Source organism: Phenylobacterium glaciei (genome assembly GCF_016772415.1).
In the GTDB taxonomy this organism is placed as follows: Bacteria; Pseudomonadota; Alphaproteobacteria; order Caulobacterales; family Caulobacteraceae; genus Phenylobacterium; species Phenylobacterium glaciei.
In genome coordinates this window covers 3355894-3463463 of record NZ_JAGSGD010000001.1, presented here as the reverse complement: position 1 = coordinate 3463463, position 107570 = coordinate 3355894, and the positions used below count along the sequence as shown (strand labels likewise).

Here is a 107570-nt window from a genome sequence, read left to right as displayed (position 1 = left end):
ATCGTCGCGGCCAACTCGGTCTGGGTGAAGTCCGCCGACACCCCTGACACCGTGGCCGCCACCGCTGCCGAGGCCATCACAGCCAGCTATGGCCCCCCCGGTGGTCCGGTCAGCCTGATCCTGCCCGCCGACTCCGCCTGGCTGGAGACCAAGGTCTCCAAGGCTGTCGCCTCGCGCCCCGCGCCGGCCAAGCCGGACGCGGCCAATGTCGAGGCCGTGGCCAAGGCCATCAAGGCCGCCGCAAAGCCGGTGGTGCTGATCGGCGGCCGCGCCGTGCGCGCCGAGGCCCTGGTCCAGGCCGCCCGCCTGCAGGCCGCCGGGGTCCGGGTCATGGCCGACACCTTCGTCTCGCGCCAGCCGCGCGGGGCCGGGGTCTTCGCGCCGGCCCGAATGCAATATTTCGGGGAGGCGGCCCTGGCCGACCTCGAGGGCACAGACCTGATGGTCTATGCTGGCACCACCATGCCGGTGGCCTTCTTTGCCTATCCGGACCGACCCAGCGTGCTCGTGCCCGAGGGCTGCGCGACCCTGACCCTGGCGGACCGCGAGACCGATTCGGTGGCCGCGCTCGCCGCCCTGGCTGATGCGCTCAGTGCGCCGGCCACGGGTCCCAGCCAACCGCTGAAACTGCCCGAGACGGCGCCGACCGGCGGCATGACCCCGCAGAGCGCGGGCCTCTCCATCGCTCGCCACCTGCCGGAGGGGGCGATCATCTGCGATGACTCGGTGACCTCTGGCGGCGGAGTGGCCGTGCCCTGCATGACCGCCCGGCCGCACGACGTCCTGGCGCTCACCGGCGGCGCCATCGGCATCGGCATGCCGCTCGCCATCGGGGCCGCGGTGGCCTCGCCCGGCCGCAAGGTGGTGTCTCTGAACGGCGACGGCTCGGCCATGTATACGGTCCAGAGCCTGTGGACGATGGCCCGCGAGAACCTCGACGTCACCGTCGTGGTGTTCGCCAACCACTCCTATCGCATCCTCAATATCGAGATGGGCCGCACCGGCTCCGGCAATCCCGGCCCCTCGGCGTCCAAGCTGCTGGACCTGGGAGACCCCAAGATCGACTGGGTCTCCCTGGCCAAGGGCCTGGGCGTCCCGGCCGTCCGCTGCGAGACCGCCGAACAGTTCGAGACCGCCTTTGCGCGGGCCATGAGCGAGCCCGGCCCCAAGTTCATCGAAGCCGCCATCTAGGCAAAGAAAAAGGCCCGCGGGGCGAACCCACGGGCCTTGATCTTGTCGGACGTCTGAAACCTTAGACGTTGCCGGGCAGCTTGCAGTCCTTCGAGAAGGCGCAGCCGATGACGCCGACCACCGAAAGCGGGCTCGGGGTGTATTCCACGATATAGCCCTTCAGACCGTCGGCGCAGGCGACTTCGAGGTAGCCGGTGCCCTTGGTGGTCTTGCCGATAAAGCGGGTGGCCGAGACGGCGCAGTCGTTCTTGCCCATCTTCTTCAGGTCCGCCGTCACCAGCGGGAAGGCCGAGTCGGCCTTGGTGAAGGAGCAGCGGTAGCCGGCCACGGGGGCGCGGGCGCAGTCATAGACCTGCGGCTTGACGCCCGGGCCGCCGAAGACGCCGACACCGCCGTCAGGACGGTTCGAGCAGGCCATCTCCACCACGTCCAGACCGGCGGGCGAGGGGAAGGGGGCGTACTTGGAGACGTCGCACTCGAAGGCCGCCGACTTGGCCAGCTTGGTGTAGAGGCCGGCCTGGGCGGTTTCGGCTTCCTTGGCGTCGGTCAGCTCGCAGCCACCCATCACCATGGAGGCCTTTTCGCAGGGATAGGTCTGGGTCAGCTGGCCCTTGTCGACCTTGTAGAGATAGCCCTTACCGTCGGTGCAGGAGGTCTCGTAGAACATGGCGCCGGCCTGAGACACGCCGGCATAGCGGCGATCCTTGACGGTGCAGCCGTTCTTGGACTGGGTCACCAGGGTGTCGACGATGGCCATGCGGTAGGCCTTGTCGTGCAGGGTGCACTTAATGTTGCTGCTGCTGTCGTCATACAGCAGGCAGTTGTCGGCCAAGACCGGCTTGGCTTCGTCGGCGGGGGCGCTGGTCTTCAGGACATAGCCCGCGCCGCCGGTGCAGGACACTTCCAGGAAGGTCTGGGTTGTGCTCTGGCCGATCCCTCGGACCTGGTCGGGGGTGCAGGCGATGCCGGCCTTGGCGATGTAGCCGGCCAGATCGGATTTCGGATCAGCGTTGCCCGGCAGCTTGCAGGGCAGGCTGGAGGGCTTGCCGTCCGGCTGTGGGCTGTTGGCTTCCACGCACGTGAAGGCGGTCGGCTTGGCGCCGGTCACCGCCGACAGGATGAAGCCGAGGCCCTTGTCGCAGTCGACTTCGTAGTAGGCCGTTTCGGTCTTGGCCTTCTTGTCGCTCATCTTGCCGATGAAGCGGGCGTCGGCGACCTTGCAGGCGATGCCGGCGGCCGTCGCGATGGCCGGAGCCTCGGCCATGCCTTGGGTGCGGGACGCGGCGGTGACTTCTTCAACCGGCTTCTTGGCCGCCATAACGACAGCGGCAGGCGCCATCACCGCGACAAACAGGGCCGCGGCGAGCCCGATTCCAAATGACCTCATGGTCGTGATCTCTCCTGGGGTAGTTCCTCTGGGCGGACTTAAGCGCCCCTGCGTCCCTCAAATCAAGTTTGGCGTGAACGGCGTCTGAACTGAGCCGCGCAGGACCGTATTGCGGTTTGATAGAGACCGCCTGTGGCGCGACAATGACCGAACATCGGTTGGAGCTGCGGGCATGCGGGACGGATTCGAAGAGACCATTGTCGAGCACCCACGTCCGAAGCTCGTCTACCCCTTCGAACGCGGGCCCAGGACCGGCGAGGCGCTGGACGTGGCGCCTGGCGTGAAGTGGCTGCGGATGCCGCTGGGCGGGTCGCTGGCCTTCATCAATGTCTGGGCGATTCGTGAGGGTGAGGGCTGGGCGATCGTCGATACGGGCATGGGCGGATCGGAGACCATGCAGGCCTGGCGGGAGGCCTTCGCCCAGTCCCTGGGCGGCCTGCCGGTGACCAGGGTGTTCGTCACCCACATGCACCCAGACCACATCGGCATGGCCGGCTGGCTGACGCGAAAGTTCGACTGCCGCCTGTGGATCACCCGGCTGGAATTCCTGATGTGCCACAACCTGGCGGCCGACACCGGGCGCGAGGCGCCGGAGGACGCCCTGCGATTCTATCGCGGCGCCGGGTGGAACGAGGAACAGATCGAAACCTACCGCGCCCGGTTCGGCGGCTTCGGCAAGGGGCTGCACGCCCTGCCGGCCAGCTTCCAGCGGCTGTCGGACGACGATGAGATTCAGATCGGTGATCATGCCTGGCGCATCGTGGTGGGCTCGGGCCATTCGCCGGAGCACGCCTGCCTCTATTGCCCGGACCTGAAGCTGCTGATCAGCGGCGACCAGGTGCTGCCGAAGATTTCCTCCAACGTCTCGGTCTTCCCCACCGAGCCCGGCGGCGATCCTCTGACCGACTGGCTGGTGTCGCTTGCCCGCATCAAGACCAAGGTGCCCGACGACGTCCTCGTCCTGCCCGCCCACAACGACCCCTTCCATGGCCTGCACGCCCGCATCGACCACCTGATCGGCGGGCACGAGCGAGGACTGACCCGGCTGAAGGCGCTGATCTCCGAGCCGAAGCGCTCGGTGGACGTCTTCTCGGTGCTGTTCCGGCGCAAGATCGACGCGTGGGTGCTGGGCATGGCGACGGGCGAGAGCCTGGCCCATCTCAACTGCCTGATCACCCGGGGCCAGGCGGTACGCGAGACCGACGCCCAAGGCGTGGACTGGTATCGCGCCGCCTAGGCCTGCAAAGAAATCACCGCGCGACGCTATCGCATCCCGCCGGGCGGTATAATATACGACGTAAGAAATTGAGGGAGTGGGACGATGAGTGACCATGTCTTGAGCGAGAAGGCGGGCGGGGTGCTGACCCTGACGCTGAACCGGCCCGAGAAGAAGAACGCCCTGACCCGGGACATGTACCAGGCCCTGGGCGACGCCATCGACCAGGCCGAGTTCGACAGGGAGGTCCGCTGCGTCCTGATCCAGGCCAATGGCGACATGTTCACCGCCGGCAACGACCTGTCCGACTTCGCCGCGGTCAATTCGGGCGACGCCAGCGCCAATGAGGCCCGCCGTGGCGGCAACCCGCTGCTGGCCGCCCTGGCGCGCGCCAAGACCCCGCTGGTGGCCGCCGTGAACGGCCGCGCTGTGGGCGTCGGCGTCACCATGCTGCTGCACTGCGATCTCGTCTACATCTCCGAAGACGCCCTGCTCACCACCCCCTTCGTCAACCTGGCCCTGGTGCCGGAGGCCGCCTCCAGCCTGACCCTGCCGGCCCGCATCGGCCACGCGCGCGCCTTCTCGATGTTCGTGCTGGGGGAGGCCGTGGACGCCAAGAAGGCCGTCGACTGGGGCATCGCCAATGCGGCGGTCCCCACCGACCAACTCCGCGCCCGGGCCAAGGCCGCCGCCGATGCGGTCGCCGCCCGGCCGCCCGCCGCCGTGGTGATCACCAAGGCCTTGATGCGCGACGGCGAGGCGATCGCCAACCGCATGGACGAGGAGGGCCGCCACTTCGCTGCGCAGCTCAAGTCGCCGGAAGCCAAGGAGGCCTTCGCCGCCTTCGCCGAGAAGCGCGCGCCCGACTTTGCGAAGGTCTCCTAGATGGCCCGCATCACTACAGGCCTGTCGCCCTTCACCGACGCCGCCGAGATCGCCGAGGACCATGACCTGACCGGCCGCACGGTGGTGATCACCGGCGCGGCCACCGGCATCGGCATCGAGACCGCCCGGGCGCTGGCCGCCGCCGGCGCGGAGGTCACCATCGCTGTGCGCAACCGCGAGGCCGGCGAGAAGGCGGCCGCCGAGATCAACGGCGACATCGGCTCCGAGCGGGTCAAGGTCGGCGCGCTGGATCTCTCCGATCTGGCCTCCGTGGCCGGCTTCGTCAGCGCCTGGGGCGACGCGCCGCTGAACGTGCTGATCAACAACGCCGGCGTCATGGCCTGTCCGCAGACCTACACCGCCGACGATCTGGAGATGCAGATCGGCACCAATCACTTCGGCCACTTCCTGCTGGGCGTCGGCCTGACGCGCGCCCTGATGAACGGCTCGGAGGAGGGGCGCTCGGCCCGCCTGGTCTCCCTGAGCTCCGGCGGCCACCGTCGGGGTGGCATCAACTGGGACGACGTTCACTACCGCACCCGGCCCTACGACAAGTGGGAATCCTACGGTCAGTCCAAGACCGCCAACGCCCTGTTCGCGGTCGGCTATCACAAGCGCTTCGCCGACCTCGGCATCACCGCCAACTCGGTGATGCCGGGCGGCATCATGACCCCGCTGCAGCGCCACATGGCCCGGGAGGAGATGATCGCCCTGGGCTGGATGAACGCCGAGGGCGTGGTCCGCGAGGGCTTCAAGACCCCCGCCCAGGGCGCCTCCACCAGCGTCTGGGCCGCCATCGGTCCGGAGCTGGAGGGCGTCGGCGGCCTCTATCTCGAAAACCTCGCCGAGGCCGTCCCCTTCGACCCCGCCGATCCCTATCAGGGGGTGATGCCCCACGCCCTGGACCCCGAGAGCGCTGAGCGCCTCTGGGCCCTGTCCGAAGACACCACCGGAGTGAAGCTATGAGCCTGCAAGGCAAGACCCTCTTCGTCACCGGCGCCAGCCGCGGTATCGGCCTGGCCATCGCCCTGCGCGCCGCCCGCGACGGCGCCAATATCGCCATCGCCGCCAAGACGGCCGAGCCGCACAAGCACCTGCCCGGCACCATCTATTCCGCCGCCAAGGAGATCGAGGCGGCGGGCGGCAAGGCCCTGCCGCTGATCGTCGACGTCCGCGACGAGTCCAGCGTCTACGAGGCGGTGGAGAAAACAGTCGCCGCCTTCGGTGGTGTCGACATCTGCGTCAACAACGCCTCGGCCATCCAGCTCACCGGCACTCTGCAGACCGACATGAAGCGCTACGACCTGATGAACCAGGTCAATGCGCGGGGCACCTACCTGACCTCCAAGGCCTGCATCCCGCACCTGAAGAACGCCGCCAACCCCCACGTCCTGGCCCTGTCGCCGCCGCTGGACATGAGCCCCCGCTGGTTCGGTGGCCACGTGGCCTACACCATGGCCAAGTTCGGCATGAGCATGTGCGTCCTGGGGATGGCCGAGGAGTTCAAGGCCGACGGGATCGCCTTCAACGCGCTTTGGCCCCGTACCGGGATCGCCACGGCCGCCATCCGGTTCGCCCTGGCCGGCGACGAGGGCATGAAGCAGTGCCGCACGGTGGAGATCATGGCCGACGCCGCCCACGCCATCTTCGAGAAGCCGGCCCGTGATTTCACCGGCAACTTCCTGATCGACGACAGCTTCCTCGATGCAGAGGGGGAGCGTGACTTCGACAAATACCGGGTCGATCCCACCACCCGGCTGATGCCCGACTTCTTCGTGCCGGCCGACTCCGTCCCGCCGCCCGGCGTGGTCATCGGCTAGGTTTTTCGCTTCGGCTTTGTCCTGGCGCGGGCGGCGGCGTCGACGCCCTTGCCCGCCCAGGCGGCCAGCAGGTCGGGGTCTTCCAGGGCCTCGAGGGGCGCCGACCAGTAGCTCATCGCCTTGTCGCCGCCGAAGGGCTTGAAGGGTTCGCAGCCCGCCGCCTCGAAGTCCGCGCGGTTGGCGTCGTCGACCTTGAGATAGAGGGTGTCTTCGGCGATCAGGGCGAAGAACAGCTCTTGTCGCGACAGGCCGACCCCGCCGAACATGCGGCGGTGGGTGATCCCGCCCAGAGGCGCGAGCTGCTCCAGGATGTAGTCGACAAATTCGGTTGAAACCGCCATGCGCTCCTCGCCAAGCCAGAGAGAACCATAGCCGCCGTGACCGTCACTGTCCGACCCGCCGTTCCCGCCGACGCCTCCACCATCTTCGGCTTCATCCGCGCCCTGGCCGAGTATGAAAAGCTGCTGCACGAGGTGGAGGCCACGCAAGCCGACCTCGCCGGGCACCTTTTCGGCGAGACCCCGCGCCTGTTCTGCGACATCGCCGAGCAGGACGGCGCGCCGGTGGGTTTCGCCATCTGGTTCTACAACTATTCCACCTTCCGGGGCCGTCACGGGATCTATCTGGAGGACCTGTTCGTGGTCCCCGAAGCGCGCGGGATCGGGGCCGGCAAGGCCCTGCTGCGGGCCCTTGCCCAGCGTTGCGAAGCGCAGGGCCTGGCGCGGCTGGAATGGGCGGTGCTCAACTGGAACGCGCCGGCCATCGCCTTCTATGACGGGCTCGGCGCAGCCTCGCAGTCGGAGTGGACGGTGCGCCGGCTGACCGACGAGGCGTTGAGAAAATTGGCGCTGGGCTGAAACCCCACCCGGTCGCCGGGATGAGCGGTATTGAGATCAGACCTTGATGTCGATAATGGCCGGGCCTTGTTTGCCGTTCTTGCCGGATTTTGCCTGGTGCTCGAGCTCCTGGAGCATGGCTTCCTTGATGCGGCGGGCGATCTCCTCGGTGATCGAAGCCTCGGTAGAAGCCCGGGACTTCGGGTCGAGCTTGGCCAGGTCGCCCTCGCTGGTTCCCCGGGCGGCCAGCACCTGGGCGCGGATCTTTTCCTTCAGCTTCTCGACCTGCTGTTCCTTGGCCCACTGGTAGATTCCCTTGTCGCGTATGGCGTCGAGGGTCTCCTTGGTCTTGGCCTTGGAGTCGGCGACCTTCATCGCCGCGGCGTCCGCCCCGCTCACGGCCTTGCTGACGGCGTCGACCGCCTTGGGCAGGAGCGCGGTGATGGCTGAGGCGGCGAGGGCGGAAATGGGCATGCGAAACTCCGGTCTTCCCGTTAAGGTTACGCAAGTTCCGGGCCACCAAGAGCCCAGCCAGGGAGGACGCCATGAGCGCGCCGCCGAAAACGGTCCTGACCACGTCGCCCGAGGAAGAGGCCGCGATCCGCCAGGTGGTGCGGATCTTCGCCGCCGACCGTGTCGCCGGCCCGCAGCACGTTGCGGGACTGGTGGACCTGTTCTCCGATCCCAGGGTGTCTGACCCGATTTACGACCTGCCCCGGCCCTTCACCCACGAGAATGTCGCCCGCTGGGTCGCCGAGAGCGAGGCCCTGCGGCAGAAGGGCGAGTGCGTCCTGCTGGTCACTCCGGATGAGGCGGGCGGCGTCGCCGGCTATTCCCGCATCACCGTCTGGCCCGACCGCGCCTCGGCGGAGCTGGCGGGCGCGGCCCGCGCCGATCGGCAGAACACCGGGCGCGGCCGACAGGGCGTCGCCAACTCCGTGGGCGCGATCTTCGAGGTTCTGGGGGTCCGGCTGATCGGCCTGACCGCGGCCCTGGACAATGTCCGTTCCGCCGCCGCCATCGACGGGGCGGGCTTCATCCGCATGGGCGAGCGCGAAAGCGTGCGGCCCGACGGCTCCATCCGCCGCTCCATCTATTGGGAGCTGACGCGCGACCAGTGGCGGGCCCTGCAGCAAACATGAAAAAGACCCCGGCCTTGCGACCGGGGTCCTGATCGTTTCGCGAACGCGACCTCTTACGAGGCGGGCGCCGTGGCCGGGGCCGCGCCTTGGCTCGCCAGCGGCGGGCGGGTGACCGGGTAGAACTTCGGGGCCATCGCGGGGATGGCTTCCTTGATGATGCTGTCGACGGTCCAGCCCTCTTCCTTGGTCACGGTCTCGATGGGCCGCGGCTGCGAGTAGAGGGTGATGGTTTCGCCCGAGGAGCCGAAGATCTGGCCCGTGACGCTGGCGGCGGCCGGGGTGATCATGGCCACCGAGAAGCGGGCGGGTTGGTCGGCGCGGATCTTCTCGGCCATCACGGCGCGACGGGCGGCGGCGGCTTCATCCTTCACCGGGACCGACTGGGTCATGCGGGTCCAGGCGACCGGGGCGACGCAGTTGGAGCGCACGTTGTTACGGGCGCCTTCCATGGCGATGATGCGCGACAGGCCGGCGATGCCCATCTTGGCCGCGCCGTAATTGGCCTGACCGATGTTGCCCAGCAGGCCCGAGGTCGAGGTGAAGAACATGTAGGCGCCGTCGTTCTGCTCGCGGAACAGCTCGATGGTGGCGCGGGCCACGTTGAAGGAGCCGCGCATGTGGACGGCGATGACGGCGTCCCACTCGGCTTCGGTCATCTTGTGGAACATGACGTCCCGCAGGATGCCGGCGGGATTGATCACGGCGTGCAGACCGCCGAATTCCTTCTTGGCCTGCTCGACCATGCCGTAGACGGCGTCGAGGTCGGTGACGCTGTCGGAATTGGAAACCGCTTCACCGCCCGCGGCGCGGATTTCCTGGGCGACGGATTCAGCCGGACCGGCCGAACCTTCGTCTTCGCCCTTGAGGCTGCCACCCAGATCGTTGACCACGACCTTGGCGCCTTCCTGCGCGGCGATCAGAGCGCAATCGCGGCCGATACCGTTGCCGCCGCCCGTAACAAGAACAACTTTGCCTGAAAGAGCACCCATGAACCAATCTCCCTGAAAATAATTCGACGACTGTTATTCGAGCCTGTCGGCCTTGCGCAAGGCTGGAAAGAGTTTCGCCCAGACGCCGGTCACGATCAACGCGCCGACGCCACCAAACACCGCGCCGCCCACGGGACCCAGGAATCGGGCCACGACGCCGCTCTCGAATTCCCCCAGTTCGTTGGACGCGCCGATGAACAGGGAGGACACCGCCGCCACCCGGCCGCGCATGTGATCGGGGGTCACGATCTGCACGAGGGTCTGGCGCACATAGACGCTGAGCATGTCGGCGCCGCCCAGCACGGCCAGGGCGAAGACCGACAGCGGCAGGGATTTGGAGAGCCCGAAGACGATCGTCGCCGCGCCGAATACGGCGACGCCCGCGAACATCGTCAACCCTGCATGGCGCTTGATCGGCCGCCCGGCGAGGATCACGGCCACCAGGGTCGCGCCTATGGCGGGCCCGGCGCGCAGGATGCCAAAGCCGTCGGGGCCCACGTGCAGCACATCACGCGCGAACACCGGCAGCAGCGCTGTGGCTCCGCCCAGCAGCACCGCGAACATGTCGAAGGAGATGGCCCCGAACACGATCCGGTTGGTCCAGGTATAGACCAGCCCCTCCTTGATCAGGGCCCAGCGGGAGCCCGCCTGGACGATGGGCTGGGTCACGCCGGAGATCATGAAGACGCAGGCGAAGGCCACCACGTAGAGGACCGTGGTCACCGAATAGGAGAGGCCCGTCGAATGGGCCAGCAGCAGGCCGCCGATGGCCGGGCCGACGATGGACCCGCCCTGCCAGGCGAGCGAGTTTAGAGCGATGGCGCGCGGCAGCAGGCTGCGCGGCACCAGCATCGGGCCCAGCGCTGTTGAGGAGGGACCCATGAAGGCGCGGCTGGCGCCGAACAGCATGGAGAGCAGCAGCAGCAGCGGAATGGTGGCGAAGTGGTAGATCGAGGCCGCCGCCAGGGTCACCGCCGTGGCGATCTCGCCGACGTAACAGATCAGCAGCACCTTGCGCCGGTCGTGCCGGTCGGCGGTCTCTCCGGCGAAGGGCGACAGCAACAACACGGGGATGAAGGCGGCCAGGCCGATCATGCCGACATAGAAGGCCGACTGCTTCACATCCATGGTCTCGCGGGCCACGGCGTACATCTGCCAGCCCAGGGCCACGCTCTGGATCTGCACCCCGAGCGTGGCCGCCACCCGGGCGATCCAGAACAGCATGAAGTCGCGACGCTTCATCAGCTCGCGCAGGGTGGTGGGTTCGGCCGGGCCGTCGGGGAGAGTCTCAGTCATGGGCGGCGGACCTTGCGGCGCCACGGCGCAGCTCGCAACGCGTGATTGACGCGCGTGCGCCATGGCCCTATCGCGACCCTCGTTGAACGAAGTTCTGGGCCTGACGTCATGCGACGACTGCGACGAACCGGGCGCGCCCGCCGCGCCAGTTAGAACCGCCCGCCGGTCTGCGCATTGTTGCGCGACCGGTGACCGTCGCACTTCGAAGAAGATCCCATGCCCATGACCCTCTCCGCCGCCGCGCAGGCGCCGACCCTCAAACTTGAACAGGACCGGGATGGCCCGGCTGTCGAGACCCTGCTGGACCACGCCTTCGGCCCGGGCCGTTTCACTAAGGTCTCCGAACGCGTCCGCGAGATCGCCGAGTTCCGTCAGGACCTGTCGTTCTGCGCCTGGGACGGCGTCCGCCTGGTGGGCTGCGTGCGCATGACCCGGATCAGCATCGGTGGGGCGCAGGCGGTGTTCCTCGGTCCCCTGGCCGTGGAGGCCGACGTGCGCAAGTTCGGAACCGGCGGCGCTTTGGTGCAGGCCGCCTGCGCCGCCGCCCAGGTCGCCGGCTTCGCCAACGTCCTGCTCGTGGGGGACGAACCCTATTTCGGCCGCTTCGGATTCTCCGCCGCGCCGGCCAAGGCTGTGCGCCTGCCGGGACCGGTCGATCAGCGCCGGGTGCTGGTCAAGCCGCTGCGCGAGGGCGGGACCGAGGGTCTGGAAGGTCTGGTCGCCGCACCCTTGACCTAGGGTCGCGCTTGAGGCGGCCGCTCCAGCGCCCTACCTTGATCCCATGACTGATACGCCCAGCAAATCCGGCCTCGAAGGCGTGATCGCCGCCGCCAAGCAGGCGCCGGGCCGCGGCCTGCCGCCTGTCCACCTCTGGAACCCCACGCACTGCGGCGACATCGACATCGTCATCAAGAAGGATGGCCTCTGGTTCCACGAGGGCACCCCCATCGGCCGCGAAGCCCTGGTGCGGCTGTTTTCCACCGTCCTGCGCAAGGACCCCGACGGCTTCCACCTGGTGACCCCGGTGGAGAAGATGAGGATCACGGTGGAGGACGCCCCCTTCATCGCCGTGCGTGTCGACAAGGTGGGCGACACCTTGAAATTCCTCACCAATGTCGGTGACGAGGTCGAGGCCGGCCCCGAAAACGAGATCCGCGTCGAGATGGACCCGGCCACCGGTGAGCCGCGCCCCTACCTGCACGTCCGCCGCGGCCTGGAGGCCCTGATCGCCCGCCCGGTCTTCTACGAACTGGTGGAGCTGGCGCAGGAACGCGAGACGCCCGATGGTCCGCGCCTGGGGGTTTCCTCCAACGGCGCCTGGTTCCCGGTGGGACCGGCCGGAGCGCACGTTCTGTGAATCCGGCAGAGGCGTCGGCCGCCACACGCGACTGGATCACCCAGCATCTCGACCCGCTGGAGGTGCGCGAGCCCGTGGCCGGCGCAACCCGCTCGGACTTCGACCTCTCGGGCCACTACGGCGCCCAGCCCGATGAACTGACGCCCGCCTCGGTGCTGGTGGGCCTGGTGGAGCGGGAAGGGGCCTATTCGGTGATCCTCACCCGCCGCGCCGACACACTGCGCCGCCACACCGGCCAGATCGCCCTGCCAGGCGGCCGCCGCGATCCGGGGGAGACGCCCTGGGGCACGGCCCTGCGCGAGGCCCACGAGGAGGTGGGCCTGCACCCCGACTACGTCACCTTGGTCGGGCTCTCTTCGCCCTACGTCACGGGTACGGGGTTCCTGATCACCCCGGTGGTTGGGTTCATTCGCGAGGGCTTTACCCTGACGGCCAATCCCGACGAGGTGGCCGACATCTTCGAGACCCCCTTCGGCTTCCTGATGGACCCGGCCAATCACGAGGAACATGAGCGTGAGGCCCCCACCGGGGAAAAGCGTAGGTTCTACGCCATGACCCACGCCGACCGCTTCATCTGGGGGGCCACCGCCGGCGTCCTGCGGGCGCTGTACGAGCGGCTCTACGGCGCGGCCGTTGCTTGAGGTCATCGCCACCCGGGCCCTGCTCATGGCCCTGCCGTTCGGCCTCTGGTTCCTGTGGCGCGAGATCGCCCGGCGCACCGGCCGGGAGATGGGATCGACGCCCTGGGCCTGGCTGTTCGCGGCCGGGGCGGTGCTGTTGGGGGTTTCGCTGATGGCGACGGCGGTGTTCCATGGCGACAACCGCGGCGAGGTCTATGTCCCCGCCGAAGCCGCCTCGGACGGGCGCGTCACGCCCGGCCACTACGAGAAGAGAGCGCCCAAGATTCCATGACCGACAGTATCGGCCAAAAGCCCTGGATGAAGACCCCACAGGCCATCGCCGTGATGGACGCCCTGGAGGCGCGCGGCTTTTCCGGCTGCGCGCGGTTCGTCGGCGGCTGCGTGCGAAACGCCCTGCTGAACCGGCCCATCGACGATATCGACATCGCCACCACCCTGACCCCCGACCAGGTCATGGAAGCGCTGCAGGACGCCGGGATCAAGGCGGTGCCCACCGGGGTCGAGCACGGCACCATCACCGCCGTGGCCCACGGCCAGCCGTTCGAGATCACCACCCTGCGCCGGGACGTCTCCACCGACGGCCGCCGCGCCGTGGTGGCCTTTACCGAGGACTGGGCCGAGGACGCCCAGCGCCGGGACTTCACCCTGAACGCCGTCTATGCCGACCGCGACGGGACCTTGTTTGATCCCACGGGCCGCGGGGTGGAGGACGGCAGGGCGGGCCGCATCATCTTCGTCGGCGACGCCATGACCCGCATCCGCGAGGACTATCTGCGCATCCTGCGCTTCTTCCGGTTCCAGGCCTGGTACGGCCGGGGCGACCCTGACGAGAAGGCGCTGGCGGCCTGCAAGGCGCTTAAGGAATCGCTCTCGGGCCGACCGGCTGAGCGCACCGCCAAGGAGCTCACCAAGCTGCTGGCCGCCGAGGAGCCGCGTCCGGCCCTGGCGCTGATGGCCCAGAGCGGCGTGCTCACCGCCATCCTGCCCTGCGCCACGGACCTTTCGGGATTCAACCAGCTCGTCGAGATCGAGACCGAGCAGCTGTTCGAGAACGACCCCATCCTGCGCCTGGCCACCCTGATCCCGGAGGATCAGGTCGGCGCGGCCCAGATCGCCGAGCGCCTGCGGCTCTCCAACGAGGTCCGCGACCGGCTGGTGGCCGCCATGGGCAGGACGCCCCGCATCACCAGCTGGATGAGCCCGCGCGAGACCCGCCGGGGCGTCTACGCCATCGGGCTGGCGGCCTTCAACGATCGGGTGAAGCTGGCCTGGGCCAAATCAGGTCGCACCTCGGCCACCCACCAGTGGCGGGGGCTGCTGGCCCTGGCCGAAAGCTGGTCACCGCCGACCTTCCCCCTGACCGGCGACGACGTGATCCATGCCGGCGTGCCCAAGGGTCCGATGGTGGGCCAGGTGCTGCGGGAGGTGGAGGAGTGGTGGATCGACCATGACTTCATCGACGACAAATTCTCGGCCATCGAGAAGCTGAAGGCGGTCGCACAAGGCATGGCCTATTGAGGCTGGGCATCCTCGAGACCGGCCAGCCGCCCCCCGAGGTCGACCAGTTCGGCGACTATCCCGCCATGTTCCGCGCCCTGTTCGGCCCGGACGCCTACGACTACCAGACCTTCGACGTTCAGGCGGGCAAGCTGCCCGCCAGCGCTGAGGCCTGCGCGGCCTATCTCATCACGGGATCGTCGGCCGGCGTCTATGACCCGCTGGCCTGGATCGAGCCGTTGAAGGATTTCCTGCGCGCCGCCAAGGGCACGCCGATGGTGGGCATCTGCTTTGGCCACCAGATCATGGCCGAGGCCTTCGGCGGAAAGGTGATCCAGTCGCCCAAGGGCTGGGGCGTCGGACTGCACCGTTACGAGGTCCAACACCCTGAGGTCTGGATGGACGCGCCGCGCCTGACCATCGCGGCCTCGCACCAGGACCAGGTGGTCGCGCCGCCGCCGGACGCCACGGTGATCGCCGCCAGTGAGTTCACCCCCTTCGGCATGCTGGCCTATGGCGACCAGCCGGCCATCTCCCTGCAACTGCACCCGGAGTTCGAGCCCGGCTATGCTCGGGCCCTGATCGAGAACCGCCGCGGAACCCGCTTCACCGACGAGCAGGCCGACCAGGCGATCCTCTCCTTCGAGCAACCCGACGACCGCGCCCAGGTCGGCGGCTGGATTCAGCGGTTCCTGGCCCAGGCAACGCTTGGCCGTTCCTGACGTTCTGGTCAGCGGCGCCGCTCTTCGCGCCGGCCAGGAATGTTCTCCCATGCGCCACGCCCGCGCCCTGCTTCTGTCCCTCGGCGCGGCCGGCCTGGTGGCCGCCGCGACCCTGAACGCCCAGGCCCAGACCGCGCCCAGCCAGACCGCCGCCTCGGTCCTGGCCGAGATGGAGCAGCGGACCTCGCTCAAGCCCGCCGCGTCGTTCAACAGGATCGCTGACAAGAACGCCCGCTCCGTCGCCCTCTTCCAGGAGGCCGGCAAGGTGATCACCCACCCGCGCTGCGCAAACTGCCACCCGGTGGACCATCCGGCCCAGGCCAATGACCGCCACCCCCACATGCCGGTGGTCTCCCGCGGCGAGGACGGCCATGGTGAGGGCCTGCACTGCGCGTCGTGCCACACCGCCAAGAACGTCTGGGTCGGCGGGACCCACATCGTCACCATCCCTGGCAATCCGAAATGGGCGCTCGCCCCGGCCTCGATGGCATGGCAGGGCAAGTCGCTGGGCGAGATCTGCGCCCAGATCAAGGACCCGGCCCGCAACGGCGGCCGGACGCTGGCCCAGATCCACGACCACATGGCCAATGATGAGCTGGTGGCCTGGGGTTGGAACCCTGGCCTCGGCCGCACGCCCGCGCCGGGTACGCAAGCCCAGCTCGGCGAACTCATCCAGGCCTGGATCGACACCGGCGCCAAGTGCCCGGCGCCCGGCGGAACCAAGGTGCCCAGCCACGACCTCAAGGCAGAGGCCGGGTCGATGAAGCCGGCGGTTTAGGTCAGGTCCCGCACCATCCAGATCGTCCCGGGGGTCGATTGCTCGGAGAAGCGGGTGAAGCCGTAGATGTCGTAGAATCGCTGGGCCCGAGTGTTGGCCTCGCTGACGCCGAGGTGGAGGCCGCGAGCACCGGCAGAGGTCAGGGCCGCCGACAGGGTGTCGATGAGGCGTTGGCCCAGGCCCTGGCCCTGCAGATGGGGCAGCAGGTTGATGTGCAGGTGGGCGGGATGGGCCGCGACGACGGCGTCCGGCACGGCGTTGGGCTTGTGGAACATGCGCTCCAGGTGCTGGTCGGTCGTCCGTTCGGCCCAGGGCGTGGCTTGCGGATCGGCGTGGGCGGCCCGCAGCATCGGCCACCAGCGATCCTCCAGCAGGGTCTCGAAGGCCCGGGTGTCGGCGGTGCCCACGATGTAGCCGGCGACCCGGCCGCCATCCTCAACCACGAAGGCGAGATGAGGTGCGAACCGTCCATAGGGGGCGGCGTAGATCGCCCCGAGCAGGTGCTTGTCGCGATAGAGGGACGTGGCGTCCTGACCGCTGTCGCCGGTCTTCAGGCAGACCTCGTACAGGCCCTCCAGGTCCTCGGGACGAAAGGGCCGGATCTGCGCCATCAGACGACCCCGCGCGTCAGGTCCAGGCCGCGACCGGCGGCATGGACGACAGAATGGTGTCGATGTTGCCGCCCGCCCTCAGGCCGAACATGGTGCCGCGGTCGTAGAGCAGGTTGAACTCGACATAGCGGCCCCGGCGGACAAGCTGCTCCATCCGATCCTGCTCGGTCCAGGGTTCGCTCATGCGGTGGCGGACGATCTTCGGATAGACGTCCAGGAAGGCCTCGCCCACGGCGCGGGTGAAGGCGAAGTCCTTCTCGAAGTCGCCGGAATTATGCCGGTCGTAGAAGATGCCGCCGACCCCGCGGGTCTCCTTGCGGTGCGGCAGGTAGAAATACTCGTCGCACCAGGCCTTGTACGTCTCGTGCCAGTCGGGATCGAAGGGGTCGCAGGCGGCCTTCATCGCGGCGTGGAACAGCACCGCGTCATCGGCCTCCTCGCTGCGCTGCTCGTCCACCATCGGGGTCAGGTCGGCGCCGCCGCCGAACCAGCTCTCGGCGGTCGACAGGAAGCGGGTGTTCATGTGCACGGTGGGAATGCGCGGCGAGCGCGGATGCACGATCAGGCTGATGCTGGCCGAGACATAGGACGGGTCCTTGTCGGCGCCCGGCATCTCCTTGGCCATTTCCGGCGAGAAGCGGCTGGTGGCCGCCGAGGTGTGGACCCCGGCCTTCTCGAACAGCCGGCCCTTGAAGTGGCCGCCGATCCCGCCGCCGACCCCGGTCTCCCGGGTCCAGGGCCGCAGGTCGAATCGCTGCGGCTCCTCGGGGTAGAACTCCGGCGGCGCTTCCTCTTCAAGTTGCTCCAGGGCCGCGACGATGCGGATCTGCAGGTCTTCGAACCACGCCTTGGCGCGGGTGCGGCGGTCTTCGATCTCGGGCGGGAGGCTGCTCATAACGGTGGATTAGGAAATTGGCCGGTCTGGCGCAACGCCTCCGAAAGACCGATGGCTGCCGAAACCGTCACATTCAGCGACCGCATTCCACGTATCAGCGGAATATAAACCCGGGCATCGGCGCTCTCGTGGACGTCGTCGGGAACACCGGCGCTTTCGCGTCCAAACAGCAGCACGTCGTCGGGCTGGAAGACGAAGTCGTGCAGGGGCGTCGCGCCCTTGGTTGTGAACAGAACGATCCTTCCGGGCTTATTATGCGCAAAATCGGCCCATCCGGGGTGCCGCGTCACTTCGCCCGGATCGCCGTAATCCAGGGCCGCGCGGCGGATCGCGCGGTCGGAAAGTGGGAAGCCACAGGGCTCTATGACGTGCACACCGACCCCCAGACAGGCGCCGAGACGGAGAGCCGCCCCAAGGTTTTGCGGAATGTCCGGTTGAAAAAGCGCCAGCAGCATTCTAAGCGATCCAGCCTACGGGATTGGCCGGGGCCAGGCGCGAATCACGGGAGGGGGCGACCGCAATGCGCGATCGCTGTTCCTTCCGGTCATTCGTCCTGCTCCAGCAATGAATTCCGAATGGCCCTTACCAGAGTGTCTGGCAGGGTCGAAGACGGGTCTCGGCGCAAAGCCGCGGCCGCAAACGAAGGGTAGCTTTAAGGTGGCCGACACCGTCGTGGGCGCAAAACCCGATCCTCATGCCTCGGGCGAAGACCCGAACCGGCGTGATTTCATTCACATCGCCGCGGCCGTCATGGCCGTGGGCGCGGTAGGGGCGTTGGCCTGGCCGTTCATCGATCAGATGAACCCGGCCGGCGACACCCTCGCCCTCGCCTCGGTGGAATTCGACCTGACCAAGGTCGAAGCTGGCCAGCAGGTCACCATCAAGTGGCGCGGCAAGCCGCTGTTCATCCGCAACCGGACGGGCAAGGAGATCGCCGAGGCGATCAAGGACGACAAAGCCGACCTGCGCGATCCGCAGACCGACGAGGAACGTCACAAGCCCGGCAAGGCCCAGTGGCTGATCCTGGTTGGCACCTGCACCCACCTGGGCTGCGTGCCGACCTTCGGCGGCGGTGACTACGGCGGCTGGTTCTGCCCGTGCCACGGCTCGCACTACGACACCTCCGGTCGCATCCGGAAAGGTCCCGCGCCGAAGAACCTGGCGGTGCCGGACTATGCGTTCCTGACGGACACCAAGGTCAAGGTGGGCTGAGGACGATGAGCGGACATTCCAACTACGAGCCGAAGACCGGCTTCGAGCGCTGGCTCGACACCCGACTGCCGATCGTGCGCCTGGCGTACGACAGTCTGGTCGACTTCCCGACCCCGAAGAACCTCAACTACTGGTGGACGTTCGGCGGCATCCTGGCGGTCTGCCTGGGTATCCAGATCGTGACCGGCATCGTGCTGGCCATGCACTACGTCCCGCACGTGGACTACGCCTTCAACTCCGTCGAACGCATCATGCGCGACGTGAACTACGGCTGGCTGGTGCGCTACATGCACTCCAACGGGGCCTCGATGTTCTTCGTCGCGGTCTACATCCACATGTTCCGCGGCCTCTACTACGGGTCCTACAAGGCTCCCCGTGAAGTGCTGTGGATCCTGGGCTGCGTGATCTACCTGCTGATGATGGCCACGGCCTTCATGGGCTACGTCCTGCCCTGGGGCCAGATGAGCTTCCACGGCGCGGTGGTGATCACCAACCTGTTCGGCGCCCTGCCAGTGGTCGGCCCCTCCATCACCACCTGGCTGTGGGGCGGCTTCGCGGTCGATGACCCGACGCTGAACCGCTTCTTCTCGTTGCACTACCTGCTGCCGTTCATGATCGCCGGCGTGGTGATCCTGCACATCTGGGCGCTGCACGTGCCCGGCAACAACAATCCGACCGGCGTGAACGTGAAATCGAAAGAGGACACCGTCCCCTTCCACCCGTACTACACGGTGAAGGACGGCTTCGCGATTTCGGTCTTCCTGTTGATGTTCGCCACCTTCGTGTTCTTCCTTCCGAACGCGCTGGGCGACGCGGTGAACTATGTTCCCGCCAACCCGCTGGTGACCCCGGCCCACATTGTTCCCGAATGGTACTTCCTGCCGTTCTACGCGATCCTGCGGGCGGTTCCGGACAAGCTGACCGGCGTGCTGATGATGTTTGGCGCCATCGCCATGCTGTTCATCCTGCCCTGGCTCGACACCTCCAAGGTGCGCTCCATGCGCTACCGGCCGACCGCGAAGCTCTACTTCGGCATCTTCGTCCTGGCCTGCCTGATCCTGGGCTATTGCGGCGGCCGTCTGCCCGACGACCACGTGATCCCGGGCCTGTCGACCTTCCAGCTGCTGGACGCCGACCTGAATTCGATGGTGTGGCTGTCCCGCATCGCGGCGGCCTACTACTTCTCGTACTTCCTGATCGTGCTGCCGATCCTGGGCCTCACCGAGACCCCGCTGCCCCAGCCGGAATCGATCTCCGCGCCGGTGCTGTCGCATCCCGCCAACGCGCCTGCCGGCGCCGCGGCTTCGCCTGAAAAGAGGGGTTGAGCCTCAGATGCTGCGCAAAGGTTTCATTCTCGCGGCGCTTGGGCTCGCTTTCGTTGCTGGTCCGTCGTTCGCGGCGACCACCCACGAAGAACCCAAGGATGTGCACTGGAGCTTCGAGGGCCCGTTCGGCAAGTTCGACCAGGCTCAGGTTCAACGGGGCTACAAGGTCTATCGGGAGGTCTGCGCGGCCTGCCACTCGATGAACCTGCTGAGCTTCCGTAACCTCGGTCAGAAGAACGGTCCGTTCTTCGACGAGAAGTACAAGAACCCGAACGACAACGCCTACGTGAAGTCGATCTCCAAGGACTACCAGGTCAACGATATCGACTCCGAGACCGGTGACGTCGTCCAGCGTCCCGGCACCCCGGCTGACAAGTTCCCCAACCCGTTCCCGAACGAGGCCGCGGCGCGCGCCTCGAACGGCGGCGCCTATCCGCCGGACCTCTCGGTGATCACCAAGGCCCGGGAAGAGGGACCCCAGTACGTCTACTCGATCCTGACGGGCTATGTGGCGACCCCCGCCGGCATGGAAGTGCCCCCAGGCAAGCACTACAATCCCTTCATGCCGGGTGACATGAGCGCCTTCTACAAGGGCAAGGGCCCGGTTCCGGAGGGCGGCTTCATCGCCATGCCGCCGCCTCTGGAAGCCGGCAAGGTGACCTTCGACGACGGCACCAAGTCGACCCTGGACCAGCAAGCCAAGGACGTCGTGGCCTTCCTGGCCTGGGCCTCTGAGCCCAAGCAGACCGAGCGCAAGCAGTTCGGCCTGGCCGCCATGATCTACCTGCTGATCTTCTCCGGCCTGCTGTTCGTCAGCTACCGGCGAATCTGGAAGAACGTCGGGCACTAAGCCCAGCCATCTTCCGCAAGACGATCAAGGCCCCGGTGCGAACCGGGGTCTTTTTCGATTCTGACGTCCAGCTTGTGAAGAATCGCTAAGTTGCCCGTGAGGTCCTGCTCGCCGATAGGGGCGCGGGGTTTCATTCGGGAAGGGGCGACCATGGCTGCCATGACGGGACGCGGACGCGTCGTCGCATATCTGGCCTTGTACGCCGCGCTCTGGGGCGCCGCCTTCGCCTACCTGTTCTACAAGCAGGCCGACTGGACCTTCCCGCTGGTGTCGCTGGGGGTGTTCGGCATCGCGCTGTCAGGGGTCGCCTGGGCCCTGACACGCAAGTCCGACCCGCCGGCGGTGCGGGTCCGCCGTCCGGTGGCGGAGCTCACCGCGGTGCTGATCTTCATGGTGATCTACGCCGTGGGCTTCCTAGGCTTCGGCATGCAGGCCCTGAAGGCCTCCATGCCCGACGGCCAGACCCGCGATCTGCTGATCCTGGCCGTCAAGTTGGCGGTCCACGTCGTGGCGCCGGCCCTGTTGTTGCTGGCGTTCGGAGGCCGGGTCGCGCCGCTGTTCTCCACCGGCCTCGACCGGAAGGGCTTCTGGTCCACCCTGATCGTCATGGGCGCCATCTTCCTGGCCCTGCTCAGCGTGGTCAGCCCCAGCCTCAAGCAGATCGGCGACCTGCACGCCCCGATCCAGGTCCTGGCCTGGGCCGCGCCCGCCGCCTTCGTCTGGATCGCGCTGGAAGCGGGCCTGGCCGAAGAGTTCCTGTTCCGCGCCGTGCTGCAGACCAGGCTCGCCGCCGTACTGCGCAGCGAGACCGGCGCCGTCGTCCTGGGCGCCCTGGTCTTCGCGCTCGCCCATGTGCCGGGACTCTATCTGCGCGGCGCGCCGGGTGACGACGGCTATTCCACCGACCTCTTCCAGGTGATCGCCTTCACCATCGCCTCGCTCTCGCCCCTGGCCCTGATGCTCGGCGTGGTCTGGGCGCGGACCCGCAGCCTGCTGCTGGTGGTCCTGTTGCACGCCACCATCGACATCCTGCCCTTCCTGCCGGAGTTCCTCACCCACTGGGCGGGGATCACCCCGGCGGTCCACTAGGGCCTGCGAAGGATCAGCCGTCCACGCGGGAAGTCGAACCGCAGCCGCCAGCGCGACAGCACCGGGGGACCCACAGCGCCCACTGCACCCTCGACATGGGGCTGGAGGCCGCCCAGCAGGTTCTCGAACAGCGCGCCCGCCAAGGAGAGCGCCCGCAGCCGGGCCCTGCGTGCACCGTAGGGCGCCACATCCTCCACCTTGGCCCCTGGGGCGCCCGCCAGGGCCTCATCGAGCCGCGTAGCGCTGTCCAGGCCCGTCGCCACCACAAAGCCGCCCACGGCCGTCCTGGGGCCGTCGGCGACGGCGGCCGTGACCACCGGCAGGCCGCCAACCAGGCGCATCGGCAGGACGCTGAGCGGACGCACCCTCGGCGCCTTGCCCGCCCGCCAGATCTCCACCCGGCAGGGCGCGAAGCTGACATCCACCACATAGGCCGACAGTACATCGGCGCCGATCACCCCGGCGATGGGGGTCGGAAAGCTGTATGTCCGCGCGTCCAGGTCGACCACCGACACCGCCCGGTCGAGCAGGCGGACACCGTCCACCCGCACCTCGCCGCGGAAGGCGGGCGGCAGGCCCTCCATCTGGGCGCGGGTCTCGTGGAGCTGGGTGGTGGCGCTGCCGGTGTCGAGGATATAGTCGCCGGCGATCCCCGCGACGCTCGCCGGGACGACGACCACGCCCTGTTCGAACCAGCAGGCCGCCGCATTCGCGGGCGCCGGGGCGAGCCAGAGGGCGGCGAGGGCCAGGACGAGCTTCAACGGCGATTCCCAAGGGGGAGGGGCGTTGCCGAGCATAGCCAAGGCGGGCGGCCTCGGCGATAAAAGCCGATGCGCTGCATCCCTCCCCAAGCCGACGGGCGTTGACGTGGCGTTCACCAAGGCGTGGCGCGACTTCCGGCGCATGCAGGACGTGGCCGTGGCGGCCTCGTGCCTGATCTATTCGGGCTCGGTGGTCCACGCCTTCAGCGTGCTGCCCGGCGGGCCAGGGACCATCGCCAAGCACGCCCTGCTGTGGCCGGCCTGCGCCCTGCTGGCCAGTTTCGCCCTGCCGCTGCTGATCCTGCCCGTGCGCCGCATGCTGGCCCGCTATGTCTGGATGAGCTTCCTGTCCGGCTTTGGCCAGACGGCGGTCTCGGTGCTGACCGGCGTGGGTCTGCTGATCGGCGCGGCCAGTTTCATCTACTGGCAGGTGGCCGCCGTCGCCCAGGGCGGCCGCTATCCGACCGCCGTGTTCGGAGGCTACGCCGCCGGCATCGGCATCCTGGCCGCCCAGTCGCTGCTGGTCCGCTGGCTGGAAAAGGACCCCGAGGCGCGCAAACGCATCGAGGAATAGGCCCTACATCTCGCCCCGGCCGCCGCCGTTGTTCATGAACACCTGCAGGGTCCGCAACCGGGCCAGCCGCGCGGCGTCGGGATTGTAATCTGCGCGGCGGTCTGAGACGAAGCCGTGGCCGGCGTCATAGACGTGGACGGGCACGTCCGGGTGCTTTTCGCGGATCTCCTCGACCTTCTCCATCGGGATGGAGGCGTCGTTACGGCCGAAGTGCAGAATGGTGGGGACCTTGGGCGTCTCGTCCACCAGTTCGCTGATGCGACGGCCATAGAAGGCCGAGGCCGCCGAGACCCCGGTGCAGCGGCAGGCCGCCAGCCAGGCCGCCGCTCCGCCCCAGCAGAATCCGGTGACGAAGACGGCGGGCGCGAGCGCGTCGATGGCCGCCTGCAGGTCGCCGGCCACCTGATCCCACGGGGTGGCGGTGGAGTATTGCACCCCCTTGGCGATGGCGGCCTGGCTGTAGTCAGCCTCGAAGCCCGGCTCCAGGCGGTCGTAGAAGCTGGGGGCGATCACCTCGTAGCCGTCCTCGGCGAAGCCGTCGGCCAGCTCGCGGATGTGGTCGGTGACCCCGAAGATCTCCTGGACCAGCACGATCCCGCCGCGGCGCGCATCGGCGACGGGGGCGTGATAGGCGGCCAGCTCGAAGCCGTCGAACTTGCTGGTCAGGCGGATGGTCTCGCCCACGGCGCCTAGGCTCCGGCGAACAGGTCGAGGGTGCGCTGGCGGGCCAGGTCGGCGCTCGCCTGGTTCAGCCGCTCCGGGTCCTCGTTGTTGAAGCCGTGGCCGGCGTCCTCGTAGATATAGACCGCCACGCCGGGGTTGTGGGCCTGGACGGCGGCCTTGACCTCGTCGGCGGGGATGCCCGCGTCCTTGCGGCCCAGATGGAGGATCACCGGGCACTTCGGTGTCTTGTCGGCGTTGGCCTGGACCAGGCTGCCATAATAGCTCGAGCCTGCCGCGAAGCCGTCCAGCTGGCAGGCGGCCAGCCAGGTCAGCGACCCGCCGTAGCAATAGCCCACCACGAACACCTTGCCGGCGTCCGCCAGGGCCGCGCGGCAGGCGTCGACGTCGGAGAGCGCCTGGTCCAGCGGGGTGGCGCGGGCATGGGTGACCCCGGCGGTCAGGCCGGCCGGATCGTGGCCGGCGGTGAAGCCCGGCTCCCGACGGTCATAGAGCGAGGGCGCGATGGCCTCGTAGCCAAGCGACGCCCAGCGATCCACGTCGCGGACGATGTGCTCGTCGATCCCGAAGATCTCCTGGATGACCACCACGCCGCCCTTGCGCTCGCCCGTGGGCGCCGCGCGATAGACCGCGAACTCGAAGCCGTCGGCCCCGCTCTTCAGCTTGGAAAACTCACCCATGACGTCTCTCCCGATTTTGCCGACATAGCTAAGGGAGGCGAGGGCTGAGGGCTAGACGTTGAAGCGGAAGTTGAGCACGTCGCCGTCGCGGACGACGTACTCCTTGCCTTCCTGGCGGAACTTCCCGGCCTCGCGGGCCCCGGCCTCGCCCTTGAGGCCGACATAGTCCTCATAGGCGATGGTTTCGGCGCGGATGAAGCCCTTCTCGAAGTCGGTGTGGATCACGCCGGCCGCCTGCGGGGCGGTGTCGCCCTTGTGGATGGTCCAGGCGCGCGCCTCCTTGGGGCCGACCGTGAAATAGGTCTGCAGGCCCAGCAGGTGGTAGGCCTCGCGGATCAGCTTGTTGAGGCCGGGCTCGGTGAGGCCCAGGGTCTCCAGGAACTCGGCGCGTTCACCTGAGTCCAGCATGGCGATCTCGCTCTCGATCTGGGCCGAGATCGCGACATGGTCGGCGCCGTCGCGGGCGGCGCGCTCGGCCACCAGCCGCGACATGTCGTTGCCGTCGGCGGCCGAGCCTTCATCGACGTTGGAGACGTAGAGGGCGGGCTTGGAGGTCAGCAGCTGCAGCATGCGCCAGGCCTTGTCGTCCTCGGCGGGCACCGCGGCCTTGCGGGCCGGGCGGCCGGCGTTCAGTTCGGTCAGGGCCAGCTGCACCAGGCGCAGGGTGGTGGCGCTTTCCTTGTCGCCGGCCTTGGCCCGCTTCTCCAGGTTGTTGACCCGCTTCTCCAGGCTCTCCAGGTCGGCCAGCATCAGCTCGGTCTCAATGGTCTCCAGGTCCGACAACGGATCGACCTTGCCCTCGACGTGGGTGATGTCGTCGTCGATGAAGCAGCGGGCGACGAAGGCCACGGCGTCGCAATCGCGGATATTGGCCAGGAACTGGTTGCCCAGCCCCTCGCCCTTGGACGCGCCGCGCACCAGGCCGGCGATGTCCACGAAGTTGATCCGCGCCGGGATGATCTCCTTGGACGGGATGATGGCGGCGAGCGCATCAAGCCGCGGCTCGGGCACCGCCACGTCGCCGGTGTTGGGCTCGATGGTGCAGAAGGGATAGTTGGCCGCCTGGGCCGACGCGGTCTGGGTCAGCGCGTTGAACAGGGTCGATTTGCCGACGTTGGGCAGGCCGACGATCGCGACTTTCAGGGCCATGGGGAGTCCGATTTCCTAAACGAGGGCGCGGACTAGCACGTCTGCCCGCGCCGCCCAACTGTGGTGGCTAGGTGTCGCCGCGGTTGCGGGCCTGGCGGGTGTCGCCCTTGTCGGCCGGCGCCAGGCGCAGCACCTCGGTCTGGTACTTGTCGTCCTCGCCGGCGGCCAGCAGGGGCGCGGCCTGGGCGACGGCCTTCAGAAGGTCGATGACCCAGCCGTGCTCAACCTTGTGGAAGTCCGACAGCACGTGACCCTGGACCCGCTCGGGATGTCCGGGATGTCCGACGCCCAGCCGGGCGCGGCGGAAGTCGGGGCCGATATGGGCGGTGACCGAGCGGACCCCGTTATTGCCCGCCGCCCCGCCGCCGGTCTTCATCCGGAAGCGGCCGGGGGCCAGGTCGATCTCGTCATAGAACAGCACCACGTCGGCGGGCGTGGCCTTGTAGAACTTCATGGCCGCGCCGACGGAGCGGCCGCTCTCGTTGTAAAAGGTCTGGGGCTTGAGGATCAGCGTCTTCACCGGCCCGGCCGGGGTGTCGATCTCGCCCTCCCGGGCCAGCCCGGAAAACTTCGAGCGCTCGGGACCGAAGCGCCATTGCTGGGCGATCTCGTCCACGGCGATGAAGCCGATGTTGTGGCGGTTCTTGGCGTACTGGGCGCCGGGATTGCCTTGGCCCGCGAGGATCAGCATGGCGCCAGGCGGCTCGGCCCCCCGAAGGGGGCCGGCCAGTCCTTAAACCGTGGTGGTCGCAGCCGCTGCTGCGGCGTCGTCGGTGGCGGCGTCAGCCGAGGCCGAGGCCGACGAGCCGGCCAGGGTGGCGACCACATAGTCGCGGTCGGTGGCGGGCTTGACGCCTTCCGGCAGGGTGAAGGCCGACATGCGGATGGTGTCGCCGATTTCCAGACCGGTGAGGTCGAAGACCAGCTCTTCCGGGATGTGGTCGGCGGGGCAGGCCAGCTCGACGGTGTGACGCACGATGTTGAGCGTGCCGCCCTTCTTGAGGCCGGGGGACTCTTCCTGATTCTTGAAGTGCACCGGCACTTCGATCTTGATCAGCTGGTGCTCATCGACCCGGTACAGGTCGAAGTGGACCGGCTCGTCGGTGACCGGGTGCATGTCGATCGCCTTGGCGACGACCGGCTGGGTCTCGTCGCCGTACTTCAGGGTCACCAGGTGGCCCAGCAGCTTGCCCGTATAGAGCGCCTTGCGGAATTCATTGGCCTTCACGGAGATGGCGACCGGATCCTTGGCGCCGCCGTACAGCACGCCGGGGACCAGGCCCGCACGACGGGTTTCGCGCGCGCCGCCGGTGCCCGTGCGATCGCGAACTTCAACGTTCAGAATGATATCGGCCATGGCCTTGCCTCAAAACGAAACCGCCGCGCGAAGTGCCGCGCGGCGACGGACGACCCTCCTGGGGTCGAAAGGTGGGCGTAAATACACAAAAGCCCCGCCCGTGGCAACGGGCGGGCGCAGATGTTTTAGCGCTTCTTGGTGGCGGCCTTGGCCGGGGTCTTGGCCGGGGTCACCTGGTAGGGGGCCGAACCGTCGGCCACCTTGATCTTCGGAATGAACTTCGCCTCGTAGGGCTCGGTGTTCCCCGAGGCCTTAATCACGCAGCGGCCGGTGTCCATCATGATGTGCTGGCCCAGGCAGAAGACGTCCTCGTAGTGCGGCTTGGAGACGGCCAAGCACTGATAGAGGTTGAGCTTGGCCATGTTCATGCAGAAGGCCACGTTGGGCTCGGCCATCACCGCCATCAGGGTGTCGACATTGGCGTCGCCGCCTTCGCCGAGCGCGGCGAGCGCCGCCACGGCCATGCCGCGGATCACGATGGGGCTGTAGGGCGGGGCGGCCGGCTCGGCGGTGACCCCCAGCGGAGCGGCGCCCAGGGCGGCCTGCTGCAGGCGCGCGGTCTCGGCCAGGTCGCCCACCACCGGGGTGGCGGAGAGATTCTTGGCCTGGGACAGGCGCAGGTCGCGATTGACCACGTCCGACTTCGACCACTTCTGCTTCTGGATGTCGTAGGCCGACTGCTTGACCGCCTTGCCGGCGTCGTAGAGCTGCTGGCCCTCGGCGCCGAGGGCGTTCTTCACCAGCCCCGCGGCGCTGGCCGAGCCTGCGATGCCCACGACATAGGCAGGGTCCTTGAGGATCGCGGCGACCACTTCGCGGCGCTGGTCGACATTGACGGCATAGGTGCGGACGCCGGCCACAAAGGCCGGATCCTGCAGGGCGACGATGGCGGCATAGGCCGTGGCGCCGCGCTGAAGCTGCTTGGGCTCATAGGAGGCGCCCACGGTGACAGCCTTGGCGATCTGGTCGCCGTCGGCGAAGTCGGGCGTGATCGCGCTGACGTGGGCCATGTAATAATGATAGGCGGCCGCCTGCTCGATCAGCTTGGGCGACAGGCTCACGGCCGGCGGCGGCGGCGGGGGCGCCGGCGGCGGCACGGGCGGCGTACAGGCCGACAGCAGGGCCGCGAAGGCGATGGCGGCAAGCGTGCCGGTCACGCGAATGGCAGAGGTCATCCTGAAGCTTCCCCAGAAGATAAGCGCGCTAGACTATAACAGATGCGCGGGCAGGAATGTGACCGCACGTCCTTAACCCTTATTGACCAAGCTTGGCCGTTTCAGGGGTGGGTCAGCAAGTCCCGTGCCGAAACGGCTCTTGAATCCAGGATGAACTGTCAGTCGAACAGTTTCGACACCGACTCTTCATTGGCGATCCGCCGGATGGCCTCGCCCAGCAGCTTGTCGCAGCTGACATAGCGCAGCTTGGACTTGTCGCTGGGGGCGTCGGAAGCGGAGATGGAGTCGGTCATCACCAGCTCCTTGAGGATCGAGGAATTGACCCGGTCGATGGCCGCCCCCGACAGCACCCCGTGGGTGACATAGGCCGAGACCTCGGTCGCGCCGCCGTCCACCAAGGCCTGGGCGGCGTTGCACAGGGTGCCGCCGCCGTCGATGATGTCGTCGAACAGGATGCAGCGGCGGCCGGAGACGTCGCCGATGATATTGGCCACCTCGCTCTTGCCCGGACCCGAGCGGCGCTTGTCGACAATGGCCAGTTCGGCGTTCAGCCGGCTGGCCACGCCCAGCGCCCGGACCACGCCGCCCACGTCGGGGGAGACGATCATCAGCTCGTTGGTCTTCTCGTAGTTTTCCTTGATGTCGGCGGCCAGCAGCGGCGCCGATAACAGGTTGTCGGTGGGGATGTCGAAGAAGCCCTGGATCTGACCCGAGTGCAGATCCATCGTCAGCACCCGGTCGGCGCCTGCCCGCTCGATCAGGTTGGAGACCAGCTTGGCGGAGATCGGCGTGCGGCCCCCGGTCTTCCGGTCCTGCCGGGCGTAGCCGAAATAGGGCATGACGGCGGTGATCCGCTTGGCCGAGGCGCGTCGCAGCGCGTCGATGCAGATCAGCAGCTCCATCAGGTTGTCGTTGGTGGGGTAGCTGGTGGACTGCAGCACGAAGACGTCCTCGCCGCGGACGTTCTCGTCGATCGTCACCCAGACCTCGTTGTCGGCGAAGCGCTTCACCTGAGCCTTGGTGAGCGGCAGGTCGAGATGGGAGGCCACGGCCTCGGCGAGCGCTCGATTGGAGTTGCCAGCCAGCAGCTTCATGAGAACTCCCGCAATGTCTCGCCCGATGCGCGGGGCTTGTAGCAGGCGAGCCGCCCGCGGCAAGGCCCGGCGGCGATTCAGACCAGCGCAATCGCTGACAGCAGCCGGCCGAAGTCCGGCTCCCCCCGCTTGAAGGCGCGGCGATTGGAGAAGAACAGGGCCTCCTCAGCGCAGGTGTCGTGCCGGGTCCAGGCCGCCGTGCCGACACCCGCCGCCGTCAGCCGCGAGACCACGAATCCCGGCAGGTCGAACATCCGCTTCTCCGACGTCTCGCCGGGGCCGAAGAAGCGCTCGTGGTCGGCGTCCTTGGCGGTGAAGGCGGCCAGGAACTCCAGGCCGACCTCGTAGGACGCCTGGCCGATGCAGGGGCCGACCACGGCCACCATCCGCGGGGGTTCGGCCCCGAGGGTGGTCATGGCCGCGACCGCGGCCTCGGCGACGCCGTGCAGCGCGCCTTTCCAGCCGGCATGGACCGAGGCCACCACCCGGCCTTCCGCGTCGGCGATCAGGATGGGGGCGCAGTCGGCGGCCAGCGCCCCGCAGAGCACACCCGGCGTGGCCGTAACCACCGCGTCCCCCTCCGGCCGCTCGTCGCCCCAGGGCCGGTCGGTGGTCAGCGCCGTGGCCGAGTGGATCTGGTAGCAGGTGGACAGGGCGCCGACGGGCAACCCGAAATGCCCGGCCGTGCGCCGCCGGTTCTCCGCAACATCGCCGGGCTCGTCGCCCGAGCCGCGCCCGACATTGAGGCTGTCATAGATGCCGGTCGAGACGCCGCCCTGGCGCGTGAAGAAGGCGTGGCGGACGCCGGGCAGATCCAGCAGGGGCGAGGTCAGAACGTTCATCTCAGGTCTCGAAGCCGGGCGGGACCAGGCCCGGGGTGTGGATGCAGACAACCTTGAACAGCTCGCCCATCTGGTCCGGCGACACCAGCCGTTCCAGCTGCCGTTCGATCACCTCGCTGCGGTCGGGCCGGGCGGCGGTGAGCGCTTCGGCCCGCGCGCCGATCCCCAGACGCACCAGGAACTCGCCCTGGGTCAGGATCGCCGCCGTGGCCGCGCCCTCCCGGGCCGCCGCCGCCAAGACGACGGGGAAGTCACCGTGGACGGTAACGTCGGCCTCGCCCGGACTGGCCAGGGGGCTTTCCTTCACGTGGTGGCGCAGCGCCTGCAGGGTATCGCCGAAGCCCGCGGCGTCGCGGCCATAGTCGATCAGCAGGGCGGCCCCGCCGTCGGCGGCGATCCGCGCGCCGAGCTCCGAGCCCAGGGCCTCCTGGACCGGCGAATGCTCCAGCACCGATCCCGGCGGCGCGTCGGGCAGGACCTGCCCCAGGGCGGCGGCCGACAGTCCGAAGGCCAGGTTGCCGGCGCCATCCAGACCCACCATCCGCTCGGCCCATCGCGTCTCCGTCCGCACGAACTGGCGCGGCGGCAGGCAGTCCAGCAGTTCGTTGGCGATCAGGATCATCGGCGCGTCGTCGGGGACCTCGGTCAGGGACGTGGCCCAGCTCACGCCGTCGCCCAGCGCCTGGCGCTGGCGCGCCTTCAGCGGCTCGGAGGTCTCCACCAGCCAGACATCGGCGGCGGCGACGAAGGCCGGAGCCAGCCGCGCGGCCCGCAGCATGTCGTCCATCAGGGTGCCGTCGCCCGGTCCCATCTCCACCAGCCGCACCGGCGAGGGGCGGCCCAGCCGCGCCCAGGTCTCCACGGCCCACAGGCCGATCAGCTCGCCGAACATCTGGCTGACCAGGGGGGCGGTGATGAAGTCGCCGTCCGCGCCCAGGGCCGGGCGGGTGGCGTAGTAGCCGTCCTGCGGATCGTGCAGGCAGGCGGTCATGAACTGGGCCACGCTCATCGGCCCGCTTTCGCGGACCTGGGCGATCAGCCGGTCACGCAGGCCCATCGGCTTCGATCTTGAACGGATCGCGCTCCGGCGGCTCGCCCTCCACGACCTCCTCGACCTGGGCTTCGAGGCCGATCTCGGGCTCGGGCAGGGGCTCGCCCATCCCGCGCCAGATCAACCAGGCGCCCCCCAGCGCCATCGGGATCGACAGCATCATCCCCATGGTCAGGCCGAAGGGGAAGTCGGGCATGCCGACGTCCGGCTCGCGGACGTTCTCCAGGGCGATCCGGCAGATGGCGTAGCCGAGGAAGAACAGGCCGGCGACGACGCCGCGCCGGTTCAGCAGCTTGGCGCGATGGGTGGCGATCCGCAGGACGATGAACAGCACCAGGCCCTCCAGCAGGGCCTCGTAGATCTGACTGGGGTGGCGGGGCATGATCCCGGCGTCGGGGAAGACCACGGCCCACGGCACGTCGGTTGGTCGGCCCCACAGCTCGCCGTTGATGAAGTTGGCGATGCGGCCAAAGAACAGGCCGATGGGCGCGGCCGCCGTGATCACGTCGCCCAATCGGAAGACGTCGACCTTGTTGACCCGGGCGAACAGCAGGGTGGCGACGAGCACCCCCAGGGTCCCGCCGTGGAAGCTCATGCCGCCCTTCCAGGTCTTGAAAACCTCCAGCGGCGCCTCGACGATCATGGCCGGCGTGTAGAACAGCACGTGCCCCAGTCGGCCGCCGACGATGATCCCCAGGGTGATCCACAGAATCAGGTCGTCGATCTGGGCGACGCTGACCGGCGGGCCTCGCAGGGGCCAGAGCGCCTGGTTCTTCACCAGGGCGGTGATGTAGCGCCAGCCGATCAGGATGCCGGCCACATAGGCCAGGGCGTACCAACGGATGGCGAAGGGGCCGAGTTGGATCAGGACGGGGTCGATGTCCGGGAAGGGCAAGGCCAGGGCGCTCCGATAAGATGTCCTGGCGGTTTAGACGGAAACCCCGTGGCTTTCATCCCCTCAGGTCCCATATAAGGAAGCATGCAGACCCAGAACCCCTTCCTCGACGAGATGGCCAAGCTGACCGGAGCCGCGATGGGCCTCGCCCAGAGCGCCGGCGAAGAGGCCAAGGCCGCGTTCCGAGCCCAGGCTGACCGCATCGTCGCCGAGCTCGACCTGATCCGACGCGATGAATTCGAAGTGCTCAAGGCCGAGATCGTCGCCCTGCGCGCTGAGATCGCCGCTTTGAAGGGCGCCGACGCCCCGAAGAAAGCGGCCAAGAAAGCCTGATTGCGCGGCATAAAGACCTAAACACACGAATGTGGCTCGCCCGCCGGAAGAAGCCGGTGACAGGCGACCCGCGAACCAGATTAGTTTCAAGATCGCAGGCGATTCGGGGCGCGCTCGCTCCCTCCGGACGCCGTACGCGAAAGGACCACGGGTCTTATGGACACGCCTCAGTCTGACGAAGACGTCCTGCTCGCCCACGACCCGCTCGATGTCGTTGAGCATGTTCTGCAAGCCGAAAATCTTCAGTTCGACCGCACCGAAGAGGGCGACCTGGCCTTCACCCTGGCCGGCGACTGGAAGGACTACGAACTCTGGTTCGCCTGGCGGCCCGAGGCCGACTGTCTGCAGCTCTGCCTGTCAGTGGATATCCAGGTCCGCGCCGAACAGCGCGCCGCGGCCTTCGAACTGGTGTCGACCGTCAACCAGCGCGTCTGGCTGGGCCACTTCGAGGTCTGGGACGACGGTGAGATCGTCTTCCGCCACGCCATGGCCCTGATGACCGGCGAACGCCCGACGCTCGCCCAGGCCGCAGCCATGATCGACGTGGCCATGGAAGGCGCCGACCGCTTCTACCCGGCCTTCGACTTCATGGCCCGCGGCGGCAAGTCGCCCGCCGAGGCCATCGCCGCCTGCATGTTCGACACGGTGGGCGAGGCCTAAGCTTTAGTCGCAACCTCTTATCCTGAGGCAGCGCTTCCTGTTCTTCGATCGTCATGGCCGGGCTTGTCCCGGCCACCCATGATCTCCGATGTTCAGCAAGCTGACCTGACGCCCATCGCGCGATCTGCGGCGAAGCGGAGATCATGGGTCCCCGGGACAAGCCCGGGGATGACGGCTCTCACGTGGATGGATCCATAACCTCGGCTTAGGCCTTCAAGCGCGCCGCCAAGGCCGGGGCCCGCGCCAGCAGGTCCCGCGTCAGGGCCTCGCGGTTGGCCCAGAGCGAGAGATACCAGTCGCGCCGTTCGGCCGCCTGTTGGGCGAACATCCGCTCTTCGCGCACATAGTCCCAGGCCGCCCGCGCCATGGCCCGTCGCTTGTCGCCGTTGCGCAGGGCGATCCGCAACTGCCTGTCCCAGTCGCGCAGGTCGCTGGCGATCAGGCCGGTCTCGCCATCCCGGATGGTGTCGGCATAGACTGTCGGCGAGGCGATGGTCAGGACCCCGCTGCGCGCGGCGTCCAGGAACTTGGCGTCGCTCTTATAGGCTTCGCCAGGCGCGCCCTGCAGGGGCGACAGGTTGATGTCGCAGCCGGCCAAGACCTCCAGATAGGCCTCGTAGGATAGGGTCGGGTGGAAGGTCTTGCGCTTGGTGGGCAGGGCATCGAACACCGCCCGGTCGTGCACCACCACGAAGCTGGTGCGGGGATTGTCGCCAAGGACGTTCTTCAGCGACGCCGCCACCTGGACCGGGAACGACCCCCGGTTCACCGCGCCGTAGAAAACGCTGGGCGACCCGCTGCGCTCCGGGAAGGGCGGCAGGTCGAAGACGGCGTTCTCGAAGACCTTCACCTCCGGGTTCTGCGTCCGGAACGCCTGCGCCAGGGCCGGCGTGCTGGTCTGCACCGCATGGACGTGTGCGAACTTGGGCCAGTCGGTCGGGGCCTTGGCCCGCCCCTGCTGCTCGGCGATGAAGTCGGGGTGGTCGTCGACGTCGATCACCACCACCCAGCCGTTGGCCAGGATGTGGGTCAGGTCCCCCAGCATCCTTTCCTCGGTGTCGTAGAAGGGACGTTGCAGCACCAGCACCTTGGGCTGGCCCGGCGGCGTGGCGGGCAGGGCGATGGGCAGGCCTTGGGCGAAGGTCGATTCCAGGGCGGGGTCGGAGGTCAGGGCCACGCTGGGCAGACGGCCGCGGATATCCAACAGGGTGGACGCGAAGGCCGCGACGTGGAGGCGCAGGGGCTGGTGGGAGCCTTCGGTCGGGTCTTGCGCGGTCATGGTTCAGCGGGTCTTGGCGAGGGGCGGCAAGCCTCTGAGCCGGCGGCGTCTCCTGGATCATAGACCAACATGCCACCGGCGATGCGCGGCCTGTCTGGCCCGTCCTCGATGGTCAGCTGGAAACGCAGGCCGCGGCGGATGCGTTCGATCCATCGCCTCGCCTCCGCCTCCCGCTCGGCCAAGTCCATGTCGCCGCGCAGCGAGGCGGCCATGTGCACCGTCTGGACGGTCAGGCGCGAACCGGCGGTCAAGGGTTCCAGGGCCAGGAATTTTCGCCACATGTACAGGTCGGCCCAGATGTTCGGCGGCGCCGGCGCCCAGCCCTCCGGCAACCGGCGATAGGTCGATAGCCAGTATCCGGCGTCGCTGGGCCCGAAGAAATTGAACCTCTCGCGCCGCATGCGCTCGCGGACTGCGCGATCGTCCAACTGATGACGCGAATAGGTCCAGGGCTTGTCCGGATAGATTTCGACGGCCGTGAGGTTTCCGAACTCCACCGTGGCCAGCAGGGCGGCCAGTTCGCGCAGATGATGCGGCAGCCAAAGGTCGTCATCGGCGATCTGGGCCACGAACTCTCCGCGCGCCTGCTGCAGCACGAGATGCCGGTGCGCCTCCCCGAGCCGCTGCCCCTTTTCGAAGGCGAAGGCCTGGATGCGTGAATCGCGGGCGGCGAAGGCCAGGGCCGCCTCCACGGTGGCTGCGGGGGCGCCGTCGCAGATGATGAACAGCTCCCAGCTGCTCTCCGACTGACCGATCACCGTCTCGACCGCGTAGGGCAGAAGAGCGGGCCCGCGATGAACCGGTAGGAGGATGGTGAAGCGGGGAGTCATCGCGCCGCGCCAGCAGCTTGGCGCAGACTCTGCAGGGCGGCCACGATCTCGGCCCCCGCATGGGCGTCGGTGGGTGGCGGAGGGCCGCCCCCGAGGTGCTTCACGAAGACGCGCAACTCCTTGATCAGCGGCCATTCGGTGTCGATGGGCCGGCGCTCCAGGGTCTCGGGTTCGTGCCGCTCGCCGGCCGGGGCGGCGCCGCGCACCACGGCGATATGGTCAGCCAGCGGGTCGTCGAGCATGGCGAGGCCATCGCGGAACGCCACCCGCACCTTGCGCTCCGTCCCTGGCCAATGGGCTCCAACCTCCAGGTGGGCGAAGGGCAGGCGCCCAAGGGTCGCCACGATCCCCTCCATCTCATCGCCTCGTAGCACCGCGCGCGCGGCGACGACTGGCGGCAATTGCCCGAGGATAGCCTGTATGATGGTGAGGTCGTGAACGGCCAGCTCCCAGACGGCGTCGGCCTTGGCCGCTGGCTTGCCCCATTGCAGACGGCGGGTGAACACCCCCTGGACGGGACCTAGTTCACCGTCTTGCGCCAGGGCGGCCAGGGCCTGGACACCGCCGTGATAGGCCCATTTGTGCATGACGAAGAGCTGGCCGCCGAAGGTGTTGGCCAGGGTCCTTGCGCTGGCCGCATCTGTGGTCAGAGGTTTCTCGCAGAATATCGGCTTGCCGCGCGCGGCCAGGGCCGTGATCACCTCCGCGTGGGTCGGCGCCGGCGTGGCCACCACATAGCCGTCGAGGTCGTCAGCGAGTTCAGCGAGATCGGCCACCAGCCTGCGTGCGCCCGCGATAGGATAGGCGCTGCCTGGATCGGCGACGTCGACCTCACAGCCCAGGGCCTTCAGGTCGCGCAGGATGTTGCGGCCCCAGTAGCCGCAGCCTACGAGCCCAACCCTCACCCTAGCGCCCCTGGTACTGGGCCAGCATGGCCTCGAAGCTGCCCGCCGCCGCGTCGCGCGGCGACAGGATCGGGTCCGTCGCCGTGAAGTCGATCCCGAGCTCGGGATCGTCCCAGCGGCAGGCCAGGTCATCGGCGATGTCCCAGGGGTGGGTCAGTCCGTAAACCAGGGTCCCCTCGGCGACGCAGTGGAAGCCGTGCGCCACGCCGGGAGGGATCAGGATTGAGGCGTTCGGCAGTTCAAGGCTGACACTAAGGCCGCAGGTCGGACTGCTGGGCCTGAGATCACGCAGGCCAAAGACGAATTGGCCCGACAGCACCGTCAGGAAGTCGCTGTGCAGAAGATGTAGGTGAACCCCGCGCAATGAGTTGCTCAGGCAACGGGAGACGTTCCATTGGACCAGAGAAATGTCCGGAAACCAGTCCTGCCGGTAGAGCTCGGCCAAGTCGCCGCGTGCGTCGCGGTGAAGCTCCAGCTCCCTGACAACGACCCCCTCAGGCGCCCGAGGTCGCTCGGGGCCTTGCGTCTCTAGGACCTCCAAGTCATTCCGCATTGTTCCGTGATGCTTGGCGCCGCTACGTCCCCCTTCGTATCAACCTTCTCGCCTCATCCGCAATCCCCTGGCTGACACGGGCCCTAGCGGTTAGGTTCCCGGCCCGTTGAGCCCCGGAGAGCGTCCATGACCCCCATCCTGATCCTGGGCGCCGGCCGCATGGGCGGGGCTCTCATTCAGGGCTGGCGCAAGGCCGCCGCCTTCGTCCCCGCCGACCTGATCCTGCGCGACCCTCACCCCACAGAGCTCGCCGAGGCCGTGGCCCGCGACGGCGCGCGGCTGAATCCGCCAGACGCCGACCTCGCGCAGGCCAGGACGGTGCTGCTGTCGGTCAAGCCGCAGCTCTGGCGTGAGACCGCCGGTGAGGTGGCCGGCCTGCTGCACCCTGACGCCGTCATCGTCTCGGTGGCCGCGGGCGTCCCGTCCGCCGACATCGCCGCCGCCTTCGGACGCAAGGTGGCGCGCGTCATGCCCACCACTGCCGTGGCCATTGGCCAAGGGACCACCAGCATCTACGCCGCCGACCCTGAGGCCCGGGCGCGCGCCCACGCCCTGTTCGGCCCCGTCGGCACGGTGGTGGACCTGGAGGACGAGGAGCTGATGCACGCGGCCACCGCCGTCTCGGGCTCGGCGCCGGCCTATCTCTACGCCTTCATCGAGGCCCTGGAGGCCGGCGGCGTGGCGGCGGGGCTCCCGGTCGAGGCGGCGCAACGCCTGGCGCGGTCCACCATCGCCGGCGCTGCGGCCCTGCTGGCGGAGAGCGGCGAGGAGCCCGCGGAACTCCGCCGCCAGGTCACCTCGCCCGGCGGCACCACCCAGGCGGCGCTGGAAGTTCTGATGGGGGAGGGCGGCCTCTCACCCCTGCTGCGCGACGCGGTCGCCGCTGCTATCCGGCGCTCCAGGGAATTGGGCGCCTAGAGCCTGATGGCTTCTCTCGAAGCCTGAATCAGGCTCTAAACTCTTGAATCTATAGCACGATTCAACGATCGGGCGATTCCGCCTGATCGCATATTGCTCTAGCGCGTCCAGGTCTGGGCCTGGCAGATTGGGCCGATGCAGCCCTCGACCTTCAGGCTGCCGTTCGCATTGGCGCTGAGCTTGGAGCCGTAGGTCTTGCCGCTACCGGGATCGTAGATCTTGCCGCCCGCCCACTTGCCGGGGCCGGCGGGCTTGAAGTCGCGGATCAGCTGCAGGCCCACGACGGGGCGCGTGCGCAGGGCCGGGTCGGGATTGTTGGTGTCCTTCTGCGGGCCGCCGGCCTTGTCCTTGGGGTTCTTCATCCAGACGATGGTCCCGCAGGCCTTGGCGGCGTCGGCCGCGCAGGGGGCGATACGGACCTTGGCCGACCCGCTCACGGTCATCCAGTCCCCCAGCACCGGATCGGCGGCCTGGGCGGCGGTGGCGGTCAGCAGCGCGATGGCGGCGGCGGGCGCGAGGTAGGCGAGCTTCATCATGGGTCCTTCGTTTTCTTAGCTGTGGCTTGAAGCGCTGAATGATGGCTGAACAATGGAGCGTGATAGTCGAAAGTGGATGCCGGTTTCGGCGGCCATCGCGCGACCAAGCAAAAAACTGATCGCGACGCGATCAGGCTTAACCCGGCAATCTGACGGTGGCGCGAAGTCCGCCCATGGGTGAGCGGGACAGGGTCACGTCGCCCCCATGGCCGCGGGCCACGTCGCGGGCGATGGCCAGGCCCAGGCCCACCCCCTTGTCATTCTGATTACGGGACTCATCCAGGCGGCTGAAGGCCTTGAAGGCCTCCTCGTAGCGGTCCTCAGGGATGCCCGGCCCGTCGTCGTCCACCAGGATTTCCACCCCGCCGCCCGCCCGGGCCGCGGCGGTGACGAGGATATGCTCGCCATGCACGGCGGCGTTCATGATCAGGTTCGACAGCGCCCGCTTCAGAGAATTGGGGCGCACGCTGGCGGTGAGGTCCGGCTCGGCGGTGACGCTCACCTGGGCGCCGGCCCGGACCGCGCCCTCGCTGACCTCCTCGATCAGGGTCTTCAGCGGCACGGTCTCGACGCCCTCGCCGCCCTCGCCCCGGGCGAAGGCCAGGTACTCGTCGATCATGTGCTCCATCTCGGAGAGGTCGCGCTTCATCTCCCCGGTGCGTTTGGTGGGCTCGGCCAGGGCCAGCTCCAGCTTCAGGCGGGTGAGCGGCGTGCGCAGGTCGTGGCTGACGCTGGCCAGCAGGGCGGTGCGCTGATCGAGATGCCGCTGGATGCGGGCCTTCATGGCAAGGAAGGCCTGGGCCGCCTGCCGCACCTCCCGGGCCCCGGTGGGCTTGAAGAACGGCACGTCCATGCCGCGCCCGAAGTCGTCGGCGGCCGAGGCCAGCCGCTCGATGGCGCGCACCTGGTTGCGGATGAACAGGATCGAGATGGCGGTCAGCAGCAGGGTCGCCACGGTCATCCACAGAACGAAGATGTGCCCTTGCGTGGCGATGGCCCGGTCGCGGGGCGCCAGCACCCGCATCACCCCCTGGGGCGTCTGGACGCGGATGTCGACATAGGCGGGGTAGCGGGTGGTATCGAACCAGAAGGGTTCGTCGATGCGGCCGGCCAGGGCTTTCTCCAGGGAGCGGTCCACCACGGCGAACAGCGCCGGACGGCGGCCCACCGGCAGGGTGCGTCCGGTCTGGAAGGCCATGGACAGGCTCATCGAGCGCTCGGCGCGGTTGGCGATGCGCGCGAAGCTCTCCGGGGTCGGGTCGTCCTGGTAGCTCTCAACGGCCCAGGCCACGTCGCCGGCAAGCCCCTCCGACAGCCGGCTGGTCACCGCCTGCCAGTGGGCGTCGAAGAACACCCAGGTCACCGCCACCTGCATCACCGCCACCGGCAGGATGATGATCAGCAGCGAACGGCCGAACAGGGTGGTGGGCAGGCTGCGCTTGATCAGCCTCTGGAACCGGGCGGGCGAGAGGCGCAGGCGCATCAGTCGGGCGCCAGGAGATAGCCCACGCCGCGCACGGTCTGCAGGTAGCGCGGGGTCTTGGGATCGGTCTCGATCTTGCGGCGCAGGCGGGTGACCTGGACGTCCACGGCGCGGCCCGACGGATCGACCGTCTCCCGGGCCAGCTCCATGCGGTCCACCGGCTCGTGCGGGCTTCGCGCCAGGCGCTTGAGCAGGGCGACCTCGGCCTCGGTCAGGCGCACGGGCGCGTCCTCGCAGGTGAGCTCGCCGCGCTCCACGTCGAACCTGCAGCGGCCCAGGGAGACCGGGCCGTTGGCGGTGGCGCCCGGCCGCCCCTGCGCGCGGCGCAGGATCGCCTCGATCCGCAGCAGCAGTTCCTCGGGCTCGAAGGGCTTGTTCAGATAGTCGTCGGCGCCGAGCTTCAGCCCCTCGATCCGGTCCTCCGGCAGGCCACGCGCGGTCAGCATCAGCACCGGGGTGCGCCCGGCCATGCCCTTGCGCTCCCGCAGCCATTTGGTCAGCGAGAAGCCGTCTTCGCCCGGCATCATCACGTCGAACACCGCCAGGTCGAAGTCCAGGGTCTCCATCAGCTTGCGAGCCGGCGCGCCGCCGGGGGCGGTGGTCACCCGGAAGCCGGCGCGGGCCAGGTATTCCTTCAGCAGCTCGCGGATGCGGTCGTCGTCGTCCACCACCAGCAGGTGGCGCTCTCCGGTCTCGCTCATCGCCCAGCTCCCGTTTTGGTCCGGCCGCCGGCCAGAGCGGCCAGGATACGCCGGGCGCCGCCCACCCCGTCCAGCCCGCCGGTGCGATAGGCCCGCGCCAACTGGCCGCGCAGCCGCTCGGAAATCCGCGTCTCGAAGGCCGCGCCCGCCTCGGTGAGGGTCGCCGCGCGCCGCCGTCCGTCCAGGTCGCCCTGCGCCTTCTCCGCCAGACCCTGACCCTCCAGGTCACTGATCACCCGGCTGGCGGCCTGTTTCGACAGGCTGGTGATGTGGGCCAGCTCCTGCACCCCCAGGCCGGGCCGCCGCTTCATCAGGAAGGCCGCGCGCCAGTGGGAGCGCCCCAGGTTCAGGTCCTCAGCCTCCAGGCCCGCGTCGACGCCCGCCCAGATGGCGGCCTCGGCCAGCATCATCAGCTCAAGCCCGGCGTCCAGTTCCTCGTCGCGCAGGACCAGCCTCGGATCGGCCACGGCGCTCATCGGAAACCCCCAATTTGTTTGACGTCGCAAGCGTGGGGGGCTGTAAGGAGGCGTTCCCTGCAGGAGGTCCCATGTCTCTCGTTCCCTTCGATGACCGCGACGGATGGATCTGGCTCGACGGCCAGTTCGTGGCCTGGCGCGAGGCGAAGGTGCACGTGCTGACCCATGGCCTCCATTACGCCTCGTCGGTGTTCGAAGGCGAGCGGATGTACGGCGGGGAGATCTACAAGCTGACCGAGCATACCCAGCGTCTGTTCAATTCGGCGGAAATCCTCGACTTCGAGATCCCGTTCACGGTGGCCGAGATCGACCAGGCCTGCAAGGACACCTGCGCCAAGAACGGCCTGACCGACGCCTACATCCGTCCCATCGCCTGGCGCGGGTCGGAGATGATCGGGGTCTCGGCGCAACAGACCAAGATCCACGTGGCCATCGCCGTCTGGGACTGGCCCAGCTATTTCAAGCCGGAAGAGCGCGCCAAGGGCATCCGCATGTGCTGGGCCAAGTACAAGCGCCCGTCTCCGGAGACCGAGCCGGTCCACGCCAAGGCGGCCGGGCTCTACATGATCTGCACCATCTCCAAGCACGCCGCGGAGAAGGCCGGCTACACCGACGCCATGATGCTCGACTATCGCGGCTACATCGCCGAATCGACCGGCTCCAACGTGTTCTTCGTGAAGGACGGGGCGCTGCACACCCCGTTGCCCGACTGTTTCCTGAACGGCATCACCCGCCAGTCGGTGATCGCTCTGGCCAAGTCCAAGGGCGTTGAGGTGGTCGTGCGCCACATCAAGCCCGAGGAATTGTCGAGCTTCACGGAATGCTTCGTGGTGGGCACCGCGGCCGAGGTCACCCCGGTGGCCGAGATCGGCGAGTACGCCTTCACGCCCGGCAAGCTCTCGCTGGAGCTGATGGACGACTATTCCAAGCTGGTGCGGCGCGAGCTGGTTCCGGCGTAAGTACACCGCTCATCCCGGCGAAGGCCGGGACCCAGATACATCCACCGCTTTCCTGATTGCTGGCCCAGGTCGTGACCTATGACCTGGGTCCCGGCCTTCGCCGGGATGAGCGGTGTGGGGCCGTTAAGCCAGCACCTTTGCTTCAAGCTCCGCCAGCCGGCGCCGCGTGACCGCCAGGTCCTCGCCGTAGGCCACGGGGTCGGCCGAGGCCAGGGCCTCGCTGATATCCAGGCTCTGCTTGTAGAGATCCAGCGCCCGCGTCCGATGGCCGCGGTCCTCGCGGGCGTCGGCCAGGCGCTCCAGGGCCAGCGACAGGGCCCGCTTTCCGGCAAGGTCGGCGGGCTTTCCCTGGACGAAGGTGCGGCGCAGGGCCAGGGCCTCCTCATAGGCGTCCACGGCGGTGTCCAGCCGCTGCTCCTCATAGGCCACGTCGCCGACATTGGTGAGCGCATCGGCCAGCGCCGCCGGCTCGCCGATCTGGCGGGCATAGGTGAGCGCCTCGTCATAGGCGTCGGCGGCCTGGTCGGTCAGGCCCTGGGCGCGGGCGAAGTCCCCGGCGTCCTGGGCGGCGATGCGCCGTTCGTGATCATCCCCCGCCAACGACGAAAGCCGCCGGACACTGTCGGCGGCTTCTGACCAGCGTTCGGCCCTGGTGTGGTCGTGGAGCTCCCGCCTGGCCTCGGCGAAGGCTCCCGGGGCCCCGGGCGGCGCGCCAGAATGGACCTCTGGTTCGGGCGCGGCCTCCGCCACGGCCACCGGTTCAGGCGCGGCGGCCACCACCTGCGCCTCATGATGGGCGTGGGTGGAGCCGTGATCGTGGGCGGCCATCGGGGCTGAGTCGGTGAAGTCGACGGTGATGGGCGCGCTGCCCTTGCGGCGCTTCTTGCCGCCGCCGCCGGAGCCGCCCGGGCCCTTGGGCATCAGGGCGGCGATGAAGATGATCGCCCCCAGGCCCATCGCCACCGCGGCCACCATGAACCGCAGGGTCTCGAAGGCGCCCAGCGGGATCGGGGGAATTCGCCCCTCCAGCCCGCCCGGATGGAGAATGGCGTAGCCGACGCCTCCCAGCGCCAAGCCCAGCAGCATTCCAAAAATCCGACCCAGCATACGAATTCCCCCGGCCGCTCGCCCCCCAGGCGCCGACCGGTGGAGGTTCGGGACCCAGGGTGGGGCGCGTCGAGGCGATGCAACCCGCAGGGGAGGCGATGGGGTCGATCCGCACGCTTCCTAGGCGAAGCGTGCGGATTCTGCCTTTAAATTAGCCAGTTCATGGGCCGGGGATAGGCTTCGTCCCGGGACAGGTACACCAGGCCCAGGATGCAGCGGACCGCGAACCAGATTCCCACCGCGCCGCAGATGAAGAAGCCGAGCATCAGGAACGGAACCCCCACCAGGATCAGAGAGAAAATCCCGCCGAACAGCACCAGCAGGCCGCCGATGATGGCCCAGGCGATGGTCAGCCAGAAGGTGCGGATCATGAACGTGTAGTGGCTCTGCATCTTCGGCCCCGCCGCCGCGCGATTGGCATAGGCCATGATCAGGCCGATGAAGACCGTGAAGCCGGTAGCGAAGGTCAGCAGGTACATCACATAGGCGACCATCGGCATGGTCTTGTCTTCCGTCGCGGCCACTGTGCCGGAATCTAGGCGTTCACTCATGTCGGGCTCCTCTTCGTCTCTCCAGATCATGATGTGGCCCCGATTTGGCCCGGCGCCAGTTTAATTCGCGTCCATGTTTCGCGCGCTTCTATTGAGCCAGGGCAAGGCCCCGGCCGCCAGGATCATGACGAAGACCAGCCTGGCGGCCAGCGCAACGCCCAGGGACCAGGCGCCGGCGGTGGCGGCGAACAGCAGCAGCACCAGGGCGCCGGCTCCCAGCAGGCCCATCATCCAGATCAACGGCTCGGCGATGGGCGACCCGGCGTTGCGGAACCGCGCGCCGGGCGTGGTCACCGCCGCGGCGCCCGCCACCGCGCCGATGAAGGTTGAGAAGGAGGCCGCGCGGTTCTCGGGGCGCAGACCCCGCGTGTAGCTCATGGCCGGAATGGTCAGCCGTCCGCGCGCGAAGGTCAGCACCGCCCCGCCCTCGGCGCTCTGCAGGCTCTTGAGTTTCGCCAGCTCGAACCGCCGGCTCCGGCGTCCCCGCGTCTCGGTGACGGCGTCTCCGTCCAGCGTCCACACGGTCTCGCCCTGCAGGGGCGAGAGCCGGGCGCTGTGGGAGATGCCGGAGGCCTTCACAGCCGCTCACGCGTCAGACTGAACAACACGAAGACCATCGCTATGAGCAGGAAGACGTTGAAGGCCGTGTAGACACGAAAGAGGTTCGGGTTCGCGACGCGGTCGGCCTTTGGAGCGCCTGTCGCCAATATCGCCATCCGGCCGTTCCGAAACCCCATCACCAAATCTCGCGCGACCATCACGATCACAACGACGCCGATCAGTGCCGCGACCAGGTCTTTCACTCGGCTGTCCTCTCCGGCGTCGGCCAGTTTCTCCCACTGGGGCTGAAGGGGGAGCTATCCCCGAACCACCGTGATCTCGACGCCCGCCGCGGCGGCGTGGGGCGCCAGCGCCAGGGGTTTTTCCACCCGCACCCGGGCCCGGGTCACCCGTGGGTCGGCGAGGCAGGCCCGCGCGAGCCGTTCGGCGAAGGCCTCCACCAGGCCGATATGGCCCTCGGCGGCGATCGCACGGGCGGCTTCGCCCACCATCTCGTAGTTGACGGTGTCCTTGAGGCGCTCGACGCCGGCGGTCGGCACGTCCAACTCGACGTCGACGACGAGGGGCTGGGCCTTGCCCTTCTCGTGGGAATAGACGCCGATCTGGGCGTCGACCTTCAGTCCGGTGACGAAGATCTTGGTCATGACGATGCGGCCCGCGGCCGCTGGCGTGGCTTGAGTTTCGGCGGGAATCTCCTGGATCGGCGAGAGGGCCAAGGTGGGCTCCTTCAGGTCAGGTGCTGACCGGAATCGACAGCGATCATCTGGCCCGTCACCGACCTTGCGTCAATCAGATAGGCCAGGGCCTGACCGATCTCGGCCGGATCGACGGAATGAGCCAGCGGGGTGGCGGCCGCCTCGGCGGCGAAGGCCTCGGCGTCCTGGTGGATGGAGGCCAGCACCGGCCCCGGCCCGATGCCATTGACCCGGATGCGGGGCGCGAGCGCCTGGGCCAGCATCTGGGTGGCGCTCCACAGGGCGGCCTTGGACAAGGTGTAGCTGAAGAAGTCGGCGCCCGGCGCCAGCACCCGCTGATCCAACACATTGACGATCAGGCCGCTGCGGTCGGCGGGGAGGCGCCGCGCGAAGGCCTGGGCCAGCACCAGGGGCGCCCGCAGATTGATCTCCATGTGCGCGTCCCAGGAGGCGCGGTTCATGGTGGAAAAGCCGTCGTCCTCGAACACCGAGGCGCAGTTCACCAGCAGGGTGACGGGGCCAAGCTCGTCCTCGACGTGGCCGACCATGGGGGCCGCCGCCGCCTCCTGGCGCAGATCGCAGGGATGGAGGTAGGCCTTGCGGCCAAGGCTGCGGACATCGGCCGCGGCGGCCTGGGCGTCGTCGTCGACGGCCCGGCAGTGGATGGCGACGTCATAGCCCGCCCGGGCGCAGGCCAGGACCAGTGTCCTGCCGATACGTCGCGCGCCCCCGGTGACCAGGGCCGCGCCGCGTGTGGTCTCCGGCACGGAGGACCGATCAGTCGAAGCGGCCGAACTCGAAGAAGTTGAGGGCGAAGATCACCGCGAGGAAGGCGAGGATGGTGTAGATGGCGACCATGGTCGGGCTCCGATTTGCTGGCCCGGTGTTAGCGACCGGCGGCGGGGGCCGCAAGCTTTCCCCTTTGATCGTCATGGCCGGGCTTGTCCCGGCCACCCATGAACTCCGGGGTTCAGCAAGCACTTCGGGCGCACACCGCGCGACCCACGGCGAGGCGGAGATCATGGGTCCCCGGGACAAGCCCGGGGATGACGTTCTTGAGTTGGGGTCGGCGGAAATTTCAAGACCCGGGCGGTCCTCGCGCGCTAGCGTGGCGGAAAACAGAAACGACCCTGCGAGGAAACCCCATGCCGCTGACCCCCATCGCGCCCGAGAGCCTGACCAAGATCGCCGTGGGCATCGACCGCCCCGAGGACGTGGTGGTCGGGAAGGACGGCCGGGTCTTCGCCTCCGACCACCAGTGCGCGGTGGCCGAGATCTTCGCCGACGGGTCCTTCGAGCGGCTGGGCCCCAAGGGCGGCGCCCCCAACGGCCTCAACATGGACCGCGAGGGCCGCGTGCTGATCGCCAATTTCGGCATCTACGACAAGGAAGACGGGCCGCTCCAGCGCTTCGACCCCGCCACGGGAAAGCACGAGACCCTGGTGGCGCAGGTGGACGGCAAGCGGCTGACCAGCGCCAACTATCCGGTGATGGACCGGGCCGGGAACATCTGGTGCGCCAACTCCACCCATGCCGAGACCTGGCCTCAGGCGCTCGACGGCCGCACCGACGGCTTCATCTTCGTGATGCGCCCCAACGGCGCGACCTCCATCGTCGCCGAGGGGCTGAAGTTCCCCAACGGCCTGGCGCTGTCGGCCGACGAGCAGACCCTCTTCTGCGCCCAGACCAGCGGCGCCGACGTCATGGCCTTCCCGGTGCTGCCCGGCGCCACCCTGGGCCCCGGTCGCCGCTACGGCCCGGTGCTGGGCAAGCTGCAACAGGACGTGCCGGCCCCGCCGGCGCAGGACCTCGGCTACACCGACGGGGTGGGCATGGACGCCGAGGGCAACCTCTGGGTCTGCCTGCCCGCCGCCAACAAGGTGGTCGCCATCACGCCGAGCCTTGAAGTCGTCACCGTGATCCACGATCTGTCGGGCGAGATCGTCAACCACCCCACCAACATCACCTGGGGCGGCGCCGACCTTAAGGACCTCTATATCGGCTCCATCCGCGCGGGTTACGTCCTGAAAGGGCGCAGCCCGGTGGCCGGCCAGCCGCATATCCACCAGTGACCTAAGTCTCCATGCCGTTACGGAATACGGCTTTGGGGGCTTCCCCAGTGATCAACGATCACTAAAATGCTTGTTTGAAGTCGGGGGGCGACCTGCCGGCGAGACCATCAACGAAATCCCGGGAGGACGCCCATGCGCGAGTACCTGAAGTTCTACATCAACGGTGAATGGGTCGAGCCGACCGAGGCCAAGACCCTCGACGTCATCAACCCCGCCAACGAAGAAGTCTGCGGCAAGATCTCGCTGGGCAACGCCACCGACGTGGACAAGGCCGTCAAGGCCGCCCGCGCCGCTTTCCCGGCCTGGAGCCAGACCACCCGTGAGGAGCGCCTGGAAGTCCTGGGTCGCATCCTGGCCGAATACCAGAAGCGCTTCGGCGACCTGGCCACCGCCGTGACCGAGGAAATGGGCGCCCCCGCCAACCTCGCCCAGCGCGCCCAGGTTCCGATCGGCATGGGCCACCTGGCCACCGCCGTGGAAGTGCTGAAGACCTTCAAGTTCGAGGAAGACCGCGGTCCGACCCTCATCGTGAAGGAGCCGATCGGCGTCTGCGGGTTCATCACCCCCTGGAACTGGCCCCTGAACCAGATCGTCTGCAAGGTGGCCCCGGCCATCGCGACGGGCTGCACCATGGTGCTGAAGCCTTCGGAAGTCGCCCCGTTCTCGGGCCACATCTTCGCTGAGATCATGCATGCCGCGGGCGTTCCGGCCGGCGTGTTCAACATGGTTCAGGGCGACGGCCTCGGCGTCGGCGTCCCGCTGTCGAGCCACCCGGAAGTGGACATGGTCTCCTTCACCGGTTCCACCCGCGCCGGCATCGAGGTGGCCAAGAACGCCGCCCCGACCGTCAAGCGCGTGGCCCAGGAACTGGGCGGCAAGAGCCCCAACATCGTTCTGGACGACGGCGCCTTCGCCAAGGGCGTGGGCCGTGGCGTGGCCACCATGATGACCAACTCCGGTCAGTCCTGTAACGCGCCGACCCGCATGCTGGTCCCGCACACCCGCATGGATGAGGCGATCGCCGTGGCCCGCGAGGCGGTCTCCACCGTCACCGTCGGCGACCCGAACGGCAACAGCCAGCTGGGTCCCGTGGTTTCCGAGGTCCAGTTCAACAAGATCCAGAAGCTGATCCAGGCCGGAATCGACGAGGGGGCGACCCTGGTCTCCGGCGGCGTCGGCCGTCCGGACGGCCTGGACAAGGGCTACTATGTGAAGCCCACCATCTTCGCCAACGTCACCAGCGAGATGACCATCGCCAAGGAAGAAATCTTCGGCCCCGTGCTGTCGATCCTCGGCTACGAGACGCTGGAACAGGCCATCGATGTCGGCAACGACACCGAGTACGGCCTGGCCGCCTATGTGCAGGCCGAGGACCTCTCCAAGGCCCGCGACGTGGCCAAGAAGCTGCGCGCCGGCCAGGTCTCGATCAACGGCGGCGGCGGCGACATGATGGCCCCCTTCGGCGGCTACAAGATGAGCGGCAACGGGCGCGAGTGGGGCGACTTCGGCTTCCACGAGTTCCTGGAAACCAAGGCGATCCTCGGCTACGCGCCGAAGCCCGCCGCGGAATAGTCCGCGTCACAATCTGATCTTCCAGACCCCCGGAGCTTAGGCTCCGGGGGTTTTTGGTTCGCCCCGCCCTCAGGCGCGCGCGACATCCTTCCGGCAGCCGGCCAGCGCGGCGGCCAGCACCTCTCTCCCCAGATCAGAATCCTCCGGCATCGCCCTGGCCAGGGCGAGCGCGCCCACCATGCGCGACAGCAGGGCGATGGCCTCGCCACGCGCCTGCGGCCCCTCGGGCAGGCGGTCCGCCATCGAGGCCACCATCCGCTCGAAGCCCTGCGCGAAGACCTGCTTCACCGGCGCCCCCTGACGCGAGGCGTCCCCGGCCAGGGCGGCGGCGGGGCAGGCGCGGCCCGGCGCCCGGCGCGCCGCGTCCGACAGGTACTGGGTCAGCAGCTCGTCCAGGCTCTCCACCCGCGCCCGCTGCGCGTCCATCTGGCGGAAGGCCTGGTCCAGGGCCTCCCCCGAGAGCTCGTCCTTGGACTTGAAGTGGTTGTAGAAACCCCCGTGGGTGAAGCCCGCGGCCTTCATCAGGTCGCCCACCGCCACCCCGTCGAAGCCCCGCTCGCGGAACAGCTTGGCCGCCGTGGTCACCACCCTGTCGTGGTTCTCCTGCGCCTGCTCGCGGCTGATGCGCATCTCGAACCTCCTCTTTGCTTACGGACGTCATCAATAGAATCCCGACGGGGCTTGATCAATCCGCCACGCCGCCCTTATGATGATGGTCATCATTATAAAGCTTGGAGGGACCCATGCCGCTCTGGAAAATCTACCACCCCGAAAACGCCTTCTCGGTGCAGGACAAGCACGCGCTGTCCCAGGCGATCACCGCCCTCTACAGCCGCCTGCCGAAGTTCTATGTCGGCGTGGTGTTCCAGCCCGTGCCGGCCGACTCCTTCTTCGTGGGCGGGGAGCCGGCGGATAACTTCGTGCGCATCTGGGTCGACCACATCGCCCGCACCCTGCCGACCCCGGAGGCCAAGGCCTGGTGGATCAAGGCCTGCGATGACGCCATGGCGCCCTATATCCGCGACCGTGGCTTCGACTGGGAATTCCACATCGACGAGACCCCCTTCGACCTCTGGTCGATCCAGGGCCTGCGCCCGCCGCCCGCCAATTCCGACGCCGAGGCCCGCTGGATCAGCGAGAACAAGGCCAGCCCCTACGATCTCCCGGCGGCATAAAAAGTGGAGTGGGATGCTGGCGGAAAACCGGTTCCCACTTTTCCTCATCCCGCTCGCCCGGCCTGACGCGGCGGCGCCCGTTGCCAACCCGGCCATCTGGTGCGAATTCAGATGCGCCGGGCCCCCGCCTTGAGGGGCCGGCGAGCCGGGAGGATCGATGTCCCAGGACATCTCGAGCGTGGCCGACGTCGCCCGTCATCATGGACGCGTGCGCGCCGACGCCCAGGCCCTGTGGTTCGAGGGCGCCGCCACCACCTATGGCGAACTCGACGCCCTGTCCTCGCGCTGCGCCCAGGCCCTGATCGCGGCGGGCGCCAAGCCTGGCGACCGCATCGGGACCCTGTCCAAGGGCAATGACGACTTCTTCGTCCTCTGGTTCGGCTGCCTGAAGGCCCGGGTCTGCCTGACCCCGGTCAACTGGCGCCTGGCCCCGCCGGAGGTGGAGTTCATCCTCAAGGACGCCGGCTGCCGCCTGGTGGTGGCGGGCTCCGACTATACCGACCTCCTGGCCGGCCTCGACCTGCCCGACCTCACGACCACCATCGTGTTCGGCGACGAGTTCCGCGCCTGGCTCTCGACGCAACCGGCCACCGACCCGCACCTCGCGCCGCGGCCCGAAGACGACGTCATCCAGCTCTACACCTCGGGCACCACCGGCCTGCCCAAGGGCGTCCAGCTCACCGAGACCAACTACGCCCACTGCTTCGATGGGGCCACCAAGGTCTGGGCCAGGTTCGAGCCCGGCGACGGGGTCCTGGTGGCCATGCCGCTGTTCCATGTGGCCGGCGCCAATCTGGGCATGCTGGCCCTGCTGCAGGGCGCGCGCACGGTGATCATGCGCGAGGTCGATCCCGCGGTGCTGCTGGCCCTGACCGGCCAGCACAGGATCCGCCACGCCTTCCTCGCCCCGGCCCTGATCAACATGCTGCTGCAGCATCCGAGCATGGAGACCGCGGATCTTTCCACCCTTGAACACGTCTATTACGGCGCCTCGCCGATCTCTGAGGAGGTGCTCAAGCGCGCCCAGGACCGCTTCGGCTCGGAGTTCTCCCAGCTCTACGGCCTGACCGAGACCATCGGCGGCGGCGCCTATCTGCCGCCCTCGGCCCATGATCCCAAGCTCGGCAAGCTGCGCGCCTGCGGCAAGCCCTCGCCGGGCTACGAGGTCCGCATCCGCCTCGATGGCCGCGACGCGCAGACCGGCGAGGTCGGCGAGATCGAGATCCGCTCGCCGGGAATCATGAAGGGCTACTGGAACCGCCCGGACGCCACGGCCCAGGCCATCGACGCGCAGGGCTGGTTCCGCTCGGGCGACGCCGGCTTCTTCGACGCCGACGGCTACCTGTTCATCCACGACCGGGTGAAGGACATGATCGTCACCGGCGGCGAGAATGTCTATCCGGCCGAGGTGGAGAACGCCCTCTTCGCCCACCCCGATGTGGCCGACGCCGCCGTGGTCGGCGTGCCAGACGACCGCTGGGGGGAGGCGGTGAAGGCCATGGTGGTGCTGCGGCCCGGCGCCGTCGGAAACCCCGCCGACATCATCGCCCACTGCCGGCCGCTGATCGCCGGCTACAAGGTCCCCAAGAGCGTCGACTTCATCGACGTCCTGCCCCGAAACCCCTCCGGCAAGGTGCTGCGCCGCGAACTGCGCGCCCCCTACTGGGAAGGCCGCGACCGCCAGGTCGGCTGACACAAGGAAAGAGACCCATGGATCCGCACATCAAAGCCATGCTCGACGCCGCCGACGCCGCCGCGGCGGGCCAGACGCCGCCGCCGCTGGACGCCATCCCGCCGGAGATGATCCGCGCCGGCTACCGCATGCAGCGCCAGGCCCAGAACCTGAACGCGCCCAAGGACGTCACCGCCACGGACATCAAGGTCGACGGCGCCGAAGGCCCGATCCCGGCCCGGCTCTACGTGCCGGCCAATGCCCCGGCCGTGACCCCGCTGCTGGTCTATTATCACGGCGGCGGCTTCGCCATCGGCGACCTGGAGACCCACGATGGCCACTGCCGCCGCATGGCCGCCTATGCCGGCATCCGGGTCCTGGCCATCGACTACCGCCTGGCGCCCGAGCATCCCTTCCCGGCGGGGCACGACGACTGCCTGGCCGCCACCAAGTGGGCCTTCGACCACGCGTCGGAGATCGGCGTCGATCCGGCCCGCATCGCCGTCGGCGGCTGCTCGGCCGGCGGCAACCTGGCCGCCTCGATCAGCGTCGACATGAAGAACGATCCGACGCGGAAGATCGCCTTCCAGCTGCTGCTCTATCCGGGCATCTGGCCCGAGGTTGAAACCCAGTCGCGCAAGACCCTCGACGGTCCGGTCCTGACCAAGGCGGCGCTGGCCTGGTTCGACAAGTGCCTGGCGGTCCTCGGCCACCCCCAGGCTCACCGCGCCATGCTGGGAACCGCCGATGTGGCCGGCGTCGCGCCCGCCCTGGTGGTCACCGCCGGCTACGATCCCCTGAAGGACGAAGGCCGCGACTTCGCCGCCAAGCTCAATGCCGCGGGCGTCAAGGCGACCCACAAGGAATACCCCGACATGGTCCACGACTTCCTGATCATGGGCGACGTCTCCCCGGCCATAGACGTGGCGGCGCATGAGGTCGCGGCGGCGCTGAAGGCGGCGTTGGCCTAGGGCAAAGAGAAACCTTCTCCCCTTGCGGGAGAAGGTGGCCCTGCGAAGCAGGGTCGGATGAGGGGTCGATAGGCCTCTCGGGTTAGGGCGGCTGGATGCGCGCGGATAGGGGAGCGCGACCCCTCATCCGACCGGTCGCTGACCGGCCACCTTCTCCCGCAAGGGGAGAAGGCTAAGAGCCCGCAACCACCTCACAAATCGCCCCGGTCAGCCGGGAGAGCTCGGCGTCCGACGTCACGAACGGCGGGGTCAGGTAGACCACCTTGCCCATGGGCCGGATCCAGCAGCCGCGCTCGGCGAACTTCACGCAGAGGTCGCCGGTGTCCACCGCGTCCTCGAACTCCACCACCCCGATGGCGCCCAGGGTGCGGACGTCCACGACGCCCGGCGCCTTCCGGCAGGGCTCCAGGCCTTCGGCGAGAGCGGCATTGATCCGCGCCACATCGGCCTTCCAGGCCCCGTCCTCGAACAGGTCAAGCGAGGCGTTGGCCGCCGCGCAGGCCAGCGGATTGGCCATGTAGGTCGGCCCGTGCATCAGGGCCGCGCCCGCGTCGTCGGACCAGAAGGCCTCGAACACCCGCCGGCTGGCGATCGCCGCCGACAGCGGCAAGGTGCCCCCGGTCAGCGCCTTGGAGAGCGTCACGATGTCGGGAATGACGCCAGAGCCTGTGCAGGCGAACAGGTCGCCGGTCCGCCCGAAGCCGGTGAAGATCTCGTCGAAGATCAGCAGCAGGCCGTGCTTGTCGGCCAGCCGTCGCAGGGTCGCCAGCACGCTGTCGTCGTGCAGCACCATGCCGCCGGCCCCCTGCACCCGGGGCTCGACGATCAGGGCGGCGATCTCCGAACCCTTCGCGCTCAGCAGGGAGTCCAGCGCCGCCTCGCTGCCGAGGTCGCGGGGCATGGCGACGACGTGCTGCGCCGGCATGACGCCTGCGAACAGGCCGTGCATCCCCTCCTCGGGATCGCAGATGGTCATCGTGGCCAGCGTGTCGCCGTGATAGCCGCCCAGGAAGCTGACGAACTTGGTGCGCCCCGCCACGCCCCGGTTGATCCAGTACTGCAGGGCCATCTTCATCGAGATCTCGACGGCCACCGAGCCGCTCTCGGCGAAGAACACATGGTCCAGCTCGCCCGGCAGCAGGGCCGCCAGCCGGGAGGCCAGCCGATAGGCCGGTTCATGCGCCAGGCCGCCGAACATCACGTGCGGCGCGCGCTCCAGCTGGGCCGTAACGGCGGCCCGGATGTGGGGGTGGTTGTAGCCGTGGCAGGCGGTCCACCAGCTGGCGATCCCGTCCACCAGCTCGCGGCCGTCCTCCAGGATGATCCGCGCGCCGTCCGTCCGCGCCACCGCCAGCGGCGCGGGCGCGGTCTTCATCTGGCAATAGGGGCGCCAGACATGGGCCGCGCCGTCGGTGAGCCACTGGGGCATGGGGGTGTCCTCCGCGGATGTGGCGAGCTTGGTAGTGAGCGCCGCCCGGCCCTGGCAAGCCGCCGATGATCCACCATGCAACCCCAGATACCCATGTTGTGTACCGGGTCCGCGACGGGGCCTAAGCTGTGGAAATGATTCATCCGCCTCAAGATTCGGCGTCCTCGCCGATCGACAGCCGCCGGCTGACCGCCCGGCAGAGCGCGGAATACTTCCTCAATATCGTCCGCCTGCTGGACAAGGCCGTGGACCGTGACCTGGTGACGACGCTTACCTTCCTGTCGATCGCACGGGCCAATATGCGCGTGTTCACCACGGACCCGGCGCGCGCCATGCGCTACGCGGCGATGGACGCCGTTCCGCCAGACAGCGAGCGAACGCCGGTCACCGTCTACGCCATCGCCAAGGAACTGGGCATTCCGTACGAGACTGTCCGCCGCCACGCCGCCAAGCTGCGCAAGGAAGGCTTGTGCGAAGCCGTTCCCGGCGGATTGATCATCCCCAACAGCGCCTTCCTGTATCCCGGCATGCTGGAGGCGGTCTCCGCCCACTGGGCCCTGACCCAAGACCTGGTGAACAGCGCCGGCGGCTCCGCCACCCCCCCCATCAGCGGCGATCCTCTGGGGGATGTCAGCCGTCAGGTGGTGCGCCTGGGGGTCAACTACTTCCTCGACGTCCTGGCCCTGATCGGCCGTACCCTGGAGGTGGACGCCCTGGCCGCCCTGGTCATGCGCGCGGTGTCCTTCGTCAATATCGAGCAGCACGCCTACGCTCCCGAAGCCTATCCCGACGTGCCGGTGGGCCCCTCCGACGGCGAGCGGGAGCCGGTCTCGGTCTATGCCGTCGCCAAGACCCTGAGCCTGCCCTACGAGACCACGCGCCGCCACGTGCGCCGCCTGATGGAGCAAGGCCTGCTGGAGAAGTCGGGGGGCGGCGTGATCGTCCCCGAGCGGGTCAGCGCCCGCCCCCAGGTGCTGGCCGGCATCGGCGAACTGACCGCCCGCACCGAGGCCTATCTCGCCCGCCTGGCCGAGCTGGGCGTGCGGCCCACTGGCGTCTAGCGCTTCTGCGGAACCCTGATCGCCCTCATCCGTTTAGTGCCGGCTGAGGGGACTTTCTTGCATGGACGACCAGGAGCAGGTGGCGCCGTCGCTGACCGACGAGAACCGCTACAGGCTGCTGATCGACGCCATCACCGACTACGCCATCTACATGCTCGACCCCGACGGCCGGGTGACCAGCTGGAATCCCGGCGCCCAGCGCTTCAAGGGCTATGCCGCCGCCGAGATCATCGGCCAGCACTTCTCCCGCTTCTATTCGCAAGAGGACCGCGCCGCCGGCGCGCCGGCCGCCGCCCTGCGGACCGCCGCCGAGGAGGGCCGCTTCGAAAAGGAAGGCTGGCGGATCCGCAAGGACGGCAGTCGGTTCTGGGCCCACGTGATCATCGATCCGATCCGCGCCGAGGATGGAAGCCTGATCGGCTATGCGAAGATCACCCGCGACCTTACGGAGCGCAGGATCGCCGAGACCGCCCTGCGCGCCAGCCAGGAGCAGTTCCGGCTGCTGGTCCAGGGGGTCACCGACTACGCCATCTACATGCTGGACCCCGACGGCCAGGTGACCAACTGGAACGCCGGCGCCGAGCGCATCAAGGGCTACCGGGCCGATGAGATCGTCGGTCAGCACTTCTCGCGCTTCTACACCGACGAAGACCGCGCCGCCGGCGGCCCGCAACGCGCCCTGGCCACCGCCGCCGCCGAGGGCCGCTACGAGCACGAGGGCTGGCGGCTCCGCAAGGACGGCACGCAGTTCTGGGCCCACGTGATCATCGACCCGATCCGCGACGACGGCGGCGCGGTGATCGGCTTCGCCAAGATCACCCGCGACGTCACCGAGCGCCGCGCCGCCCAGAAGGCCCTGGACGACGCCCGCGAGGCCCTGCTGCAGTCCCAGAAGCTGGAGGCCATCGGCCAGCTCACCGGCGGCATCGCTCACGACTTCAACAACCTGCTGATGGCGGTCCTGGGCAGCCTGGAACTGGTGCGCAAGCGCCTGCCCCACGATCCCCGCATCACGCCCCTGATCGACAACGCCATGCAGGGCGCCCAGCGCGGCGCGGCGCTCACCCAGCGCATGCTGGCCTTCGCCCGCAAGCAGGAACTGAAGCTCGATCCGGTGGATCTGGCCGGCCTGGTGCGCGGCATGACCAGCCTGCTGCAGCGCTCGCTCGGCCCGGCCATGCGGATCGAGACCCATTTCCCCCGCAGCCTGCCCCTGGTGTGCACCGACCCCAACCAGCTTGAGAACGCCCTGCTGAACCTGGCGGTCAACGCCCGCGACGCCATGCCCGACGGCGGCGCGATCCGTATCGAGGCCCTCCCCGAAACCCTGACGGAGAGCGCCAGCATCGGGCTCCCGGCCGGCGACTATGTCCGGCTCACGGTCTCCGACACCGGCCATGGCATGGACGCCGCCACCCTGGCCCGCGCCGCCGAGCCCTTCTTCACCACCAAGGGGATCGGCAAGGGCACGGGGCTTGGCCTCTCCATGATCCATGGCCTGGCCGAACAGTCCGGCGGGCGGATGGTGATGCGCAGCCAGGCAGGCGAGGGGACCACCGTCGAACTCTGGCTGCCCCAGGTGCTGGCCGGCGACGAGCGGCAGGTCTTCTCCGGCGCCGGCGCGGTGGAGGAAATCCACCCCATCGCCCCGCTGACCGTGCTGGCCGTCGATGACGACAGCCTGGTGCTGCTCAACACCGTCGCCATGCTGGAGGACCTGGGCCACACGGTCTTCCCCGCCATGTCGGTGCGCGACGCCCTGGCGGTCCTGAAGCGCGAGACCATTGACCTGGTGATCACCGACTTCGCCATGCCCCAGGTCACCGGCCTGCAGCTCGCCGACGAGATCGCGGCCAGCCACCCCGGCGTGGCGGTGATCCTGGCCACCGGCTACGCCGAGCTGCCGGCCGGATCCGAGTCCAGGCTCGCGCGGCTGACCAAGCCCTTCCTGCAGGACGACCTGGCCCGTGCGATGCAGGAGGTCCTGCGGCGCGATTGAGGGCCTCGGCGGGCGCGCGTCGGCGGCGGGGCCAAACATCCGTCATCCCCGGGCTTATCCCGGGGACCCATGATCTCCGCCTGACCGCAGGCCCCGCGGCCAATGCCAGGTCAGCTTGCTGAACGACGGAGATCATGGGTGGCCGGGACAAGCCCGGCCATGACGTTCAAGAGGATTTGTGGGGTGGCCTAAGCCCCATACACCGCCCGGATGATCCGCACGGCGGCGGCCCGCACCCGATCCCAGTCGGCGTCGCTCTTCAGCGGCACGCCGGAGAAGCTGCCGACAGCGGCTGATGACAGCACCAGCTGCTGCACGCCGGCGATCAGGAAGAGGTTCAGGGCCGGGGCGTCGACACCTGCCGGTGGAACCAGGTCGCCCCGCGTCTTGGCCATCCAGGCCATCATGGCGCCGCCCCGCGCCACGGTCAGGCGGGCCACCAGCGGGGAGGGGTCGGCGATCTCCCAGGCGGCGATCCTCTGCACCAGGACATTGCCCCGCAGCGCCTCCATGAACCCCAGGATGAGCCGCTCCGAAAGCTCGCCATAGGTGGCGGCGGGGGTGGCCGGCCCCAGGCTGTCCTCCAGCCAGGTGGCGAAGTCGGCGCCCAGCGCGTCCACCAGTCCCTCCAGCCCGCCGAAGTAGCGATAGATCAGCTGCTTGTCGCAGCCCGCCGCCCGGGCCACCGCATTGATCCCGAACCCCTGGAAGCCGTCCCGGGCCAGCACGTCGCGCGCCGCCGCCACGATGGCGGTCTGTGTCTTCGCGCGGTCGCGGCTTTTCGGGTCGGTGGCCATGGCGCCAGCTAAGCGCCGATTCCGGCGCGTTGTCACCGGTCGGTGATAAATCGTGTTGACATGTCACCGGTCGGTGATATTTGCCGTTGTCACCAACTGGAGACCTAGAGATGCGCGGACAGACGATCACCGGCTTGGCGGCCATAGCCCTCGCCGTCGGCTTCAACATCCCCTACGCGGCGCTCGCCTCGCTCTATGAATATCCGGCCATCCTGCGCCGGCCGGCCGCGGACGCGCTGGACCTGTTCGCCGCCGGCGGGCCGCCGCTGGTCCTGGCCTGGATAGGCTTCATGCTGGCGGCCCTGGCCATGGTCCCGCTGGCCACCGCGCTGGCCATCACCCCGCAGCGGCTGACCGCACGCCCGGCCCTGGCCGTGGGCGCGGCGGTGAGCGGCGCCCTGGCGGGCCTGGCCCAGGCCATCGGTCTGTCGCGCTGGGTGTTCGCCGTCCCGGCCCTGGCGGAGGCCCACCTGACCGGTTCGCCGGAGGCGCGGCTGTCGGCCGAGCACGCCTTCGACCTGCTCAACGCCTGGGGCGGCGTCGCCATCGGAGAGCATCTGGGCCAGCTGCTCACCGCGGCCTTCGTCCTGCAGGTCGCCCTGCTGCAGCGGGCTGAGCGGCGCACCATCGCCGGCCTGCTGGGCCTCACCACCACCGCCCTGCTGCTCGCCGGGGCGGCGGAAGGCCCGGCCGTCGCGCTCGGAGTCTCCGGTGAGGCCTTCGCGCTCACCACCATCGCAGGCTTCCTGGCCCTGACCCTCTGGCTGATCGCCACCGGCGTCGGCCTGATCCGCGTGCCCCGCGCCTGAATTTCAGATAGAACTGTTATATGAACAAGCTCCGCATCGCGCTCGCCTTCGCCGCCGCCCTGCTCGCCGCGCCGATCCCCGCCGCCGCCGCCGACCTCGACGCCCTGCTGACCAGCGCCCTGCAGGACCCCGCCATCCCGGCCATGACCGTGCTGGTGATCCGTGACGGCAAGGTGGAGGGCCAGGCCGTGCGCGGCGTCCGCGCCGTGGGCTCCCCTGATCCCGCACGGCTCACCGACGCCTGGCACATCGGCTCCGACGCCAAGGCCATGACCGCCACGATGATCGCCCGGCTGGTGGAGCGCGGGGTCCTCTCCTGGACCACGCCGCTGAAAACCCTGCTCCCCGACACCCCGATGCGGCCGGAATTCCAGGACGTCACCCTGCTGGAGCTGCTCTCCCACCGCGCGGGCCTGCGCGACCTCGACGACACCGTCGACGCGGGGCTGCTGGCCTCAGCGTTCGCCGACACCCGGCCTCTGCCGGTGCAGCGCGCCGAGTTCGCCAAGCTGGTGCTGAACGAGGCGCCCATCGGCCCGGCTCGGGCTGAGAGCTCCTATTCCAACAGTGGCTACGTCCTGGCCGGCGCCATCGCCGAGCGCGCCACAGGCAAGCCCTTCGAGACCCTGATGCGGCAGGAGGTGTTCGCCCCGCTCGGCATGCGCACCAGCTACGAACTTGCCAAGCCCGGCGAGGTGCTGGGCCACCTGGACGGCAAGCCGCTCACCGGCCTGAAGTCCGACAATCCCCGCCTCGTCGCCCCGGCCGGCGAAGTGCGCCTGACCCTGGCCGACTGGGCCCTCTTCGCCATCGACCAGATGGCCGGCGAGCAGGGGCGCGGCAAGCTGCTGAAGCCTGCGACCTACCGCCTGCTGCACACCCCTCAGGGCGACACCAACGCCGCGCTCGGCTGGGGCGTGCGCACCTGGCCCAAGGGGGCGCCGACCCGCATGCTCTCGCACTCGGGCTCCAACGGCTACTGGAACGCCCTGATCGGCCTGCTCCCCGACCTGCAGTCGGGCGTCCTGGTCGCCGCCAACTCCGCCAGCGAGGGAACCGAGGCCGCGCAGGTCAAGGTTCTGCGGGCCGTGATGGGCGAGCTGGTCCCCGCGCCCGCGCCTGCGGCCCCTACCGCCCGGTGAACACCGGCTTGCGCTTTTCCAGGAAGGCGGCGCGGGCCTCCTTGCCGTCCTGGCTGGAAAAGGCGCGGCCGATGTTGGAGACCTCGTAGCGGAGCTGCTGCTCCATGTCGTGGCTCTCCGAGGACTTCACCATGCCGCGCTTCAGCAGGCGCAGGGTGATGGGCGACCACTCGCACAGCGAGGCGCAGTATTCCGCCAGCCGCGTGTCGAAAGAGGCCTCGTCCACCACCTCGCCGGCCATGCCCCAGTCGATGGCCTGCGCCCCGGTGACCGTGCGGTTCTCCATCATGAAGCGCATGGCCCGCTCATAGCCCATGACCTGGGGCAGGGTGATGGTCAGCCCCGCGTCCGGCGAGCCGCCGATGCGGGTGTAGCCGGCCATCAACCGCGCGCTGGAGCTGATCAGCCGCACGTCGGTGGCCATGGCCAGGCCCAGGCCCGCCCCCACCGCCACGCCATTGATCCCGCCCACCACCGGCTTGTCGCAGCGCTTGCGGATCGACAGCAGGAACTGGCCGACCCAGCTGATGTCGTCCAGCTGGGCGGTCATGGCCGGATGCGGCGAATAGGGCTCTGCGCCCGACAGGTCCAGCCCGGCGCAGAAGGCCGAGCCGGTTCCGGTGATGGCGACGACCCAGACATTGTCGTCCTTCGCCGCCTCGTCAACGGCGGCCACCACGCCCCAGGCCAGCTCCTGGCTCAGTGCATTCATCTTCTCGGGCCGGTTCAGCGCGATCGTCCGCACATGCCCGTCGTCGGAAACCTTCACCAGCGCGCTCATGCCGCCCTCCCTGATCTGTTGTTGGGAGCAGGCTAGCACCGACTTGCCACCCCCAAAACCGCTCATCCCGGCGCAGGCCGGGACCCAGATTCACTCGGAGCGCTTCGTGGGTTTCACCTGGATCCCGGCCTGCGCCGGGGTGAGCGGGGGAGGGGGTCAGCCCCCCGTCAGGTCCGCCGTGGTCACCACCCGCGCCCCGGCCTGGGCGAACGCCGCGTTGTGCCGCGCGATGATCTGCGGCGCGGTCTCGCCGCCATAGTCCCAGGTGCCGTGCGCGTCGGCCACCACCGTCACCTTCAGCCCCGCCGCCAGCGCGCCCTTGCACGTCGCGGCCACACAGTGATCGGTCTGGGCGCCCAGCAGCACCACCTCATCGGCGCCCAGCCCGGCGATCCAGGCGCCGAGCGCCGGGTTGCTGAAGGCGTCGCCGACGCTCTTGTCGAAGGTCGGCTCATCGGCCGCCTGCCCCAGGGCCGGCCACACCGGCCAGCCCGGCTGCCCGCGGGCCAGCGGATCACCGCCCGGACCGTCGTGCCGGACAAAGGCCACCGGATGGCCCTGGGCCCGCGCCCACGCCGTCACCGCCCGCGTGCGGGCCACCAGGGTCTCGGCGTCATGGATCGGCGGCTCATGGACGCCGTCGAACATGCCGGTCTGCAGGTCGATGACGAGGACGGGGGCTTGGGTCATGCCAAAACCATATCGCGCGCCGCCCCCCGATCAAGCGCGGCCGTCGCGTGACTCCACGCCCGACGGCATGCACCCTCATGCCATGACGACGACCCTCGCCCTTGAAGACCCCCGCGACCCGGCCGTCGCCGCCATGATCGCCGAACTCGTCATCGACCTGGAAGACCTCTACCCCGAGGACGAAGACGACGCGCCCGCCCCCTGGACCCTCGACAGCCTGGCGGCCTTCGGCGCCTTCCTGGTGGCCCGCATCGACGGCCAGCCCGCGGCCTGCGGCGGCCTGGCCCCCATGGAGGGTCCGCAAGCCCTCGAGATCGTCCGCATGTACGTCCGCCCCGCCCACCGCGGCGCGGGCCTCGCCGACCAGATCCTGGCCGCCCTGGAAGCCGCCGCCCGCACCAAGGGCGCACAAACCCTCCTGCTCCGCTGCGGCCCCCGGCAGCCCGCCGCGCTGCGGGTCTACGAACGCAACGGCTATGTTCGGAGGGCGGCCTTCGCGCAGCACCGCGAGCACGAGACGAACGTGTTCATGGAGAAGGGGCTGTAGGGGCGTTGACACTGGGGGAACCGGGTTGGTGCGATATCCTCTCGGAGAAATTTTACCAGCAATTCGGTGACCTACGCCGTAAGCGTTGTCATGCCGCCCGTCAGCAACTAGCAATCTATTATGCTGACGCGAATTGAGATCGACGGTTTCAAAACGTTCGAACATTTCTCGCTGGATCTTCAGCCCTTCACCGCCATTGTCGGGCCAAATGCCAGCGGAAAGTCCAACCTGTTCGATGCGTTGAGATTTTTATCCCTCCTCGCGCAAGTTGATATCAGGACTGCCATGCAGGACTTGAGGGGGCTACCCGAGGAATTATTCCGACAGACTGCAACTAAGAGCGCCGATTGCATGTCTTTCGCAGTCGAAGTGTTGCTTGAGCGTCGGGGTACAGATGCCTTCGGGCGGACGTACGAAATTCCGGCTCAAAGGCTCAGATACGAACTGAAGCTCGAGCTGAAGCGAGACTCTGATGGGTCGCCGAGAAGTGTGTACGTGCGAGACGAGCGTTGTTTTCCTATTGCTCGTCGTGATGATCGCGCGACCTATCTGAAGAGTCAGAAGATAAACTACAACGCTCGGATTAGTCCGTTCATTCGAGTGAATGATAGCCACGATGCCATAGAAATTAGGCAGGATGGCCGCCAGAAACATGGTCGACCAATTAGTCTATCCTTAACTGAGGCTTCCAGAACGGCGCTTTCGACTGTAACTACTGCAGAATTTCCCCATCTTTATGCGTTGAGGGAGGCACTCGCCGATCTCAGGTTCCTAGAAATCAATCCAAAAGCGGCTCGCAGCACTAACGACCGTTTCGAGGACCGCATTCTGAAGCCAGATGCATCAAACTTGGCGGCTGTGCTCGCGCACCTAAAGAGCGAGACGGCGACGGACATGAGGCCAGAGGGCGTCCTCTCTGACATTGCCGCTGATCTCTCGTCGCTGATCCCGTCTGTTTGCCGCCTTGAGGTAAGCAATGACGTCGGCCAGCGTCAATTCTCATTCAGCTTAGGTTTTGCGGATTCCCTTAATTTTAGTTCGCGCGTCATTTCTGACGGGACGCTCAGGCTACTCGCGCTGCTGACTGTTCTCGATGACCCACGTCGTAGAGGTACGCTCTGCTTCGAAGAACCTGAAAATGGGGTTCACGAGGGTCGCGTACCGATGCTGGTCGAGTTCCTGCGGAACGCAGCCCAAGTTCACGCCGAAGGGGACGACCGACCGTTTCAGATTCTACTAAATACCCACTCGCCGAAGGTAATGGCAGCCCTCAAGGATGAGGAAATTGTCGCTGCTGACAGCGTGATGACAATCGACGCCGAGACCCGCGCGAAGAGTAACCGCACTCGAATGCGGACGGGGGTCGCTTCACAGAGTGACCTATTCGATCCGGAACATTATCTCACTCGCACGGAAGTGGAGCGCCTGCTGCAGAAGCCCACCGACGCCGCATGACCTACGTAGCTTGGGCGGTCCTATATGAGGGTGACACAGACGCTGCATACTACAACGTCCTGATCCCTCGGTTGATGGAGGATCTGGTAGTTGCGGGCACGAAGCTGCCAAGCATTCCACAGCTTCCTGCAATTCGCTTCAAGCGGGCTGGGCCCGAGGACGTTGCAAAGGAAGCATGCGCTACCTCTGACTCATTCTTCCTGGTCTTCATTCATGCCGACACCGGGGGGCGCGCCCTCGAGAGAGGCATTGAGCAACGATCAACCGCGTATTGTGAGGAGATGCGGCGACTCTGCGAGTGGCCGACCGATCGGTGCATAGTCATCGCGCCGCGACATGAGACTGAAGCCTGGATTCTCGCGGACCCTGCCGCAATTACCGCCACATTGGGCTACACAGGGACCGCCGCGTCGATTGGCTTACCAGCAAGCCCTGCAGCTGCCGAGCGGCTTCCAGATCCAAAGGCGACACTACAACAAGCGGTTGCGCAGGTTCGTGGTCGACGTCGACCTATCGATCTTGCTCAAATCTTTCCCGCTATTGCTCAGCGTCAAAGTTTCGCTGAGCTTCGTAGATCGGCGTCGTTCCGAGCCTTCGAGGAGCGCGTTCGGGTAGCGCTGAATGACTTGGGCTGCCTTTAAGCTCTCCCCACACGACGGCCCGCACCCCGGCCGCCGCGCGCTCGCCCGCTAGCTCAGGACCACGATGGCCACGCGCCAGTTCTGGGCCCGGCCCTCGGCGGTGGTGTTGTCGGCCACCGGGGTCTCTTCCCCGTCGCTGATGGTGGCCATGCGGTTCAGGGCCACGCCCTGCTGGCTCAGATAGCGCCGCACCGCCTCGGCCCGCGCCGCGCATCGGTAGCGACCCACATCCACCACCCCCAACCGTCATCCCCGGGCGACGGCGCCGGGGCAGGGCGGTTGGCGCTTGGCACAGGCGCCTGGCGCTGGACCGACCTCCTGGCCGCGCATCGGTCGGACCGGGCCGGAATCCCGCATTCCGCTCATCCCACCCCTAATCCGCTCATCCCGGCGAAGGCCGGGACCCAGATTCAACATGAGCTTCTGATCAGGATCCCGTTCGTGTCGTTCGTGAGGTTCGTGGTTCCAACTCTTCCAGCCGCGACGCCGCGGAGGCTCATGAGATTGACCACGAACCTCACGAACAACACGAACCTGGATCAGGCCTGAGCACCCGGGATGAATCTGGGTCCCGGCCTTCGCCGGGATGAGCGGGGAGCGATGAGCGGTGGTTATTACCCCACCGCCTCGGCCCCCACTCGTTCGAACACCGCCTCGATGCCGTCCATCAGCAGGTGGGCGGTGATGGGTTTGGCGATGTGGTGGTCGGCGCCGGCGGCCATGGCGTCGCGGCGGTGCTGGGTCATGGCGTTGGCGCTCAGCATGATGATCGGGGTGCGCCCGCCCCCGCGCCGGTGCTCCTCGTCGCGGATCGCCATGGTGGCGGTCAGGCCGTCCATCACCGGCATCTGCATGTCCATCAGCACCAGGTCGAAGACCCCCACCCGGAACGCCGCCAGCGCCTGGGCCCCATCCTCGGCGATCACGATCTGCGCCCCCAGGGGCGCCAGGATCAGCTGCACGACCTTCTGGTTGATGGGGTGGTCCTCGGCCAGCAGCACCCGCAGGGCGTCGACCCGGGCCAGCGGCTCGGGCGCCTCGGCGTCGTTGGCCGGCCGGGCGTCATGATCGGCCAGGCTGCGGACCCGGGGCAGGGGGAACGTCGCGCGGAACAGGCTGCCGCGCCCCGGCTCGGAGCTGGCCTCGATCTCGCCCCCCATCATCTCGACGATGGCCTTGCAGATGGACAGGCCCAGGCCCGTACCCCCGAACCGCCGGGTGATGGTGTTGTCGGCCTGGCTGAACCGCTGGAACAGGACCGCGCCGGCTTCCGCGTCGAACCCCACCCCGGTGTCGCGCACCTCCACGGTGACGCGGGCGACCGCATCGCCGCCCTCGCTGACCCCAACCCGCAGGCGCACCCCGCCCTGGTCGGTGAACTTCACGGCGTTGGAGAGCAGGTTGCCCACCACCTGCCTCAGCCGCACCGCGTCCCCCAGGAACTCGCCCCGCGCGGCCTCGTCAAAGTCGGCCTCGAAGGCCAGGCCCTTGTCCTGCGCCTTCAGCCGGTTGATCTGCAGCACGCCTTCCAGGGCGCCCTCCAGGTCGAAGGGGGCGGTCTCGATCTCCATCCCGCCGGCCTCGATCTTCGACAAATCGAGGATGTCGGAGACCAGCCGCTCCAACGTCAGACCTGACGTCTCGATCAGTCCCACCATCTCGCGCTGGTCGGCGGAGAGATCGGTCTGGGCGAGCGCCGCCACCACCCCGATCACCCCGTTCAGCGGTGTGCGGATCTCGTGGCTCATATTGGCCAGGAAGTCGGTCTTGGCCTGGTTGGCGGCCTCGGCGGCGGCATGGGCGGCCTTCATCTCAGCTTCGGCGGCCAGCCGGTCGGTGACGTCTCGGGCCACGGCGAACACCTGGTCGCCGGCCAGACGGGCGCGCCACTCCAGTTGCCGATAGCGGCCGTCGCGGTGACGGTAGCGGTTGACGAAGCCGACGATCGAACCGTCGTTGTTGATGGCCTGCATCAGGTCGGCGGTGGCCGGGACGTCGTCGGGATGGATCAACGGCAGCAGGGGCTTGCCGATCAGCTCCTCGGCGCTCCAGCCCAGGACCGTGGTCCAGGAGGGGCTGACCCGCACGAAGCAACCGGCCTTGTCGCGGATGCAGAGCATGTCCAGCGACACATCAAAGAAGGTCGAAAGATCATCGTCCAGCCTGGGGGCGGATGACATGGGCGAGGCGACTCCGGACGGCATACTGAGCCGTGACCCAATATGGGTCGTCGCCGTCAACCGCGAGTAAATTTCGACGTCAAGAGTGTCACTATCTTGCGAACAAGGTCGGGTCGCCGGGATGAGCGGAGTGACGTTGCGTACGCCCTTCCCCGGCTCCGCAACCGGGTGCATATCGCCGCCCCATGACCGACAGCCTCACCGCCTTCGCCGCCGAGAAGCTCGATCAGCTGGAGAGCCGCAGTCTGCGGCGGCGGCTGGTCCCCACCGACCGGATCGACGGGATCTGGGTCGAGCGGAACGGGCGGCGGCTGCTGTCCTTCTCCTGCAACGACTACCTGAACCTGTCGCACGATCGCGCGGTGAAGGCCGCGGCCATCGCCGCCGTCGAGCGCTATGGCGTGGGCGCCGGCGCCTCGCGGCTGGTGACCGGTGACAACCCGCTCTTTCGCGAGCTGGAGGCGCGGCTGGCGGCGCTGAAGGGCAAGGCCGCCGCCTGTGTCTTCGGCTCCGGCTATCTCGCCAATACCGGGATCATCCCCACCGTCATGGGGCCAGGCGACCTGATCCTCGCCGACGAGCTGGCCCACGCCTGCATCTGGTCGGGCGCCCAGCTGTCGGGGGCCACGGTGCTGGCCTTTCGCCACAACGACATGGCCGATCTGGCCGCCAAGCTCGCCGCCCATCGCGGGGTCGCCGCCCGCTGCCTGATCGCCACCGACGGGGTCTTCTCCATGGACGGGGACCTGGCGCCACTGGACCAGATCAGCGATCTGGCCCGCGCGCACGAGGCCTGGCTGCTGGTGGACGACGCCCACGGCCTGGGCGTGGTGGGCGTGGGTGGCGCGGGGTCGGGCTCTGTCTACCCCACCGCCCACATTGACCTCTCCATGGGCACCTTCTCCAAGGCGCTGGGGGGCTACGGCGCCTATGTCTGCGCCAGCCAGGCCGTCATCGACCTGATCAAGACCCGCGCCCGGACCTTCGTCTATACGACCGGCCTGCCCCCCGCGAACGCCGCCGCCGCGCTCGCCGCCCTCGACGTGATCGCCGCCGACCCGGACCTGGTGGCCGCGCCGCTGGCCAACGCGCGGCGCTTCACCCGCGGGCTCAATCTTCCGGACGCCACCTCGGCGGTGGTCCCCATCCTGATGGGCGAGGCCGACCGCGCGCTCGCCGCCGCCCAAGCCCTTGAAGCGCAAGGCTTCCTGGCCGTCGCCATCCGTCCGCCCACCGTGCCGCCCGGGACCGCCCGCCTGCGCCTGGCCTTCACCGCGGGCCACACGTCGCGGGACATTGAGGGTCTAATGTCGGCCATCGTCGGCCTGGCCGCATGAGGACCGTCTTCATCGCCGGATCCCATACGGATGTGGGAAAAACCTGGGCCGCCTGCGCCATCCTGAAGGCCGCGCGCGCCAAGGGTTGGTCTGTGGCGGCCCTCAAGCCCGTCGTAACCGGTTATCTTCCATCCGTGGCCGTCACCAGTGATCCCGGACGGCTGCTGGCGGCCCTCGGGCGGGACCTGACGGCGGGCGCCCTGGAGGCCATGTCCCCCCTCCGCTTCGAAGCCGCCCTGTCGCCGCCCATGGCCGCCCGGCTGGAGGGGCGAACCCTGACCCTGGCCGACCTGCTGGCCGTCTGCCGTCCGGTGCTGGCCGCCCAGACCGCCGACCTGCTGCTGGTGGAAGGCGCGGGCGGGGTGATGAGCCCCCTGGCCGAAGACGCCACCGGCCTGGACCTGCAGCTGGCGCTCGGTCTGCCCACCATCCTGGTGGGCGGCTCCTACCTCGGCGGGGTCAGCCATACGCTCACGGCCCTGGAGGTGCTGCGGGCGCGCGGCCTTGCGGTGCTTGGGATCGTGGTCAGCCAGAGCGCCGATCCGGACGCCCCGGACTTCCCCCAGACCGTGGCCGCCGTGGCCCAGTTCGCCGGCGATGTCCCGGTCCTGGCCGCCCCTCGCCACGACGAGACCTGGGCCTCAGCCCTGGTCTAGATTGCGCCGCGCCTGGGACCAGCCCAGCACCGCCATCCCCACCAGGGTCGACAGCAGCGAGCCCACGATCACCCCGATCCGCACCTCGGTCTGGGCGGCGACGTCGGCGGGGCTGAAGGCCAGGGCCCCGATGAACAGGCTCATGGTGAAGCCCACCCCGCACAGCAGCGCCACCCCATAGAGCTCGATCCACTTGGCCCCGGTCGGCCGGCGGGCGAGCTTCAGCCCGATAGCCAGGGCCGCGGCCCCGAACACCCCCACCTGCTTGCCGAGGAACAGGCCCAGCCCGACCCCCAGGGCGACGGGGCTGAACAGCTCCCGCAGCGACAGGCCGCTGAGGCTGAACCCCGCCGCCACGAAAGCGAACAGGGGCAGGATCAGGAAGGCCACATAGCCGTGCAGGCTCTCCATGAAGTAGTGCAGCACCCCGGTCTGGCCGGGCCTGCGCGGCTCGACGGGCACGGTCATGGCGGCGGCGACGCCGGCCAGCGAGGTGTTGATCCCGCTCTTCAGGGTAAAGGCCCAGATCAGCACGAAGCAGCAGGCGTAGAAGAAGTAGGGCGCGGTCTTCCAGCGTCCCAGCAGGAACATCAGGGCGAGCGTCGACAGCGCGCCGCCGAGCGCCAGCAGGTTGACCTTGGCGGTGAACAGGATGGCGATCAGAGCCACCGCGCCCAGGTCGTCGGCGATGGCCAGGGTCAGCAGGAAGATCCGCAGCGAGGGCGGCAGCTTCTTGCCCACGATGGCCAGGGCCGCCAGGGCGAAGGCGATGTCGGTGGCCGTCGCCGTGGGCCAGCCCTGGGGCGATCCTCCGGCCCCCAGATTGAACGCCAGATAGACCCCGGCCGGGACCGCCATGCCGCCGATCGCCGCCAGCACGGGCAGGGCCAGGCGGCGCGGGTTGGACAGTTCGCCGCGCAGGATCTCGTACTTGATCTCCATCCCGACGACGAAGAAGAAGATGGCCATCAGGCCTTCCTTCACCCAGTCCAGAACCGAGTGCGTCTCGTCGAAGGCCCCCACCTGGATGGTCAGCTTGTGGGCGATGAAGCCGAAATAGTGCTGTGACCACGGGGAGTTGGCCAGGAGGATGGCCGCCAGGGCCGCGCCCGCCAGGATCATGCCCGAGGCGGCTTCGGTCTTGAGGAAGTCGAGGGTGATGCGTCGCGCCATGACCGAGCGGTAGCATGGCTTTGCGCCCCCGTGCATCACAACCGCGCTTGCCGTGGCGGGTTTTCAGCGCCATCTGGCGGCCATGCCCGTCTCGTCCGCCTACCGCCCCGATCCCCGCCTGCCCGACCTCGGCCCGGAGTTCGCCGATCCCGTCGCGGCCGCCGATTTCCCCCAGACCCTGCTGCGGTTCCGCAATGACCGGGCCGCGGCGACGGTGGGCCTCGACACTCTGACCGACGCCGAGTGGGTGGCCCACTTCGGCCGCTTCCAGCCCCTGCCGGGCAACATCGATCCGCCCCTGGCCCAGCGCTATCACGGCCACCAGTTCCGGGTTTACAACCCCGACCTCGGCGACGGCCGCGGCTTCACCTTCGCCCAACTTAGGGAGGTCGGAACCGACCGCCTGCTGGACCTCGGCACCAAGGGTTCTGGGACCACGCCCTGGTCGCGCACCGCCGACGGTCGCCTGACCCTGAAGGGCGGCATGCGTGAGGTGCTTGCCACCGCCATGCTCGAGGCGCTGGGCGTGCCCACCTCCAAGTCCTTCTCGCTGATCGAGACCGGCGAGGCCCTGGAGCGCGGCGACGAGCCCAGCCCCACCCGCTCAGCGGTCCTGACCCGGCTGTCCCACAGCCACATCCGCTTCGGCACCTTCCAGCGCCAGGCCTTCCTGGAGCAGCCGCGCGAGATCGTCCGCCTCGTCGACTATGTGATCGAGACCTACTACCCCGAGCTGGACCATGCGCCCGACCGCACCTCGGCCCTGCTGACGGCGGTGGTGGAGCGGGCCGGGACCCTGGCGGCCTCCTGGATGGCGGCCGGCTTCGTCCATGGCGTGCTCAACACCGACAACATGAACATCACCGGGGAGAGCTTCGACTACGGCCCCTACCGGTTCCTGCCGCACAACGACCCCAACTTCGTGGCCGCCTATTTCGACAGCCAGGGCCTCTACAGCTTCGGCCGCCAGCCGGAGGCGGTGTTCTGGAACCTGCAGAACCTCGGCGGCTGTCTGTCCATGGTGGGCGAGCAGCAGCCGTTGGTGGACGCCCTGAACGGTTTCGCCGACGCCTATCGCGGTGGGCTGGCCGCCGCCATGCTCAAGCGCCTTGGGCTGAAGAGCCGGGGCCGGGACCTGGACGCAGGGCTGGTCAACGCCGCCTTCACGGCGCTGGCGGCCGGAGGCGAGCGGCTGCGCTGGGAGCCCTTCTTCTTCGACTGGTTCTGCGGCGATGTGGGCCGGGCCATGGCCAGTCCGCGGGGCGACATCTATGGCGGCCAACCCTTCGCCGACTTCCGCCGCCGGGTGGCCGAGACCGAGCCGGATCGTCCCGGCCGCCTGCTCGATCCCTACTTCGCCAAGGCCGAGCCGGAAGAGCTGCTGATCGACGAGATCGAGGCCATCTGGGATCGCATCGCGGCCGAAGACGACTGGACCGATTTCCACGCCAAGCTGGCGCGGATCGAGACCGCCCGGAAGGCCTGGGACCTCTAGGCGAGCTTAGCGGCGATCGGGCGGCTGGCCCACTGGGCGAGCACCACGCCGCCCAGAGCGACAGCCGCGCCCACGGCGGGCCAGGTTCCCAGCAGTTCGTTGAACAACAGCCAGCCCAGCAGGGCGGCCACCACGGGCTGGACCAGGACCACCACCGAGGCGGTGGCGGCCGGCAGCCGTCCCAGAGCCCAGGCGATGGAGCCCTGTCCGGCGACGTGCATGAGGCCGAGCCCTGCGCAGGCGGCCCAGCCGCCGAGACCGGTGGGGAGGATCTGTTCGCCGAGGGCGAGCGCGGCCACCAGCATCAGCGGCGCGCCCACCAGGGTCGACCAGAACATGATCCGCGTCGCCGACATGGTCTGCCGGGCGCTGGAGACCACCAGAAAATAGAGCGAGTACCAGATGGCTGTGGCCGCCGAGAGGGCGTCGCCCAGGGGCGGGTTCACCCCTATCGATCCGGCCCCCTTTGTAAGCGCCATGGTCCAGGCGCCGGCGACGGCGAAGGCCACCGCCAGCAGGAACAGCCGACGCGGCCGCTGCTTGAGGAAGATCCAGGCGAAGGCGGTCACCAGCACCGGCGTCAGGTTCGATAGCACCGTGGCCTTGGCCACCGAGGTGTTGGCGATGCCGTAGTGCCAGAAGCCAAGATCCAGGGCGAAGGCGACGCCGGCCAGGACGGCGGCGCCGGGCGGCTTGCCCAGGCCGCCGGTGGTCTGGCCCATCAGGGCCAGCAGGGGCAGGGCGAAGACCAGCCGCCAGAAGCCCGCCGCAGCCGGCCCGGTCTCCGATAGCCGCACCAGCACCGGGCCGACCCCGATGACGCAGGCGCCCAGCAGCAGCATGGCCAGGGCCTTGCCGCGATCCTCAGGCGTATCGGTCAAAGTCCCATCTCCGCGCGGAGTTGCTCCGGCGTGACGCCGCCGGCCCTCAGTTCGGCCAGGGTCTGGGCGTGGTCGCGCTTGGCGTAGCGCTTGCCGTCCGGACCCGTCAGCAGCCGGTGATGGCGATAGACCGGGGCGGGCAGTCCCAGCAAGGCCTGCAGAAGTCGCTGGACGTGGGCCGCCTCGAAGAGGTCCTGGCCGCGGATCACGTGGGTCACCCCCTGGAGAGCGTCGTCCAGGGTGACGGCCAGGTGATAGGCGACCCCGACATCGCGCCGGGCCAGCACCACATCACCGCCGAGTTCGGGGCGGACGTCGATGACACCGGTTTCGCCGTTCGGGCCTGAGCCTTCCTCGACAAAGGTGAGGGCCCCTACCTCGGCCAGGGCGGCGTCCAGCCAAAGCCGCCAGGCGAAGGCCTCGCCCGCCGCCAACCGCTGCGCCTCCTCGTCGGCGGGCAGGGGGGCTCCGCGCCAGGTGTCCATGGTCCCATGCGGCGCCGAGGCGATTGTCCCGGCGATTTCCTTGCGGGTTCGGAAGCAGCGGTAAAGCAGGCCGCGCGTGGCGAGACCGTCGAGGGCGGTCTGGTACTCGGCCAGGTGCTCGGACTGGCGCCGCACCGGCTGTTCCCAGGTCAGGCCCAGCCAGGCCAGGTCCTCGATGATCGCGGCTTCGAACTCGGGGCGGCAGCGGGTGGCGTCGATGTCTTCGATGCGCAGCAGGAAGGCGCCGTTCGCCGCGCCGGCGGCGTCATGGGCGGTGAGCGCCGAAAAGGCGTGCCCCCGGTGGAGCAATCCCGTGGGGGAGGGGGCGAAGCGGGTGGTGAAGGGCGCGGTCACGCCCCTTGTCTACTTCCCGTGGTCGTCGGCGAAAATCTTCATGTGCTCGAAGACGCCGCGCAGGAAGGCTTCCTCGCTGCCGAGCGCGGTCTTCAGCACGTCGAACTGCTTGAAGGAGGCCATCTCGGCCAGGCCGTGGGCGGCGCACCAGGCGGCCGTCGTGGCCAGTTCCAGGGCGATCTCGTCGGTGGGGTCGGCGCCGGCCTCCACCAGGGTGTCGCGCACCTGACAATAGGCGCTGTCGTCCTCCAAGTGGACTTGGGAGGGCAGCTCCTCTTTGTTGCGCGAGCCGTCGTACATGATGCGGTACAGGCTGGGGTTCTCCCGGGCGAAGACCACATAGGCCACGCCCAGCGCCGTCAGCTTGTCCTTCACCGAATGGGCCGACTTCCGGGCCGCCGACAGCGAGTCGTTGAGCAGGTCCCAGCCCTCGGTCGCCACGGCCTCCAGCAGTTCGCCCTTGTCCTTGAAGTGGTGGTAGGGCGCGGCCGGACTGACGCCCGCCTCCCGGGCCACGGCCCGGAGCGACAAGGCCGAAGGCCCTTCGGACTCCAACAGGCGGCGAGCCGCATCGATCAGGGCGCGGCTCAGATCGCCGTGGTGATAGGGGCGGGCTTCGGAGGCTTCAGCTTCTCTCATCGCACTCACTGTAAAAGTATATCTGGACGCCGTAAAGATCATCTTGACGGCGTTCAGATGGGTGGTATCTTAGCATCGTTCAAATAACAAACGCCCCGCCTCCCCGCGGGTTCAAACTTACAAGGTGTGTGTCATGTCTCTCGCAAAGTTCGAACGCTTCTTCGACCGTATCGCCCCCGCCATCCTGCTGGTCATGGGCCTCACCGTCGCCGCCGCCACCGCAGTCGTCGGCGTCTAAAAGCAAAAGTCGATCCTTGATCGCAAGGGCCCCTTCGGGGGCCCTTTTTGTTGCACGAAACCCCATACTCAAGCCTATGCATAAACGCATAGCGTACACTGTAAAATGTATCTGTACATTGTTCAGATGATTGCTATCTTAGCGTTGTTCACATGAACAACCCGGCCGGGGGGCTCCGGCAGACCAAGGACCACCACAATGTTCACCCACACCGACCACGCCTTCGCCCGGTTCTTCGACACCGCCGTCGTCTTCGCCTTTGTCGCCCTGAGCCTGACGCTCGCCGGCGCCACCGCCATCGTCGGCGCCTAATGCCCTCCGGCATCTCCCCGCTCGCTTGAACCCAAGAGGTCGCGAGCGGGGTGCAGGCCGCTTCGCCGTCATGGCGATGTCTCAGAATCTCTCCTATAGTTCTCCTGCGTCGGGAATCTGGGGCCTCACGGCTCCAACCAATTCGCCGATAGCGCGGTTGAGAGTGAGGGCTTCGTCTTCAGTTTTCACGCGTACCCATCTGGCGCTGTAGCGCACCGGGACAGCCGGCGATGAAGGTGCTCACCCACCCGCCGTCCGGTTGGCCCTGCCTTGTGCTCAACGCGGACTTCCGCCCGCTCAGCTACTATCCGCTGTCGCTCTGGCCCTGGCAGGATGTGATCAAGGCGGTGTTCCTCGACCGGGTCGACGTGGTCTCCACCTACGACCAGGAGATCCACTCTCCGTCCTTCACCATGAAGCTGCCCAGCGTCGTCTCGCTGAAGCAGTACGTGACCCAGGATCGGCCGCCGGCCTTCACGCGGTTCAACCTGTTCCTGCGTGACGCCTTCACCTGCCAGTACTGCCACTCCGGCTCGGACCTGACCTTCGACCACGTGGTGCCGCGCTCGCGCGGCGGCCGCACGACCTGGGAAAACATCGTCACCGCCTGCGCCCGCTGCAACCTGACCAAGGGTGGCCGCACCCCGCAGGAGGCGCACATGTTCCCGCGCCACAAGGCTCGGCGGCCCAGCGCCCACGAACTGCAGGAACGCGGCCGCAAGTTCCCGCCGCACCACCTGCACCAGAGCTGGCTCGACTACCTTTACTGGGACATTGAGCTGGAGGCTTAGCGCCTCGCCAGGCCCTGCTGCTCCAGCCGCCACTTGAACTGGTCAAAGCGGTCCTGGCCGAAGAAGGGCTCGTTGTTGAAGGCGATCATCGGCACGCCGTAGTGGCCCGCTGCGCGCTGGGCGACCTGGGAGGCTTCGATCACCGCATTGAGGCGGCTAGACTCGCCGTCCACGGTGGCGGCGAAGGTGGCCGGGTCCAGGCCGGCGCGGGCCGTCGCCTGGGCGATGTGGTCGCCCTCATGCCAGTTGTCCACCGTGCCGCTCCAGATGGTCTTGCTGACCTCGTCGAGGAATTCCAGCCCCTTGCCCTGCTCGGCGGCGAGCGCCCCCATCTGGGTCAGGCGGTGGATGTGGGGCTGTTCCTTGGGATAGGTCCGGGTGGCCATGTCCATGTAGACCGGGTCGGGCCGGGGCCAGCGGAAGGGCAGGCCCAGGAACTGCGCCTCGCGGTGGATATCGGCCATGAAGTAGCTGAACCACAGTGGGTCGCGGGTGTCGAAGAACTCCGGCGTGCGCACCGCCAGCGGATAGACCGGCCGCACATTGCACCTGACGTCGTAGTCCCGCTCCAGCAACCTCAGCCGGTGCATGATCATGTAGGAGTAGGGGGAGCGGAAGGACCAGTAGAGGTCGTAGGTGAGGGTCATGGTCTTGCCGCCTGCGGGTTTCGCTTCTGCGGGAAATAGTGGCATGTATCGCGCCACAATCAAGCTGTCTGGATCGTCCGATGCTCCGTCTCCTGCCCCGCCTGCTCGTCGGCGCCCTGGGCGTGCTCGCCCTGATCGGGCTCTTGCGGCTCTGGACCGACCCGGCGATCCCCGCGGCGACGCTCGGCCTGTCGCCCATCGGCGGCCTGGGTCTGGCGACCCTGAGGGCCGATGTCGCCGGCTTTTTCGGCGGCATGGGGGCCTTCGCCCTGGCCGCCGCCATCCGCAATGACCGCAGGCTGGTGACCGTGCCGCTGGTGCTGGTGAGCTTGGCCCTGGTGGGGCGGCTGATCACCGCTGGCATGGAAGGCCTGGCGCCCGACATGGTGATGCCCATGGCGGTGGAGGCGACGCTGGCCGTGCTGCTGGCCATCGGACGCCGGACGCTCGGGACGCGCTAGTCCATCTCCTCTGGCGGCTTCACCGTCCGGAACATCAGCAGCAGCAGCAGGTCGTAGCCGATCTTCAGGCCGCCGCCGATCAGCAGAGGCCAGGCGAAGGGGCTGAGCGTCAGCAACAGGCCGGCGATCGAGGGGCTGAGCGCCGAGGCCAGGCTGCGGGGCACATTGGTCAGGCTGGCGGCCGCCGCGCGCTCGGGCGGGGTGACGATGGCCATGACGTAGGACGAGCGCGCCGGCACATCCATGGCCGAGAGGGTGGAGCGCACCAGCAGCAGGCCGATGGCGACGGGCAGGCTGGGGGCGAAGGCCACCAGCATCAGACAGATATTGGCCGGGATGTGGGTGAAGACCATGGTGTTCACCAGGCCGATCCTCCGGGCCAGCCGCCCCGACGCCAGCTGCGAGAAGGCGGTCAGCACCCCCATCCAGAAGAACAGGGCCGAGGCCGTGGTCAGGGACAGGCCGTAGTGCTGGAAGAGGTAGAGGGCCAGCAGCGACTGCACCAGGAACCCGCCGCCGAAGCTGTCGATGCTGAACAGGCCGGCCAGCAGGAAGACCCGGTTGCGGGAGGGGCCCAGCGGCTGCCGCGCCTTTTCGGCGTCGCTCTCCACAGCCGGCAGGCCGCGATAGAGCCCCATCACCACCAGGCCCAGGATGGCATAGAGGCCGAACATGCCGCGCGCGATGTCGAGATGGGTCCAGGCGAAGTGGCGGCCCAGCTGCTCGGCCAGGCCCACGGCCAGCGCGCCGCCCGCCACCATCAGGGAGCCGGTCAGGCTGTAGCGGGCGAACAGGCTGGTGCGCTCGGCGTCCGGGGCGCTGTGGGCCAGCATCGACTGTTCCAGCGGCAGGAACGGGCTGACGTCGCCGCCGGAGGGATTGAGGGTGCCGATACAGCCCACGATCACCAGGGGCCAGAAGCCGCCTAGGCCTGCGAAGGCCAGGCCGGTCAGGCACATCAGGGCCGAGACCGCGATCAGTAGGCGGCGCGTGCTGACCCGGTGCGCCACGGCGCCGACCACGAGGGTCAGGGCCGCCGAACCCAGCAGGGTCGCGGTGGTGAGCATCCCCACCTGAAGCGGCGAGAAGCCGAGGGCGATCAGATAGACCGGCAGCAGCAGGGCGACGAAACCGTCCCCGAAGGCGCGGAGGCCCCGGGTCAGCAGCAGGGTGCGGGCCGAACCGGTCACACCGCCTGCGGTTCGCGCCACATGGCCCAGGCGGGCGGGGCGTCGGGGCGGGCGCGGAACTCGGTCATCACCTCGAAGCCGCAGCGGCGATAGAGGGGGACGTTGGCCTCGTTGGAGGATTCCAGGTAGGCGGGCAGGCCCGCGGCGTCGACCTTGGCCAGGCCGGCCTTCAGCATCCGCGAGCCGACGCCCAGGCCTTGGGCTTCGGGGCGCACACCCAGGAACCACAGATAGGCGTGGGGCCGCGCCATGGGGTGGAGCTCGTCCATCACCTTGCGCATGGCCGCCAGCCGCCCGATGCGGCCAAGGCCGGTGGCGCCCAGGATGGTGGGAAAGACCCGCAGCTCCTGCAACAGGCTGTTGGGGGCCAGCGCCTGCGACGGAATCCAGATGGAGACCGCGCCGCCGCCGGCGGGCCGGGTCACCTCGCCGGTGGGCAGGGCGATCTCCTTCAGCAGCATCTTCATGAACCGCAGGCGCGCGGCCTCGCGCCCGGCGTCGTCGCGCAGGAACCAGCAGAACTGAGGATCGGTGCGGAAGGCGGCGCTCAGATCGTCGGCGACGGCGTTGAGGTCGGCGAGGCCCGCGGTGACGGGGACCTCGGCGCCGCGCCGCAGGGCTTCGATCTGCGCGTCGGTCATAGCTTTTCGCTGATCTTGATGGCGGCCTTGCAGCCGGCGCGGATCACGGCGGCCAGGATCGGATAGCCGGGCGCCTCGCGGGCGCCTTCCGCCACGGCGTGATCGCGGTGGGCGAGCTCTTCGTCGCGGAACTTGGAGAGCTCGGCGGCAAGCGCCGGTTCGCGGCCCTTCAGTTCGGCGACCTGGCCGGCATAGTGCTGCTCGATCACGTCTTCCACCGCCTCGGTGCAGGCGTGGGCCGCCTTCTCGCCGAGCAGGGCGGTGCCGGCGCCGAGCGCGAAGGCCGCCAGCCGCCAGACCGGGGTCATGGCCGTGGGGCGCACTCCGTGGTCGGTGAGCAGGGCGTCGAAGCGCGCCAGGTGGACGGCCTCGTGCCCCTCCATCTCCGCCAGCTGGCCACTGATGCGCTCGTGGCCCTTGGAGCCGCCGAGCACGGCGCGCTGGCCGCGATAGATCTGCACCGCCGCCATTTCGCCAGCGTGGTCGACCCGCAGGATCTCGGCGAGGCGGGCGGCGACAGCGCCCTGTCCGGGGCGCGGGGGAATGGGCTTGTCGCTCATGGCCGGCGCCGATCATGAATGGCTGCCAAGGCGCTGTAGGCCGTCAGCTTCAGGGAGATCAGGGCGTTCCAGCCCGCCATGGAGAGGCCGAGGAATCGCCAGGCTGCCTCGTCACAGGCAGGCGGCCGGATCTTGGCCCCCCCCAGCAGGTCGGCCATGGCCTGGGTGCTGACCGAGGCCCCGGTGGACGAGCAGGTGGTGGGGCCGGGCCACCACTTCCACTCCGCGCCGGAGTGATAGACCGCGACGCCGACGCCGACGGCGAAGATCAGGGCCAGGGCCGCGTCGAAGGTCCAGCGCCAGCGCGCGGCGCGGGGCAGCTTGCGGACCAGGATGGCGGCCAGGGCGACCGCGCCGGCGACCCAATAGACCTCGCGGGCCCGCAGGCAGAGCGTGCAGGGGGCGTAACCGCCGAAGGTCTCGAAGGCGTGGGCGGCCGCCAGCATCAGGGCGGAGGATCCCAGGGCCCAGAAGGCCCAGCGGTCGAGAACGGCGCGGATCAAGGACATCATGGCGCGCGATATGAGCGCAAAACGGGGCTTAGCCCAAGACTTTCAGCGCGACGAGCCCCGACACCAGGATCGTCAGGCCAATGACTGTGTAGAGGGTCAGCCGCTTCTCGAACTCCTCGCGCACCGCCGGGCCGAAATATTTCAGCAGGGTGGCGGTGAGGAAGAAGCGCGCGCCGCGCGTCACCACCGAGGCCCAGAGGAAGGTCACGAAGGAGAATTGCGCCAGGCCCGCGGCGATGGTCACCAGCTTGTAGGGGATGGGCGTCAGGCCCTTGATCAGGATCACCCACAGACCCCAGTTGGCGAACCAGGCGCGGAAGGCCTCCTCGCCGTCGGCATGGCCCATCAGCGCCAGCAGCCAGTGGCCCAGGTCGCCGAGGTGGTAGCCGATGAAATAGCCGAGGCAGCCCCCCAGCACCGAGGAGATCGTGCAGAGGCCGGCATAGACATAGGCCCGCTCTGGACGGGCCAGCACCATCGGCGCAAGCATGACGTCGGGCGGGATCGGAAAGAACGAGCTCTCGGCGAAGGACACCCCGCACAGCATCAGGGGCGCGTGGCGAGACCCGGCCAGGCCCATGACCCAGTCGTAGAGTTTGCGAAGCATTGTGATCCGAGGAGGCTGTTCACACGTTTGCTAGCAGGCGCGGCAAGACTTGTCTCGCCGGCTCGGATCAGGCAGTTGGTTTCATATGATACTATCTCTCCTCGAAAGAGCACGCACATGAACGCCCAGGCCCCCTCCCGCGACCTGTTCGACAACCCGCTGGGCACCGACGGGTTCGAGTTCGTCGAATTCACCGCCCCTGAGCCGGACCTGCTGAAGGGCCTGTTCGAGAAGATGGGCTTCACGGCGGTCTCCAAGCACCGCTCCAAGAACGTCATCCGCATGCGCCAGGGCGACATCAACTTCCTGCTGAACATGGAGCCGGCCGGACAGCCGGCCGACTTCCGGCAGATCCACGGCCCCTCGGCCAACGCCATGGCGTTCCGGGTCAAGGACGCCGCCAAGGCGATGAAGCTGGCGCTGGAGCGCGGCGCCAAACAGGTTGAGGGTCCGGTCGGCCCGATGGAACTGAACATCCCGGCCATTGAGGGGATCGGCGGCTCGAACCTCTATCTGGTGGACCGCTACGGGGCCCAGGAGATCTACGACGTCGACTTCATCCCGATCCCGGGCGCGGCGGAGGCGGAGGCTGCGAACGGCGTCGGCCTGACCTATCTCGACCACCTGACCCACAACGTGTTCCGCGGCAACATGGGCAAGTGGGCCGACTTCTACGAGACCATCTTCAACTTCCGGGAAATCCGCTATTTCGACATCGAGGGCGCCCAGACCGGCCTGATCTCCAAGGCCATGACCAGCCCCTGCGGCAAGATCCGCATCCCGCTGAACGAGAGCCAGGACGACCACTCGCAGATCGAGGAGTTCCTCAAGGACTACCACGGCGAGGGCATCCAGCACGTGGCGCTGGGGACCGGGGACATCTACCACGCCGTCGAGACCATGCGGGACCGCGAGGTCCGCTTCCAGTCGGTGCCGGAGACCTATTACGAGCAGCTTCCCGACCGCGTGAAGGGCCACGAGGAAAACCTGCAACGCCTGCGCGCCGACCAGATCCTGATGGACGGCGCCCCTACCGAGGGCCAGGGCCTGCTGCTGCAGATCTTCACCGAGAACATGATCGGGCCGATCTTCTTCGAGCTGATCCAGCGCAAGGGCAACGAGGGCTTCGGCGAGGGCAACTTCAAGGCGCTGTTTGAGTCCATCGAGCTGGACCAGGTCCGCCGGGGCGTGCTGCCGGCCAAGGAGGGCTGATTGGCGCGCAAGTGGGCCATTGTCGTGCACGGCGGGGCGGGCGTGATCGAACGCGCCCACCTCAAGCCTGAGCAGGAGGCGGCCTACCGCGCCGCCCTGGCCAAGGTGACGGAGGCGGGCGCCCAGGTGCTGAAGGCCGGTGGCCTGGCGCTGGACGCCTGCGAGGCCGCCGTCCGCCTGCTGGAGGACGATCCGCTGTTCAACGCCGGCCGGGGCGCGGTCTTCACCGCGGAGGGGCGCAACGAGCTGGACGCCGCGATCATGGAGGGCCGCACCCTCGCCGCCGGCGCCGTGGCCGGCGTCACCCACGCGCGCCATCCTATCAGCCTGGCCCGCGCGGTCATGGAGCGCTCGCCCCACGTCATGCTGATCGGCAAGGGCGCCGACGACTTCGCCGCCGACCAGGGCGAGGAGCTGGTGGAGCCCTTCCACTTCCACACCGCCCGGCGCTGGCGCAGTCTGATCAACTTCCTGAAGGCCGAGAACCTGCCGATCCCGCCCGAGCCGGTCGGCGCTGACCGGCCCGACCCGGCTCAGGGTCTGGCCCACGACGAGGGCAAGCACGGCACCGTCGGCGTCGTGGCGCTGGATATCCACGGCGACGTGGCGGCGGCCACCTCCACCGGCGGCACCACCGGCAAGCGCTGGGGCCGGGTAGGGGATAGCCCGCTGATCGGGGCGGGGACCTACGCGTCGAACGCCGGCTGCGCGGTCTCGGCCACCGGGACCGGCGAGTACTTCATCCGCCTGACCGTGGCGCGCGACATCTCCGCCCTGGTGGAGCTGAAGGGGCTTAGCCTACAGGCCGCCGCCGACGAGGTGATCCAGAACCGGCTGACGGCGCTGGGCGGCGATGGTGGCGTGATCTGCGTGGCCCCCGACGGCCAGATCGCCTGGAGTTTCAACACCTCGGGCATGTACCGCGCCCAGGCCTCCGAGGGCCGCCCGATGACCGTGGGTATCTACAGGGACGAATTCTGATGGCTCGAAACTGGATCCCGGTTCGCGGCGCGCAGGGGACACACTCCCGTCAGGCCCATGCCGACATGCCTGAGGGGACCTATGAGCGGGAGATTTCCAAGGAGGGCTTCTTCGGCCCCGCCGCCTTCCTGCATCACCCCCGCCCGCCCACCGGCTGGACCAACTTCGAGGGTCCGCTGCGGCCCCGCGCCTTCGACCTCGCCCGCCTGAACGAGGCGCCGGGCTCGCCGTGGAGCGCGCCCGTGGTGCTGCACAACGCCGCCGTGGAAATGCGCTTCTGGAAGCTGGCGGCACCCATGCCGGCCCTGGCCCGCAACGCCGACGGCGACCAGCTGCTGTTCGTCCATGACGGGGCCGGCGACCTGTTCTGCGACTACGGCCGCATTGGCTATGCCGCCGGCGACTATCTCTACCTGCCGCGCGGGACCATGTGGCGGCTGTCGCCCAGCGCGCCCACGGCTGTGCTGATGATCCAGGCCACCAACACCCACTTCTCTCTGCCCGACAAGGGCCTGCTGGGCGGCCACGCCCTGTTCGATCCGGCCATGCTGGACACGCCCGCCATGGACGAGGCCTTCCGCGCCCACCAGGCGCAACCCGGCGAATACCGCGTGGAGATCAAGAAGCGCGGCGAGGTCTCGGTGGTCACCTATCCCTACAACCCCATCGACGCGGTGGGCTGGCACGGCGACCTGGCGCCGGTACGCCTGAACGTGAAGGACCTGCGGCCGGTGGTCAGCCACCGCTACCACCTGCCCCCCAGCGTCCACACCACCTTCGTCTCCGACCGTTTCGTGGTCTGCACCTTCGCGCCTCGGCCGTTCGAAACCGATCCGGGGGCCTTGAAGGTCCCGTTCTTCCACAACAACGACGATTTCGATGAGGTGCTGTTCTACCACGCCGGCGACTTCTTCAGCCGCGACGGCATCGACGCCGGCATGATGACCTTCCATCCGTCCGGCTTCACCCACGGTCCGCACCCCAAGGCGCTGAAGAACATGCTCAGCCAGCCCAAGCCGGCCACCGATGAATATGCCGTGATGATCGACACTCGCGACCCGTTGGAGGTTGGCGAGGCCGCCGCGACGGTTGAGAATGCCGCTTATGTCGACAGCTGGAAGACCGCCTAGGTGAAAGTCCCCCTCGACCGCAACAAGCGCTCGCTCGCCGCCGTCCCCATGGACGCGCGTATCTGAATGCCCAGCGTCGACCGCCAGCAGGATTTGGCGGACGCCGCCGAGGAAGAACTGGCAAGAGCCTGTGAACTGGGCTGGCGGGACCTGTCCCAGGTCACCCCCTGGGGCGACACCTACGAAGGCTTCACGCCCGCCGGCCGCTCCGCCCAGTTTGAGCGAAATTACCTCTGGGTCGACGAGCCCAAGGGCGACATCTGCGTCGAGGTCATCGTCTACCAGCCGGAAGCCTATGAGCGTGGGGTCCGCCTGACCCGCGTCATCCCGCGCCGCGATTCAACGAAAACAGAAATGATGGGAGACCAGGAATGAAGCTCGCTTCACTGAAGTGGGGGCGTGATGGACGCCTCGTGGTGGTGTCCAGCGACCTGGCCTGGTGTGTGGAGGCGACCAATATCGCGCCCACCCTGCAGGCGGCCCTCGACGACTGGGAGCGGTGCGAGCCGTTGCTAAAGGGCTTGGCCGAGAGCCTGGACCACGGTTCGATCCCGCGGGTGCGCTTCCACGAGCACGACGCTGAGAGCCCCCTGCCGCGCGCCTATCAGTGGGCGGACGGCTCGGCCTATGTGAACCACGTGGAGCTGGTGCGGAAGGCGCGAGGCGCCGAGATGCCCGCCAGCTTCTGGACCGATCCCCTGATGTACCAGGGCGGTTCCGACGGCTTCCTTGCCCCGCGTGATCCCATCCCGCTGGCCGACGAGGCCTGGGGCTGCGACATGGAGGGCGAGATCGCGGTGATCACCGGTGACGTGCCGCAAGGGGCGAGCCGCGAGGAGGCGCTGGCCGCCGTCCGCTTGGTGATGTTGGCCAATGACGTGTCACTGCGGAACCTGATCCCCGACGAGCTGGCGAAGAACTTCGGCTTCTTCCAGTCCAAGCCCGCCTCATCCTTCTCGCCGGTGGCGGTGACCCCCGACAGCCTCGGCGACGCCTGGAAGGACGGCCGGCTCTCCGGAGCCCTGGAGGTGGAGCTCAACGGCAAGCCGCTGGGCGAGGCCGACGCCGGCGTCGACATGACCTTCGACTTCGGGACCCTGATCGCCCATGCCGCGAAGACCCGCGCTCTGGGGGCCGGCGCGATCGTCGGCTCGGGCACCGTCTCGAATCGCGGCCCCGACGGCGGTCCAGGGAAATCGGTGGCCGAAGGTGGTGTAGGCTATTCCTGCCTCGCGGAGTTGCGGACCATCGAAACCCTGGCCCATGGCGCGCCAAAGACCCCGTTCCTCAAGGCCGGAGATCGCGTGCGGGTTGAAATGCGCGACGCCCGCCGCCACTCCATCTTCGGCGCCATCGAACAGGAGGTCGCGGCCAGATGACGGTTCAGTCCCAGCCCACCGATACCGCGGCCGCCACCGGGCTGAAGCTGGACGCCTATCTGCCCTACCGGTTGTCGGTGGCCTCCAACGCGGTCTCAGGCCTGATCGCCCGGGCCTATGAGGACCGGTTTGCCCTGACCATTCCGCAGTGGCGGTTGATCTGCGTGCTGGCGGAGGATGGCGGCCTGACCCAGGGCGCCATCGTGGCGCGCACCGGCATGGACAAGGTGACGGTGAGCCGCGCGGCCCAGGGGTTGTTCAAGCGCCGCCTGCTGGAACGCTCCGACCACCATGCCGATGGCCGGTCGCACGTCGTGGCTCTGACCCTTGAGGGGACGCGGCTGCATGCCGAGATCGCACCTCTGGCGCTCGCCTATGAGGCGGCGCTGATCTCAGGGCTCGCGCCCGACGAGGTGTTGCTGCTCAAGCGGCTGCTGAACCGCCTGCAGAGCGCGGCCAACGCGCTCGCCGGCGACGGCGCGCCTACGCACAGATCACGATGATTTGGATCGTTCGATCCAAATCATGAAACGTGATCGCTGCTTATATCTGGAGCGGGATCGACGCGAAAAACCGGTTCCCACTTTTTGGCATCCCGCTCTAGTGCGCCGTCTCCGGCATCCGGACGCCCCAACGGTGGGAGCCTTCGCCGAACCGCAGGGTGAAGCCGAAGGTCTCGCGCTGCTCGGCATCGGCCCAGGCCGCCTCGAAGCTGGTGATGACCGTGGTCTCCAGCTCCTCGGGGATGTTGCGGACGTCGAGGCCGGAGTCGCGGGCCATCTGCATGATGACCTCCCGGCGGTGCGCCTCGCCGCCAAACATCAGCAGGGTCTGTCGAATGCGCTCGGCCACGGCCTCCGCGCTGGTCTTGGGTCGTGGCTTGCGCCGCCGTTCGGTCTGGATCTTTTCCATGATCACGCCTCCCATAGGCGGAGGTTGCGCGCAGGCCGTTTATCGCGTCGTTAAAGCTCACGCTTAACTTGTGTTTGCGACGTTCTACCCGCCGCCGAGCGCCACCGTGACCTGATAGACGATCAGGGCGGCGATGTAGGCCAGCGCGATCATGTAGGCGAACATGACCGTGGGCCAGACCCAGCTATTGGTCTCGCGCTTCACGACCCCGAGCGTCGCCACGCACTGCGGGGCGAAGACGTACCAAGCCAGGAACGACAGGCCCGAGGCCAGGGACCACTGCTGGGCCAGCTTGGCCGCCAGGCCGCCGCTGGCCTGATCGGCGTCGCCCACCGCGTAGACGGTGCCCAGCGCCGCCACCGCGACCTCGCGCGCCGCCATGCCGGGGACCAGGGCCACCGACATCTGCCAGTTGAAGCCGATGGGGGCCAGGACCGGCTGGATGAAGTGGCCGATCATGCCGGCGAAGCTGTAGTCGATGGCCGGCGCGGTGGCGCCCACGGGCGCATAGGGGAAGGTGGACAGGAACCAGACCAACACCATCAGCGGCAGGATGATCCGCCCGGCCCGGCTCATGAAGATCTGGCCGCGCAGCAGCAGGTTGCGGGCCACGTTGGTGGGGTCGGGCTTCTTGTAGGTGGGCAGCTCCATCATGAAGGGCTCACTGACCCCCCGCCAGAAGAAGCGCCGCATCACGAAGGATACCCCCAGCGCCGAGAAGATCCCCGCCGCATAGAGGGCGAACATCACCAGGCCCTGCAGGCTGAACACCCCGCCCACGACCCTGGCCGGGACGACGGCCCCGATGATCAGGGTGTAGACCGGGATGCGAGCCGAACAGGTCATCAGCGGCGCCACCAGTATGGTGGTCAGCCGGTCGCGCTTGGAGTCGATCACCCGCGTCGACATGATCCCGGGGATCGCGCAGGCGAAGGAGGAGAGCAGGGGGATGAAGGCGCGCCCATGCAGGCCCGCCCCGCCCATAATCTTGTCCATCAGGAAGGCCGCCCGGGCCATGTAGCCGGAGTCCTCCAGCATGATGATGAACAGGAACAGGATCAGGATCTGGGGCAGGAAGACCAGCACGCTGCCGACGCCGGCGATGACGCCGTCGACCAGCAGGCTGCGGACCAGGCCTTCAGGAACCGCCAGGGCGACGAGGCCGCCCAGCGCCGTCATGCCGGCGTCGATCAGGTCCATCAGCGGCGTGGCCCAGGTGAAGACCGCCTGGAACATCACCAGCAGCAGGGCGAACAGGATGAGCAGGCCCCAGACGGGGTGCAGCAGGACGGCGTCGACCTTGCCGGTCAGGGTGTCGGGGTGCTCTGGCGGCCGCACGTGGGCCTTCATAAGGCGCTGAGCCTCGCGGTGCGCGTCGCGGATCTCGCCGGCGTCGGGTTCGCGCCAGTCCTGCGCCCCGGCGGCGGCGGCCTCCAGGGTGGTGGCGTCGATCTGGGCCACCAGTTCCTCGATGCCACGCTTGCGGGTGGCCACCGTGGTGACGATGGGCGCGCCAATGTCGCGGGCCAGACCCTCCAGGTCGATGCGCAGGCCTTGGCGCTGGGCGATGTCGAACATATTGAGCGCCAGCACCAGCGGGCGGCCCACCTGCTTGAGCTCCAGGATCAGCCGCAGCACCAGCCGCAGGTTGGTGGCGTCGGCCACGCAGACGATGACGTCGGGCGGAGTCTCGCCGGCCAGTTGGCCCAGCACCGCGTCACGGGTGACCACCTCGTCGGGACTGCGGGCGCGCAGGGAATAGGTGCCCGGCAGGTCGAGAACGTGGATCGTGCGGCCCGACGCGGTGGTGACCGTGCCTTCCTTCCGTTCCACGGTGACGCCCGCGTAGTTGGCTACCTTCTGGCGGCCGCCGGTGAGGGCGTTGAACAGCGCGGTCTTGCCGGAATTGGGATTACCCACCAGGGCGACCCGGGCCGGAGACAGGGCGACGTCGGTCATGGGCGGTCCAGCAGGATGATGACGTCGCCGGCGTCGCGGCGGCGCAGGGCCACGCGCATGTCGTCCAGCCGCACGGCGATGGGGTCGTGGCCGATGGCGCCCTCGTGGATCACCTCGATCCGCGCGCCCTCGACGAAGCCGAACTCCAGCAGGCGGCGCTGCAGTTCCTCGATATCGACCCCGTGGTCCTTGCCGTCATCCTCGGCGCGGACGTCGATGATGACGCCCCGGTCGCCGACGGAGGCGTCGCTTAGCCGAACCGTGATCCCGACCTCGGGGATCGTCTCGGCCATCGCCACCCTGTCCATCGACAGATTGTTCATGCGGACACCCTCACTCGTTGCGAGTGATTATCATTCGGATGATGTCGCGTCGAGAGTGCGCTTGCGGCGAAGCGTCTCGCCGGAACCGGGCGCGGGATCAGGAATTGGCTGCTCCACAGCTGGAGGAAACGGACTTGGACCTGGTCATCGTCAAGCGCGCCCTGGGCGTCGTCAGCCTGGGGCTCGGTCTCGCCGCCGTCGCCGCGCCCCGTCCGTTCGCCAGGTTCGTGGGCCTGACCTCCGACGAGGAGACCGTGGCCGCCTTCGGAGCCCGCGAAATCGCGGCGGGCGCGGGCCTGCTGTCGCCGGTGCGGCCGGGCCCGTGGCTCTGGCTGCGGGTCGGCGGCGACGCCATGGACCTGATCACCCTGGCCAAGGCGACGGGCCGCGAGAACCCGAGGCGCGGCGCGGCCATGGCCGCCGCCGCCGTGGTGGGGGCCATCGTCGCCGTCGACATCCTGCTGGCCGCCCACGCCGCCCTCAATCGCCACGAGGATGAGGCCGCGGCGCAATAGCGGCTTGCGGCGGCAGGTCTCGCCGCTACATTGCCGGCCGCTCTGGAGCCCCAGTGGCGAAATGGTAGACGCGGCAGACTCAAAATCTGTTGCCGAGAGGCGTGTTGGTTCGAGTCCGACCTGGGGCACCAAATCGAGTCTGGCGGAGCCGGAGATCCCGGCCCAGCCTAGAGCCTGATGGCTTCTATCGAAGCCTGAAGCAGGCTCTAAACTCCTGGATCTAGGCGCCCCCGGATTCGACGACCTCCATCGTGTGTCGGGCGATTATCATCTCTTCGTCCGTGGGGATGACCCAAGCCTTCAGGCGGCTTTGGGTGGCGCTGACCAGGCCCTGTCCGGCGCGATTGGCCGCGCCGTCAAGCGTGAGGCCGGTCCAGCCCAGGCGCTCGGCGACGCCCGCGCGAATGGCCGGCGCGTTCTCGCCGATGCCTGCGGTGAAGACGAGGCCGTCCAGGCCGCCCATGGAAGCGGCCAGGGCGCCGATTTCCCGAACGATGCGATACACGAACAGCTCCACCGCCTCCTTCGCCGCGGGTTCGAGACTGGCCAGCAGCACCCGCATGTCGCTCGACAGGCCCGAGACCCCCAGGAGGCCCGACTGTTCGTAGAGGAGTGTCTGCACCGCGTCGGGCGTCAGGCCCTGCTGCTGCAGATAGAGGATGACGCCGGGGTCCAGGGCTCCGCACCGCGTGCCCATCATCAGGCCGTCCAGGGCCGTGAAGCCCATGGTGGTGTCGACGCTGCGGCCGTCATGGATGGCGCACAGGCTGGCGCCGTTTCCGAGATGGGCGACGATGACCCGCCCGGCCGCCAATGCCGGATCAAGCCCACGGAGCTCATCGGCGATGAATTCGTAGGAAAGGCCGTGGAAGCCGTATCGGCGAACGCCTTGCTCATGCCAGGTCCGGGGTAGGGCGAAGCGGGTGACCACGGAGGCGTGGCCATGATGGAACGCAGTGTCGAAGCAGGCCACCTGAGGCAGGCCGGGCCGGCCGCTCCGCGCGAGCCGCACCGCAGCCAGGTTGTGAGGTTGGTGGAGCGGCGCCAGCGGGCTGAGGACCTCCAGGCGAGCCAGGACCCGGTCATCCACGAGGACCGGGCGGGAGAAGTCGGCTCCGCCGTGGACGATGCGGTGGCCGATCGCGCACAGGCGATCTCCCCCGAGGTGATCATCGACGAAAGCCAGAAGCGTGGCGAAGAAGGCTTCGTGATCCAGGTCTGCGTCGGTCCAGCGCCGCTCGGCCAACACCGCCCCGTCAGGCCCCTTTGCCACCAGATGCGGCGCGGTTCCGACACCCTCGATCTGGCCCCGCGACATCAGGCGTGGCGCCGGTCCCCCCACCGTGTAGAGCGCGAACTTCAGGCTGGATGAGCCGGCGTTGAGGGTGAGGACGGCGTCGCTCAAGCCGCTGGCCTCCCGGCTGTCTGGGCGGCGCGCGCCATCAGCACGGCGACCGCGCAGGATGCGACACGGGCGCTCTCCGCATCGGCCCGGCTGGTCAGGATGATCGGGACCCGGGCGCCCAGCACGACGCCGGCGGCGTCGGCGCCGGCCAGGAAGGTCAACTGCTTGGCGAGGATATTGCCGGAGACCAGGTCCGGAACGACCACGATGTCGGCCCGGCCCGCCACCTCCGAGACGATGCCCTTGTCCTTCGCGGCCTCGAGGCTGATGGCGTTGTCGAAGGCCAGCGGGCCGTCGAGCACAGCGCCGGTGATCTGCCCCCGGTCGGCCATCTTGCACAGGGCCGCGGCGTCCAGGGTCGACTGCAGCTTGGAGGTCACCGTCTCGACGGCCGACAGGATGGCGACGCGGGGATGCTCCACCCCCAGCACATGGGCCAGGTCGATGGCGTTTTGGACGATGTCGCGCTTGTCCTCCAGGGTGGGAGCGATGTTGATCGCCGCATCAGTGATGAACAGCGGCCGCGGGTACATGGGCACGTCCATGATGTAGACGTGGCTGATCCGCCGGCCGGTCCGCAGGCCGGTCTGGGCGTCCATGACCGCCTCCATCAGCTCGTCGGTATGCAGCGAGCCCTTCATCAGCAGCTGAGCCTCGCCGGCGCGAACCAGGGCGACACCGCGGGCGGCGGCGGCGTGGCTATGGGGGGTCGGCTCCAGCCGGAAGCTGGAGATGTCGGTCTTGGCCGCAGCCGCTGCCGCCCGGATCTTCACCTCGGGCCCCACCAGGATCGGCGATATCAAGCCGAGCGACGCGGCCTCGGCGGCGGCCTGCAGGCTGGTCGGATCGCAGGGATGGACGACAGCGGTGGCGATGGGCGGTTGTCCCGCACAGCGCGCCAGCAGCTGCTCGTGCCAGCCGTGGGTGCGGTACTCGGTCTCTGTCGTTGCCATCGGGCGCTCCTGGCGTTGCCCCCGTCGTGGCGCGGCAGGCCTGAAGCTGTTCTAGCGCTTGCGTCGGCCTGCTGACACACGCTCATCGCGCGCGGGCGGAGTCCTTAGTCGGTGCGCTTGATCACGAAGCCCGACCAGAAGTGCCAGTAGTCCCGCAGCAGGTCCGGCACGATCCAGAAGCCGTGGCGGTAGGGCTGGCTGACGCCGATCACCAGGTCGCGCCTGGCGCCGCCATACCAGGTGCCGAACAGCCGGTCCCAGATCGGGGCCATGGCGAAGTGGCCGGTGGGGTAGGTCATGTCCAGCTTGTGGTGCAGGCGGTGGTGCAGGGGCGACTGGATCACCCAGCGGCCGACCCAGCCCCAGTCCGACTGCAGCTGCGAATGGATCAGGAAGCCCACCGTGGTCACCACCACGCTGACAAAGATCATCACCGAAGGCGTCGCCCCCAGGATGGCCAGCGGCAGGTTGATCACGAAGATGGCGCTGAAGGTGGCCGGGTGCTGCCGCGCCGAGGTAACGACGCAGAAGTCCTCCGCCGAGTGGTGGTAGCGGTGGATCGGCCAGAAGAACCGGGTGTGGTCGAGTCTGTGCGTCCAATAGTCGAAGAAGGTGTAGACGTAGAAATAGATCACCACCTGCAGCGCCAAGGGCAGGCCGCTGGGGTCGACCGCGAAGCCGGTCCGGGCCGCGATCCAGTCGCGGATCACCAGGCCCGAGATCATCGAGGCGCCCAGCATCATCACCTTGCCCACCAGCTCGAGCACGTGGCCCTGACCCAGGACCAGGACGGCGAGGTCGGTCCGCATGGATTGGGTCGGGTTGAAGATCAGCGCCCGGACGGAACTGCGCTCCCAACCCACGACGAGGGCTTCGATCCAGAGCGCTGTCGGCAGGATGGCGGCCACCAGGCCGATGCCGGTGACGATGCGGTTGTGGACGTCGCCCACGACCTTGGTCCTGCCGAAGGCCTGGAGGGTGATCTGGTCGGGGAGCAGGTGGACCACCGCCCACCAAGCGGCGGCGAGCAGGGTGGCGTAGACCAACAGGCCCAGCACGACGGCGGTGCGGCCCATGACGGTCCGGCGGCGGTCGGCGCCCTCCAGCGTCAACGAGGTCTCGGCAAGCGCCATCGGATATTCGCTCCACGTTCTGCGGTCGGCCGCAGTAGAGCGAGTTGGCGTTGAATGGCCGTTAACAGGCGCGCGGAAAGGGCGTCAGACGTCCTCTCCGCGCCTCGCCGCGTCAGTCCTGGAGGCTGGCGGGAACCTTGCCGCCGTTCTCGGCCAGCTTCTTCCAGACCGCCTTTTGCAGGGCGATGTTCTGCTCGGCGCTGCCGTCGGCGCCGGCATGCACGCCGAGTTCCTGGCCCAGCTCCTTGCGCGCATCGAGGCTGGAATCCAGGTCCAGCATCTTCAGCAGGTCGACGATCGAGGTGCGCCAGTTGCCGCCGCCGCCCTTCTGGGCCGCCATAGCGGTCAGCACCGCCTCGACGTCGACAGGCGCGGGGGCCGTCGCGGCCGGGGCGGCCGTCGGCGCCGCCGAGGGCTGCGCGGGCGCCGGGGCGGCCGCGGTCTTGTGGTGGAAAATCTTGTCGAAGATCTTGCCGAAAATACTCATGAGCGCCTCGCTGGAATGTGAGGACAGAAGGCTCGGGAGTCCGGCTGGTTCCACGCGTTCGCGGAAGAAGAAGCCCTGGGCCGCACATAACGCGCGAGGTCCCGGGCTGCAGCGCCTTAGATGCCGAAGTTGGCGCCGACCATGATGCCTTAATGGCCCTCGCTGTCACGGGGGCCCGCTGGCGGATCTAGGTGCTCCAGCCCCACGCGGCCTTATAGAATTCGTCCGTGATCCACGTTGGTCGCGCCCTTGCGAGACGTCAGGGATGGTACGCAGACCCACAGGGATTCTGGGTAGAGGAGTTTGCATGCAGGTGAACGAGCGGCCCTCGGGCTTTGAGGTCGTCGAGGCCGGTCGGGTGATTCTGCGCCATTCGGCCGCCGCCCCTTGCGTCTTCGTCGGCCGCGGCGAACCCGAGGTTCAGATGCTGCGGGGCAACTTCAAGATCGCCGATTATGTGACGGAGCGGGTGGCGTTGCGTGCGGCGACCATCACCCGTCAGGGCGAGGCGGTCTCCATCGCGCTCGCCGCCTCGGCGGCAGACGCGGCCGTCCTGGTCTTGACCATAGGCGCGGACTCCATCGGGCTGGAAGCCACCGATCCAAGCCTCAACCGTCTTTGGATTCGCACAGTCGCCGAGGCCGGTGAGCACGTCTGGGGTGGCGGCGAGCAGATGTCCTATTTCGACATGCGCGGCCGGCGTTTCCCGCTGTGGACCTCGGAGCCCGGAGTGGGCCGCGACAAGACCAAGCTGATTACGCTCCAGGCCGATCTGGGCGGCGCGGGGGGAGACTACTTCAACACCAACTATCCGCAGCCAACCTATGTCTCGTCGCGGCTCTACGCCCTGCACGTCGACACCACAGCCTACAGCGTCTTCGACTTCCGCCACGACGGATTCCACGAGATCGAGGTCTGGGAGATCCCGGCCAGGATCGAGGTCTGGGCGCGGGACACCTTTGTCGAGATCGTCGGGGTCCTCTCCGAGCGCTTCGGTCGCCAGCCGCAGCTTCCGGCCTGGGTGCTGGAGGGCGCGATCGTTGGCCTCAAGCAGGGGGCGGAGAGCTTCGACCGGCTGCAGAACTTCCTCGACGCCGATGTCGCCGTCGCCGGGCTGTGGTGCGAGGACTGGGTGGGGCTGCGCATCACCTCCTTCGGCAAGCGACTGTTCTGGGACTGGAAGTGGAACCCCAAGCGCTACCCGAACCTCGACACTCAGATCGGCGAACTGCGGGCCAAGGGCATCCGTTTCCTCGGCTACGTGAACCCCTATCTGGCGGTGGACGGCAGCTTCTATGAGCTGGCCAAGGCCAAGGGCTACCTGGCCCTGACCCTGGACGGCGCCGGTCCCTACATCGTCGACTTCGGCGAGTTCGACTGCGGCGTGGTGGACTTCACCATCCCCGAGGCCTGCGACTGGTTCGAGGAGGAGATCATCGGCCGCCAGATGCTGGACTTCGGCCTGTCGGGCTGGATGGCCGACTTCGGAGAATACCTCCCCACCGATGTGAAGCTGGCCAACGGCGTTGACGGCATGCTGATGCACAACGCCTGGCCGACCCTGTGGGCGGAGGTCAATGCCCGCGCCGTCGCCAAGCGCGGCATGACCGGCGAGGCGCTGTTCTTCCTGCGGGCGGGCTTCACGGGGGTCCAGGCCCATTGCCCGCTGCTGTGGGCCGGCGACCAGTGCGTGGACTTCAGCCGCCATGACGGCATCGGCACGGTGATCTGTGGGGCCCTGTCCTCAGGCCTGCTGGGCAACGCCTACCACCACAGCGACATCGGCGGTTACACCAGCCTGTTCGGCAATGTGCGGACCGCCGAACTGCTGATGCGCTGGTCGGAGATGGCGGCCTTCACCCCGGTGATGCGCTCCCACGAGGGCAACCGCCCCGACGAGAACCTGCAGCTCGACGGAGACCCCCAGGTCCTGGCCCACTTCGCGCGGATGACGCGGGTCTTCCGCCACCTGGCGCCCTATGTGGCGGGGCTGTCTGCGGAGGCGGCGGCCACCGGCCTGCCGCTGCAGCGGCCGATGTTCCTGCACTTCCAGGATGACCCGAAAACCTATGCCGACCAGACCCAGTATCTCTACGGCGCAGACCTGCTGGTGGCTCCGGTCATCCGCGAGGGCAAGACCGACCGCGAGGTCTATCTCCCCGCCGGCGCCGACTGGGTGAACGTGTGGACGGGCGACCGGCAAGCCGGTGGCGTCGAGATCGCGGTTGTCGCCGAGTTGGGCTATCCGCCGGTCTTCTACCGCGAAGGTTCACCCGACGCGGCCTTGTTCGCCGCCCTCGGCCAGATCTAGGCGGGCCGCCCTCGCACTTCCTGGCTGCACTCGTCCCGGTTGGGCCTACTCCGCCGCCTGCGCCATCGGTGCGTACTGCGGACCCCGGATCAGCTTGCCGGGCATCTCGCCGGTGGCCTCGCCGTTCTCGAAGGTGACCAGGCCGTCGACGAGGGTGGCGACATAACCCTGGGCGCGCTGGATGAGGCGGCGGCCCTGGGCGGGCAGGTCGAAGGCCATCTCCGGCGCCAGGATCGCCAGCTTCTCGAAGTCGATGAGATTGAGGTCGGCCTTCATGCCGGGCGCCAGCGTTCCACGATCGTGCAGGCCGTAGAGCCGGGCGGTGTCGCGGGTCTGCATGGAGACCACCTTCTCCAGGGATAGGCGCTCGCCGCGCGAGCGGTCGCGGACCCAGTGGGTCAGCATGTAGGTGGGGAAGCTGGCGTCGCAGATCACCCCGCAGTGGGCTCCGCCGTCCGACAGGCTGAGCACCGTGTTGGGGTGGTTCATCATCTCGTGGATATGGTCGAAGTTGAACTCCGCATAGTTCAGCAGCGGCAGGTAGATATAGCCACGGCCGTCCTTCTCCATGAGCATGTCGTAGACGATGGCGTCGGGCGACTGGCCGGTGGTCTTGGCCAGGTGGGCGATGGAGTCCTCGGCGCGGGGCTCGTAGTCCAGGCCGCTCTCATGCTCCAGGCGGAACATGCGGTCGAAGCCTTGCGTCAGGATCATGCCGATGACGCCCATGGGCCGCGAGGGCTCGGACAGTATCTGGGCGCGGACAGTGGCGTCGCGCAGATGCACGATACGCTCGGCGAAGGGCAGGGCGGAGAGTTGGCGGTAGGTCTCGCGGCCGATGAAGGGATGCACCGTGCTCTGCCAGCCCAGCACCATGCCGGTGGGGCGGCAGGCGATCTGGGCGGTGATCTGGGCGCCTTCGGCCCGAGCCTCCTCGGTCAGTTGCAGCAGGCGGCGCCAACCGTCGGCCTTCACCGGCGACTGCAGCAGGCCGTAGGTGACCGGCACGCCGGTCTCGGCCGACAGGGCCCGCATCCAGTTGAACTCGTCCTCGGCGGGCGCCATGTCCGACGCCATCTCGAACACCCCGTGACCGGCCAGGCCCATGGCCCGGCCGATGCCCAGCAGTTCATCCTCGGCGGCGAAGGTGCCGGGGACCGGCTCGCCGTCCTTGGCCAGGTGCAGCATGGTGCGCGAGGTGGAGAAGCCGAGCGCCCCGGCGGCGACACCTTCACCCACGATGCGGGACATTTCAGCGATGTCCTCGGCGGTGGCGGGCTCGTTGCGCGCGCCGCGCTCGCCCATGACATAGGCCCGCACCGCGCCGTGCGGCACCTGGGTGGCGACATCGATCACCCGGGGCTGGCCCTCAAGGCTGTTCAGATATTCGGGGAAGGTCTCCCAGGTCCACTTGATGCCTTCGGAGAGGGCGGCGCCGGGGATGTCCTCGACGCCTTCCATCAGCTCGATGAGCCAGGCGTGGCGGTCGGGGCGGACGGGCGCGAAGCCCACGCCGCAATTGCCCATCACCGCCGTGGTCACCCCGTGCCAGCTCGACGGGGCCAGATAGGGGTCCCAGGTCACCTGGCCGTCATAGTGGGTATGGATGTCGACCCAGCCGGGGGTGACGATCAGGCCGCCGGCGTCGATCTCGCGGCGTCCGCCCTGCGTGATCTTTCCAATGGCGGTGATCTTGCCGTTGTCGATGGCGATGTCGGCCAGGAAGGCCGGGGTCTCGGCGCCGTCCACCACACGCCCGTTTCGGATCACCAGATCATGCATCGTCCGCCCTCGGTCGAGGGGCTACGCAGACGTCATTCCGGCCGCGCCTGCGGACCCAACTCCAGGCAGCATGAACCCAAGTTGCGCGGCCGGAAAGTATGACCCCACGTCAGGCGGCTTCGAGGGTCTTCTTCAGGATTTCGGCCCCCGGGGCCATCATGGGCGGATGCGCAGCCAAGGTCTGGCCGATTTCGGACATCATCACCCCGCCAAGGAACCGACACCCCTGCGAAGGATTTTCAGCCCGCCGCGCTTCCGCTGGCCCACGGATGCGACCATGAAACCTTCGATATCGCTGCTGGCCTTCGCACTGCTGGCCGCGCCGGTGGCGGCCCTGGCCGCTGACGCCGCGCCGCTCGAGCGCGCCTTCGGCAACACGGTGGTCTCCACCTATCCGGATGGCCGCACGGCGCTGCTGTGGCTGAAGAAGGACGGGACCTATACCGCCAAGGGCCGGCATCGCACGCCCTCCAGTGGGTTGTGGAGCTTGAAGGCCGACAAGGTCTGCCTGAAGCAGGCCAAGCCCCGCGCCGTGCCGTTCCGCTACTGCACGGCCCTTCCCTCGGGGGCGAGCTGGAAGGCCAAGGCTGTGACCGGCGAGCCGATCACCGTGAGGATCGTGAAGGGTGTCGCGTCCTAGCTAGTGCTGGGCCAGGACGACGCCCATCAGCACCGCGACGTATTGCAGAGCCGCGCCGCCCACCACGTGGCCGTGCCAGATGGCGCGGCGGAAGCGCAGCTTCTCCAGCAGGTAGAAGACCGCGCCGGTGGAATAGATCGCGCCGCCGAGCGCCAGCAGCAGCAGGGCGACCCAGGACAGGCCGTCCACCATCGGCTTGATGGCCACCAGCACCAGCCAGCCCAGCGCCAGGTACAGCCCGACCCAGAAGCGGCGGCCCAGGCCAGGCAGGAACAGCTTTCCGAAGATTCCCAGCGCCGCCAGCGACCAGACCGCCGTGGTCATGGCGACAGACCAGGCGCCGGTCAGGTTCTGGGTGGTGAAAGGGGTGTAGGAGCCGGCGATCATCAGGAAGATGCCGGCATGGTCGAAGCGGCGCAGCAGCGGCCGCCAGGTCGGCTTGGCGAAGTTGTAGGCGGTGGAAAGGCCCAGCATCGCCACCATGGCCACGCTGTAGACGGCCACCGCCGCCACCTGGCCCAGGCTGCCGATCTTCACCGACAGACCCAGCAGGATACCGCCGCCGACAAGGGCCAGGGTCAGGCCGGTGATGTGCACCACGAGGTCGGCGCATTTGGCGGCGGGGGTCGGATAGTGGCGGGGCGGAAGCATGATCTCACCATATCTGCGACCTGTGTCGCGTCCATGACCAATCTTGTCCCGTATCGCGTGCGACAAGTTCGCCCGTGGGGGCCCCGGCGGTCTGTGGCGCCGCGAATCCCAATAGCCTGGGTCAGCGACCCGTTCCGCCGATCAGGACCCTGATGTCAGACCCGGACGCCCCGACATTTCCCCCCGATGTCCGCCGTCACGTCGTCCGCCTCGCCGGCGACTTCTTCCTGAACGGCGCTCAGATCATCACCACGGCCATCGACACAGACCTGGTCACCGGCATGATCTTTCTGGCCATCGTGCGGGCCAATGTCCGCCATCTGCTGGAGGAGCCCGGACTGTCGCTGGCCTATTTCCAGCCCGGCAGCCTGCCGCCGGAGACTTTCCGCAGGCCGGTCAGCGTCTACGCCATCGCCCGTGAACTGCACCTGCCCTACGAGACCGCGCGGCGGCACATCGGCAAGCTGCTGAACACCGGGCTGTTGGATCGCGGCGGCGACGGCGGGGTCGTGTTCCCGGCGGCGGTGAACGAGCGGCCGGAAGTGCGCCAGGCCGTGGTCACCAATTTCCACGCCACCGTTCGCTATGCTCAGACCCTGGCCGATGTCGGTCTGAAGGCCACCTGCGGCCCGGCGCCGGATGCGGAGGCCAGGGCGGCCTACATGCCGCGCGAAGTCGTGCGGCTGTCGAGCGACTACTTCCTCAACACCGTCGACCTGCTCACCACCAACCTGAACCTGGACCTGGTGGAAGGGCTGATGTTCCTGGCTATCGTTCGGGCCAACACCCTGCACGTGACCCTCGACGCGGCGCTCGCCGCCACGTTCAGCGGCGTCGACGAGATCCCGCCCGACGGGCTGCGCCGCAGCGTCAGCGTCTACGCCTTGGCCCGCGACCTGAGGCTGCCCTACGAGACCGCCCGGCGTCACGGCGGCAAGCTGCTGGAGTTGGGCTTCTGCGAGCGAGCCGACGACCGGGGCCTGGTGGTGCCGAGCCACGTCCACGCCCGCGCGGACTTCAAGGCCGGGGTCGAGGACTACGGCCGCATCACCCAGGCCTTCGTCAATTCCCTGTCCCTGGCCGGACTGGTCCTAACCTAGGCGGCGCGGCGTAGCGGCGCGCCGCCGCCGACGATCTTGAAGCGCGCAACCAGGTGGGAGAGCTGCTCGGCCTCATTGGCCAAGCTGTGGCTGGCGGCGGTGGACTCTTCCACCATGGCCGCGTTCTGCTGGGTCACCTGGTCCATCTCATTGACGGCGGTGTTGACCTCGCCCAGCGCCGTGGCCTGTTCCTGGGACGAGGCGGTGATGTCGCGGATCAGGCCGTGAATCTCGGCCACCTTGCCGAGGATGGTGGAGAGCGCCGTCCCGGTCTGGCCCACCAGGGCCACGCCGGAACTGACCTGGGCCGAGGAGGCCGAGATCAGCGCCTTGATCTCCTTGGCGGCTTCGGCTGAACGCTGGGCCAGGGCTCGCACCTCGGAGGCGACCACCGCGAAACCGCGGCCGGCCTCACCTGCGCGGGCGGCCTCGACCCCGGCGTTCAGGGCCAGCAGGTTGGTCTGGAAGGCGATCTCGTCGATCACCCCGATGATCTGGCTGATCTGGCCCGAGGAGGACTCGATCTGGCCCATGGCGGCGATCGCCTCGCCCACGACGTTGCCGCCCCGCTCGGCGTCGATCTTGGCGTCGGCCACCGCCTGGCTGGCCTGGCGGGCGCCGTCAGCGGACTTGCGCACGGTGGCGGTGATCTCGTCCACGGCGGCGGCGGTCTGTTCCAGGGTCGCGGCCTGGCGTTCGGTGCGGCGCGACAGGTCGTCGGAGGCGTGGCTGATCTCGCCGGCGCCCGAGCGGATCGCCTCGGCGTTGGCCAGGATGTCCTGCATGGCGTCGCCCAGCCGGTCGATGGCGGCGTTGTAGTCGTGCTGAAGCTTCTGGTAGTCGCCGGGGAAGCTCCCCTCCAGGCGGCGGGTGAGGTCGCCACCGGCCAGGCCCTCCAGCGCGCCGCTGAGCGCGCCGATGGCGAATGCTTGCTCTTCCTGGGCCTGGCGGCGCTGGGTTTCGGCCTGTTCGCGCTCGGCGTCAGCGCGGCTACGCTGCTCGGCGGCCTCGCTCTCGCTCTGGCGGCCGGCCATGGCGTCCTTGAAGGCGTGCAGGGCGCGCGCCATCAGGCCGATCTCGTCGCGGCGTTCGCTATGGGGCGGGACCACGGTGAGGTCGCCCTGTGACAGGCGCTCCAGGGCGCCGGTCACGTCGATGATCGGGGTCACCAGGGTGCGCCGTGAAATGACGATCAGGGCGATGGAGAAGGCGACCATGATGGCCAGGACACAGACCATCAGGATCTCGGCGATGCGATCGGCGGCCACGGCACTAGCGGCCGAACTGGTGGCGTTGGCCTCGATCTTGTCGCCGGCCTTGGCCATCGCGACCTCGAGGACCCCGAACTGCTGCTGGAAGTCGCCCAGGTGGGCCTTGGCGCCGGCCCCGTCGGTCTCGGCTTGGGCGACGATGTCAGCGGCGGCCTGGATATAGGTCGCCAGGGGCGCGTCCAGTTCGGCCAGCACGGCGCGCGACTCCGGGTCGGTCACCGCGGCCTTGTTCCGCGCCAGACTGTCCTGGAAGAGCTTGGTGTGCTCAGCGAGATCGGTCTTCACCCCGGCCATGTCGACGCCGGCGGTGGGATCGGAGGCCAGGATCGCCGACAGCACGTCGGCGCGCAGGGCGTCGTGCATCATGTCGGCCTGCATGTGGGTGCGAAGCGCCGAGGCCGCGCGGCTGGTGGCGTCCAATCGGTCGCCCATCTGGTAGGCGACCCAGATGCCTGCCCCGGCGCTGGAGGCGCCCAGGATCAGCACAGCCAGACCCGCCGCAGTGATTTTTTGTTTGATTGAATTGAGGTTCATCGCCCGAATCCCCGTTGTCGCTTCTGTCGGGAACCTGACTTCCAGGCCTTGAATCTTGGTAAACAACGCCGTCTTGGTCCAGATCGCGACATTAGGCCACATGGGTTGGCGGCGCGCTCCGGGGATGGCGCGGGGCCGGCGAACGTCCTAAGGCCGGGGCATGACCAGCCGCCAGGCGCCCGCCCACATCACCGCCCAGCATAACGGCACGGGGATCGCCCTGCGGGTGGCGGCCATGGCCTGCATGGCGGGCCTCGCGGCCCTGGTGAAGTGGTGCTCCAGCCGCGGCGTGCCGGTGCTGGAAATCATCTTCTTCCGCAACGCCTTCGCCTTCGTGCCGGTGCTGATCTACATCGCCCGCACCAGCGGCTTTTCGGTGCTCAAGACCCAGCGGCCTCTGGGCCACCTGATGCGCTCCACCGTGGGTCTGACCGGCATGGTCTGCGGGTTCACCGCCGTCAGCCTGCTGCCGCTGACGGAGTCCACCGCGCTATCGTTTTCCGCCCCGCTGTTCATGACCGCGATGTCGGCGGTTATCCTCAAGGAGACGGTGGGTCTCCACCGCTGGGGCGCCGTCGTGGTGGGCCTGATCGGCGTGCTGATCATGATCCATCCCGACCCCAGCCACATGGCGGTGAAGGGGACGGTTTTCGCCCTGGTGGCCGCCGTCGGGTCGGCCGGCGCCATGATCGCCATCCGCGAGATCGGCCGCACCGAGCCGGGCGCCACCATCGTCTTCTATTTCACCCTGGCCGGCATGGTGCTGGGCCTGGCCAGCCTGCCCTTTGGCTGGGTGATCCCGGACAAGGCGACGCTCGCCCTGCTGATCCTGGCGGGCCTGATCGGCGGCGTCGGACAGCTGTTCCTCACCGAAGCCATCCGCCGCGCGCCGGTCGCCGTGGTGGCGCCCTTCGACTACACCCAGCTGGTCTGGGCCAGCATCATCGGCTTCCTGGTCTGGGACGAGACCCCGCGTCTGGCCACCCTGGCAGGCGCCCTGGTGGTGGCCGGCAGCAGCATCTACATCCTGCTGCGCGAGACCCGCCGCTTCCGCGCGAGGTGAGGTTTCGACGGCGCGGGCCCGGAGCCGCCCTTGCAGAAACCCTGCGTTGACAGACCGCCGGCGCCGGAAGAGTCTGCCCCTCAGGTCAGGTTCCCTTGAGGGCCTTCGGCGCTCGGGACCGGCTCCAGGTCAGATGGAGGCCAGGCATGATCAGGACAGTATCAATGGCGGGCGCCCTGGCGCTGGCGCTCTGCGCGGGAGCGGCCCAGGCCGCGGTGACGGTGATCGGCGGCGGCATGGCGCAGGCCTGCTCGCAGGCGGCGGTTGACGGCGAGAGCGACGTCAAGTTCCAGAAGCTCTGCACCGACGCCCTGGACGGCGAGTTCCTCACCCCTCGCGACCGGGCCGGCACCCTGGTCAATCGCGGCGTCCTGAAGCTGCGGCGCGGCGCCTACCCGGAAGCGACCCAGGATTTCGACCACGCTGTGAAGCTGCAGCCCGGCATGGGCGAGGCGTATGTGAACCGCGCCGCCGCGGCGATCGGCCAGCGCCGCTATGCCGACAGCCTGCCCGACATCAACAAGGGCCTCGAGTTGGGGGTGCAGGAGCCGGCCAAGGCCTACTACAACCGCGCCCTGGCCTATGAGGGCATGGACGACGCCAAGTCGGCCTATTTCGACTATCAGAAGGCTCTGGAGATGCAGCCGGAATGGGATGCGCCGCGCGAGCAGCTGACCCGGTTCAGCGTCTCGCACCGCTAGGGACCCCTGGCGGGGTCTCGCGTGTTTGACAGGTTGAGATGCGCGCCCTGTTCACAGTCCTGATCCTATCGGCCGCCTGCGCCGGGCCCGCCCTTGCGCAGGACCCGACCCTCAACGCCCGCTACGAGGCGATGTGGCAGGAGCAGCAGGCCACCAACCGCATGGCGCAGCAACGCGCTGTGGCGCTGGAGAACGAGGTCGGCGCTCTGGACGCCCGGGTGCAGACCGAGACCCGGCTGCGGGACCTGGAAGTCCATGGCGACGCGGCGCGCCTTCCGACAACCGACGCCGCCAAGTCCCCGCCAGCCTCCGTCCTGCCCGCCAACATCGACGCCTGGATGGCGGAGTCCAACGCCCGCGTCCGCGCCGCCGCCGCGAACCGCCGGTAGCAAGCTCCACAATTGAGACTTGCCCGCAGGGCGTGCGTCGGGAATAACGGGATGGCTACCCATGGTGGTGGCGTGTCGCGTTCAGGGTCCCGGGGGGGAGCTTCATGTTTCGAATGTTGTTGGTCGCGCTGTGCGCGGTGCTGTTCGCCTTGCCGGCCGCCGCCGCGCCGCCCGTAGAGACCTACGGCCGCCTTGCCACCCTGGAGCAGGTGCTGGTCTCGCCCGATGGGACCAAACTGGCCTATGTCCGCCCTGAGGGCGAGAGCCGAAAGATCATGGTTCAGAACCTGGCCGACGGCAAAATGCTGGCTGCGGTCGGCGTGGGCAACGAGAAGCTGCGCGACGTCTTCTGGGTCGGGAATGGCCGCGTCGCCTTCTCGACCTCCACCACCTCGCGGATCCGCAGCAACAGTTCCTCCATCGAGTTCACCGGCCGCAGCGAGATCTGGCAGACCCGAGTCTACGATATCGAGAAACACACCTTCCAGCTCGTCCTCGACAAGACGCCCGGCGTTGGCAACTTCACCAATGGCGGCGTCGATGTCGGTATCGTCGATGGCGTGCCCAGCATCTACGCCGTGGCCATGCGGATCAGCGGGGTCGACAGCCTCGAAAGCCTCTATCGCGTCGATGTCGCCGGTGGGCCCACACGGCTGTTGGATTCCGGGCCCAGCATCGGCGCGATCAACACCAACTGGGTGCTGGACGGGACCGGCGCGACGATCGCCAAGACGGAATACGACCGCAAGGATGGCGACTGGCGGCTGCTCGTCCGGGTCGGGCCGAAATGGTATCCGGTGCTTTCTGAAAACGCGCCTCTGGATGAGCCCTTGGTGGTCGGCCTGGGGCCGGCGCCGGACACCTTGCTGATCCAGCGTGTTGAGGAGGGTCACTACGTCTTCAAGCCCGTCTCTCTCAAGACCGGCAAGGAAGGCGAAGCGCTGGCGCTGAAGAACGGGGTGCTGAAGTTCCTGTTCGATGGCGTGACCCGGCGCATCATCGGCGTCGTGGAGAACGACGACGCCAACACCATGACTTTCTTCACCCCGGAAGATCAGGCCAACTGGAACAAGATCAAGCGCGCCTTCCCGGGCGAGCGGGTCACGCGGGAAAGCTGGTCCGACAACCGCAAGCAGGTGGTGGTCAAGGTCCAGGGCCCCAAGACCGGCGCGGCCTACATGTTCGTGGACCTCGCCGCCGGCCGGGCCTCGATGGTGGACGACATGCAGGCCGGGCTCGGTCCCGACGAAATCTCCACCACCAGCATGACCACCTACAAGGCCGGCGACGGACTTGAGATCCCCGCCGTCCTGACCCTGCCCAAGGGGCGCGACCCCAAGAACCTGCCGCTGGTGGTGATGCCGCACGGCGGGCCGCAATCCTTCGACACCATCGACTTCGATTGGTGGCGCCAGGCCCTGGCGTCCCGCGGTTATGTGGTGCTGCAACCGAACTTCCGCGGATCTGACGGTTACGGTCCCGCCTTCACGGCCGCCGGCTACGGCGAGTGGGGCCGCAAGATGCAGACAGACCTCTCCGACGGCGTGAAGCACCTGGCGGCTCAGGGGATCATTGATCCCAAGCGGGTGTGTATCGTGGGCGCCAGCTACGGCGGCTATGCGGCCCTGGCGGGGGTGGCCCTGGAGCCCGGCGTCTACCGCTGCGCCGTGGCGGTTTCAGGGATCTCCAACCTCCATCGTTTCCTGATGTGGAAGCGCGGCAATCTGGGCGGTGGCCGCAACGACACCCTGCGCTTCTGGCATCGTTTCATGGGCGTGGAGGGCGACGACGAGAGCGGTCTGGACGCCTATTCCCCCGCGCTCCAGGTCGCGAAGATCAAGGCGCCGGTGCTGCTAATCCACGGCAAGGATGACCTGGTGGTGCCCTATGAGCAGAGCCAGTTCATGGCCGACGCCCTGGTGGCGGCAGGAAAGTCGGTGGAACTGGTCACCCTTGCGGCAGAGGACCACTGGCTGTCGCGTGGGGCCACGCGGACCCAGATGCTGCAGGCCACCGTCAGCTTCCTCGAAAAGGCCAATCCGCCGAACTAGCTGACAGCCGCTCCAATCCGCCGCATCCTCGGCCGTTCTGGCGCGTTGAGGCGGCCAGGGTTGGAGGAGATGGCCATGCGTTGGGACGGTGGACGCCGCAGCGGCAATATCGAGGATCGGCGCGGGATCAGCCCCGTCGCGGGGGGCATCGGCATTGGCGGCCTGCTGCTGGCGGCGGTGGGCTATTTCGTGTTCGGCATCGATCCTTCGACGACGCTCAGCGTGGTCAATGGCGTGAACGGCGGCGCCGAGCAGCAGGAAGGCGCGCGCGGCACGCCGGCCGACCGCGACGCCCAGTTCGTGGACGTCGTCGAGACCTCCACCACCGATGTCTGGAGCCAGGTCTTCAAGGCCTCAAACCGCAGCTATGATCCGCCGGCGGGCGTGGTGATCTATGACCGCGCCACCGGCACCGGCTGCGGCATGGGCCAGTCAGCCATGGGGCCGTTCTATTGCCCGCAGGACCGCAAGGTCTATCTGGACCTCTCCTTCTGGCAGGAGCTCTCGGGCCGCTTCGGCGCCCAGGGCGACGCGGCCCGGGCCTATGTCATCGCCCACGAGATCGGCCACCACGTCCAGAACCTGACCGGCCAGATGGACAAGGCCAAGAACTACGCCGCCAAGGGCGTGGACTCCGGTTCGGTACGGCTGGAACTGCAGGCCGACTGCTATGCCGGAGTCTGGGCGGCGCGCGCCTCCGACGTCTCCAACGGCGCGGTGGCGCTCGATCCCAAGGACGTGGAGGACGGCCTGCGCGCCGCCTCGGCGGTGGGCGACGACACGCTTCAGAAGCAGTCCCAGGGCCGGGTCATGCCCGACGCCTTCACCCACGGCACCAGCGAACAGCGCACGCGCTGGTTCCGCGCCGGGGTGCAGAACGGCGACCCCGCGTCCTGCGATACCTTCAGCGCTTCAAGACTCTAGAGCCTGATCCGTTGAGGTGGAATCGCTTCGCGATTCCGCCGATGCGGTGAATCAGGCTCCAGATATAAGCGAGAGCATGATTCACGCGTCAGCCGGGACCGCGACGCGGTTCCGTCTAAAACGATCATGCTCTAGGAGCGCGATAGCCGAAAGTGGCCGCCGGTTTTGGCGACCATCGCGCGACCAACAAGGACTCTCGAGCTATTGCTCGAGAATGGGCGCCGGCTCGTAGCCCAGGCAGACGTCCACGCAGCGCTTGGCGAGCAGTTCGCCGGCGTCCAGCAGCGGCTTGCCGACATCCTTGGGTGACAGGACCAGCGGGACTTCCGTGCAGCCGGCGATGATCGCCTCGGCGCCATCGGCCACCAGGATCTGGGCGAGATCGGCCATGCCCTGGCGGACCTCTGCGCCGACGTCGCCGGTCTTGATCTTGGCCAGCAGGGCCATGAAGCCCTCCTGAGCCTCAGGCGGCAGGGTGACCAGGCCCATGCCCTGGGCCGCCAGATATTCCCTATAGAGCCGGATCGCCTGCTTGGTGCCCAGCACGCCTGCGCGCCGCGCGCCGGTGTCGCGCGCCGCGTGGGAGGCCGTCTGGATCATGTCGATCAGCGGCAGGCCCGAGGCCCGGGTGATCAGGTCGGCATGAGCGTGGGCGGTGTTGCAGGCTATGGCCAGCACCTCGGCCCCCGCGCCGTGCAGGGCGCCGGCCATTTCAGCCAGGACCGGGCCGGGCTTGGCGAACGGGTCGTTGCGATCAGGAACCTGCGGGTTGATGTCGACGATTACCCGGATGTGGTCCTTCTCCTGCTTCACCGGGGTGAAGGCCTGGAGCTTGGTGAGGAAGTCGAGGGTGGCGGCGGGACCCATGCCGCCGAGGACGCCGAGGACGAGGCTCATGCGAGGTTTCCTTCCAGTTCGCCGACGTAGCCGAACAGCCCCTGGGCGCCGCCGGTGTGCAGGAACACCACCGTCTCGTCCTTGAAGGCGCCGGCCTTGGTCAGCGCGATCAGGCCCTTCATCGCCTTGCCGGTATAGACCGGGTCCAGCAGCAGGGCCTCGGTGCGGGCCACCAGTTTCAGGCCCTCGATCACCGCCTGATCGATGAGGCCGTAGCCCGCGCCGACATAGTCGCAGTCGGCGACGGTCATCTCGCGGGTGACGCGCTCGGCGTGGCCCAACAGGCCGGCGGTCTCAACCGCCAGCTTGTGGACATTGGCCTCCTGGGTCTCCTGCGGCGCACGGACGCCGATGCCGAGGACGGGGATGTCGGCGCCGATCAGGGCCAGGCCCGCCACCAGGCCCGCATGGGTGCCGGCGCTGCCGGTGGCGGTGATGATGCGGTCGATGACGATGCTCTGCTCGTCGGCCTGGCGCACCAGCTCGACGGCGCAGTCCACATAGCCCAGGGCCCCGATGGCGTTGGAGCCCCCGCCGGGGATGATGTAGGGCACGCCGCCCTTGGCGCGGACCTCGTCGGCCACCTTGGCCAGCTCGGCGTTCATGTCGGTCCCGGCCGGGACATTGCGCAGCTTACCCCCCAGCAGACGGTCCAGCAGCACGTTGCCCGAGGTGTTGTAGTCGAGCGCCTTGGAGCCGGTCCGCTCCTCCAGGATGATCTCGCAGGCCAGGCCGAAACGGGCGGCGGCGGCGGCCGTCTGGCGTACGTGGTTGGACTGCACCGCGCCTTGCGTGACCAGGGTGTCGCAGCCCTGGTCCAGGGCGTCCCCCAGCAGGAATTCCAGCTTGCGGGTCTTGTTGCCGCCGCCGGCCAGGCCGGTGCAGTCGTCGCGCTTCACCCACAGTTCCGGGCCGCCCAAGGCGGCGCTGAGGTTGGACATGGGCTCCAACGGCGTGGGCAGGTGCGCGAACCGCGCGCGGGGGAAACGGGCCAGGTGCATGGGGAACTCCTCAGCCCCCTGACTAGCACGGCCAGCTCGGCTGTCGCGAGACCCCTACGGCTTGAGTTTGCGCGGCAGGCTGGCGATCTGCGGCGGGGTCAGCTTGGTGATCGACTTCACGATGCACGGCGACAGGCCGATGGTCCCGGCGACCTTGAGGTCCAGGTCGATGGGCTTACAGACCAGGTCGGACCCGCCGACCGTCTCGACCACCAGGGGATCGCCAATGTCGGCGCCGGCCAGGCAGGCGCCGTGCATGTCGATGCGGAAGACATCCTTGTTGCGGACCCCAACATAGAGGGTCTTGGGATCGGCGACCCGATGGCCGTCCATCTGGCTGACGCGGAAGCATTGGCGGCCGGGCGCGGGGTCCTGCGCCAGGGCCTGAGAGGCGCCCGCGGTGAGCGCCGCGGCGGCGAGGATGAGGGGGAGCAGGCGGTTCATCGTGACGATCCTTGGCTTGGTTCCTAGATCAACGGGACACGATGGCATTTGTCGGGCGGGGAGGGTAGCGTGGCGGCTTCTCCGGGGAGTCGCCGCAGCGGCTGAGAGGCGGGTTTGTCCCCGCGACCCGCCGAACCTGATCCGGGTCATGCCGGCGAAGGGAGGGAACGCGGGCGCTTCCGCACGACCACTCTACGCGACACGTCCGGGTCTCCTTACCAAGGCAGGAGCCCGCACATGAACTCTCAAACCCCCGTCCCCAGCAATGGCGCGATCCCCACCGGGGAGCGTCCTGGCTCACGCAAGGTCTATCAGCCCGGCCTGCTGTGGCCCGACATCCGGGTGCCGTTCCGCGAGGTGGCGGTGCACCCCAGCGCGGGCGAGCCGCCGGTGACGATCTATGATCCCTCCGGCCCCTATACCGACCCCACTGCGACCATCGATATCGAGCAGGGCCTGGCCCGGACCCGCGAGCCCTGGGTGGTCTCCCGCGGCGACGTGGAGGTGGTGGCCAACCCGCGCGCCGTGAAGCCGGAGGACAACGGCGGGGCGAGCGGCAAGCACCTGGCGCCGGAGTTCAAGGCCCCGCGCCGGGTCTACCGCGCCAAGGGCTCCGGAAGCGTCACCCAGATGGACTACGCGCGGCGGGGGATCATCACCCCGGAGATGGAATACGTCTCCATCCGCGAGAACCTGCGCCGCCAGGAAGGTGACGGCTTCATCCGCGACGGGGAGGACTTCGGGGCCGAGATTCCCGACGTCTGCACGCCGGAGTTCGTGCGCTCCGAGGTGGCTCGCGGCCGGGCGATCATCCCGGCCAACATCAACCACACCGAGCTGGAGCCGATGGCCATCGGCCGCAATTTCCTGGTGAAGATCAACGCCAATATCGGCAACTCCGCGGT

The 107570-nt window shown here is 68.4% G+C and carries 118 protein-coding genes, 1 tRNA gene, 2 pseudogenes and 1 riboswitch (2 of these 122 only partly in view); of the genes and pseudogenes, 57 read left to right on the top strand and 64 right to left on the bottom strand.

Going from position 1 to position 107570, the window contains the following annotated elements; translation table 11 throughout:
* A protein-coding gene (locus JKL49_RS17095; RefSeq protein ID WP_215342018.1) for an acetolactate synthase large subunit crosses the window boundary here: on the top strand, window positions 1-1191 show its 3' portion. 351 nt of this gene lie to the left of the window's left edge; only the last 1191 of its 1542 coding nucleotides appear in the window; its start codon lies beyond the left edge, outside the window; its stop codon occupies window positions 1189-1191.
* Window positions 1192-1252: 61 nt separating this feature from the next.
* Here the strand turns inward: JKL49_RS17095 and JKL49_RS17090 are convergent, their stop codons facing one another.
* Window positions 1253-2578 carry a hypothetical protein gene (locus JKL49_RS17090; protein WP_215342016.1) on the bottom strand — a complete coding sequence of 442 codons (1326 nt, stop codon included), beginning with the start codon at window positions 2576-2578 and terminating at the stop codon, window positions 1253-1255.
* Window positions 2579-2750: 172 nt separating this feature from the next.
* Between JKL49_RS17090 and JKL49_RS17085 the strand changes: the two genes are divergently transcribed.
* The 4 genes from JKL49_RS17085 (at window position 2751) to JKL49_RS17070 (ending at window position 6499) form a co-directional block, all read left to right on the top strand.
* Window positions 2751-3815, top strand: coding sequence for an MBL fold metallo-hydrolase (locus JKL49_RS17085; RefSeq protein WP_215342014.1), 1065 nt, complete (start codon window positions 2751-2753; stop codon window positions 3813-3815).
* Window positions 3816-3899: 84 nt separating this feature from the next.
* Window positions 3900-4679, top strand: coding sequence for an enoyl-CoA hydratase-related protein (locus JKL49_RS17080; RefSeq protein ID WP_215342012.1), 780 nt, complete (start codon window positions 3900-3902; stop codon window positions 4677-4679).
* On the top strand, window positions 4680-5645 hold the full coding sequence (locus tag JKL49_RS17075; RefSeq protein WP_215342010.1) for an oxidoreductase: 966 nt from the start codon (window positions 4680-4682) through the stop codon (window positions 5643-5645).
* Window positions 5642-6499 (top strand): SDR family oxidoreductase, encoded by an 858-nt coding sequence (locus JKL49_RS17070; RefSeq protein ID WP_215342008.1) that lies wholly within the window; start codon window positions 5642-5644, stop codon window positions 6497-6499. Before JKL49_RS17075 ends, JKL49_RS17070 begins: the two co-directional genes overlap by 4 nt.
* Here the strand turns inward: JKL49_RS17070 and JKL49_RS17065 are convergent.
* Window positions 6496-6840 (bottom strand): TfoX/Sxy family protein, encoded by a 345-nt coding sequence (locus JKL49_RS17065; RefSeq protein WP_215342006.1) that lies wholly within the window; start codon window positions 6838-6840, stop codon window positions 6496-6498. The two genes, JKL49_RS17070 and JKL49_RS17065, sit on opposite strands and share 4 nt — an antisense overlap.
* Window positions 6841-6876: 36 nt before the next feature.
* On the opposite strand from JKL49_RS17065, the gene JKL49_RS17060 reads away from it, so the two are divergent.
* Window positions 6877-7356: a GNAT family N-acetyltransferase gene (locus JKL49_RS17060; protein WP_215342004.1), complete on the top strand. Its 480-nt coding sequence runs from the start codon at window positions 6877-6879 to the stop codon at window positions 7354-7356.
* Window positions 7357-7392: 36 nt separating this feature from the next.
* On the opposite strand, the gene JKL49_RS17055 is transcribed toward JKL49_RS17060, so the two are convergent.
* The gene (locus JKL49_RS17055; RefSeq protein WP_215342002.1) at window positions 7393-7809 is read right to left on the bottom strand and encodes a hypothetical protein; all 417 of its coding nucleotides are present in this window, start codon (window positions 7807-7809) and stop codon (window positions 7393-7395) included.
* A gap of 71 nt (window positions 7810-7880) precedes the next feature.
* On the opposite strand from JKL49_RS17055, the gene JKL49_RS17050 reads away from it, so the two are divergent.
* Entirely contained in the window at window positions 7881-8477 is a 597-nt protein-coding gene (locus JKL49_RS17050) for a GNAT family N-acetyltransferase (RefSeq protein WP_215341999.1), read from the top strand.
* Between the two features lie 53 nt (window positions 8478-8530).
* Here JKL49_RS17050 and JKL49_RS17045 read toward each other — a convergent pair whose 3' ends face one another.
* On the bottom strand, window positions 8531-9466 hold the full coding sequence (locus JKL49_RS17045; protein ID WP_215341997.1) for an SDR family NAD(P)-dependent oxidoreductase: 936 nt from the start codon (window positions 9464-9466) through the stop codon (window positions 8531-8533).
* A gap of 33 nt (window positions 9467-9499) precedes the next feature.
* Window positions 9500-10762: an MFS transporter gene (locus JKL49_RS17040; protein WP_215341995.1), complete on the bottom strand. Its 1263-nt coding sequence runs from the start codon at window positions 10760-10762 to the stop codon at window positions 9500-9502.
* Window positions 10763-10978: 216 nt separating this feature from the next.
* Between JKL49_RS17040 and JKL49_RS17035 the strand changes: the two genes are divergently transcribed.
* Genes JKL49_RS17035 through JKL49_RS17005 form a run of 7 tightly spaced genes read left to right on the top strand, consistent with a single transcriptional unit; the run spans window position 10979 to window position 15757 of the window.
* Entirely contained in the window at window positions 10979-11500 is a 522-nt protein-coding gene (locus tag JKL49_RS17035; RefSeq protein WP_249778106.1) for a GNAT family N-acetyltransferase, read from the top strand.
* A gap of 43 nt (window positions 11501-11543) precedes the next feature.
* Entirely contained in the window at window positions 11544-12119 is a 576-nt protein-coding gene (locus tag JKL49_RS17030) for a DUF1285 domain-containing protein (protein ID WP_215341993.1), read from the top strand.
* Window positions 12116-12760: an NUDIX hydrolase gene (locus JKL49_RS17025; protein ID WP_215341991.1), complete on the top strand. Its 645-nt coding sequence runs from the start codon at window positions 12116-12118 to the stop codon at window positions 12758-12760. Before JKL49_RS17030 ends, JKL49_RS17025 begins: the two co-directional genes overlap by 4 nt.
* Window positions 12753-13031, top strand: coding sequence for a hypothetical protein (locus JKL49_RS17020; protein WP_215341988.1), 279 nt, complete (start codon window positions 12753-12755; stop codon window positions 13029-13031). Before JKL49_RS17025 ends, JKL49_RS17020 begins: the two co-directional genes overlap by 8 nt.
* On the top strand, window positions 13028-14278 hold the full coding sequence (locus JKL49_RS17015; protein ID WP_215341986.1) for a CCA tRNA nucleotidyltransferase: 1251 nt from the start codon (window positions 13028-13030) through the stop codon (window positions 14276-14278). Before JKL49_RS17020 ends, JKL49_RS17015 begins: the two co-directional genes overlap by 4 nt.
* A complete protein-coding gene (locus tag JKL49_RS17010; protein ID WP_215341984.1) occupies window positions 14275-14979 on the top strand; it encodes a glutamine amidotransferase-related protein in 705 nt (234 codons plus the stop codon). Before JKL49_RS17015 ends, JKL49_RS17010 begins: the two co-directional genes overlap by 4 nt.
* Window positions 14980-15028: 49 nt before the next feature.
* Entirely contained in the window at window positions 15029-15757 is a 729-nt protein-coding gene (locus JKL49_RS17005) for an Isoquinoline 1-oxidoreductase subunit (RefSeq protein ID WP_215341982.1), read from the top strand.
* On the opposite strand, the gene JKL49_RS17000 is transcribed toward JKL49_RS17005, so the two are convergent.
* From JKL49_RS17000 to JKL49_RS16990, 3 genes are read right to left on the bottom strand one after another with little or no spacing between them, the layout of a single operon-like run.
* Window positions 15754-16368: a GNAT family N-acetyltransferase gene (locus tag JKL49_RS17000; RefSeq protein ID WP_215341980.1), complete on the bottom strand. Its 615-nt coding sequence runs from the start codon at window positions 16366-16368 to the stop codon at window positions 15754-15756. The two genes, JKL49_RS17005 and JKL49_RS17000, sit on opposite strands and share 4 nt — an antisense overlap.
* Window positions 16369-16384: 16 nt before the next feature.
* Window positions 16385-17263, bottom strand: coding sequence for an oxygen-dependent coproporphyrinogen oxidase (hemF, locus tag JKL49_RS16995; RefSeq protein ID WP_215341978.1), 879 nt, complete (start codon window positions 17261-17263; stop codon window positions 16385-16387).
* The gene (locus tag JKL49_RS16990) at window positions 17260-17718 is read right to left on the bottom strand and encodes a tRNA (cytidine(34)-2'-O)-methyltransferase (RefSeq protein ID WP_215341976.1); all 459 of its coding nucleotides are present in this window, start codon (window positions 17716-17718) and stop codon (window positions 17260-17262) included. Before JKL49_RS16990 ends, hemF begins: the two co-directional genes overlap by 4 nt.
* 202 nt (window positions 17719-17920) lie before the next feature.
* Between JKL49_RS16990 and petA the strand changes: the two genes are divergently transcribed.
* The 4 genes from petA (at window position 17921) to JKL49_RS16970 (ending at window position 21739) form a co-directional block, all read left to right on the top strand.
* Window positions 17921-18475, top strand: a complete 555-nt coding sequence (gene petA, locus JKL49_RS16985) for a ubiquinol-cytochrome c reductase iron-sulfur subunit (protein ID WP_347340400.1) — start codon at window positions 17921-17923, stop codon at window positions 18473-18475.
* Between the two features lie 5 nt (window positions 18476-18480).
* Entirely contained in the window at window positions 18481-19800 is a 1320-nt protein-coding gene (locus tag JKL49_RS16980; RefSeq protein ID WP_215341970.1) for a cytochrome b, read from the top strand.
* Between the two features lie 7 nt (window positions 19801-19807).
* Window positions 19808-20650 carry a cytochrome c1 gene (locus JKL49_RS16975; RefSeq protein WP_215341969.1) on the top strand — a complete coding sequence of 281 codons (843 nt, stop codon included), beginning with the start codon at window positions 19808-19810 and terminating at the stop codon, window positions 20648-20650.
* 150 nt (window positions 20651-20800) lie between these two features.
* Window positions 20801-21739, top strand: a complete 939-nt coding sequence (locus JKL49_RS16970; protein ID WP_215341967.1) for a CPBP family intramembrane glutamic endopeptidase — start codon at window positions 20801-20803, stop codon at window positions 21737-21739.
* Here the strand turns inward: JKL49_RS16970 and JKL49_RS16965 are convergent.
* Complete coding sequence (locus JKL49_RS16965) at window positions 21736-22500, bottom strand: pepsin/retropepsin-like aspartic protease family protein (RefSeq protein ID WP_215341965.1); 765 nt, start codon at window positions 22498-22500, stop codon at window positions 21736-21738. The genes JKL49_RS16970 and JKL49_RS16965 overlap by 4 nt on opposite strands.
* Before the next feature lie 106 nt (window positions 22501-22606).
* Here JKL49_RS16965 and JKL49_RS16960 point away from each other — a divergent pair, with 106 nt between their 5' ends.
* Complete coding sequence (locus tag JKL49_RS16960) at window positions 22607-23074, top strand: hypothetical protein (protein ID WP_215341963.1); 468 nt, start codon at window positions 22607-22609, stop codon at window positions 23072-23074.
* A 3-nt stretch (window positions 23075-23077) separates the two neighbouring features.
* Here the strand turns inward: JKL49_RS16960 and JKL49_RS16955 are convergent, their stop codons facing one another.
* The 10 genes from JKL49_RS16955 to lgt all read right to left on the bottom strand — a co-directional run bounded on the left by JKL49_RS16955 (window position 23078) and on the right by lgt (window position 31998).
* Window positions 23078-23758, bottom strand: a complete 681-nt coding sequence (locus JKL49_RS16955) for a dienelactone hydrolase family protein (RefSeq protein ID WP_215341961.1) — start codon at window positions 23756-23758, stop codon at window positions 23078-23080.
* A gap of 5 nt (window positions 23759-23763) precedes the next feature.
* Window positions 23764-24435, bottom strand: a complete 672-nt coding sequence (locus JKL49_RS16950) for a dienelactone hydrolase family protein (protein WP_215341959.1) — start codon at window positions 24433-24435, stop codon at window positions 23764-23766.
* Between the two features lie 51 nt (window positions 24436-24486).
* Window positions 24487-25584, bottom strand: coding sequence for a redox-regulated ATPase YchF (ychF, locus tag JKL49_RS16945; protein ID WP_215341957.1), 1098 nt, complete (start codon window positions 25582-25584; stop codon window positions 24487-24489).
* 67 nt (window positions 25585-25651) lie between these two features.
* The gene (gene pth / locus JKL49_RS16940) at window positions 25652-26275 is read right to left on the bottom strand and encodes an aminoacyl-tRNA hydrolase (RefSeq protein WP_215341954.1); all 624 of its coding nucleotides are present in this window, start codon (window positions 26273-26275) and stop codon (window positions 25652-25654) included.
* 42 nt (window positions 26276-26317) lie between these two features.
* Window positions 26318-26941: a 50S ribosomal protein L25/general stress protein Ctc gene (locus tag JKL49_RS16935; protein ID WP_215341952.1), complete on the bottom strand. Its 624-nt coding sequence runs from the start codon at window positions 26939-26941 to the stop codon at window positions 26318-26320.
* 125 nt (window positions 26942-27066) lie between these two features.
* Window positions 27067-28116, bottom strand: coding sequence for a hypothetical protein (locus JKL49_RS16930; protein WP_215341950.1), 1050 nt, complete (start codon window positions 28114-28116; stop codon window positions 27067-27069).
* A gap of 158 nt (window positions 28117-28274) precedes the next feature.
* Complete coding sequence (locus JKL49_RS16925) at window positions 28275-29210, bottom strand: ribose-phosphate pyrophosphokinase (RefSeq protein WP_215341948.1); 936 nt, start codon at window positions 29208-29210, stop codon at window positions 28275-28277.
* 77 nt (window positions 29211-29287) lie between these two features.
* Window positions 29288-30052: a peptidoglycan editing factor PgeF gene (gene pgeF / locus JKL49_RS16920; protein WP_215341946.1), complete on the bottom strand. Its 765-nt coding sequence runs from the start codon at window positions 30050-30052 to the stop codon at window positions 29288-29290.
* A gap of 1 nt (window position 30053) precedes the next feature.
* Window positions 30054-31109 (bottom strand): class I SAM-dependent methyltransferase, encoded by a 1056-nt coding sequence (locus JKL49_RS16915; protein ID WP_215341944.1) that lies wholly within the window; start codon window positions 31107-31109, stop codon window positions 30054-30056.
* Window positions 31096-31998, bottom strand: coding sequence for a prolipoprotein diacylglyceryl transferase (gene lgt / locus JKL49_RS16910; RefSeq protein ID WP_215341942.1), 903 nt, complete (start codon window positions 31996-31998; stop codon window positions 31096-31098). The genes JKL49_RS16915 and lgt overlap by 14 nt, the downstream gene beginning before the upstream one ends.
* Window positions 31999-32082: 84 nt before the next feature.
* Here lgt and JKL49_RS16905 point away from each other — a divergent pair, with 84 nt between their 5' ends.
* Window positions 32083-32331: an accessory factor UbiK family protein gene (locus tag JKL49_RS16905; protein WP_215341940.1), complete on the top strand. Its 249-nt coding sequence runs from the start codon at window positions 32083-32085 to the stop codon at window positions 32329-32331.
* A 156-nt stretch (window positions 32332-32487) separates the two neighbouring features.
* Window positions 32488-32991 (top strand): type III secretion system chaperone family protein, encoded by a 504-nt coding sequence (locus JKL49_RS16900; protein ID WP_215341938.1) that lies wholly within the window; start codon window positions 32488-32490, stop codon window positions 32989-32991.
* Between the two features lie 205 nt (window positions 32992-33196).
* Here JKL49_RS16900 and JKL49_RS16895 read toward each other — a convergent pair whose 3' ends face one another.
* The 4 genes from JKL49_RS16895 to JKL49_RS16880 are packed head-to-tail and all read right to left on the bottom strand — an operon-like array spanning window position 33197 to window position 36558.
* Entirely contained in the window at window positions 33197-34270 is a 1074-nt protein-coding gene (locus JKL49_RS16895; RefSeq protein WP_215341936.1) for a glycosyltransferase family protein, read from the bottom strand.
* Window positions 34267-35100, bottom strand: coding sequence for a glycosyltransferase family 2 protein (locus JKL49_RS16890; RefSeq protein WP_215341934.1), 834 nt, complete (start codon window positions 35098-35100; stop codon window positions 34267-34269). Before JKL49_RS16890 ends, JKL49_RS16895 begins: the two co-directional genes overlap by 4 nt.
* Window positions 35097-36005 carry a Gfo/Idh/MocA family protein gene (locus JKL49_RS16885; protein WP_215341932.1) on the bottom strand — a complete coding sequence of 303 codons (909 nt, stop codon included), beginning with the start codon at window positions 36003-36005 and terminating at the stop codon, window positions 35097-35099. The genes JKL49_RS16890 and JKL49_RS16885 overlap by 4 nt, the downstream gene beginning before the upstream one ends.
* 1 nt (window position 36006) lies before the next feature.
* Window positions 36007-36558: a dTDP-4-dehydrorhamnose 3,5-epimerase family protein gene (locus tag JKL49_RS16880; RefSeq protein WP_215341930.1), complete on the bottom strand. Its 552-nt coding sequence runs from the start codon at window positions 36556-36558 to the stop codon at window positions 36007-36009.
* A gap of 126 nt (window positions 36559-36684) precedes the next feature.
* On the opposite strand from JKL49_RS16880, the gene proC reads away from it, so the two are divergent.
* The gene (gene proC / locus JKL49_RS16875) at window positions 36685-37476 is read left to right on the top strand and encodes a pyrroline-5-carboxylate reductase (protein WP_215341928.1); all 792 of its coding nucleotides are present in this window, start codon (window positions 36685-36687) and stop codon (window positions 37474-37476) included.
* A gap of 98 nt (window positions 37477-37574) precedes the next feature.
* On the opposite strand, the gene JKL49_RS16870 is transcribed toward proC, so the two are convergent.
* The 4 genes from JKL49_RS16870 to JKL49_RS16855 form a co-directional block, all read right to left on the bottom strand.
* Window positions 37575-38012, bottom strand: a complete 438-nt coding sequence (locus JKL49_RS16870; protein ID WP_215341926.1) for a DUF2147 domain-containing protein — start codon at window positions 38010-38012, stop codon at window positions 37575-37577.
* A gap of 136 nt (window positions 38013-38148) precedes the next feature.
* Window positions 38149-39495 (bottom strand): ATP-binding protein, encoded by a 1347-nt coding sequence (locus JKL49_RS16865; RefSeq protein ID WP_215341924.1) that lies wholly within the window; start codon window positions 39493-39495, stop codon window positions 38149-38151.
* The gene (locus JKL49_RS16860; RefSeq protein ID WP_215341922.1) at window positions 39495-40196 is read right to left on the bottom strand and encodes a response regulator; all 702 of its coding nucleotides are present in this window, start codon (window positions 40194-40196) and stop codon (window positions 39495-39497) included. The genes JKL49_RS16865 and JKL49_RS16860 overlap by 1 nt, the downstream gene beginning before the upstream one ends.
* A complete protein-coding gene (locus JKL49_RS16855) occupies window positions 40193-40672 on the bottom strand; it encodes a MarR family winged helix-turn-helix transcriptional regulator (RefSeq protein ID WP_215341921.1) in 480 nt (159 codons plus the stop codon). Before JKL49_RS16855 ends, JKL49_RS16860 begins: the two co-directional genes overlap by 4 nt.
* Before the next feature lie 71 nt (window positions 40673-40743).
* Here JKL49_RS16855 and JKL49_RS16850 point away from each other — a divergent pair, with 71 nt between their 5' ends.
* A complete protein-coding gene (locus JKL49_RS16850) occupies window positions 40744-41631 on the top strand; it encodes a branched-chain amino acid aminotransferase (protein WP_215341919.1) in 888 nt (295 codons plus the stop codon).
* Between the two features lie 123 nt (window positions 41632-41754).
* Here the strand turns inward: JKL49_RS16850 and JKL49_RS16845 are convergent, their stop codons facing one another.
* The 7 genes from JKL49_RS16845 to JKL49_RS16815 all read right to left on the bottom strand — a co-directional run bounded on the left by JKL49_RS16845 (window position 41755) and on the right by JKL49_RS16815 (window position 45478).
* On the bottom strand, window positions 41755-42738 hold the full coding sequence (locus JKL49_RS16845; RefSeq protein ID WP_215341917.1) for a tetratricopeptide repeat protein: 984 nt from the start codon (window positions 42736-42738) through the stop codon (window positions 41755-41757).
* 146 nt (window positions 42739-42884) lie between these two features.
* Window positions 42885-43289, bottom strand: a complete 405-nt coding sequence (locus JKL49_RS16840) for a DUF4870 family protein (RefSeq protein WP_215341915.1) — start codon at window positions 43287-43289, stop codon at window positions 42885-42887.
* Between the two features lie 60 nt (window positions 43290-43349).
* Complete coding sequence (locus JKL49_RS16835) at window positions 43350-43868, bottom strand: hypothetical protein (RefSeq protein ID WP_215341913.1); 519 nt, start codon at window positions 43866-43868, stop codon at window positions 43350-43352.
* Window positions 43865-44092: a hypothetical protein gene (locus JKL49_RS16830; protein WP_215341911.1), complete on the bottom strand. Its 228-nt coding sequence runs from the start codon at window positions 44090-44092 to the stop codon at window positions 43865-43867. The genes JKL49_RS16835 and JKL49_RS16830 overlap by 4 nt, the downstream gene beginning before the upstream one ends.
* 54 nt (window positions 44093-44146) lie before the next feature.
* Window positions 44147-44494, bottom strand: a complete 348-nt coding sequence (gene folB, locus JKL49_RS16825; RefSeq protein WP_430700835.1) for a dihydroneopterin aldolase — start codon at window positions 44492-44494, stop codon at window positions 44147-44149.
* Between the two features lie 83 nt (window positions 44495-44577).
* Window positions 44578-45312 carry an SDR family oxidoreductase gene (locus tag JKL49_RS16820; RefSeq protein ID WP_215341906.1) on the bottom strand — a complete coding sequence of 245 codons (735 nt, stop codon included), beginning with the start codon at window positions 45310-45312 and terminating at the stop codon, window positions 44578-44580.
* A gap of 10 nt (window positions 45313-45322) precedes the next feature.
* Window positions 45323-45478 (bottom strand): hypothetical protein, encoded by a 156-nt coding sequence (locus tag JKL49_RS16815; protein WP_215341904.1) that lies wholly within the window; start codon window positions 45476-45478, stop codon window positions 45323-45325.
* Between the two features lie 212 nt (window positions 45479-45690).
* On the opposite strand from JKL49_RS16815, the gene JKL49_RS16810 reads away from it, so the two are divergent.
* Window positions 45691-46617, top strand: coding sequence for an SMP-30/gluconolactonase/LRE family protein (locus JKL49_RS16810; RefSeq protein ID WP_215341902.1), 927 nt, complete (start codon window positions 45691-45693; stop codon window positions 46615-46617).
* A gap of 132 nt (window positions 46618-46749) precedes the next feature.
* The gene (locus JKL49_RS16805; protein WP_215341900.1) at window positions 46750-48189 is read left to right on the top strand and encodes an aldehyde dehydrogenase family protein; all 1440 of its coding nucleotides are present in this window, start codon (window positions 46750-46752) and stop codon (window positions 48187-48189) included.
* A gap of 69 nt (window positions 48190-48258) precedes the next feature.
* Here JKL49_RS16805 and JKL49_RS16800 read toward each other — a convergent pair whose 3' ends face one another.
* Window positions 48259-48819: a TetR/AcrR family transcriptional regulator gene (locus tag JKL49_RS16800; protein ID WP_215341898.1), complete on the bottom strand. Its 561-nt coding sequence runs from the start codon at window positions 48817-48819 to the stop codon at window positions 48259-48261.
* 113 nt (window positions 48820-48932) lie between these two features.
* On the opposite strand from JKL49_RS16800, the gene JKL49_RS16795 reads away from it, so the two are divergent.
* From JKL49_RS16795 to JKL49_RS16785, 3 genes are all read left to right on the top strand, one after another.
* Complete coding sequence (locus JKL49_RS16795; protein ID WP_215341896.1) at window positions 48933-49364, top strand: tautomerase family protein; 432 nt, start codon at window positions 48933-48935, stop codon at window positions 49362-49364.
* A 157-nt stretch (window positions 49365-49521) separates the two neighbouring features.
* Window positions 49522-51057 (top strand): long-chain-fatty-acid--CoA ligase, encoded by a 1536-nt coding sequence (locus JKL49_RS16790; protein ID WP_215341894.1) that lies wholly within the window; start codon window positions 49522-49524, stop codon window positions 51055-51057.
* Between the two features lie 17 nt (window positions 51058-51074).
* On the top strand, window positions 51075-52007 hold the full coding sequence (locus JKL49_RS16785) for an alpha/beta hydrolase (protein ID WP_215341892.1): 933 nt from the start codon (window positions 51075-51077) through the stop codon (window positions 52005-52007).
* 172 nt (window positions 52008-52179) lie between these two features.
* On the opposite strand, the gene JKL49_RS16780 is transcribed toward JKL49_RS16785, so the two are convergent.
* Window positions 52180-53436 (bottom strand): adenosylmethionine--8-amino-7-oxononanoate transaminase, encoded by a 1257-nt coding sequence (locus JKL49_RS16780; RefSeq protein WP_215341890.1) that lies wholly within the window; start codon window positions 53434-53436, stop codon window positions 52180-52182.
* Between the two features lie 134 nt (window positions 53437-53570).
* On the opposite strand from JKL49_RS16780, the gene JKL49_RS16775 reads away from it, so the two are divergent.
* Entirely contained in the window at window positions 53571-54497 is a 927-nt protein-coding gene (locus JKL49_RS16775) for a helix-turn-helix domain-containing protein (protein WP_215341888.1), read from the top strand.
* A gap of 61 nt (window positions 54498-54558) precedes the next feature.
* Entirely contained in the window at window positions 54559-56496 is a 1938-nt protein-coding gene (locus tag JKL49_RS16770) for a hybrid sensor histidine kinase/response regulator (RefSeq protein WP_215341886.1), read from the top strand.
* Between the two features lie 188 nt (window positions 56497-56684).
* Here the strand turns inward: JKL49_RS16770 and JKL49_RS16765 are convergent, their stop codons facing one another.
* On the bottom strand, window positions 56685-57293 hold the full coding sequence (locus JKL49_RS16765) for a TetR/AcrR family transcriptional regulator (RefSeq protein ID WP_215341884.1): 609 nt from the start codon (window positions 57291-57293) through the stop codon (window positions 56685-56687).
* Between the two features lie 110 nt (window positions 57294-57403).
* Here JKL49_RS16765 and JKL49_RS16760 point away from each other — a divergent pair, with 110 nt between their 5' ends.
* Complete coding sequence (locus JKL49_RS16760) at window positions 57404-58102, top strand: DUF4386 family protein (RefSeq protein ID WP_215341882.1); 699 nt, start codon at window positions 57404-57406, stop codon at window positions 58100-58102.
* A 20-nt stretch (window positions 58103-58122) separates the two neighbouring features.
* A complete protein-coding gene (locus JKL49_RS16755; RefSeq protein ID WP_215341880.1) occupies window positions 58123-59244 on the top strand; it encodes a serine hydrolase domain-containing protein in 1122 nt (373 codons plus the stop codon).
* Here the strand turns inward: JKL49_RS16755 and JKL49_RS16750 are convergent.
* Both JKL49_RS16750 and JKL49_RS16745 read right to left on the bottom strand, forming a co-directional pair.
* Window positions 59231-60025, bottom strand: coding sequence for an enoyl-CoA hydratase/isomerase family protein (locus JKL49_RS16750; protein WP_215341878.1), 795 nt, complete (start codon window positions 60023-60025; stop codon window positions 59231-59233). The two genes, JKL49_RS16755 and JKL49_RS16750, sit on opposite strands and share 14 nt — an antisense overlap.
* 156 nt (window positions 60026-60181) lie before the next feature.
* On the bottom strand, window positions 60182-60715 hold the full coding sequence (locus JKL49_RS16745) for a cysteine hydrolase family protein (RefSeq protein WP_215341877.1): 534 nt from the start codon (window positions 60713-60715) through the stop codon (window positions 60182-60184).
* Between the two features lie 82 nt (window positions 60716-60797).
* Here JKL49_RS16745 and JKL49_RS16740 point away from each other — a divergent pair, with 82 nt between their 5' ends.
* The 3 genes from JKL49_RS16740 to JKL49_RS21425 all read left to right on the top strand — a co-directional run bounded on the left by JKL49_RS16740 (window position 60798) and on the right by JKL49_RS21425 (window position 63358).
* Window positions 60798-61262: a GNAT family N-acetyltransferase gene (locus JKL49_RS16740; RefSeq protein WP_215341875.1), complete on the top strand. Its 465-nt coding sequence runs from the start codon at window positions 60798-60800 to the stop codon at window positions 61260-61262.
* A gap of 120 nt (window positions 61263-61382) precedes the next feature.
* Window positions 61383-62717 (top strand): AAA family ATPase, encoded by a 1335-nt coding sequence (locus JKL49_RS16735; RefSeq protein ID WP_215341873.1) that lies wholly within the window; start codon window positions 61383-61385, stop codon window positions 62715-62717.
* Entirely contained in the window at window positions 62714-63358 is a 645-nt protein-coding gene (locus tag JKL49_RS21425) for a DUF4276 family protein (RefSeq protein WP_215341871.1), read from the top strand. The genes JKL49_RS16735 and JKL49_RS21425 overlap by 4 nt, the downstream gene beginning before the upstream one ends.
* 48 nt (window positions 63359-63406) lie before the next feature.
* Here the strand turns inward: JKL49_RS21425 and JKL49_RS16725 are convergent.
* Window positions 63407-63562: pseudogene (locus tag JKL49_RS16725) on the bottom strand (OmpA family protein); the annotation flags it as partial.
* A 410-nt stretch (window positions 63563-63972) separates the two neighbouring features.
* Window positions 63973-65538 (bottom strand): PAS domain-containing hybrid sensor histidine kinase/response regulator, encoded by a 1566-nt coding sequence (locus JKL49_RS16720; RefSeq protein ID WP_249778105.1) that lies wholly within the window; start codon window positions 65536-65538, stop codon window positions 63973-63975.
* Window positions 65539-65723: 185 nt separating this feature from the next.
* Here JKL49_RS16720 and bioF point away from each other — a divergent pair, with 185 nt between their 5' ends.
* Both bioF and bioD read left to right on the top strand, forming a co-directional pair.
* Window positions 65724-66875: an 8-amino-7-oxononanoate synthase gene (bioF, locus tag JKL49_RS16715; RefSeq protein ID WP_215341867.1), complete on the top strand. Its 1152-nt coding sequence runs from the start codon at window positions 65724-65726 to the stop codon at window positions 66873-66875.
* Window positions 66872-67531: a dethiobiotin synthase gene (bioD, locus tag JKL49_RS16710; protein WP_215341865.1), complete on the top strand. Its 660-nt coding sequence runs from the start codon at window positions 66872-66874 to the stop codon at window positions 67529-67531. Before bioF ends, bioD begins: the two co-directional genes overlap by 4 nt.
* Here the strand turns inward: bioD and nhaA are convergent.
* Window positions 67517-68704, bottom strand: a complete 1188-nt coding sequence (gene nhaA, locus JKL49_RS16705; protein WP_215341863.1) for a Na+/H+ antiporter NhaA — start codon at window positions 68702-68704, stop codon at window positions 67517-67519. The two genes, bioD and nhaA, sit on opposite strands and share 15 nt — an antisense overlap.
* 82 nt (window positions 68705-68786) lie before the next feature.
* Here nhaA and JKL49_RS16700 point away from each other — a divergent pair, with 82 nt between their 5' ends.
* A complete protein-coding gene (locus JKL49_RS16700; RefSeq protein WP_215341861.1) occupies window positions 68787-70199 on the top strand; it encodes a protein adenylyltransferase SelO in 1413 nt (470 codons plus the stop codon).
* Here the strand turns inward: JKL49_RS16700 and JKL49_RS16695 are convergent.
* The 3 genes from JKL49_RS16695 to JKL49_RS16685 are packed head-to-tail and all read right to left on the bottom strand — an operon-like array spanning window position 70196 to window position 72558.
* Window positions 70196-71080 (bottom strand): DMT family transporter, encoded by an 885-nt coding sequence (locus JKL49_RS16695; RefSeq protein ID WP_249778104.1) that lies wholly within the window; start codon window positions 71078-71080, stop codon window positions 70196-70198. The two genes, JKL49_RS16700 and JKL49_RS16695, sit on opposite strands and share 4 nt — an antisense overlap.
* Window positions 71077-71919 (bottom strand): tRNA glutamyl-Q(34) synthetase GluQRS, encoded by an 843-nt coding sequence (gluQRS, locus tag JKL49_RS16690; protein ID WP_215341860.1) that lies wholly within the window; start codon window positions 71917-71919, stop codon window positions 71077-71079. The genes JKL49_RS16695 and gluQRS overlap by 4 nt, the downstream gene beginning before the upstream one ends.
* A 9-nt stretch (window positions 71920-71928) precedes the next feature.
* A complete protein-coding gene (locus tag JKL49_RS16685) occupies window positions 71929-72558 on the bottom strand; it encodes a TetR/AcrR family transcriptional regulator (protein WP_215341858.1) in 630 nt (209 codons plus the stop codon).
* Between the two features lie 780 nt (window positions 72559-73338).
* Between JKL49_RS16685 and JKL49_RS16680 the strand changes: the two genes are divergently transcribed.
* A complete protein-coding gene (locus JKL49_RS16680) occupies window positions 73339-73899 on the top strand; it encodes an HNH endonuclease (protein WP_215341856.1) in 561 nt (186 codons plus the stop codon).
* Here JKL49_RS16680 and JKL49_RS16675 read toward each other — a convergent pair.
* The gene (locus tag JKL49_RS16675; RefSeq protein ID WP_215341854.1) at window positions 73896-74546 is read right to left on the bottom strand and encodes a 2-hydroxychromene-2-carboxylate isomerase; all 651 of its coding nucleotides are present in this window, start codon (window positions 74544-74546) and stop codon (window positions 73896-73898) included. The two genes, JKL49_RS16680 and JKL49_RS16675, sit on opposite strands and share 4 nt — an antisense overlap.
* A gap of 80 nt (window positions 74547-74626) precedes the next feature.
* On the opposite strand from JKL49_RS16675, the gene JKL49_RS16670 reads away from it, so the two are divergent.
* Window positions 74627-75007 carry a hypothetical protein gene (locus tag JKL49_RS16670; protein WP_215341852.1) on the top strand — a complete coding sequence of 127 codons (381 nt, stop codon included), beginning with the start codon at window positions 74627-74629 and terminating at the stop codon, window positions 75005-75007.
* On the opposite strand, the gene JKL49_RS16665 is transcribed toward JKL49_RS16670, so the two are convergent.
* From JKL49_RS16665 to JKL49_RS16645, 5 genes are read right to left on the bottom strand one after another with little or no spacing between them, the layout of a single operon-like run.
* The gene (locus JKL49_RS16665) at window positions 75004-76197 is read right to left on the bottom strand and encodes an MFS transporter (RefSeq protein WP_215341850.1); all 1194 of its coding nucleotides are present in this window, start codon (window positions 76195-76197) and stop codon (window positions 75004-75006) included. The genes JKL49_RS16670 and JKL49_RS16665 overlap by 4 nt on opposite strands.
* A complete protein-coding gene (locus tag JKL49_RS16660) occupies window positions 76194-76838 on the bottom strand; it encodes a GNAT family N-acetyltransferase (RefSeq protein WP_215341848.1) in 645 nt (214 codons plus the stop codon). The genes JKL49_RS16665 and JKL49_RS16660 overlap by 4 nt, the downstream gene beginning before the upstream one ends.
* Entirely contained in the window at window positions 76835-77398 is a 564-nt protein-coding gene (locus tag JKL49_RS16655; RefSeq protein WP_215341846.1) for a demethoxyubiquinone hydroxylase family protein, read from the bottom strand. Before JKL49_RS16655 ends, JKL49_RS16660 begins: the two co-directional genes overlap by 4 nt.
* On the bottom strand, window positions 77395-77910 hold the full coding sequence (locus tag JKL49_RS16650) for a disulfide bond formation protein B (RefSeq protein ID WP_249778103.1): 516 nt from the start codon (window positions 77908-77910) through the stop codon (window positions 77395-77397). The genes JKL49_RS16655 and JKL49_RS16650 overlap by 4 nt, the downstream gene beginning before the upstream one ends.
* Before the next feature lie 28 nt (window positions 77911-77938).
* Entirely contained in the window at window positions 77939-78517 is a 579-nt protein-coding gene (locus tag JKL49_RS16645; protein ID WP_215341844.1) for a YqaA family protein, read from the bottom strand.
* A gap of 117 nt (window positions 78518-78634) precedes the next feature.
* On the opposite strand from JKL49_RS16645, the gene hppD reads away from it, so the two are divergent.
* From hppD to JKL49_RS16615, 6 genes are all read left to right on the top strand, one after another.
* Window positions 78635-79729 (top strand): 4-hydroxyphenylpyruvate dioxygenase, encoded by a 1095-nt coding sequence (gene hppD / locus JKL49_RS16640; RefSeq protein WP_215341842.1) that lies wholly within the window; start codon window positions 78635-78637, stop codon window positions 79727-79729.
* The gene (locus tag JKL49_RS16635) at window positions 79730-80710 is read left to right on the top strand and encodes an isoaspartyl peptidase/L-asparaginase family protein (protein WP_215341840.1); all 981 of its coding nucleotides are present in this window, start codon (window positions 79730-79732) and stop codon (window positions 80708-80710) included.
* The gene (locus JKL49_RS16630) at window positions 80710-81840 is read left to right on the top strand and encodes a homogentisate 1,2-dioxygenase (protein WP_215341838.1); all 1131 of its coding nucleotides are present in this window, start codon (window positions 80710-80712) and stop codon (window positions 81838-81840) included. The genes JKL49_RS16635 and JKL49_RS16630 overlap by 1 nt, the downstream gene beginning before the upstream one ends.
* A gap of 66 nt (window positions 81841-81906) precedes the next feature.
* Window positions 81907-82215 (top strand): hypothetical protein, encoded by a 309-nt coding sequence (locus JKL49_RS16625; RefSeq protein WP_215341836.1) that lies wholly within the window; start codon window positions 81907-81909, stop codon window positions 82213-82215.
* Entirely contained in the window at window positions 82212-83219 is a 1008-nt protein-coding gene (locus JKL49_RS16620) for a fumarylacetoacetate hydrolase family protein (RefSeq protein WP_215341834.1), read from the top strand. The genes JKL49_RS16625 and JKL49_RS16620 overlap by 4 nt, the downstream gene beginning before the upstream one ends.
* Window positions 83216-83722: a MarR family winged helix-turn-helix transcriptional regulator gene (locus JKL49_RS16615; protein ID WP_215341832.1), complete on the top strand. Its 507-nt coding sequence runs from the start codon at window positions 83216-83218 to the stop codon at window positions 83720-83722. The genes JKL49_RS16620 and JKL49_RS16615 overlap by 4 nt, the downstream gene beginning before the upstream one ends.
* A gap of 97 nt (window positions 83723-83819) precedes the next feature.
* Here the strand turns inward: JKL49_RS16615 and JKL49_RS16610 are convergent, their stop codons facing one another.
* The 3 genes from JKL49_RS16610 to JKL49_RS16600 form a co-directional block, all read right to left on the bottom strand.
* A complete protein-coding gene (locus tag JKL49_RS16610) occupies window positions 83820-84131 on the bottom strand; it encodes a hypothetical protein (RefSeq protein ID WP_215341830.1) in 312 nt (103 codons plus the stop codon).
* Window positions 84132-84215: 84 nt separating this feature from the next.
* Window positions 84216-86090, bottom strand: coding sequence for a ferrous iron transport protein B (feoB, locus tag JKL49_RS16605; RefSeq protein ID WP_215341827.1), 1875 nt, complete (start codon window positions 86088-86090; stop codon window positions 84216-84218).
* The gene (locus JKL49_RS16600) at window positions 86087-86413 is read right to left on the bottom strand and encodes a FeoA family protein (RefSeq protein ID WP_215341826.1); all 327 of its coding nucleotides are present in this window, start codon (window positions 86411-86413) and stop codon (window positions 86087-86089) included. Before JKL49_RS16600 ends, feoB begins: the two co-directional genes overlap by 4 nt.
* 134 nt (window positions 86414-86547) lie before the next feature.
* Here JKL49_RS16600 and JKL49_RS16595 point away from each other — a divergent pair, with 134 nt between their 5' ends.
* Together JKL49_RS16595 and JKL49_RS16590 are read left to right on the top strand one after the other, a co-directional pair.
* A complete protein-coding gene (locus JKL49_RS16595) occupies window positions 86548-86928 on the top strand; it encodes a hypothetical protein (RefSeq protein ID WP_215341823.1) in 381 nt (126 codons plus the stop codon).
* 47 nt (window positions 86929-86975) lie between these two features.
* Window positions 86976-87059, top strand: a tRNA-Leu gene (locus JKL49_RS16590).
* Between the two features lie 89 nt (window positions 87060-87148).
* Here JKL49_RS16590 and JKL49_RS16585 read toward each other — a convergent pair.
* From JKL49_RS16585 to JKL49_RS16570, 4 genes and pseudogenes are all read right to left on the bottom strand, one after another.
* Window positions 87149-88333: an acetate/propionate family kinase gene (locus tag JKL49_RS16585; RefSeq protein ID WP_215341821.1), complete on the bottom strand. Its 1185-nt coding sequence runs from the start codon at window positions 88331-88333 to the stop codon at window positions 87149-87151.
* Window positions 88330-89307 (bottom strand): annotated as a pseudogene (locus JKL49_RS16580) (bifunctional enoyl-CoA hydratase/phosphate acetyltransferase); the annotation flags it as partial. The gene JKL49_RS16585 and the pseudogene JKL49_RS16580, both read right to left, overlap by 4 nt.
* A gap of 83 nt (window positions 89308-89390) precedes the next feature.
* Window positions 89391-90419, bottom strand: a complete 1029-nt coding sequence (locus JKL49_RS16575; RefSeq protein WP_215341817.1) for a sterol desaturase family protein — start codon at window positions 90417-90419, stop codon at window positions 89391-89393.
* Between the two features lie 112 nt (window positions 90420-90531).
* The gene (locus tag JKL49_RS16570) at window positions 90532-90906 is read right to left on the bottom strand and encodes a DUF3597 domain-containing protein (protein ID WP_215341815.1); all 375 of its coding nucleotides are present in this window, start codon (window positions 90904-90906) and stop codon (window positions 90532-90534) included.
* 307 nt (window positions 90907-91213) lie between these two features.
* Here JKL49_RS16570 and JKL49_RS16565 point away from each other — a divergent pair, with 307 nt between their 5' ends.
* Window positions 91214-93217 carry an alpha-glucosidase gene (locus tag JKL49_RS16565; RefSeq protein ID WP_215341813.1) on the top strand — a complete coding sequence of 668 codons (2004 nt, stop codon included), beginning with the start codon at window positions 91214-91216 and terminating at the stop codon, window positions 93215-93217.
* A 45-nt stretch (window positions 93218-93262) separates the two neighbouring features.
* On the opposite strand, the gene JKL49_RS16560 is transcribed toward JKL49_RS16565, so the two are convergent.
* A complete protein-coding gene (locus JKL49_RS16560; protein ID WP_215341811.1) occupies window positions 93263-94999 on the bottom strand; it encodes an N-acyl-D-amino-acid deacylase family protein in 1737 nt (578 codons plus the stop codon).
* Window positions 95000-95276: 277 nt separating this feature from the next.
* Here JKL49_RS16560 and JKL49_RS16555 point away from each other — a divergent pair, with 277 nt between their 5' ends.
* Window positions 95277-95639: a hypothetical protein gene (locus tag JKL49_RS16555; RefSeq protein ID WP_215341809.1), complete on the top strand. Its 363-nt coding sequence runs from the start codon at window positions 95277-95279 to the stop codon at window positions 95637-95639.
* Here JKL49_RS16555 and trhA read toward each other — a convergent pair whose 3' ends face one another.
* Complete coding sequence (gene trhA / locus JKL49_RS16550; protein WP_215341807.1) at window positions 95640-96290, bottom strand: PAQR family membrane homeostasis protein TrhA; 651 nt, start codon at window positions 96288-96290, stop codon at window positions 95640-95642.
* Between the two features lie 152 nt (window positions 96291-96442).
* Between trhA and JKL49_RS16545 the strand changes: the two genes are divergently transcribed.
* Window positions 96443-97390 (top strand): hypothetical protein, encoded by a 948-nt coding sequence (locus JKL49_RS16545; protein ID WP_215341805.1) that lies wholly within the window; start codon window positions 96443-96445, stop codon window positions 97388-97390.
* Here the strand turns inward: JKL49_RS16545 and JKL49_RS16540 are convergent.
* A complete protein-coding gene (locus tag JKL49_RS16540; protein WP_215341803.1) occupies window positions 97387-99195 on the bottom strand; it encodes a methyl-accepting chemotaxis protein in 1809 nt (602 codons plus the stop codon). The genes JKL49_RS16545 and JKL49_RS16540 overlap by 4 nt on opposite strands.
* 160 nt (window positions 99196-99355) lie before the next feature.
* Here JKL49_RS16540 and JKL49_RS16535 point away from each other — a divergent pair, with 160 nt between their 5' ends.
* The 5 genes from JKL49_RS16535 (at window position 99356) to ypfJ (ending at window position 104323) form a co-directional block, all read left to right on the top strand.
* Window positions 99356-100258: a DMT family transporter gene (locus JKL49_RS16535; protein ID WP_215341801.1), complete on the top strand. Its 903-nt coding sequence runs from the start codon at window positions 99356-99358 to the stop codon at window positions 100256-100258.
* Window positions 100259-100404: 146 nt separating this feature from the next.
* Window positions 100405-100959 (top strand): tetratricopeptide repeat protein, encoded by a 555-nt coding sequence (locus tag JKL49_RS16530; RefSeq protein ID WP_215341799.1) that lies wholly within the window; start codon window positions 100405-100407, stop codon window positions 100957-100959.
* Between the two features lie 38 nt (window positions 100960-100997).
* Complete coding sequence (locus JKL49_RS16525; RefSeq protein ID WP_215341797.1) at window positions 100998-101348, top strand: hypothetical protein; 351 nt, start codon at window positions 100998-101000, stop codon at window positions 101346-101348.
* Between the two features lie 113 nt (window positions 101349-101461).
* Window positions 101462-103399, top strand: a complete 1938-nt coding sequence (locus tag JKL49_RS16520; RefSeq protein WP_215341795.1) for an alpha/beta hydrolase family protein — start codon at window positions 101462-101464, stop codon at window positions 103397-103399.
* Window positions 103400-103474: 75 nt separating this feature from the next.
* A complete protein-coding gene (gene ypfJ / locus JKL49_RS16515) occupies window positions 103475-104323 on the top strand; it encodes a KPN_02809 family neutral zinc metallopeptidase (RefSeq protein ID WP_215341793.1) in 849 nt (282 codons plus the stop codon).
* A gap of 201 nt (window positions 104324-104524) precedes the next feature.
* Here ypfJ and cuyB read toward each other — a convergent pair whose 3' ends face one another.
* From cuyB to JKL49_RS16500, 3 genes are read right to left on the bottom strand one after another with little or no spacing between them, the layout of a single operon-like run.
* Window positions 104525-105220, bottom strand: a complete 696-nt coding sequence (cuyB, locus tag JKL49_RS16510; RefSeq protein ID WP_215341791.1) for a cysteate racemase — start codon at window positions 105218-105220, stop codon at window positions 104525-104527.
* Window positions 105217-106221, bottom strand: coding sequence for a D-cysteate sulfo-lyase (cuyA, locus tag JKL49_RS16505; protein WP_215341789.1), 1005 nt, complete (start codon window positions 106219-106221; stop codon window positions 105217-105219). The genes cuyB and cuyA overlap by 4 nt, the downstream gene beginning before the upstream one ends.
* 54 nt (window positions 106222-106275) lie before the next feature.
* The gene (locus tag JKL49_RS16500; protein ID WP_215341787.1) at window positions 106276-106665 is read right to left on the bottom strand and encodes a DUF6491 family protein; all 390 of its coding nucleotides are present in this window, start codon (window positions 106663-106665) and stop codon (window positions 106276-106278) included.
* Between the two features lie 72 nt (window positions 106666-106737).
* Window positions 106738-106845: riboswitch (TPP riboswitch) on the top strand.
* A 57-nt stretch (window positions 106846-106902) separates the two neighbouring features.
* Between JKL49_RS16500 and thiC the strand changes: the two genes are divergently transcribed.
* Window positions 106903-107570 carry the 5' end (the start) of a phosphomethylpyrimidine synthase ThiC gene (thiC, locus tag JKL49_RS16495; RefSeq protein WP_215341785.1) on the top strand. The gene runs 1156 nt beyond the window's last position, so the window shows 668 of its 1824 coding nt (coding positions 1-668); its start codon is at window positions 106903-106905; its stop codon lies off the right edge, out of view.

Bases quoted from the DNA above. Each gene is read 5' to 3' on its own strand.
- JKL49_RS16950 (WP_215341959.1), bottom strand. From the start codon at position 24,435: ATGGGTGAGTTTTCCAAGCTGAAGAGCGGGGCCGACGGCTTCGAGTTC.
- JKL49_RS16575 (WP_215341817.1), bottom strand. From the start codon at position 90,419: ATGGCGCTTGCCGAGACCTCGTTGACGCTGGAGGGCGCCGACCGCCGC.
- proC (WP_215341928.1), top strand. From the start codon at position 36,685: ATGACCCCCATCCTGATCCTGGGCGCCGGCCGCATGGGCGGGGCTCTC.
- JKL49_RS16785 (WP_215341892.1), top strand. From the start codon at position 51,075: ATGGATCCGCACATCAAAGCCATGCTCGACGCCGCCGACGCCGCCGCG.
- cuyA (WP_215341789.1), bottom strand. From the start codon at position 106,221: ATGCACCTGGCCCGTTTCCCCCGCGCGCGGTTCGCGCACCTGCCCACG.
- trhA (WP_215341807.1), bottom strand. From the start codon at position 96,290: ATGCTTCCGCCCCGCCACTATCCGACCCCCGCCGCCAAATGCGCCGAC.
- pgeF (WP_215341946.1), bottom strand. From the start codon at position 30,052: ATGAACGTTCTGACCTCGCCCCTGCTGGATCTGCCCGGCGTCCGCCAC.
- JKL49_RS16560 (WP_215341811.1), bottom strand. From the start codon at position 94,999: ATGCATGATCTGGTGATCCGAAACGGGCGTGTGGTGGACGGCGCCGAG.
- JKL49_RS16805 (WP_215341900.1), top strand. From the start codon at position 46,750: ATGCGCGAGTACCTGAAGTTCTACATCAACGGTGAATGGGTCGAGCCG.
- pth (WP_215341954.1), bottom strand. From the start codon at position 26,275: ATGCTGATCCTCGCGGGCCAAGGCAATCCCGGCGCCCAGTACGCCAAG.
- JKL49_RS16735 (WP_215341873.1), top strand. From the start codon at position 61,383: ATGCTGACGCGAATTGAGATCGACGGTTTCAAAACGTTCGAACATTTC.
- JKL49_RS17055 (WP_215342002.1), bottom strand. From the start codon at position 7,809: ATGCCCATTTCCGCCCTCGCCGCCTCAGCCATCACCGCGCTCCTGCCC.
- JKL49_RS16745 (WP_215341877.1), bottom strand. From the start codon at position 60,715: ATGACCCAAGCCCCCGTCCTCGTCATCGACCTGCAGACCGGCATGTTC.
- JKL49_RS16670 (WP_215341852.1), top strand. From the start codon at position 74,627: ATGCTCCGTCTCCTGCCCCGCCTGCTCGTCGGCGCCCTGGGCGTGCTC.
- JKL49_RS16720 (WP_249778105.1), bottom strand. From the start codon at position 65,538: ATGTCATCCGCCCCCAGGCTGGACGATGATCTTTCGACCTTCTTTGAT.
- JKL49_RS17005 (WP_215341982.1), top strand. From the start codon at position 15,029: ATGCGCCACGCCCGCGCCCTGCTTCTGTCCCTCGGCGCGGCCGGCCTG.
- JKL49_RS17015 (WP_215341986.1), top strand. From the start codon at position 13,028: ATGACCGACAGTATCGGCCAAAAGCCCTGGATGAAGACCCCACAGGCC.
- JKL49_RS17080 (WP_215342012.1), top strand. From the start codon at position 3,900: ATGAGTGACCATGTCTTGAGCGAGAAGGCGGGCGGGGTGCTGACCCTG.
- JKL49_RS16815 (WP_215341904.1), bottom strand. From the start codon at position 45,478: ATGACGATCAAAGGGGAAAGCTTGCGGCCCCCGCCGCCGGTCGCTAAC.
- JKL49_RS17045 (WP_215341997.1), bottom strand. From the start codon at position 9,466: ATGGGTGCTCTTTCAGGCAAAGTTGTTCTTGTTACGGGCGGCGGCAAC.
- nhaA (WP_215341863.1), bottom strand. From the start codon at position 68,704: ATGGCGCGACGCATCACCCTCGACTTCCTCAAGACCGAAGCCGCCTCG.
- ypfJ (WP_215341793.1), top strand. From the start codon at position 103,475: ATGCGTTGGGACGGTGGACGCCGCAGCGGCAATATCGAGGATCGGCGC.
- JKL49_RS16760 (WP_215341882.1), top strand. From the start codon at position 57,404: ATGCGCGGACAGACGATCACCGGCTTGGCGGCCATAGCCCTCGCCGTC.
- JKL49_RS16615 (WP_215341832.1), top strand. From the start codon at position 83,216: ATGACGGTTCAGTCCCAGCCCACCGATACCGCGGCCGCCACCGGGCTG.
- ychF (WP_215341957.1), bottom strand. From the start codon at position 25,584: ATGGCCCTGAAAGTCGCGATCGTCGGCCTGCCCAACGTCGGCAAATCG.
- JKL49_RS17070 (WP_215342008.1), top strand. From the start codon at position 5,642: ATGAGCCTGCAAGGCAAGACCCTCTTCGTCACCGGCGCCAGCCGCGGT.
- JKL49_RS17085 (WP_215342014.1), top strand. From the start codon at position 2,751: ATGCGGGACGGATTCGAAGAGACCATTGTCGAGCACCCACGTCCGAAG.
- JKL49_RS17035 (WP_249778106.1), top strand. From the start codon at position 10,979: ATGCCCATGACCCTCTCCGCCGCCGCGCAGGCGCCGACCCTCAAACTT.
- JKL49_RS16930 (WP_215341950.1), bottom strand. From the start codon at position 28,116: ATGACCTCTGCCATTCGCGTGACCGGCACGCTTGCCGCCATCGCCTTC.
- JKL49_RS16870 (WP_215341926.1), bottom strand. From the start codon at position 38,012: ATGATGAAGCTCGCCTACCTCGCGCCCGCCGCCGCCATCGCGCTGCTG.
- JKL49_RS16770 (WP_215341886.1), top strand. From the start codon at position 54,559: ATGGACGACCAGGAGCAGGTGGCGCCGTCGCTGACCGACGAGAACCGC.
- JKL49_RS16915 (WP_215341944.1), bottom strand. From the start codon at position 31,109: ATGGGCCTGCGTGACCGGCTGATCGCCCAGGTCCGCGAAAGCGGGCCG.
- JKL49_RS16655 (WP_215341846.1), bottom strand. From the start codon at position 77,398: ATGAGCGACAAGCCCATTCCCCCGCGCCCCGGACAGGGCGCTGTCGCC.
- hemF (WP_215341978.1), bottom strand. From the start codon at position 17,263: ATGAGCAGCCTCCCGCCCGAGATCGAAGACCGCCGCACCCGCGCCAAG.
- JKL49_RS16795 (WP_215341896.1), top strand. From the start codon at position 48,933: ATGCCGCTCTGGAAAATCTACCACCCCGAAAACGCCTTCTCGGTGCAG.
- JKL49_RS17030 (WP_215341993.1), top strand. From the start codon at position 11,544: ATGACTGATACGCCCAGCAAATCCGGCCTCGAAGGCGTGATCGCCGCC.
- JKL49_RS16925 (WP_215341948.1), bottom strand. From the start codon at position 29,210: ATGAAGCTGCTGGCTGGCAACTCCAATCGAGCGCTCGCCGAGGCCGTG.
- JKL49_RS16650 (WP_249778103.1), bottom strand. From the start codon at position 77,910: ATGATGTCCTTGATCCGCGCCGTTCTCGACCGCTGGGCCTTCTGGGCC.
- JKL49_RS16680 (WP_215341856.1), top strand. From the start codon at position 73,339: ATGAAGGTGCTCACCCACCCGCCGTCCGGTTGGCCCTGCCTTGTGCTC.
- JKL49_RS16625 (WP_215341836.1), top strand. From the start codon at position 81,907: ATGCCCAGCGTCGACCGCCAGCAGGATTTGGCGGACGCCGCCGAGGAA.
- JKL49_RS16860 (WP_215341922.1), bottom strand. From the start codon at position 40,196: ATGAGCGAGACCGGAGAGCGCCACCTGCTGGTGGTGGACGACGACGAC.
- JKL49_RS16840 (WP_215341915.1), bottom strand. From the start codon at position 43,289: ATGAGTGAACGCCTAGATTCCGGCACAGTGGCCGCGACGGAAGACAAG.
- cuyB (WP_215341791.1), bottom strand. From the start codon at position 105,220: ATGAGCCTCGTCCTCGGCGTCCTCGGCGGCATGGGTCCCGCCGCCACC.
- JKL49_RS16775 (WP_215341888.1), top strand. From the start codon at position 53,571: ATGATTCATCCGCCTCAAGATTCGGCGTCCTCGCCGATCGACAGCCGC.
- JKL49_RS16525 (WP_215341797.1), top strand. From the start codon at position 100,998: ATGCGCGCCCTGTTCACAGTCCTGATCCTATCGGCCGCCTGCGCCGGG.
- JKL49_RS17000 (WP_215341980.1), bottom strand. From the start codon at position 16,368: ATGGCGCAGATCCGGCCCTTTCGTCCCGAGGACCTGGAGGGCCTGTAC.
- JKL49_RS16570 (WP_215341815.1), bottom strand. From the start codon at position 90,906: ATGAGTATTTTCGGCAAGATCTTCGACAAGATTTTCCACCACAAGACC.
- JKL49_RS16610 (WP_215341830.1), bottom strand. From the start codon at position 84,131: ATGGAAAAGATCCAGACCGAACGGCGGCGCAAGCCACGACCCAAGACC.
- JKL49_RS16865 (WP_215341924.1), bottom strand. From the start codon at position 39,495: ATGCGCCTGCGCCTCTCGCCCGCCCGGTTCCAGAGGCTGATCAAGCGC.
- JKL49_RS16500 (WP_215341787.1), bottom strand. From the start codon at position 106,665: ATGAACCGCCTGCTCCCCCTCATCCTCGCCGCCGCGGCGCTCACCGCG.
- JKL49_RS16970 (WP_215341967.1), top strand. From the start codon at position 20,801: ATGGCTGCCATGACGGGACGCGGACGCGTCGTCGCATATCTGGCCTTG.
- JKL49_RS16850 (WP_215341919.1), top strand. From the start codon at position 40,744: ATGTCTCTCGTTCCCTTCGATGACCGCGACGGATGGATCTGGCTCGAC.
- JKL49_RS16990 (WP_215341976.1), bottom strand. From the start codon at position 17,718: ATGCTGCTGGCGCTTTTTCAACCGGACATTCCGCAAAACCTTGGGGCG.
- JKL49_RS16890 (WP_215341934.1), bottom strand. From the start codon at position 35,100: ATGACTCCCCGCTTCACCATCCTCCTACCGGTTCATCGCGGGCCCGCT.
- JKL49_RS16630 (WP_215341838.1), top strand. From the start codon at position 80,710: ATGGCTCGAAACTGGATCCCGGTTCGCGGCGCGCAGGGGACACACTCC.
- JKL49_RS16555 (WP_215341809.1), top strand. From the start codon at position 95,277: ATGAAACCTTCGATATCGCTGCTGGCCTTCGCACTGCTGGCCGCGCCG.
- JKL49_RS16895 (WP_215341936.1), bottom strand. From the start codon at position 34,270: ATGACCGCGCAAGACCCGACCGAAGGCTCCCACCAGCCCCTGCGCCTC.
- hppD (WP_215341842.1), top strand. From the start codon at position 78,635: ATGAACGCCCAGGCCCCCTCCCGCGACCTGTTCGACAACCCGCTGGGC.
- JKL49_RS16600 (WP_215341826.1), bottom strand. From the start codon at position 86,413: ATGAACAATCTGTCGATGGACAGGGTGGCGATGGCCGAGACGATCCCC.
- JKL49_RS17075 (WP_215342010.1), top strand. From the start codon at position 4,680: ATGGCCCGCATCACTACAGGCCTGTCGCCCTTCACCGACGCCGCCGAG.
- JKL49_RS16535 (WP_215341801.1), top strand. From the start codon at position 99,356: ATGACCAGCCGCCAGGCGCCCGCCCACATCACCGCCCAGCATAACGGC.
- JKL49_RS16660 (WP_215341848.1), bottom strand. From the start codon at position 76,838: ATGACCGACGCGCAGATCGAAGCCCTGCGGCGCGGCGCCGAGGTCCCC.
- JKL49_RS16935 (WP_215341952.1), bottom strand. From the start codon at position 26,941: ATGGCCGATATCATTCTGAACGTTGAAGTTCGCGATCGCACGGGCACC.
- JKL49_RS16540 (WP_215341803.1), bottom strand. From the start codon at position 99,195: ATGAACCTCAATTCAATCAAACAAAAAATCACTGCGGCGGGTCTGGCT.
- JKL49_RS16855 (WP_215341921.1), bottom strand. From the start codon at position 40,672: ATGAGCGCCGTGGCCGATCCGAGGCTGGTCCTGCGCGACGAGGAACTG.
- JKL49_RS16765 (WP_215341884.1), bottom strand. From the start codon at position 57,293: ATGGCCACCGACCCGAAAAGCCGCGACCGCGCGAAGACACAGACCGCC.
- JKL49_RS16545 (WP_215341805.1), top strand. From the start codon at position 96,443: ATGTCAGACCCGGACGCCCCGACATTTCCCCCCGATGTCCGCCGTCAC.
- feoB (WP_215341827.1), bottom strand. From the start codon at position 86,090: ATGACCGACGTCGCCCTGTCTCCGGCCCGGGTCGCCCTGGTGGGTAAT.
- JKL49_RS16980 (WP_215341970.1), top strand. From the start codon at position 18,481: ATGAGCGGACATTCCAACTACGAGCCGAAGACCGGCTTCGAGCGCTGG.
- JKL49_RS16790 (WP_215341894.1), top strand. From the start codon at position 49,522: ATGTCCCAGGACATCTCGAGCGTGGCCGACGTCGCCCGTCATCATGGA.
- JKL49_RS16845 (WP_215341917.1), bottom strand. From the start codon at position 42,738: ATGCTGGGTCGGATTTTTGGAATGCTGCTGGGCTTGGCGCTGGGAGGC.
- JKL49_RS16520 (WP_215341795.1), top strand. From the start codon at position 101,462: ATGTTGTTGGTCGCGCTGTGCGCGGTGCTGTTCGCCTTGCCGGCCGCC.
- JKL49_RS16975 (WP_215341969.1), top strand. From the start codon at position 19,808: ATGCTGCGCAAAGGTTTCATTCTCGCGGCGCTTGGGCTCGCTTTCGTT.
- JKL49_RS16675 (WP_215341854.1), bottom strand. From the start codon at position 74,546: ATGACCCTCACCTACGACCTCTACTGGTCCTTCCGCTCCCCCTACTCC.
- JKL49_RS17050 (WP_215341999.1), top strand. From the start codon at position 7,881: ATGAGCGCGCCGCCGAAAACGGTCCTGACCACGTCGCCCGAGGAAGAG.
- JKL49_RS17040 (WP_215341995.1), bottom strand. From the start codon at position 10,762: ATGACTGAGACTCTCCCCGACGGCCCGGCCGAACCCACCACCCTGCGC.
- JKL49_RS16740 (WP_215341875.1), top strand. From the start codon at position 60,798: ATGACGACGACCCTCGCCCTTGAAGACCCCCGCGACCCGGCCGTCGCC.
- bioD (WP_215341865.1), top strand. From the start codon at position 66,872: ATGAGGACCGTCTTCATCGCCGGATCCCATACGGATGTGGGAAAAACC.
- folB (WP_430700835.1), bottom strand. From the start codon at position 44,494: ATGACCAAGATCTTCGTCACCGGACTGAAGGTCGACGCCCAGATCGGC.
- JKL49_RS16905 (WP_215341940.1), top strand. From the start codon at position 32,083: ATGCAGACCCAGAACCCCTTCCTCGACGAGATGGCCAAGCTGACCGGA.
- JKL49_RS16750 (WP_215341878.1), bottom strand. From the start codon at position 60,025: ATGAGCGCGCTGGTGAAGGTTTCCGACGACGGGCATGTGCGGACGATC.
- JKL49_RS16900 (WP_215341938.1), top strand. From the start codon at position 32,488: ATGGACACGCCTCAGTCTGACGAAGACGTCCTGCTCGCCCACGACCCG.
- JKL49_RS16800 (WP_215341898.1), bottom strand. From the start codon at position 48,819: ATGCGCATCAGCCGCGAGCAGGCGCAGGAGAACCACGACAGGGTGGTG.
- JKL49_RS16565 (WP_215341813.1), top strand. From the start codon at position 91,214: ATGCAGGTGAACGAGCGGCCCTCGGGCTTTGAGGTCGTCGAGGCCGGT.
- JKL49_RS16810 (WP_215341902.1), top strand. From the start codon at position 45,691: ATGCCGCTGACCCCCATCGCGCCCGAGAGCCTGACCAAGATCGCCGTG.
- JKL49_RS17090 (WP_215342016.1), bottom strand. From the start codon at position 2,578: ATGAGGTCATTTGGAATCGGGCTCGCCGCGGCCCTGTTTGTCGCGGTG.
- JKL49_RS21425 (WP_215341871.1), top strand. From the start codon at position 62,714: ATGACCTACGTAGCTTGGGCGGTCCTATATGAGGGTGACACAGACGCT.
- JKL49_RS17065 (WP_215342006.1), bottom strand. From the start codon at position 6,840: ATGGCGGTTTCAACCGAATTTGTCGACTACATCCTGGAGCAGCTCGCG.
- JKL49_RS16685 (WP_215341858.1), bottom strand. From the start codon at position 72,558: ATGAGAGAAGCTGAAGCCTCCGAAGCCCGCCCCTATCACCACGGCGAT.
- JKL49_RS16530 (WP_215341799.1), top strand. From the start codon at position 100,405: ATGATCAGGACAGTATCAATGGCGGGCGCCCTGGCGCTGGCGCTCTGC.
- JKL49_RS16755 (WP_215341880.1), top strand. From the start codon at position 58,123: ATGAACAAGCTCCGCATCGCGCTCGCCTTCGCCGCCGCCCTGCTCGCC.
- JKL49_RS16645 (WP_215341844.1), bottom strand. From the start codon at position 78,517: ATGCTTCGCAAACTCTACGACTGGGTCATGGGCCTGGCCGGGTCTCGC.
- JKL49_RS16880 (WP_215341930.1), bottom strand. From the start codon at position 36,558: ATGCGGAATGACTTGGAGGTCCTAGAGACGCAAGGCCCCGAGCGACCT.
- JKL49_RS16620 (WP_215341834.1), top strand. From the start codon at position 82,212: ATGAAGCTCGCTTCACTGAAGTGGGGGCGTGATGGACGCCTCGTGGTG.
- JKL49_RS16780 (WP_215341890.1), bottom strand. From the start codon at position 53,436: ATGCCCCAGTGGCTCACCGACGGCGCGGCCCATGTCTGGCGCCCCTAT.
- bioF (WP_215341867.1), top strand. From the start codon at position 65,724: ATGACCGACAGCCTCACCGCCTTCGCCGCCGAGAAGCTCGATCAGCTG.
- JKL49_RS16700 (WP_215341861.1), top strand. From the start codon at position 68,787: ATGCCCGTCTCGTCCGCCTACCGCCCCGATCCCCGCCTGCCCGACCTC.